This is a genomic window from Flavobacterium sp. GNP011, from assembly GCF_056428925.1.
Map to the genome: position 1 here is coordinate 115344 of NZ_JBWJVJ010000005.1, position 115343 is coordinate 230686.

The window sequence follows — 115343 nt, forward strand, 5'->3', positions numbered from 1 at the left end:
ACAAAAAACCCATCCTTGTGCATAAGGATGGGTTTTTTAAGAATGTTTACATTCAAAATCAATATTTTTGAATTAAGAGAACATGTCTTTTACTTTTTCAAAAAATGACTTATCTGATTTCTCAGGATTGGGAATAAAATTATCGTCGGTTAGATTTTTCTCAAAAAACTGTTTTTGTTCTTTGTTCAATGTTTTAGGAGTCCATACGTTCACATGAACTAATAAATCACCATTTCCATATCCATTGATACTTGGTATCCCTTTTCCTTTTAGTCTTAATATTTTACCAGATTGAATACCTTCTTCTAATTTGATTCTTACTTTTCCGTTTACGGCTTCAATATCTTTTGAAATCCCAAGAACGGCCTCAGCAAAACTGATGTATAAATCATAGTGCAAGTTTTCACCTTCACGTTTCAAGAAATCATGCTCTAGCTCCTCAATAGCTACAATCAAGTCACCCGGAATACTGTTTCCTGGCGCATCGTTTCCTTTATTAGAAACTTTTAACTGCATGCCATCAACTACACCGGCTGGTATTTTTATTGAAACAGTTTCGTCTTCAAGGATCATTCCTTGTGAATCTGCTTCAGATGGTTTTTTATCTAATATTTGACCAGAACCATTACAAGAAGAACACGTTGTAGCAGATTGCATTCTACCCAAAATAGTATTCGTAACTCTCATGACCTGACCTTGACCATTACAAGTAGAGCAAGTTTTATAGGAAACTCCTGGGGCTTGAACTTTTCTTTTTACTTTAACTTTCTTTTCAACACCGTTTGCAATTTCTTCAAGAGTAAGTTTTACTTTTATGCGCAGGTTGCTTCCTTTAGCACGACGAACTCCGCCGCCACCGCCGCCGCCAAAACCACCAAAACCACCTCCAAAAATATCTCCAAACTGACTGAAAATATCATCCATGTTCATACCGCCATGACCACCTCCGCCAAAACCGCCTGAACCATCAAATGCTTGATGACCATACTGATCGTATTTTGCCTTTTTTTGTGGATCACTCAATACCTCATAAGCTTCTGCCGCTAACTTAAATTTTTCTTCAGCAGCTTTATCGCCAGGATTTTTATCAGGGTGATGTTGCAAGGCACTTTGTCTGTATGCTTTTTTTATTTCTGCAGCAGTTGCACTTTTAGTAATGCCTAATATTTCGTAAAAATCTTTTTTCATCTGTATTTTTTATTTAGTGCGAATGTATTTTAGTAATATCTATTAAAAGCTACTACTCCACATTTATACTTAAAATGACACTTTCAACCAGCATCGCAGTTATATTATTGACCGATTACCACTTTTGGAAAACGGATAATCTTGTCTCCAAGTTTGTATCCTTTTTCTAAGACATCCACAATTTTACCTTTCATACTGTCTGATGGAGCTGGAATTTGAGTGATAGCTTCGGCAAAATCAGCATCAAATGCGTCACCAGCTTTAACCTCAACTTGCTCTAAGCCTTTACCAACTAAAGCGTTTTTTAGTTTCTCATGAATGAGTTCAACACCTTTAGTAAGCAATTCATCCTCTGATTTGTTGATTTCAATTATCGCTCTATCAAAATCATCTAAAACAGGTAACATAGCAAGCAAAACTTCTTGATTTGCTGTTTTAAACAACTCAATTCGCTCCTTAGTTGTTCTTCTTTTGTAATTTTCGAACTCTGCAAATAACCTTAGATATTTATCTTTTTCTTTTGCTAAATCTTGTGTTAATTGTTCCTCGACACTTAATTCCTCAACAATAACCTGCTCTTCATTTACATTATTTTCTAATGTTGCATCCTGTAATTCTTGATCGATTTCTGTATTTTCAGTGGTCATAGTACTCTTATTTTTAAAAATATTCTTAAAATTCATTTTAATCTTTTTTTTGAATTGCAAAAGTACTGCCAATTCTCTTAAAATGTCAAATTGTCACACTTATATTCTAGAACTACATAAAAAAGTTATTTTTTTACCAAAATTAGCATACAAACCACGCATCTGAAATTATTAAATCAAGAACAATCACTCTATTAAAAAATGTATTTTTTAAATTACACACTCTTTTTAAAAGTCATATTCTTTAAATTTTAGGTTTTTTTTAAGACTATCACAATACTTTTTAACTATTTTTGTAAATGGTTATATTCTTCTTCAAAAGAAATAGAATGACAAATTATTAATTCACATTTACGTTATATAAAAAAAGCTTCGTTTTTCAACGAAGCTTTTTTTTAGTTTTGTAACAAAAGGCTTTTTAATCCTTCTAAATCGAGAACCTGTTGTTCTCCTGAAAGTAAATTTTTAAGAGCAAATGTTTTAGATTCTAATTCTTGTTCTCCTGCAATAATTGCAAATGGTATTCCGCGCTTGTCAGCATGCTGAAACTGCTTTGCCACTTTTACAGCATCTGGGTACAACTCTACTTTTATACCCGCTTCTCTAAGCTCCTTTATGGCTTGCATGGCATAAAAGGCTTCGTTATTTCCGTAATTGATAAATAAAGCTTTAGATGTTGCTGCTACTGTTTCTGGAAACAACTTTAGCTCTTCTACCACCAAATAAATGCGGTCAAGACCGAAAGATATTCCCACTCCACTCATGTTTTTCAAACCAAAAATACCCGTTAAATCATCATAACGTCCTCCGCCACCGATGGATCCCATGGAAACAGTTTTGGGTGGTGCCACTTCAAATATAGCTCCTGTATAATAATTTAAACCTCTTGCTAATGTTACATCTAGATCTAAAACAGCTGTTGAAAGCCCTAGTTGTAAAACTGTTTCACAAATAAAACGCAATTCCTCCACACCTTTCATACCTTCTTCTGAGTCTTGTAATAAAACCGAAAGTTTCTCGATTTTCTCAGTGATAGTACCCGTGAAATTAAACAGAGGCTGAACTTTTGACAGGGCTTCCTCAGGAATTCCTTTTTCTATCATTTCTTTCTTGACTCCATCTTCGCCTATTTTGTCTAATTTGTCAAGAGCTACTGTAAAATCTATCAGCTTGTCAGAGGCTCCTATTACGGCTGCAATTCCAGATAAAATTTTTCTATTATTAATTTTAATGGTAACGCCTTGTAAACCTAATGCTGTAAAAACGGTGTCATACAATTGAACTAATTCTACTTCTTGCCACAAAGATTTTGACCCAACTACATCGGCGTCACATTGATAAAACTCTCTAAAACGTCCTTTTTGAGGTCGATCAGCTCTCCAAACGGGTTGGATTTGATAGCGCTTAAACGGAAATTCAATATCGTTTTGATGTTGCACCACGTAGCGTGCAAAAGGTACCGTCAAATCATAACGCAAGGCTTTCTCTGATATACTTGACGTTAATTTGGTACTATCTTTACTTTCTAGATGACTTCCGTTGGCTTTAGAAAGATAGTCTCCAGAATTTAATATTTTAAAAATCAATCGATCACCTTCTTCTCCGTATTTACCCATTAAGGTTTCAGAGTTTTCAAACGATGGTGTTTCTATGGGTTGAAAGCCAAATTTTTCAAAATTACTTTTAATGATTTGAATGATATAATTCCTTTTGGCCACATCTACTGGCGAAAAATCTCGGGTTCCTTTTGGTATGCTAGGTTTTGATGCCATGAATCTGTTTTTGCTGTCCTTATTATTATGCCTTACTAGGCAATCCTTTTCTGGTTGCAAATATCTTATTTTTAAAATTATTCTGTTGACAAAAAACCACATTTTATTACTACTTGCTTAGCCTGGATTGTCGTGAAAATAAAGCGCTTTAAATTCTTATGTTTTCCTTGCTTAAAGAGCGACCAGCGGAAGCTCCTTTAAGTAAGATAGAAAACAAAGAAGTTAAAGCGCGGTATTGCAACAAAAGTCGGAAATAGCTCCTAAAAAAAGAAAATTGTTATGAAATATTTTTTTGGTTGTAAAATTTTGTAACAAAAAATGTAAATTCGTGTCAAATGGGTATGATGTTAAAATTATTTAAAGAAAATGTTCGAATTGCGTCTGGTTCTATCAGAACGCAATTGCTACGAACGGTTCTTACGGTGATGATTATCGCCATAGGAATCACGGCTTTAGTGAGTATTCTTACGGTTGTATCTGCACTGGAGAATACTATTTCCTCTGATTTTGCTTCAATGGGTGCCAACACCTTTAACATAAAGCAATATGAAAACACCGTAAGAAGACAGGGGCGAGATGAACGTGAAATAATCAATCCTATTATTTCTTATCCCGAAGCGGTGGCTTTCAAAAACAAATACAACTACCCCTTAACCGAAACTTCACTTTCCTTTATCGCAACGGCAGGAGCCGAAGTAAAATATGAGTCGACTAAAACAGATCCTGAAAACTCTGTTGTAGGAGTTGATGAGTATTTCATGACCAATTCAGGTCTTGAAACCAGTTCTGGTAGAAATTTTACTCGTTTTGATATTGATAATAATGCTTATGTATGTATTGTAGGTTCTGATTTTGAAAAAGGACTATTCAAAGACATCAATCCTATAGATAAAGTGGTCTCCATACGTGGCGCAAAATTTAAAGTTATTGGGGTATTAAAAGAAAAAGGTTCCACTTTTGGGAACAGTCAAGATTTAAGAATTTTAATTCCTATACAAGTTGCGCGTTCCCTTTTTACAGCACCTAACATTAATTATACCGTGAGCGTTATGGTTAATAAAAAGGAGTTGCTGGAGCAAGCGCTAGACAACGCAACAAGCGTAATGCGTAGGGTTAGAAAACTTAGTCCTATAAAAGATAATAATTTTGGGATTGTACGAAGTGATGATTTAATTAATAGAATTCTAGGAATTACACAATATCTAGGATGGGCATCATGGCTTATTGGGATTATCACCGTTTTAGGTTCATCTATTGCATTGATGAACATTATGATCGTATCGGTAACAGAGAGAACTCGAGAAATTGGGGTTCGAAAAGCCCTTGGAGCCAAGAAAACAACAATCGCCATTCAATTCTTTATCGAAACCTTACTCATAGGTCAAATGGGTGGTTTAGTAGGAATTATTTTTGGTATCTTAATTGGTTTTGGTATCGCAACTGCCATGGATTTTGCTTTTGTAATTCCGTGGGGAGCAATAATGGCAGCTTTTATCACCAGTTTTATAGTAGCGATTGCGTCAGGTTTATATCCAGCCATTAAAGCTGCTGTTTTAGATCCTATTGAGGCATTGCGTTACGAATAATAGACATTTCATTACAAAATTAGGGCGTGACCCTATAAAGAAAAGGGGCAACAAATCGTACTGGATTGTTGCCCCTTTTCTTTATAGCGTCGGGTCATACGCGTTACATGGTAACGTGCTGCTACCCCTCACGCGAAGTGCCCAGTAGTTTGTTTTTGGTAACAATAAACTGTTTTTTTTCCTAGTCTAGTTTACTGTAATTACACCGTATCATTCTGTCATTCCCGTAGATATCTTTTCTTAATTCGATATTTTTAAAATTCAAGTTTTCAAGTAAATCCACCGTTTCCTTACATAAATACTGATTAATTTCAAAAAAAAGAAAGCCATTTGGTTTCAGATTTTTCTGCGCCAATTCGGCAATTTTCTTGTAAAAAATCAACGCATTGTCATTTTCTACAAAAAGAGCCAAATGTGGTTCATGATGCAATACGTTATTCTTTATTTCTTGTTTTTCTAAATTGCGAACGTATGGCGGATTAGAAACAATTACATCAAACTGCTCTTGTAAATCATACGTTTCTAAAATGTTTTGGTTTTTAAAAGCAACAGTGACTTGGTTAATATGTGCATTTTTTTGGGCTGTTGCCAACGCATCAACAGATACGTCAAGAGCCGTAACATGAGCGTGCAGAATATTTTTTGCTAAAGAAATTGCAATACAGCCACTACCCGTTCCTATGTCAATAATTTTTACTTTTTGATTAGTAACAGTAGATTGCAAACTATTCAGAATCCATTCAACCAATTCTTCCGTCTCGGGTCTTGGGATTAAAACAGCATTGTTGACCTCAAAATCCAATCCAAAAAAACTAGTACTCCCCAAAACATATTGCACCGGGATTTCTTTTTTTAATTGCTGTAAAAATTGATCCCAAACTTGAAGTGCATCACTTGAAAAAACTAAATCGGGTTGCAGTGCAAGATCTATCCGTTTGAGCTGGTGTTGATTTTCTAAAATCAAATAAAAGAAACTTTCGGCTTCATCTTTACCATAAAGAGCCGTTAAATCTTGTATAAATTGCGTTCTGTATTCTTTTATTTTCATGTGTGAGGGACATTTTTAAGGCAAAGCACTGCTTGAATTAATTTTATAAATCCTTCAACATCCATACCGGACAACTGCTGTGACCAGTAGAACCCATAGGTCCATCAATGTTTTCAAAACCTGTTTTTTTATATAATTTTTGAGCACCATGCATAAAAGGCATCGTTTCAAGATAGCATTTTTCGTATCCAAAATTTCGAGCACTTTGCAAACATACTTCCATCATCTCAGTTCCAATTCCCATTCCACGAGTTTCAGGTAAAAAATACATTTTTTGTAATTCACATATAGAAACCGCTTCATTAGCCAGTGGCGCAATTCCAGCCGCGCCTACAATCCTATCATTATGCTCTACAACATAATACACAGATCTTGGCTTGCTATACTCTTCAAACATCAAATCTAGATATGGATCCTCATAAGCTGTACCTACTTTTGGGATATTCATTTCGTCAAAAACAGAACGAATTAGCTCTGCTACTGCTACATTGTCGTCTTTATTTATTTTTCTAATGCTGTAATTTTCCATATTTAAAATATCAGGTTACTGATGCAAAAATAGAAATACTTTGTTATTAAGACGTAAAACATTTTAATAAAATGAAAAGCTCAAAAAGTATTACTTTTGCACCGTGAATATACATGGAAAATACATCAACCGCTGCATACAGCTGGCCCAAAACGGTCTTGGCACAACCTATCCTAACCCGCTTGTGGGAAGTGTGATTGTACATAACAATTTCATTATAGGTGAAGGTTGGCATAAAAAAGCAGGAGAACCGCATGCCGAAGTCAATGCAATACAATCTGTACGCGATGCGTCATTATTAAAAAATGCTACCATTTATGTAAGCTTGGAACCTTGTAGCCACTTTGGCAAAACACCGCCTTGCTGTGATTTGATTATCAAACATAAAATACCGAATGTAGTTATTGGCACTGTCGACCCTAATATAAAAGTAGCTGGAAATGGTATAAAAAGACTTCTTGAGGCTGGCATTAACGTTACTGTAGGCGTACTAGAACAAGATTGCCTGGAACTCAACAAACGATTTTTTACTTTTCACGAAAAAAAAAGACCTTATATCATCTTGAAATGGGCCGAAAGCCAAGATGGTTTTATTGCTCCAAAGGAACGTTTTGAACAAAAACCCGTTTGGATTACTAATACGTATTCTAGACAGCTGGTTCACAAATGGCGTACCGAGGAACAAGCAATCTTAGTAGGAACTCAAACCGTAATTGATGACAATCCCTCACTTACTGTACGCGACTGGTATGGAAAAAACCCTGTAAGATTGATTTTAGACCTAAACAATAGGGTCTCAAAAGAAAGTCCCGTTTTTGACAATCAAGCTCAAACAGTTGTTTTCACAAGTCTCCCATTTGCAAAAAATATAGAAAACACTGCTGAAAAAATAATTGATTTCAAAGAAAATATTGCCCCTCAAATTGTCCAAACGCTTTATGAAATGGACATTCAATCAGTTATTATTGAAGGTGGAAAACAAACTTTGGAAACTTTTATAGACGCACAACTCTGGGACGAAGCAAGAGTTTTCATTGGAGACAAACCTCTTTATAACGGAATTAAAGCCCCGCAAATAAACAAAACCGCAGTACAAAAAAAGCACCTTTTAACAGACGAACTAATTTTGATCAAAAATCATGATTGATACTATTATATTTGATTTTGGAGATATCTTCATCAATTTAGACAAGCAAGCCACTCCAAAAGCATTCGAAAAATTAGGCTTAAAACAATGGAATAGCACCCTGGACGCATTAAACGTGGCATTTGAAACTGGAAAAATATCCCGTCATGAATTTTTAGATGGTTTACAAAAACAAATTCCGCAGGCTAACCAAACTGAGATTTTGAAAGCTTGGAATGCCATTCTGCTTGATTTTCCACAGTATCGATTGGATTTTTTAGTTTTATTGTCAAAAAAATACCGGTTGTTTTTATTGTCTAATACAGATGCTATTCACATAGAGCAATTTGAAAAGCAAAGCGGCGAGTCATTTTACATCACTTTTTATAAATGTTTTGAAAAAGTATATTTCTCCTTTGATCTAGGCATGCGCAAACCCGATCTAGAAATTTACAAGCACCTCATAGAATCACACCATTTAATTCCAACCAATACCCTTTTTGTTGATGACAAAAAAGAAAACACAGATGCAGCATTAAAAACTGGCTTACAGGTTTGGAATTTACAAGTTGGTACGGAAGACGTTGTTGATTTATTCGAAAAAATAAATTTGTAACGCTTTAGCAAGTTCTAAAATACCATAAGATTTTAAATTTATTGTGAAAGACACCTATAAAACCATTGACACGCCTTCTGGTGAAATTCTATTCAAAGAAAAAAACAGCAAGTTTTTTGGCTATGCATTCCCCGCAAGCAGTGAAGAAAATGTGAAAACCATACTAGAAAGTTTACGCAAACTTCACCCAAACGCAGGACATTTTTGCTATGCGTATCAAATGGGGACTTCAACTTACACCTATAGAGCAAACGATGATGGAGAACCGAGCAACAGTGCTGGAATGCCTATTTACGGGCAAATACTATCCTTTGATGTCACAAACATCCTTGTTGTAGTCGTGCGCATCTTTGGCGGTGTAAAACTAGGCGTTGGCGGATTAATATCTGCTTATAAAACGGCAGCACAAATGGCCTTATCAGAATGCGAGATAATCGAAAAAACAATTGACATTCATTTTAAAATTGTATTTGATTACCAATTCATGAATAAAATCATGCGCGTGGTGAAAGAAAAAAAGTTAGATATCGTGACACAAACCATGGAAATTAATAGTTTGACACAACAACCCGAAGGCATAATAGAAATAAAAACACGAAAAAAAAATGCCGAAATGATATTCGACATTTTTAATTCCATTTTTGAAATCAAAATAATTCGTGTTTAAATTCACAAAAAACTGCATCTTTTCTATTTTATTCCATCGCTTTTAACAATTCTAAAATATAATCTGGAGGAGCCACCGGGCGACCTGTTTTTAAGGACACAAAAACCAAAATAAATTGGGCAGTTGTTAATAACTCATCCTGTTCATTGTATATAGCGCAATCAAATTCTATCTTAACAGACGACTGGCTTTTAAAAACCGTATGAACTGTTAAAAGTTCATCATAGCGAGCTGATTTTTTATAATTTATATTCATAGAAACTATAGGAAGTGCAATACCGCTTTCTTCCATTACTTTATACGAAACCCCTTTATTTCTAAGCCATTCCACTCTTCCAATTTCAAAATAAGGTATGTAATTTCCGTGATAAACCACTCCCATTTGGTCTGTTTCAGAGTATCGAACTCTAACTTGTACTTGATGATCTTTCATTAATAATGAATTAAAAAATTTAATTAAAAATAGTGCCTTACAACAATATTAGATAAAATTATTACCCTATATATTTTTTTTTACAGAAATTTGTTCACATATTTGTTTCCCCAATAATAAGTAACAAAACATCTTTTTTTTAGTAATCTAAAAATTACAAATAAAAACAATTTATTTAGAATATATGAACAAAACTGCTCAATCAGTATGGGAAAACTGTTTGTCTTTCATAAAAGACAACATTCAAGACCAAGCGTATAAAACTTGGTTCGAACCTATCAAGTCAGTTGAACTTACCGATAACGCATTATATATTCAAGTACCTAGTAAATTTTTCTACGAATGGTTAGAGGAACACTATGTAAAACTTTTAAAAGTAGCCTTGACTAAAGAACTTGGAAAAAATGCTAAGTTACTTTATAAAATTAGAATGGAAAACACCTATGGCAACAAACAACCTTTTACAGAACAGTTGCCAAGTGCCAATAGAGTTCCCATGAAACCTCAGGAAGTTGATGCTCCGTTTAAAAACTTAAACCCAGAACTCAAAAATCCTTTTGTAATTCCGGGTATTCGAAACCTTAAAATTGAATCACAGCTTAACGCCAATTATAGTTTTGATAATTTTCTTGAAGGAGACTCCAACAGATTGGCTCGTTCAGCAGGGATGGCTGTGGCCAATAAACCTGGTGGAACATCATTTAATCCTTTACTAATCTTTGGAGGTGTAGGACTAGGAAAAACGCACCTTGCACATGCAATAGGTGTAGAAATAAAAGATAAATATCCAGAGAAAACTGTTTTGTATATTTCTGCCGAGATATTTACGCAGCAATATATTGACTCGGTTAAAAAAAATAACCGTAACGATTTTATCCATTTTTATCAATTGATTGATGTTTTAATCATTGATGATGTTCAATTTTTATCAGGTAAATCAGGTACTCAGGATGTATTTTTCCACATATTTAACTACTTGCATCAAAACGGAAAACAGGTAATTCTAACATCTGACAAAGCTCCTGTTGACATGCAAGACATTGAACAGCGTTTGCTTTCAAGATTCAAATGGGGATTGTCTGCAGAAATTCACCAACCCGATTATGAAACTAGAATTTCTATCTTAAAAAATATTTTGTACAGAGATGGAGTTGAAATTCCTGAGGATATTATTGAGTACGTAGCTAGAAATATCAAATCAAATGTTAGGGAGCTAGAAGGTGCCATCATTTCATTGATAGCACAATCCTCATTCAATAAAAAAGAAGTTACTCTTGACCTAGCGAAAAGTGTCGTTGAAAAATTCGTTAAAAATGTAAAACGCGAAATTTCAATTGATTACATCCAGAAAATAGTTTCAGATTACTTTCAATTAGATTTAGAGACTTTACAATCAAAAACTAGAAAAAGACATGTGGTACAAGCCCGTCAACTGGCTATGTTTTTTGCCAAAAAGTTTACCAAAGCGTCACTAGCTAATATTGGTTCACAGATTGGAGATCGTGATCATGCTACTGTTTTACATGCTTGTAAAACAGTTGATAATCTTGTTGCTACTGACAAACAATTCAAAAAATTTGTTGACGATATCAATAAAAAATTAACGTTGTAAATACCTCATGCCTACTAAAATTCTTATGGTTTGTTTAGGTAATATCTGTCGGTCACCATTGGCTGAGGGAATATTAGCCTCTAAACTAGATCTTGAAAAATTTATTGTAGACTCAGCTGGTACCGGTTCTTGGCACGTGGGTAAATCACCTGATGATCGTTCTATAGCCGTTGCTAAAAAAAACAACATTTCTATTGCACATCAAAGAGGTAAACATTTTAGTCCAAAAGATTTTGACCTTTATGACTACATTTACGTAATGGACAGTTCAAATTATGATGACGTTATGCAACTTGCACCAACTCCTGAGCATCAAAAAAAGGTAAAAATGATCTTGAATGAACTATTCCCGGGTGAAAATGTAGATGTTCCTGATCCCTATTATGGATTATCGAATGGATTTGAATTGGTTTTTAACATGCTAAACGAAGTTTGCGACATCATTGCAGACAAACTAAAAAAACAACATTCCTAATTATATTGATGCAATTTAGTTTTCTAAAAAGTAATCATTCAAGACTTAAAATTACAGTATATGAACAGTAAAACTTCTCTAGGCAAACTTTATTTAATCCCTACAACAATGGGTGAATGTGATCCTATGGATGTTTTTCCGCAAACTATAAAAAGAAGTATTGAACTCATTGATACTTATATTGTTGAAAATGACAAAACGGCAAGAAAATCAATCAAATTAGTATGTCCAGAAAAAAAGCAAGCTGATCTTACACTTTATGTTTTAAACAAACATACTGAAACCAAAGAGCATCTTGAGTTTATAAAACCCTTATTAGAAGGCCATAACATGGGACTTATGAGCGAAGCCGGCTGTCCTGGGGTGGCAGATCCTGGTGCCGTGATTGTAAAACTAGCACATGAAAAAGGCATTCAAGTAGTTCCATTAGTTGGACCATCATCAATACTATTGGCAATGATGGCATCTGGAATGAATGGTCAAAGTTTTACTTTTCATGGTTATTTACCCATAGAGAAAGATGAAAAAAAATCCAGCTTAAAAACCTTAGAGAGAATCTCATATGAAAAAAATCAGTCTCAGATTTTTATTGAAACTCCTTATCGAAATAATAAGTTACTGGAAGACTTAATTCAGATATTGCATCCAGAGACACACTTGTGTATAGCAACTGATATTACATTGCCTACTGAATATATTAAAACCAAAAAAATAGCAGCTTGGAAAAAAGAGACTGTTGATTTACATAAACGACCTACTATTTTTATCATTCATAAAATGTAAGTTGGGTTGCGTGAGGGATAGCAGCAAGTACCGAAGTACTGCGTATAGCCCGACGCTACAAAAAAAGGGGCTTTGTCACTGTTACGGTGATAAAGCCCCTTTTTTTTGTAGGGTCACGCCCAAAGGAAAACAACTCTGCCTATTAAAGAAATCTCTTTTTTGTTTGATAGCACTGATGGTATGTATTAAATCCTTATTTTTAACGTGTTTTAATTGACTATTTCATGAGTAAACTTCCGGATGTAAAAACGAGTATTTTTACAATAATGTCTAAAATGGCCTCAGAACACGGAGCCATCAATCTTTCGCAAGGTTTTCCTAACTTTCCTGTTGATGAAAAGTTGACTGCTATTATGGCGCGTTTGTCCCAAGAAAATGTGCACCAATATACACCCATGGCGGGTTACCCTCCGTTACTGCATCAAATTTCTAAGTTGGTAGAGCGTTCTTACGACAGAATTTTGAATCCTGAAACTGAAATCCTAGTGACAGCGGGCGCTACGCAAGGGATTTTTACAACCATTATGGCTCTAGTAAATAGTGGTGACGAAGTGATTATTCTGGATCCCAGTTATGATTGTTATGAGGCTCCGGTGTTACTAAGTCAAGCTACACCCGTTAGGATTCCGCTTCATGATGATTATACTCCTAATTGGGAGCGAATTGCGACTGCTTGTACCTCAAAAACCAGAATGATAATTATTACAAATCCGCACAATCCTACCGGAAAAATATTGAGTAATGAGGACATTGAATGTCTTGAAGCTATTTTGGAAAAACATCCTAACATCATATTACTTTCAGATGAAGTGTATGAATACATCACATTTGAAGACAAACATATATCAGCGCACACTAGAAAAAAAATTCGGAATCACTGTGTCATGATTTCCTCTTTTGGTAAATCCTTTCACATCACAGGCTGGAAAATAGGATATGTTGTGGCTCCCGAAACATTGATGAATGAAATTAAAAAAGTACATCAGTTCCTTGTTTTTAGTGTGAATAGCATAAGCCAAGTGGCCATTAGCGAATACATTGATATTGTTGATCTTTCTGAAATTAAAAAACGATACCAAGCAAAGCGCGATTATTTTAAAGAACTGCTTGTTTCTAGTAGATTTGAACTGCTGCCATGCGAAGGAACTTATTTTCAAGTGGCTTCGTATGCTAATATATCTCAGGAAAATGACGTGGATTTTTGCAAACGATTGATTGTTGAACATGGGGTTGCTGCAATCCCTATTTCAACCTTTTATGCTGATGGTAGAGATTTAAAACTCATCCGTTTTTGCTTTGCTAAGGAAAATCACACCCTAAAAGAAGCAGCATTACGATTGTGTACAGTTTAATTATTTCAAAGTATTTCTTTTTATTATGCATGCATACTATTTTTATTTTATTATATTTACATTAAAAAATATCAAGATATGAGTTATACAGATAAAATGTTACGCGACGATGCGCTACAAGGAAAAGTAATTGTTGTAACAGGTGGTGGCAGCGGATTAGGTAAAGCAATGACCAAATATTTCTTAGAATTAGGAGCAAAAGTTGCTATTTCTTCTAGAGATATTGAAAAGTTAAAAAATACAGCTGCTGAGTTAGAGCAGGAAACAGGTGGAACTTGTTTGCCTATTCAATGTGACGTGCGTCATTACGAAGAAGTAGAAAATATGCTTCAAGAAGTTTTAAAAACCTTTGGAAAAGTAGATGTATTGCTTAACAATGCTGCTGGAAATTTCATTTCACCTACTGAGCGACTTTCGTCAAATGCATTTGATACTGTTATTGATATTGTTCTTAAAGGAACTAAAAACTGTACGTTGGCTTTTGGAAAACATTGGATAGATACCAAACAAGCCTCATCTACTGTTTTAAATATTGTAACCACTTATGCCTGGACAGGATCAGCATATGTAGTGCCAAGTGCTACTGCAAAAGCGGGAGTGTTAGCCATGACTAGAAGTTTAGCTGTAGAGTGGGCTAAATATGGTATTCGTACTAATGCAATTGCGCCAGGACCGTTCCCAACAAAAGGAGCTTGGGACCGATTACTTCCAGGAGACTTAGCCGAAAAATTTGATATGGCAAAAAAAGTGCCTTTAAAACGTGTAGGTGATCACCAAGAATTAGCTAATCTTGCAGCTTACTTAGTATCTGATTTTTCAGCCTATATCAACGGAGATGTTATTACTATTGATGGTGGCGAATGGCTTAAAGGTGCTGGACAATTTAATTTACTAGAGGCTATTCCAGAGGAACTTTGGGATCAACTAGAAATGATGATTAAGGCTAAGAAAAACAAATAAACATAACAATAAAGCATAAAAAAAGAGGATATTAAAACGATTGTTTTACTATCCTCTTTTATTTTTAGTCTTCTAAAGCGAGTAGTATTTCACTTTTGAGCAAGCCACTTCCTCCGCCGTAATGTTGTACTATCTTAATATTTGGATTTTCTCTTCTAAAAAAGGAACACATATCAGTTTCCCATTTTTCATCTATACCCGAACCTAATAATACTACTGAAAATGACGTTTCACAAAAAACATGCATTGCTTGTTCTAAAGAACATACGCCTACTCCATTCCATTCTGGGTTAGCATTAAGCAATCGTACTACAGTTGCGGTAATTTCTTCATGACAACCCACATATAAAATATTTATTTTTGGCAAACTAATCATTATAAAAAAGTTTTGATGAATTGGAAAATTTAATAAATAGCAAGTACTTATTAATTAGGATTGTCAAGGTTCCGTTTCTTTTTGCAAAACAGAATTTACTACTTACAATTGCATAGGAACTTCCATCAATAAAATTTGAGCTTCTTCACTATTTGCAACAATATCAAAGGTATTCGTATCCCAAATACCTAAACCATCACGTTCATTTAAAGAAATACCCCCTATTGTAAAATCACCTTTCAAAATAAAAGCATAAACGCCATTTCCAGATTTCTTCAATTGGTAATTAGCTGTATGCATGTTATCAAACTTACCAATGTGAAACCAAGCATCTTGATGAATCCATACGCCAGCATCTTCTGGATTAGGAGACAAAATTTGTTGTAATTTATTGTGTCGGTCGTTTAAATCCAAAGTAACTTGATCATAACGCGGGGTAACATTCTTTTTATTTGGATAAATCCAAATTTGTAAAAACTTAACCAGTTGATCTTTATTTTTATTATACTCACTATGAAAAATTCCAGTACCGGCACTCATCACTTGAATATCTCCTTCTTTGATCACCGTTGTATTTCCCATGCTGTCTTGATGTTCTAGATCTCCTTCTAATGGAATGGATATTATTTCCATGTTATCATGTGGATGTTTTCCAAAACCCATACCTTGATTCACTCTATCATCATTTAATACACGTAAAACTCCAAAATTCATTCGATCTTTGTTGTGGTAATTAGCAAAACTAAAAGTGTGATAGGACTCTAACCAGCCATGATTAGCATGCCCACGTGTATTTGCTTTGTGTAGTTCATAATGAGTTAAAGCATTTTCTTGAGATATCGTTGTGTTTTCCATGATGTAGTAATTTAAAATTAGAGTACAAAATTGCATTAAATAAAAAACGAGTACATTGAACTAGAACAAGAAAAACAATTTTCTACATTATTTCTTAGCCATTTTTGTTCTTATTTTGCTTAAAAATTCAGCCGAAATGCCTAAATAAGAAGCAATATAATGTTGTGCAACCCGTTGCGAAAGTGTGGGATATTGCGCTGTGAATTCTTGGTATTTTTCGGTAGCGGTTTTAGCCATAGTAAGAAACAAACGCTCTTGAGTTACCGCCAAACTTCGTTGCATTAAAATCCTAAAAGCCCTTTCGAATCGCGGTGCTGTGGCAAATAATTCCTCTTTAGTATCGGGACTAAAAACAAAAAACTCACAATCCTCAAGAGTTTCTATAAAAACCCGACTGGGACTGCTTTCATAAATACTAAATGAACTATCACTTACCCAAGCATTTTCTATGGCAAATTGTAAAATGACTTCAAATCCATTGGCATCAATATAATACTTTCGGACACAGCCTTTGATTACAAAAATTTCGAAGTTACATTTCTCCCCTTCCTGCAACAACATGGATTTTTTAGGCACAAATTTATGCGTTAAAAGAGAATTAAAAATTGCTAACTCGCTTGAACTAAAAGAGACATACCTACTAATATTAGCATTAATTTGTGTGTACACGATGGCTTAGATTTTAAATAATAAAGATACTAAATCCGCATTCATAAAGGACAAAAAAACAAATATTTGCACTAATTTTTATTCTAAAAATGAAAAACTACCCCATTAAAATTCCTATTTTTGCCACATTAAAAACATAATAATACACATATGCTAATTATAGGAATTGCAGGAGGAACAGGTAGCGGTAAAACAACTGTTGTACATCAAATAATGAATGAGTTGCCGCAAACTGAGGTAGGAATTATTTCCCAAGATTCATACTACAAAGAGAACCACGGACTCTCATTTGATGAAAGAGCCTTAATCAACTTTGACCATCCTAGAGCCATTGATTTTCCTTTATTAGTTTCGCATTTAAAAGAACTAAAAGCAGGAAATAACATTCACCAACCTGTGTATTCTTTTGTAACTCATAATAGAACAGACGATACTGTTTTTACACATCCTAGAAAAGTAATGATTGTAGAGGGAATTCTTATTCTTGCAAATCCAGAGTTAAGAGAATTATTTGATGTTAAAATATATGTTCATGCTGATAGTGATGAGCGCCTAATTCGACGGATGAAACGCGACATTGCAGAACGTGGTCGCGATATGAACGAGGTAATCAACCGATATCAAAATACATTGAAACCAATGCATGAGCAGTTTATAGAACCTACAAAAGCTTTTGCTGACATCATTATTCCTAATGACAAGTACAACACCGTGGCAATTGATGTGGTTAGAGCAGTAATTAACCAAAGGATTTCATAAATTACCGTATCTTTATAAAAAATACTGATCCAGTATCTAATAGCATTATAGTAGAACATGAAAAACAAATTTAAAAACAATCCTTGGCTAAGATTCTTGAGTAATAAGTATGTTTGGGTGTCCTTGTTTTTTTGTATCTGGATGATTTTTTTAGATAATTACTCTTATTTTAATCATCGGATTTTAGATGAACAAATCCACGATTTAGAGGAAAATGCAACTTATTATAAAGAGGAAATTAAGAAAGATAAAGAAAATATCAAGCAATTAAAAAATTCCGAACAAATAGAAAAATATGCTCGGGAAAAATATTACATGAAAAAAGATAGCGAAGACATTTACATTATAGAATTTGAAAACGATACTCTAGTAAATAAGTAAAATTAAAGATTTAGTAAAGCTACCAGAATTCATTTTTTAAAGGCAAAAACAACAATATAAGTCTCCTTCCTCAAGGTAAGGTTGAGATAATGAAAACTAAAAATACAATGAACACAAACCTTTTTGAAGATTTTGATCTTGTTTCATCCAAACAATGGAAACAAAAAATCCAGTACGAACTTAAAGGTGCGGATTATAACGAAACCTTAGTTTGGTATTCCCCTGAGGATATCATGGTAAAACCTTTTTACCACAAAGATGAAACTAGTCCCGCTTTAAACAGTGGAACAAAAGCTACTGAGTTCAAAATTTGTCAAAATATTTTTGTTTTTGATGTCTCTAAATCAATTGAAAGAGCTCAAGATGCATTAAATAGAGGCGCTGATAGCTTGAGGTTTACTATTGAAGACGAAACTATAAACATCACCCTTTTATTAGAAAAAATAGCTCTTCAAGGGATTACCATCTATTTTAACCTAAGATTTTTTTCAATCGATTTCGTGAAAAAAATAGAGGATTTTGCTAAAAAAAGTAACGTTACTATTTTTTGTAATTTAGATCCAATAGGCCAACTTGCCAAAGATGGAAATTGGTTTTCCACGCAAGAAAAAAGTAATTTTGACAGCTTGAATACTATAGCGTCATCCACGAACTCGGTTTCTTTTATTAGCGTAAACGGCGCATTGTATCAAAATGCTGGCGCTACAATTGTACAGCAAATTGCATATAGTTTAGGTCATGTAAATGAGTATTTTAATCGTGTGGAATCAATTTCAACACCTATTGTTTTTGAAATAGCTGTAGGGACTAACTATTTCTTTGAAATTGCAAAATTACGTGCACTGCGTATCCTATTTAACTTAATTGCTAAAGAATATAACCATACGCTACCGTGTAACATTATTGCTTTCCCTACCAAAAGAAATAAAACTTTATACGATTACAACGTAAATATGTTGCGTACCACTACCGAATGTATGAGTGCTATCCTAGGCGGCGCAGATGCAATAGCCAATCTACCTTATGACGCTTTATATCACAAAGACAATGAATTTGGAGATAGAATTGCTCGCAATCAGTTGTTAATTCTTAAAAAAGAAAGTTATTTTGACAAAGTAAATAATCCCGCCGATGGTAGTTATTACATTGAAAATCTAACGCAACAACTTGCAGAAAAAGCCTTAGCATTATTTAAAGATATTGAGGCAAATGGAGGTTTCCTAAAGCAATTAAATGAAGGAACCATAAAAAGAAAAATTCAAGAAAGCGCAGATACAGCTCAAGAACTATTTGATTCTGGTAAAGAAATTTTGTTAGGAACTAACAAACATCCTAATAAACAGGATAAAATGAAACATGATTTAGAGTTGTTTCCTTTTGTAAAAGTCAAGCCAAGAAAAACCTTGATTACACCCATCATTGAAAAACGTTTGGCAGAAAAAATAGAACAAGAACGATTAGAGCTTGAATAAAAGGATAATGAACTTTATAAATCAACAGCATTCCTATAATTTGGCACACTACAAATGAAAAGAAAAGATTTACAACATATAAAATTAGAAAGCAACCCAATAACAGTGGTGAATGTAAATTCTTCTGCTGATGCATTTCTAACTGCAGAGGGAATAGAGCTAAAACCTACGTACTCACAACAAGATATTGAAAAGCTCACGCATCTTGATTTTGGGGCTGGTTTTGCACCAAATTTACGTGGACCATATGCTACCATGTATGTTCGCCGTCCTTGGACTGTAAGACAATATGCTGGATTTTCTACAGCCGAAGAAAGTAATGCATTTTATCGCAGAAACTTAGCTGCAGGACAAAAAGGACTTTCAGTGGCTTTTGACTTACCTACCCATCGAGGCTATGATTCAGATCACGAACGTGTTGTTGGCGATGTTGGAAAAGCAGGTGTAGCTATAGATTCAGTTGAGGATATGAAGGTCCTATTTGACCAAATTCCTCTTGATGAAATGTCAGTATCCATGACTATGAATGGTGCTGTTTTACCTATAATGGCTTTTTATATTGTAGCTGCAGAAGAGCAAGGAGTTAAAGCTGAATTACTTTCAGGAACCATTCAAAATGATATTCTGAAGGAATTCATGGTGCGTAATACCTATATTTATCCCCCTACACCTTCGATGAAAATAATTGCTGATATCTTTGAGTATACCAGCAAAAACATGCCTAAGTTCAATTCCATTTCAATTTCTGGATACCACATGCAAGAAGCTGGAGCTACAGCCGATATTGAATTAGCATATACACTAGCTGATGGATTGGAATACATCAGAACTGGATTAGCCACAGGAATGAAAATAGATGAATTTGCTCCGCGTTTATCCTTTTTCTGGGCAATTGGAATGAATCATTTTATGGAAATTGCAAAAATGCGTGCCGGTAGAATGATCTGGGCAAAATTAGTTAAACAATTTGAACCGAAAGATGATAAGTCTCTAGCATTACGAACGCATTGTCAAACATCGGGATGGAGTTTAACTGAGCAAGATCCGTTTAATAATGTAGCAAGAACCTGTATAGAAGCTGCCGCTGCAGCTTTTGGTGGTACACAGTCTTTGCATACCAATGCACTTGATGAAGCTATAGCCTTACCTACAGATTTTTCGGCTAGAATTGCTAGAAATACACAGCTTTATTTACAAGAAGAAACTAAAATCACAAAAACAGTCGATCCATGGGCTGGGAGCTATTATGTAGAAAGTTTGACACATGAAATCGCCGAAAACGCTTGGAAATTAATCGAAGAAGTTGAAGAACTTGGCGGGATGACCAAGGCTATCGAATCCGGCATACCAAAATTACGAATAGAGGAAGCTGCCGCAAGAAAGCAAGCCCGAATAGACAGTGGACAAGATATTATTGTAGGTGTAAATCAATATCGATTAGAAAAGGAAGATCCATTGCAGATTCTTGATGTAGATAATCAAATGGTTCGCAAGCAGCAACTAGAACAATTAGAGCGAATTAAAGCGTCTAGAGACAACCAAAAAGTACAAGATTCACTAAAAAAACTGACTCTTTCTGCTCAAACTGGCGCGGGAAATTTACTTGAAATTGCAGTTGAAGCAGCCAGAAACAGGACTACACTTGGAGAAATTAGTGACGCCTTAGAAGCCGTTTTTGGTAGGTATAAAGCACAAATAAAATCATTTAGTGGTGTGTATAGTAAAGAAATAAAAGATGACAAAAGTTTTGAAAAAGCAAAACAATTAGCCGACGAATTTGCAGTAAAAGAAGGCCGTCGCCCTCGAATCATGATTGCAAAAATGGGGCAAGACGGACACGACAGAGGTGCTAAAGTAGTAGCAACTGGCTATGCCGATGTGGGATTTGATGTGGATATAGGTCCTCTTTTTCAAACACCCGAAGAAGCTGCCAAACAAGCTGTTGAAAATGACGTGCATATTCTAGGGGTTTCATCCCTAGCTGCTGGACACAAAACGCTAGTGCCACAAGTAATTGATGAACTAAAAAAATACGGTCGTGAAGATATTATGGTAGTTGTGGGCGGCGTAATACCTGCACAAGATTATCAATTTTTATTTGATGCTGGAGCGGTTGCTGTTTTTGGGCCTGGAACAAAAATAAGTGACGCAGCAATCAAAATACTTGAAATATTACTCGAAAGTTTTGAATAAACCTTTTACAAAACAAAAAAATCACCTAAATGGTGATTTTTTTGTTTTGTAAAATATTGGACTGACTACATACTACAAGAAATTGAAAACTATTACTTTATTAAAGAATATAACTTTTTAATTTCAATTAAACCCAGTAAATATTAACTAGATATTATGTACCGTTGCGTTATTATCTGCAACAATAAAGGAAGTGTCATACCCGCCAAACATTTTCATATAACTCCTGATAGAAGTACCGTAAGCATCTCTAAAATTGCGTTTGCCTTCGTGTCTAAAATATTTTTTTACCGATCCTGCGCCGCCTAAGTGAGCAGCAGCTAATATTCCTGACTCGGTGATACGTATTCCATTGAGAATTGTACCGTCGTACTTATCAATTTCTCTTTTTAATTCCCACTTGTTTTTTGCCAATAATGCAATAAAAGCGCGTTCTTGTAATTCAGGATTATTCAAAAAGGTAGTACTGCTCTTTACACCAACAGACTTAAGCGTTTCAGTACCAAATTGATATTTACCTAAATATCCTAGCGAATTGATTTTTTTGTATTTGCTTTCGGATTCTCGATGCCCGATCGCTTCTTTGAAGCCTATGAAAAAATTTCCTGTAAATGGAATACTTAAATTACTGTATTCACTTGCTTCTTCGGATGGAAATAAGTAGTGCGTTCCATCTTCTTCATTTATTAGAAACCAAGGGCTGGTTTCTAGGTTAAAAGGTTTAAAACCTGAGCTTAAAAAAACTGTAATCACAGTTAGACTAGCATAAAAATACCACTTCTTTATCATAAATTGTTTTTCTTCAAAACGCTGTCCCGTTAAGAAATTTCTATGCGCAAAGATACAAAAAAAATAGCAAGCTTGATAATCAACACGTTAAACTTATCTAAAAATAGATGAAGTGGTATTTAAAGCCGTTTAAGTGCGAAAACTCAATTGTAGGTGCAGGAATTTTGACTGTATTAAAAACAGAGAAAACCGTCTTCAAAAAATGAGATTTTGTTGTAATTTTTGTCAAGTCAACATCTAAACTGAAGTAAAACTGTCTGTATCGTTGTGGATTGAAAGTCGCATTCGAAGCAAGTGTAGCGCTATTTCCTGTTACCATTCCTTCGGCACCATAACCCAAAGCAACGTTCAACCATTTTGGTATTTTAGAATTTTTAGCAAAGGAATGTAAATTAATAGAGAGCCAATAGGTTTGTCCGTTATAATCTTTTAAGATTTGTTCTGATACGGATTTCCCTAACACTGCTGGACGGTATTGTGCATAAGGTGAAGTATGAAAAGAAAATTTAGGCAGTATGCGTTGTTCATCCCACAGTAATTTTTGCGATACATACAAGCCTGTTCCTGTAGCATTAGCAATAACATCACCTATAGAAGCTCCCCACTCTGCGGAGTATCCGTCCATTACCTCAACAGCGGTCAAGAATGCAAAACCCAATCCTGCGCCGTAAAGTAGCTGATTTTTTTTAGAAGCACCACTCCAATGGAGCATTTGAGCACTAAAACTCCCCAATTGATACGATGAAAAAACATGCCCTACTTTGTCCATTTGCAACCACTCTGCATTATCATTTACAAAATGAAAATCAGATTTGGGATAATTGGCATACCATAACTGATTCAAAGCAAGTAATGTTCCTGTTGCAACCACAGCTTCGGAAATCAACACTGTTTTTTGCCTTTGCACTTGTATTGTATCCGAAGGATTTAAAAACGTGTTTAATTTGCTTTGGCAAAAGCCAATTTGAAAAAACACCACAGCAACAAACGTGTATCTTAAAATAGTGTTCACAACTATCTTACTACGCCTTGATTGTTAATCCAATCTGAATATTTTTTGGCATTTACATTATGTTCTGGCAATGTAGCTGCAAATTCATGATACCCAAAACGGTCAACACTAGCGCAAAAATAAATGAAATCATTTTTTTCAGGATTTAAAACAGCCTCTAATGCAGTAATATCAGGCATAGCAATTGGCCCAGGAGGCAAACCAATATTCATGTATGTATTGTAAGGATGAGACATTGTCAGGTCATTGTAAAAAACTCTTTTGATTACTTGATTAAAATCATTGGCTTTCTTTTTCATGGCAAAAATCACCGTAGGATCTGCTTGTAAAGGCATTTCTAATTTCAATCGGTTAAGATATACTCCTGCAATTCTTGGTCTTTCATCTTTTTTTACCGACTCTTTGTGAACAATTGAGGCTAAAATTGTAGCTTCAACTGGAGTAAGACCTTGAGCTTTTGCTTTTGCAGTACGCTCTTCGTTCCAGAAGTTGCGGTACTCTTTAATCATTTTGTCTCGAAACTTTTCGGCTGTGGTATTCCAATAAATTTCATAAGTATTGGGAATAAACATGGCTAAAATATTTTCCTCGTTGAATCCGTTTTCTTGTAAAAAAACTGAATCTTTAAATGTATTTAGCAAAACTAAACTATCCGCTTCTATTTGAGATCCTACACGACCTGCAAGATTTTCTATTCGTTCTTGATTGTTGAATGCTAATTTTACTGGCGAATTCAAACGTAGGGTTTTTACAAGATCATAGCTGCTCATTCCCTTTGTAAGTAAAAATCGACCTGGAATTACATTTTCAATATAGCCTCGCTTAGAAGCTACAAGCTCAAAACGCTCTAGATTTTCTACGTAAGGGCTTAAAATTTTCTTGACATCTTCATATTTAGAATCTGTAGGTACATAAACGTACACTTCTTGCTCAGGAAACTTAGTATTGGCAGAGAAAATTTGTTTTAATAAAATCATGCCGTAGATCATCAGTCCAGATATCAAAACAACTGAAACAATGCTAATAATTTTCTTAGTATTCATAGGGTGGTATTATTTTTTTAAGCTTTTAGTTTGTTGAAAAGGTAATTAATTGATTTAAAAACATTTATATCTTAACCTGAAAAATTAAAATTTAGTATTGATAAGCTGGTACATGGCTTCATCTTTGTAAAATCCCTGATGCAAAGTCCAATCTTTTTTTATACCAATCATTTTGAAACCAAATTTAGTAAAAAGTGCGGTACTTGCTACATTTTCGGTACCAATATTTGCATATAATTGATGTAAATTAAGATTACAGAATGCATATTCGATTAATAAATCCAAAGCTTCGGAGCCAATATTCTGATTTCGGTTGTTGTCCTTTTGAATTACAATACCCACACCTGCTCTATTATTCCTTGGATCGAAATCAAATAAATCAATTAAACCTATGGCGGGAAAATCTTGATCTTGGCAAATAGCAAGACGCAACTGCTTAGCTTCGTAAATATCTTGATGTGCGTTTTCAAGGTATTGCTTGACTAGAAACCTACTGTATGGAGTGTTTGTATTGCTTACTTCCCAAATGCTTTGGTCGTTTTCAATTGCATAAATAAATTCTAAATCATTGGGTTCTAATGCCCGAATGTAAATATTATCGCCTTTTAATGTTTTCATTTATTTATTTCAGAAAGTTACATAGAGACACACCAAACTTGATTTTAATACTAGTTTCTAAAAATTAAATCTCAATCGTACCTTGAAATACAAATTGAGCTGGGCCTTTTAAAAACACATTGGTAAACACACCCTCATTGACATCAAATGAAATTGCTAATTTGCCGCCTTCAACATTCAAATCTATTGCTGTTTCAGGTGTTTTCCCTAAAACATTCATGGCAATAGCAACAGCAGTAGCGCCTGTTCCGCAAGAAAGTGTTTCATCTTCAACGCCTCTTTCATACGTTCGAAGAGAAAAGGTATTTTCATTAATTTGCTCTACAAAATTAACATTACTACCTGCTTGACCGTATAAATCTCCGTATCTAATTGATGCGCCAATATTTTTTACATCGTAGTTTTCTAGATCACTTACCAATTGTACGTGATGTGGTGAACCTGTATTTAAAAACACATAATCCTCCTCAACTTGCACCGCAGGTACATCAATCATTTGCAATGCTACAATTTCGTTCTCGTCAATGGTAGCATGATGCAATCCATCTGTGGCTATAAATGTAGTTTTGTTTTCAATAACCTGAAGCTTTTTGGCGAAAGCCACTAAACAGCGTCCACCATTGCCGCACATGGAACTTTGGTTTCCATCTGAGTTGTAATACACCATTTTAAAATCGGTATCCAAGTCATTTTCTAACAAAATTAAGCCATCGCCTCCTATTCCAAATCGGCGGTCACACAGTTGAGCAATCAATTTTGTGTTCTCCTTTGGAAAAAATTCGGTACGGTTGTCAATCATTACAAAATCATTGCCTGTGCCTTGGTATTTATAAAATTCTAATTGCATTTTTTTAATTTTGTGAAATACAAAAGTACAAACTATTAATGAAATGTTAATCATTGTTAAAGAGCGTTAAACGGTATTTTAAAAATCCAAAAAAGTTTTAATTTTACCTGTATATTTTTTTAAAAACGAAATTGACTATGAAAAATTTATCAACATTATTTGGAGTTTCTTTATTAAGTGGTGTAGTTACCTTGGGTTCTTACAAGCTATTATTTGATACTGATGGTTATTTTTCAAAAGATGCTGGCTCAGTAGTTACCATGGCTTCCAACTCGTACGGTAAGCGTGTTGGTTTATCATCGGAAATACTTGATTTTACTGAGGCCGCTGATAAAACCATTCATACCGTAGTGCACGTGAAAAACGTTTCCAGAACCACTGTTTCTAACCCTATTTTGGAATATTTTTACGGTTATAGAGGTGGACAATCACAAGAACAAGTAGGAACGGGATCCGGAGTAATAATCTCTGAAGACGGCTATATTGTAACGAACAATCACGTAGTGAAAGACGCTTCTGAAATTGAAATTACACTCAACAATAAGAAATCATACAAAGCAAAATTAATTGGTACCGACTCCAAAATGGACATTGCTTTGCTAAAAATCGATGCGGGCGAAAAGCTTCAATATACGGTTTTCGCCAATTCTGATTCGGTGAAAGTGGGTGAATGGGTATTGGCAGTAGGAAATCCGTACAACCTGAATTCGACTGTTACGGCGGGTATCGTTTCGGCGAAAGCCAGAAATCTTGACACGAACGGCATTCAATCCTTTATACAAACGGATGCGGCGGTAAACCCTGGTAATAGTGGTGGTGCCTTGGTAAACACCCGTGGTGAATTGATTGGCATCAATACCATGATCTCCTCGCCAACCGGAAGTTATACCGGATACTCCTTTGCGGTTCCCTCCAACATTACCCGAAAAATCATTGAAGATTTAATGGAATTCGGGAATGTACAACGTGGAATATTAGGCGTTGAAGGTGGCGAATTGAACAGTATGAATTCTAAAGAATACGGTATTAGTTTAACCCAAGGATTTTATATAAAAAGGGTAACTAAAAATTCTGGTGCTGACAAAGCTGGCTTAACCAACGGAGATGTGATTGTCAAATTAGACGAACAAAATATTACATCATTTGCAGATCTTTCTGGATACATCAATACGAAAAGACCAAATGACAAAGTTCAAGTTACCTATATTAGAGACGGAAAAACTAAAACCGTTCCTGTGACTTTGAGCAAAAACGAGTTTTTTAATGCGGAGTTCAAAGGTATAACACTCGAAAATATTGAAGCTGCTGATAAAAAGAAATATAAAATTGATCACGGTGTGCGCATTAAAGGAATTAGCGATGAACAGTGGCAACAATATGAAGAGGAACTAGTGGGAAGTATCATTTTAAGTATTGATAACGTAAAAGCAACAGATGTAGAAACGGTATCGAAAAGATTTGGAAAAATAGAAGCTGATCAAAAGGTACGCATAGAATTGATTAGTAAAAATGGTGAACTGCTACGTTTTTACATGTAAGTTTATTTTTAAAATTGAATACTAAGCCATCTTGCTAAACAAGGTGGCTTTTTTATTTTATAAAAAAATCTAAAAACACACTACGAAATCGATTGAAATGGGTACTTTTGCAAAAAATTTTAAAAAATACAACACCTTATTTTCCTTAAATTTTCAACATGGCAACTACTACTTTATACGAAAAAGAAGTCTCTTTGCAAGCCGACAGGCGACGTGCAGGAGTAGAATTGATTAAAATCATCAGTGATTTATGGTATGACAAATCAATTGAGATGGTCTTATTCCGCAATCAATTATTAGACAGAAATGTAAGTGAGATTATCAATTTACATGAATATGCTGCTGAGTTTGTAGGCAAACCTATTTCAGTATTTGATTCGGTTAAAATTGCAAAAGCTATTTTAGAGTTGAACTTACTTCCTGCAAAATTAGACATTGGTAAACTTACTTATGAATATGGATTAGAAGAAGATAAATATCCAGATGCTAAGTATTTTGTAATCGACAAATTAAAAAACGCTAAAGATTCTGAAGAAATTCATCCAAAAGATGTTGTCTTATACGGTTTTGGACGTATTGGTCGTTTACTAGCACGAGAATTAATGTCAAAAACGGGTAAAGGAAGTCAATTGCGCTTGCGTGCTATTGTAACCCGTGATAAAAACGATGCCGTTTCTCTTGAAAAAAGAGCTTCATTGTTGCGCTATGATTCAATTCATGGAGATTTTGAAGGTTCAGTAACTGCAGATCCTGCAAACAATGCTTTAATCATCAATGGAACAACCGTTCATATTATTACTGCAAACGGTCCAGAAGAAATTGATTATACGCAATTTGACATCAACAATGCTCTTGTAATTGACAATACAGGTGCATTTACAACTCAAGAAGCTTTGAGCCGCCATTTAACTTCAAAAGGAGCCGATAAAGTATTGCTTACCGCTCCTGGAAAAGGAGTTCCTAATATTGTACACGGTGTAAACCACAACGAGTACAACCCAGATGAAATCAATATTTTCTCTGCTGCTTCTTGCACTACCAATGCCATTACTCCGATTTTGAAAGCAGTTGAAGATACCCTTGGCGTTGTTAAGGGACATTTAGAAACTATCCATGCTTATACTAACGATCAGAACTTGGTAGACAACATGCACAAGAAATACCGCCGTGGTAGAGCAGCTGCTTTAAACATGGTAATTACTGAAACTGGTGCAGGAAGTGCTGTTGCAAAAGCATTGCCTAGCTTAGCTGGAAAATTAACTTCAAATGCTATTAGAGTTCCTGTTCCTAATGGTTCGCTGGTTGTATTAAACCTTGAGGTTTCAAAAACCACTTCTGTAGAGGCCATCAATGGAATTATGAAAAAATACGCTCTTGAAGGGGAGCTTGTAGAGCAAATAAAATATTCATTGAATAACGAATTAGTTTCTTCTGATATTGTAGGTACTTCGGCGCCTGCTATCTATGACAGTAATGCTACTATTGTGTCTGCAGATGGGAAAAATATTGTGCTTTACATTTGGTATGATAATGAATACGGGTACAGCCACCAAGTAATTCGCTTGGCTAAATATATTGCTAAAGTAAGACGTTTTACGTACTACTAGCCTACTGTTTACAAGTTGTGGTGGGTGGTTGAAATTTTTTTAGTTTTAGTTTTAGTCAATAGTTTTAAATTTAAGACAACCACTTCCCGACTTGAATAAAATTCAAAATCCGTCTTGTTTTAGAACGAGACGGATTTTTTTATTTAATTTTCGTGGTACTGAATTGGCACGCAGATTTAGCAGATTTAGCAGATTTAGCAGATTTTCAACTTTATAAATATTCAACCTAAACTCCGAGATTAAAAACTGAGACTGAATACTGAGACTGAACCACAGATTTCACAAAGACTTTTAGCTTTAGTCAATATTTTTAAATATAGAACAGCCACTTTTTTGTTGTGGTACTGAATTGGAACGCAGATCTCGCAGATTTAGCAGATTTTTTATTGATTTTTTAAAAACCCATAAAAACACTTAACTACAAGTATTTTTAAACATATAAGGAATATAAGTTCATATAAGTTGAACTATTTTAAATTCATGAATGATATAAGACATCTCACAGCTTACTACTTAATAACTCATAATTCATAACTCATAATTAAAAAAACCTACTCCTTCGCCTTAGTCAAATAATAAATCGGGATACCAATAAGCATAATCAAGACACCCCAACCACAGGTAGTTGGTTTTGTGTACAATAACGCTAAGCATATCGCCGAAGAAATTAAGATGTACAAAGCAGGCAATACTGGATAACCAAAAGCCTTGTACGGACGCTCCACATTGGGCATTTTTTTACGTAAAATAAAAATTCCTAGTATGGTCAAGATGTAAAATACCAGTACAATAATCACCACAAAATCAAGCAAATCCCCATATTTACCCGTTAAACACAAGGCCGAAGCCCAAATGCATTGCGCCCAAATAGACCATTCTGGTACACTCGCTTTGTTTAACGAAGCCGCTTTTTTAAAGAAAACACCATCCTGCGCCATCGTATAATACACGCGAGCACCCGCCATAATCAAACCATTGTTACACGCAAAAGTCGAAATCATAATCATCACGGCAATAATCAAAGTTCCTACCGACCCAAAAATAGTTTGCGATGCCACCACAGCCACACGATCCGATTCAGCCGTAGCAATATCAAACAAAGGCACCACAGCCAAGTACATCACATTGGCCACAATATAAATCACACTCACCAATAATGTTCCTAGAAACAAACTCAAACCCACATTGCGTTTTGGGTTTTTAATTTCGCCTGCAATAAAAGTTACGCCTTCCCAAGCCACGCTAGAGAATTGTGATCCCACAAAAGCCGCCGAAATACCCGATATCAATGCAATACCACCAATAGGCAACCACTCGCCTGTTTCCACATTCAAACTTTGAGCTTGCCAAGCGTTGGCCCAATTCGCATCCCACACCGCACTATCTGCAGCAATAAAACCAAAAATAATCAAACCCGCTAACGAAAGTACTTTGATCACCGTAAGCACCGTTTGCAAAATCTTCGAGTTTTTCACTCCGCGACTGTTCACATAACTCAACAATACAATCGTAACAATAGATACAATTTGGGCAGCGTTTAGTTTAAAATCGCCTATTTCATACAAAATATTTTTATCACTCAAAGGCGCATACAAGTAAGCCGCAAATTTGGCAAAAGCCACACCCACCGCCGCAATAGTACCGGTTTGAATCACCGCAAAAAAGCTCCATCCGTACAAAAACCCAATGAGTTTACCATAAGCTTCCTTAATATACACATACTGCCCGCCCGCTGTAGGGAACATCGCGCTCAACTCGCCGTAACTCACCGCAGCAATCACCGTAATCACGCCCGTAAGCACCCACATAGCAATCAGCCAGCCGGCAGAGCCAAGTTGTCGCACCATATCCGAGCTTACAATAAATATCCCCGATCCTATCATAGAGCCCACCACAAGCATGGTCCCGTCAAGTAGTCCTAATTCTCTCTTAAAATTGTCTGGTTTTTGGTCTTCCATAAAATGGTTTTTTGGTTAGTTGTGGGCTAAAGATATACTTTTTTTAGAAATCTAAATTAAGATGCACTTATTTCGGGCATGTCCCAGCTTCCGCACGGCTACAGCTGCGTCAGGCTATGCGCTATATCTTTATTTTCTTTAAGAAAGAAAATAAAGGATGCCGCTACTATCCTTCATGCAAAATCCTCCTTTTCAAGTTTAATCTCAGAAAAAGAGAAGAACTGTGTCAGGGTTTTAAGTACGAAAAGCTTGCAATTAATAAAAAGCGTTTACCATTTTGTAATACTATTATACTTATATTTGAAAATCGATCTAGCTAACTGCAAGCAATGCTTCCCAATTTCCGGGTGATGTGTTTAAACTAGTGACACATATATAAAATTTGACAGAAATTTCAAGAAAATCGTAAAAATGAACAAGACCTATTTATTTATTATATTTTTCCAATTTGGATTATTATTTTCTCAAAATACTAAAATCGATAAAAGACAAATAATTCCAAATGAGATAGATTTTAATGGTAATGTTAAAAAAATGACTTTAAAAATTTATGAAATAAATAGAAACAAGGAAAAAATTGACACAACTAAAACTATCTCTGAAATACATTTTTCGAAGTTAAAAAAAATACTCAAAATAAATAAATTCGACAAATCTTTAGACAATTTGTGGAATGTAACTGAGTTTGATGATTTAGAAAGAATTAAAAAAATTTCAAGAAAAAATGAAGGCAAAATGTTTAATGCTGTGATACAATATTTTTCTACTGAAAATGAATTTCCTGATTCAACTACCATAGACTTTAATGAAAATTATAAAGAAAAATATATAAATTATTTTAAAGATAATTTAGTCATAAAACAGGAACATTTTGTTAAGGATCTATTACAAGATTACCGATTATACAAATACAATGAGAAAAATCAATTAATTGAAGACTTATATCTTAATCCTGAAAATGATTCTGATAAAACTGTTGTTTTTAAAGCAGAGAATCAGCTATCATTTTATCCTGAAAGACTAACAAAATATGAATATAAAGAAATAAAAGATACTTTAATTTCGACAAAAATTCGACCAAAATTTAATGTAAAAGAAGTAACAAAAAAATTGAAGGCAAAAAAATATTCGCTTGAAATAAAAGAAGATTATGACAATCATTATTTAGAAAGCAGAACATTAATTTATACATACAAAGATTCAATCATTGCATTTACATACTACTACAAAAATAATAACGAAATTAAAAGCTACTATATTACAACGACTACAAAAAACAATATAACCTCAAAGTGGAAAACCGAAGGTTACGGAAATAATGAAGAACGTAACGATATATTCAAAATAAATATCGTCAATGACAAACATAAAAATTGGGTTAAAAAAACTTATTCTAATAAAAATCAGACTACAAGAATAATTGAAAGACAGATCGAATATTATTGAAAATAAGAAAAACATCTACTAACCACCGCACGGCTACAGCTGCGTCAGGCTATGCGCTTTATCTTTATTTTCTTAAAGAAAGAAAATAAAGGATGCCGCTCCTATCCTTCATGCGAAATCCTCCTTTTCATTTTCAATCTCGAAAAAGAGAAGTATTTCATTAGCGTTTTAAGTACAAAAAGCTTGCAATTAATAAAAAGCGTTTGCCGTTTTGTAATACTATTATTCTTATATTTGAAGACAGATAAATTTGGCTGAAATCAAAGCAGGCGACCTAATTTGAGAGAACTGTGTTTGATTTTGTCAGACGTATTTTTAAATTGTAATTAATTCTCATGAAAAGTAAATATATAATATCTATTATTCTTTCAATATCTTTTATTACAGTAGTCATTTTACCTATTTTTTTTGCTAACCAAAGCGAAAGTCCAAACACAATTATTACGGTTATTGGAACAGTTGTGAGTTCACTTACTAACATTCTTACTTTATTTATAGCACTGTTGCTTTTCAATAAGTTTGGTATTGAAACACCTTTGCTAGAAAAAAATACTGAAACTGTCTTTAAGTTCATTGAACAATTCAAAAAAACGACTTTCTATATAAATAACGATAGTCAAAAATATTTTATTAATATTAGACTCGATGATCCATTTAATATTGCCTTTGAAAGATTCTATGGTGATAAACTAGCCTTCTCAACAGAATATATGACTGACTTGGAAGAGCTTTTTACAATATCCGATAGCCCTTTTATGCCGAAAAAAATTAGTTCTACGATCGAGAAAATAAGGTGTTCATATATCCTTCATTTAAATCCAGAAGAACTGAAAAATTTTTCAGTGGTAATTGTGCCTGGAAAGAAAAATAATAATGAAGAAGCTTTTGGCAAATTTAATGATAAAGATATGACACTAATGCAGTTTCTAAGTTTATTGGATGAAATCAAAATTGAGGTGACAAACTGGATTAGTAAGAATTCAAGTTATAGTCCTGATCTCAACTTTTAATTACTCCACTCGTGATGTATATTAACGGATTACTATGATTTTAATTGGTGCCAGTCATTAGATTTTTAAAATATTGAAAATATTAATTGCGTGCACGAGCGGGACGCTCGCGCCAGCTAGAGGGAATGACGTGGTGAGACAAAATATAAAAAAACTGAAAAATGACAAATGTAAAATATCCAAAATTTGCTGAATCTGCTTTTAACTGTCCATTATGCGGTGCTTATGCTAAACAATATTGGTATGATACAGCAAAATCTAAAACACATTTTAGTTCGACAACATTACATGGTATCATAATAGGAAATAATATTTCTGAATGCGAGCATTGTGGACAACACTCATTTTGGAAAGAATACAAAATGATTTATCCATACAGTGGAACTGCCCCTCTACCTAATGCCGATTTACCAGATAACATAAAAGATGATTATCTAGAAGCTAGAAGTATTATAGAATTATCACCAAGAGGTGCAGTTGCTTTATTACGATTGGCAATTCAAAAATTATGTATTCACTTAGGAGAATCAGGTAAAAATATAAATACAGACATTGGTAATCTAGTTACAAAAGGACTTCCTGTAAAAATGCAAAAAGCATTAGATTCAGTCAGGGTTGTCGGCAACAATGCTGTTCATCCAGGTTTTATTGATTTAAAAGATGATATTGAAACTGCTAGGAAGTTATTTGCATTTGTTAATATAATATCTGACGTAATGATTTCCCAACCAAATGAAATCGACAAGTTTTATGACGAGAATATTCCTGAAAATCTTAAACAAGCTATTAATAAAAGAGATGGAAAATAAAGTTAGCTCCCCCCCGCTAGAGCGAGAGTCACGCTCGTGATTGATTACAACAGATTATTAGGATTTTAGTTTATGCCGGTTCATTAGATTTTTTTTTAAATATTGAAATAGTATTTATGCTCACGAGCGTGACGCTCGTGCTAGCTTGCAGACAAATAGAACAAATCACATGAAATATGAGTCAAAGAATAACACAACGCACCAACTCTAACATAGCATTTACCTTAGGAATCATATCAATAATTTTATTTGTATCCTTAATTTGGGGAGTATTTGGACTTGATATTTCTAACTATTTTACTGCTATAATTGGCTTACTAATCGGTCTTACTTCGATAATTGGAATTGTATATTCATTAAAAAGCCTGCAGGAGCCAATTGGAATTAGAAGTGTATTTGGATTTATTCTGAATGGAGTAATGGCGATTCTATTTGTTATTACTTTTGTTGGCTTTTTTTTAAGTAGAACTTAAAATCTAAAGGCTAGCGCGAGCGTCTCGCTCGTGATGAATGGATAAATAGGATTTTGGTTTGTGTCAGTCATTAGATTTATTTTTAAATATATTGACCTGGTATCTATGTTCATGCGTGAGACCCTCGCTTTAGCTGGAGTATTAAATTAAATCGAAATTAAAATAGTTTGTTTTAAAACAGTTTAATAAATTATTAAAACTTTAAAAAGTAGAAGTATAAAAATTTAAAAAATACACAGATGAGTAGGAAGAATATTTTTGGAATAATTGTTAGTGTAATCGGATTAGCAATGATGGGTTTTGAAATGGGAAAAAACTCAAAAAATGGTGAGAGTAATGCACTTTTATATTTTGGAGGTTTATTTATTGTTTTCGTAGGAGTTTTTATTGTTAGTTTTAATAAAAAAAAAAAATCGATGAACAATAATTCCCCTACGAGCAGGACGTTCTCGCCTGCCTTGGGAATTTATTGCCGTAAAAATAAAATAGTAGTTTAAATAACGGTGCCAAAAAACGTTTGCAATCTGGCGGTTTTGGGCTAAATTTAAAAATAATTATGTAACACCCTGCAAATAATAACTCGAATGAAATCTCTAATCTACCCTTTACTACTGCTGATCATTGTGACACAATTTGCATTTGCACAAGAAAAATTACCTATACTTAAAACTGACAAAAACACCATTAGTATAAAAGAGGGAAATTCTGATTATAAAGATGAATGGACGATAGCGCCAGATGTGAAGCCAGATGTTTTTGTAACACAGAAATTTACAGGAAATAAAATAATTACATTTTATTCAGAAATCGATAGCATATCTTTTACAGTAAAACCAAACAAAAAATATGACTTTATTATTTTGCTAAACGGAAAACACAAAGCTTATACTCAAATAAATACTGATAGCAAAAAAAATCCTTCATTAGAACCTAAACTATTTTACACAAGACTAACAAAAACAGCACAGGCTACAGACACCATACCTTTCACACTTGGAATTGACAATCGAATTCATATGAAAGGTAAAGTAAACAATTCAGAAACTTTAGATTTTATGTTTGATACAGGCGCAAGTTCTTGCGTTATTACTACCTCATTAATTAATAAAAAAGTAAAAATTAATTTAGACGGAAATCAAGAAAATACTGGAACAGATGGAAAAGCAATCGTTAGGACAAGTTCTAAAAATACAATTGAAATCAACGATTTGAAATGGGAAAATGTTTCACTTTTGTCAATTGATTATCAAAAACCATCTTTTGATTTAGTTTTAGGTTGGATTGCATTTGAAGGCAAAATTATTGAAATCGATTATGAAAAAAGCATTATAATAGTTCACCAATCATTACCAAAATTGTCTACTGAATATTCCAAGTTGGAGTTTAAATTAATAGAAGGAATACCCTATATAAAATTAAAACTTATAATAAATGGGAAAGTAAGCGAAAGTTGGTTTGATTTTGATACAGGTTCAAACGGTGCGTTAGTTGTAGGGCAAAAGTTTGCAAAAGAGCACTTTCTTAACAATGAAATGAAACAAATAGGAACAATTACATCCGTAGGTTCTGCAGGAAAGGAAATAATTAGCAATTTAGTTATTTTGCCCAAGCTGAAAATTGGAGATTTTGAGATGTATCAAATTCCTCTATCAATTCAACAAAAAGAAATAGAAAACGTAGAACATAATGAAAACATTGGTAATAAAATTTTAAAAAGGTTTAATGCGGTTATTGACTTTAAGCATCATCACATTTACCTAAATCCAAATAATCTATTTTATGATCAGATGCTAAAAAATTAAATGTTATACAATTAAAAAAGGGCTCTAATACAAAATGGCTCTTGTATAAATCGAATACTTATCTTTGAAAAGAAAACTTGCGTTTGTAACGTAAATACCTAAAAAAGCAACATTATATAACACCTACTAAATCCCAAAAAAATGAAAAAAACAGTTATCCTTTTACTACTTATTGTTTCATTAAAGGGCTTTTCCCAAAACCTAGAGTTATTTGGGAAAGTCGAATCTTACGGCTTACCAGAAACAGGTAAAATTTATTGGACCGAAGAAGGAAAGCAATTTGATCCTAAAAAATTTATACCTTTTGGAAAGGATAGAGCGTTCCGTTTTAAAATAGCCATTGCCGAAATCAAGAAATTAAACAGTCCCGTTTTGGTCTTTGCAATAGACTTAACGCAAGAAACAACTAATCCAAACAGTTGCGTACAGCGCATTAAGGTATTAGAAATTGTAAATGCTTCTGAGTTTGAAAATTTAAAAAACATAGCCCTTAACACTGATTTAGTGTTAAATCTAAATTGTGAAGCCGGTGTTTACTACGATGCTAAAATGGAACAGTTAGAGCAGTTTGTAGGGTCTTACACGCTAACTACTGCTGATAATTTTCGCACCATTAGATTGGGTAATGATTTAAAACGGTACAATGGCTATCTCTCGAAACAGACAAAAGATTATATGACCACAGAAGTTGGAAGTTGGAACTATGATAAAGAACAAAAAATACTTTCTTTTTACGTATTCAGACAAATGAACGAACAATACGGCTTAGTCCTGAGTATGAATAATGAATATAATTTTACGGTTAAACAAAGCGAAGGTCCCATGTTGTTTGAGTCAGAAATAGGAGTCTTGAAAAAAAGATAACACTAATAAAAATGTAAGCTTCTGTAAAAGTTTTTATTTAAAAAAGCGACGATTTTATCAATAAGAACCTCAATGTAGCAATGATAAATCGTGCTTTAAAAATAGATCATGTTGACCAAAATTCAATGCTAATCTTAACCTATAATGAAAATTCGAAAGAATATTTAATCCACAATACCGAAAAAAATAATTAGGAAAATTAAACGAAGTTAGCACGAGCGAAATCCCGCAACTAGCTCTACACTCGAATAAATAAAAAGATTGGTTTTAAGGCAAACGGAGGTTTTGCGGGCATCCAAAAAATACAGAATAATTTGAAAAACTACCATTTTTTGGTAACTTAGTTAAAAAAAATTATGGAACGAAATACTTCTATATCGCTTGGTAATCATTTCGAACAATTTATCAAACACAGTGTTAATGATGGAAGATTCAATAATGCAAGTGAAGTGATAAGAGCTGGCCTCCGTCTTTTAGAAGAAGAGGAAAACAAAATTGTCGCTTTAAGAAAAGCGATCAATGATGGAATTGAAAGTGGACGTGTAGTAGATTTTGATGCTAAAAAACATCTTAATGTTTTAAAAGCAAGAAAAACATCAAATGGCTAAATATTAATTAACAAATAAAGCTGTTGATGACTTAACTGAAATTTGGGATTATACGATCAAAACTTGGTCTGAAATGCAAGCTGAAAAGTTCTATGAATTACTTATAGCATCATGTCATGATCTACAAACAATCCAAAACTTGGCAAAACTATGATATAATTTCGAAAGGAATATTAGGTTTTAAATCAGGTGAACATATTATCTTCTACTCCATTATATCAAAGAACGAAATACAAGTTACAAGAATTCTTCATGGAATGATGGATTTAAAAAGTAAACTTTAAGTAACCAAGTAATACTGCTGGAGTTTGGTTGAGTTCACTAATCTGGCGCGCGCGTCTCGTTCTCGATCCAAAAACAAAAATGCACTAAATCCCTCTCGAAAATTAAAAAGATAGATATTTACAATCAAAAATATTTATGACAAATTGGACTCAAAAAATGCAAGAGATTTTAAATGATAAAACTGAAAACTATACTTCCCAAGAGAAGGCTAATGTTAACCTTGAGTATTTAAAAAACTTACTTGCAAAAATTGAAGGTAATCATATTCCTGATAGTGAAGCACTTCGAACTAAAACGGAACAGGTTATTAATGGCATACAACATAAGACATCGGAACAAAAAGTACGGTACCAAACAAAAAATTTAAATGATATAACTAATTTACAAACCTTTGTAGAAGAAAATTTTAATTATATTCAAAAAGGTAAATTTAAAAGAAGTTATTTAAGTAAGGGTATGATTTTCGGAATGTCTATCGGAATAGCTATTGGTGCTGGATTTGGAAAAATAGCACTAGGTTTACCAGTAGGTATGCTCTTTGGTATAGCAGTTGGGCAGTTAAAAGGTAGTAATTTAGATCGGAAAGCTGAAATCGAAAATAGAGTGTTGTAAAATAAATAATTTATCCCGATTACTATGATTTTAGTTTATATCAGTCTTTAGATTTTAGGATTTTAACGGTAGTCAAGAAGGGAAGCTCTTACCATTTTTAGGAATTAATTGCAGCAAAAAGTAAAATACTAAATTGATTATTAGTGCTAACCGCAATTTAGCAACATGTGTGGTTTAGTCCTAATTTAAAGTTTGTTTTGTAACTTTGTGGCATTATAAAATTGAATATTTCGGCTTTTTTAAGCCAAAAGTCTTTTAAGGGCTTGACCTGTAGGAGCTATTCAAAAACATATAAGATAACAAAATCAAGAGAAAAAATAAAATGGAAGACTGTAATATTTTTGATATATGGGAAGATTATAAGTCTTCATTGCTTGGTTATATTCAAAAGAGGGTAGAAAATAGAGATGATTCAAAAGATATTCTACAAGATGTTTTGTTAAAAAGTTATCAATTTTGCTCAAAAGGAAAAACGGTTTTACACCTAAAATCATGGCTTTATAAGATAACTCAAAATACAATTATTGATTATTATAAAAAGAATAATAAAAGTATTCCTTTAGAATTTGATATCACGGAAGAAGATGACGAAAGTTCTTTTATTGGAGAAGCTTCGGAATACATCAAGGCATTATTAAAGCTCTTGCCAGACGAGTATGCAAAACCATTATATATGTATGATATTGAGAATATTGACCAAAAAACAATTGCAGAGAGGCTTAATCTAACTTTACCAAATACTAAGTCCCGTATTCAAAGAGGTCGTGTTAAACTAAAAGAACGTTTTTTAGAATGCTGTGTTGTGGCTTTTGATACTAATGGTGAAATGACAAGTTTTGATATTAAACCAGAATGCAAATTGCTTCAAGATGAAAAAGAACGTCTAAAAAAAGGTTAAGTTTTTTTGCATCTTTTTTGATTTTTGGAGTCGTAGGCCATAAAATGAAAAAAGTAATCATCATTGGAGGAGGTTTAAGCGGCTTAACAATTGCATACAATCTTAAAAAACAAAACATCCCTTATATAATCCTAGAAGCACAAGATAATTTAGGAGGTAGGATAAATACAGTTAGTGGGATATTAAATTCTCCTATGGAAATGGGAGCAACTTGGTTTAATGCTATTCACACAGATTTAATTCAACTTTTAAAAGACTTAGAAATCAACTATTTTCCTCAGCATATTGAAGGGAAAACTATTTTTGAAACCCATTCTTTTCAACCTCCCCAAATATTTTATGTTCCAAATGCTGAACAGCCTTCATATCGGGTAAAAGACGGCACTTTTGCCATTATTGAAAAACTTGTTTCAATAATTGGCAAGGAAAATATTCATACACATACAGCTGTTCATAAAATAATTGATAAAGAAGACCATGTTGTACTAATAGATTCTTTGGAAAATTCTTATGAGGCAGAAATTGTAGTTTCGACTATTCCGCCCCAAATACTCATTGAAACCATCCAGTTTGAACCTTCATTGCCTTTGCAGTTAACGAATCTAATACCTAAAGTCCAAACTTGGATGAGTGGTTCAATTAAATTTGCTGTAGAATATGATACCCCTTTTTGGCTAAAGAATGGATATTCAGGAACAATATATAGCCAATCTAGCATTGCCGTCGAAGTGTATGACCATTGTAACTATGAAGCCAATAAATTTTCATTAGTTGGATTTTTAAGCGGATCGGCTATTAATTATTCTGTTGAACAAAGAGAACAACTAGTTATCAAACAAATTGAAAATCTTTTTGGAACCATTGTGCCTAGCTATCTTTCATACCATGAGAAAGTTTGGAATAATCAATATGTTTTATCTACAAAACCAAATTCTTTGTATGCCCATCAAAATAATGGGCATGACTTATTACAACTTCCCTACATGAATGACAAACTATTTCTTGCAGGAACAGAAACCTCTTCCATACATCCTGGGTATTTAGAAGGCGCTGTAAGGTCTGCAAATAGGGTGTCTAAAATTATTTTTAAAAAATAACATCTCTTTTTTTGCATCTTTTTTTAAGATGGTCGTCTTAGAGGCATAATTTTTAATTAATAAAATAATTTAATCATGAACACAGGAAACATTCAAAAAAGAGTATTGCTTATTATGTCATCTTATGACGATATGGGAATAAGCGGAAAACAAACAGGAACTTGGTTTACAGAACTAGCTGCACCATATTACATTCTTACAGATGCAGGTTATGAAGTCGTTTTTGCATCGCCAGATGGAGGTGAAGCACCTATCGATTTGCTAAGTATGAAAGTACCTTTTACAACAGAATACACAGATAAATTTCTAAATGACCCAGTAGCTTTATTTGCTGCAAAACACACTAGAAAATTACGCAACATTGATTACAACACTTTTGACGCTGTGTTTTTTCCAGGAGGATACGGTTTATTAACAGATTTAGCTTCAGACCAATTTGTAGTAAAATTAATTCGTGACTTTTACGAAACCAATAGACCAATCGCTATGGTTTGTCATGCGCCAGCAATCTTGAGAGATGTAAAACTTTCTAATGGTAAATTCTTAGTTGAAGGTAAAAACCTTACTGGATTTAAAGATGCAGAAGATGCAGAAATAGAATTAGACAAACATTTATTATTCTCTTTAGAGCAAGAATTAAAAGGAAGAGGAGCTAATTACAAAAGTGTAGCCAACTGGGAACCTAATGTAGTTGTAGATGGAGCTCTTATGACTGGTCAAAGTCCAGCATCAGCAGCACCATTGGCGGAAGCTTTAAGAGATGTTTTGAAAAAATAAATAATTAAAAAAAGTGTAAAGTTGTTTGTTGCTATTAATATCAAGAAACACTTTACACTTTACATTCAAAAATAGTTGTCTTTCTAGAATTCAGTACTAAAGCAGTGGTAGCCAAAATCATTGTAGATAAAAATCCAGAACTGCCTCAAAGTTTTAATATTAGAAGCATTCCTACTCTATTTTATTTTAAAAAAGGAAAATTAGTAGAAAAACAAAATGGAGCTCAAACAAAAACTCTATTAACAGAAAAATTAAACAATCTTATTAATAATTAAGCATAGAATGAAAAATTTATTAAAAACAATAGCTTTTACGTTAATAGTAACGATTGGCTTTTCAGCCAATGCACAAAACACTTCTAACAAAATTAACATACAAAAGAAAGTAGAAGAAGAAGTCTTGCAAGCCAGTAAAAATTGGATTAGAAGTTTTAATTCTGGAAATACAATAAAGATTGCAAATGGCTATACAGAAAATGCTATTATGGTAGCAAAACCATTTGGTACTTTTAATGGCCGAGTGGCTATCGGTGAGTTTTGGACCAAATTTATTCAATCAGGAGCAACAAATTTAATATATACTGACACCAAAGTAAAGGTTATTAATAACAAAAAGGCAATTGTGTCTTCCAATTGGAGTATGAATGTTGGGAAAGGAATCATTACTAATGAGACTTGGGTAAAAATTAATGGAATTTGGGAATTAGAAAAGGACAATTTTGAAGTAAAAGGACAATTTTGAAGTAAAAGAACAATTCAAAAGCAAAAACTAAATGTTACCAATATTCTAAATGAATAACTACAATCACTTATTTAAGGTGTCAAGCATAAATGAAGACAGCCTACAAAATGAGACTTTAAAAGTTATCGAATTACAGATTCGGTTTAATAGATGAAAAATCCATAACTGTCTGAACGTTTTAACATTAACAGCATTCCTTCTTTATTTTACTTCCAAGAAAAACAATTAGTTGAAAAAAAATGGAGCTCAAAAAGAGACTTCATTAACAGAAAAACTAAACAATCTTATCAATAATTAAATATAAAAAAAATGAAAAATTTATTAAAAACAGTAGCATTCGCATTATTAATAGCAGTTGGCTTTTCGGTCAATGCACAAAACACTTCTTTCAAAGTGAATAAACAAAAAAGAGTCCTATTAGTTATGTCTTCTTATGATGATATGGGTATAAGCGGCAAACAAACAGGAACTTGGTTTACTGAATTAGCAGCACCTTATTACATTTTAACAGAGGCAGGTTATGAAGTGGTTTTAGCCTCTCCAGATGGTGGCGAAGCTCCTATTGATTTACTGAGTATGAAAGTGCCTTTTACCACAGATTACACAGGAAAATTTTTAAAAGACCCAGTGGCTTTGTTTGCAGCAAAACATACGAGAAAACTTAGAAATATTGATTATAATATGTTTGACGCTGTATTTGTTCCTGGAGGTTATGGTTTGTTAACAGATTTAGCTTCAGATCAACACCTTATCAAGTTGATTAAAGACTTTTACGAAACGAATCGTCCAATAGCTATGGTTTGTCATGCACCAGCTATCTTAAGAGATGTTAAATTAACCAATGGAGAATATTTGGTAAAAGGCAAAAATCTTACTGGATTTAAAGATGCAGAAGATGCTGAAATCGAATTAGACAGATTGTTATTGTTTTCTCTAGAGCAAGAACTAAAAGGAAGAGGAGCCAATTACAAAAGTGTAGCCAACTGGGCACCTAATGTAGTGGTAGATGGAGCTCTTATGACTGGTCAAAGTCCAGCATCTGCTGCACCATTGGCGGAAGCTTTGAGAGATAGATTGAAAAAATAATATATCGCAAATTATAACATAAGGGTAAGAGCAAGAAGTCTTACCCTTTTTTAAAATTTTAATATTAACATGAAAAATTTAATTAAATCAATAGTATTATTAGTGTTTCTATTAGTTGGGCTTTCAACATACGCACAAGGTTATGACTTGAATGATCCTAATTTAATATTTAAAGACGATAAAGGAAATATACAAACAAGAGAATGGGTAAGTGAATTATTTAAAAAAGGAAGTGTTTCCGTAAGACAAAAAAAGAATACAGATGGCAAAACTGAAATGACATTTAATCTAATAAGTGAAAAAGAAGTAGAAGAAAACAAAAAAAGAGTAAGCGATGGAATTGAAAAGCTAAAAAACACAAAATTTCCAGATTTCAATCTCTCAACTGTTGATGGAAAAAAAGTTTCCAATAAAGACTTGGAGGGAAAAATTGTCGTTTTTAACTTTTGGTTTACAACTTGTGGACCATGTGTTACCGAAATGCCAGAATTAAATAAAATAGCAGAAAAGTACAAGGATAATGAATCAGTTATGTTCATAGCTCCGAGTTTTGAGGAAAATGAAATGATAAAAAAATTCTTAAAAAGAAAATCATTTGATTTTAAAATAGTAGCTCGCTCTACAGAACTAAATAAAAAACTAGGAATATTAAGTTATCCAGTAACCATAATAACTGATAAAATGGGTATTATCAAAGAAGTTATTTACAGTGGAGAAAATATTTTTGATAAGCTAGATAAATTCTTATATAACAATATTTAAGTTTTTGAATGAAATTGCTATTGATAAACTAACTAAAAACATCTTTAGTCTTTAAAGTTATGTATCATTAAAAAAGTTGAACTAGTCATGAAAATAGTAAATTAAATATCACCTATGATAGAATGACATACCAGTTAACAAAATAACTTCAACAGTACACAAAATATTTCTCGAAATAAACAATATAAAAATAAATCATGATAAATGAATTAGACAGAAGATCATTCCTTACAAAAACAGGAATACTTACAGGAGCTTCATTAGTAATGCCAAAAACATTATTTGCGGCACCTAATGAAAAAGAAAAACTAGTCTCTTTAACAAGTGCACAAGGTGATGGTTTTTATACAAAAAAAGTTGGAAATAAAGAAATTACGGTAATTAGTGATGGTTCTTTATATTTTCCTGATGGATTTTTTGCACAAGAGGCAAAAGAAACTCAATTGAAAAAAATTGCAGCGGGTAATGGTTTTTTGAACGATACTACATCTGTACAGGTAAATGCCCTTGTAATTAAAGACTCTAATGGTGTTACATTAATTGATGCCGGAACTAGTAAAGGAATTTATGATACGGTAGGTAATTTTTTAACCAATTTCCAAAAAGCAGGATTCAAGCCAACCGAAGTAAATAGAATTGTTCTAACCCATTTGCATTTTGACCATTTTGGTTATTTATTTGATAAAGAAGGTACCGCAATTTTTCCAAATGCAGAAATAATATTATCTGAAGCAGAATATAATTTTTGGAATAATGGAACTCCTAATCTATCCAATGTAACTGCAGATCATGGAACAAAAGATTTTTTTATTTCCTCTGCAAAAGAAGTTATAAAAAACATGAAAAAACAATTCACGGTAAAAAATCATGGTCAAGAAGTAGCTCCTGGACTAAATATGATAGCAGCGCCAGGACACACACCAGGACATTTTGCTGTTGAAATGGATGGTTTTGTTTATTTGGCAGATACTTTTGTGCATCCTTGGTTGCACCTTCCGCATCCAGAATGGTCTTCAAAAGCAGATGTGGATCCAATCTCTGTTAAAGCCTCAAGAAAAAGAATTTTAGATAAAGTTTCCAATGAAAATTTATTAGTAGCTGGAGCTCATACCAATTTTCCAGGTTTTGGTAGAATCGTTAAAAATGGCAAAGGTTATGACTGGAAAGATATTCCATTTGAATGGAAATAATAATTAAAAACTATTTTATGATGTATAGTAAAGAAAAATTTGATTTCCAAGCCTCTAGATTTGGAATTATTTTAGGTCTCTTTGGCCTAGGCAATATTTGGAAACTAATTAACTTGCCTTATGTTGATACTAAGTTAATTAGTGAGACAATTATGTTAATTGTATTTTTATTATGGGGTCTGTTTGTCATGCTATACATCATAAAATGGGTTTTTAATTTTAAAGACGCACTTGAGGAATTTAAACATCCCATTAAAAATAATTACATTGGTCTATTGGGTGTAACAATGATTTTAAATGCAACTACAATATTCATCTACTATCCATTTTTAGGAAAATCTTTATTTGTATTAGGATTGATTCTTCAATTAGTCTATGGAGTTGTATTTATAGAACAAACTTGGAAAAATCATCATGAATTAAATTTCATAACACCTTCTTTATATATTCCAACAGTTGCGGGTAATTTTGTGTCTGCAATGGTAGCGGGGATGTTTCATTATTATACCTTAGGGTATTTTTTTCTTGGAGTTGGTTTTTTTTCATGGCTTTCTTTAGAGTCTATCATAATGAATCGTTTAAAAAAAGAAAAATTTCCATTAGAATATAAACCAACGTTAGGAATTATGATGGCTCCTCCTGCAATAGCATGTGCAGCTTGTTTGGCTTTAAATCTTGGTGAAATTAATATTATAACAAAATGTCTTTTAGGATATGCTTTATTTCAGCTACTTGTTTTTTTCAAAATATTTATAAGCATTTTAAAAGAACCATTTACACTATCCTTCTGGGCTTTCAGTTTTGGATTAACAACCCTAACTAATGTTACCATACAATATTCCAATAAAACAGATTTTATTTATATAAATAATTTAGCATCTGTTTTATTTGTAATTACTAATCTAGTGATAGGTTTTTTAATCATTAAATCAATCTTTTTTTTAAGAAAGACAAAACCCCTAAGTTTTTTTAATATAGAAATAAAACAAAACTAATCATTGGAGACTGTAGTAATGTATTTTTATTAGATTCAAAAGCAAACTATAAGATTAGAATACATTACGTTTTGTAATTTAGAACAACTATATTTACGGTATACATGCAGCGTTTTTTAAAACATATTGGATATGATAATAATAAGCCTTGAAAAGTGCTTTTGAAATTAATTCTTTAGATAAAAGAAGAAAATTAAATGGTATCAAAAAATATAAAAACCTAAATGAAAACAAGCCACATCAGTAAAAAAGAAATTCAAAAGGGTGAAGAGGTAAAATGTTGGGATATCAGAGAAGGAATTTTCAATTTAATCAAATCAAACTTTCCCGACTTAAAACAAGACGATTATATTTCTATTGACGAATTAAATCAATACAGACGCCTTTATTTGACCTCCTTAATCATTCTGGAAAAAGGAGAAATTGCGGCCATTGATCAAGATGTAATGGAAGCCATAAAAAACAACTCCATTCTTTCTGAAAATATTCAAGATGAAATAGAGGCCGAACTCACTTTCGGTCAAAAACTTGCTGATAATGTTGCTTCATTTGGTGGTAGTTGGATGTTCATCATCACTTTTTTTTCTTTCATCTTAATTTGGATGATCATTAATATTTGGTTTTTAACCACAAAACCATTTGACCCATTCCCCTTTATATTGCTTAACTTGATTCTTTCTTGCTTAGCAGCTATCCAAGCTCCTATTATTATGATGAGCCAAAACCGACAGGAACAAAAAGACAGACAGAGAAGCGAACATGATTATAAAATCAATTTAAAAGCCGAACTTGAAATAAAACTTTTGAGTGAAAAAATTGACCATTTGTTAGCCCATCAAAACAAAAAACTACTTGAAATTCAAGAAATTCAAACAGACTATCTAGAAGATTTAATGAAAGAACTCAAAAAGAAATAAAATTAAAAAACCATACAAAAGTAACTCCACATCTCACTTTGCAAGTTGGTTAGATATTAAACATTATTTCTTTAGACTTCTTTTGTTATTGTTTAGTATATCATCAAACTCTCTTTTAAAACGAGCGTCTATTTTCTCCATTCGCATCGTCTGTAAAGTAGCTCACTAGAGCAGTTGTTTAAAAAAACAATAAATTTAATTCTTCATCATAAATGAAATCCATATTTTAAAAAGTAATTCATTAATAATAATTTTCTTATTTTGTAGTTAAAATCAATTATATTTACAGTAAAACTATTAAACTAAGGTGAAAAGACAAATTTGTATTACGTTACTTTCCATAGATATATCAGTAGCAGTTATATTATGGAAGAGTTAAAAATAGATTAACCAAGCCAACCATCATGATTCTATTTTTAAAAAAATTATTTCAACCAAAAAAGAAATCGCCACAGATGAGTACCAGCATTTTACAGTCGATATTACAAAAATCTAAGGACAACAAAGAAATAATTTCCATTTGGCAATACAACTCAGACAAAGGCTCTCTTGTAGGATACATCACTGAAATTAATGAAGAGTATATTGGTTTTAGGCATTACACCCGTTTTGGCAAACCAGATGGAATTATTTTCATCAGATTGCAAAACATAAAAAATGTAGACTTCAATGATGATTACATTAAGGTTATGGAGTGCCTTATTGAGTATTCGGATATTATTGACAAGCCATCCAACTTTGCTATTCACTTGAATCAATCCGAAAACTGGCAGTTTAGTGCTGTTTTACAATTGCATAATGCTCAGGATCAAATGGCGAGTTTTGAAATCAACGGAAATGAATTTTTCTCAGGTTTTGTAAAAGACCTTTCTGATGAAGATTTTATTCTGAATTGTGTAGCAAAAAACGGAGAAGATCTAGGAACTTCACTTTTTAAAATAGAGGATATTACTGAGGTAAGAGTAAATGATATTGATGATAGAAGAAGATTGTTATTGTACAATTGGCGTAAAGCTACTTTGTAATTCATTCGTAAAAACTAAAATCATAACGCCAAATTGCATAACAATTCTCATTTATTATACGATGAAACACGCTGAATTTACTATTGAAAACAACACAATAGAATTTTGGAACACTATTCTTGGAGTTGAAAAAGTACTACTCAACGGAAAGAATATTTCGAGTAAATTTTCTTTTTCAGGCGCCGACCACGCTATAAAATTACAGGACAGAGATCTGGTTTTAAAAGTCAGATACGTAATAGGAAATATCAAAATGCAATTGATGGAAAATCATCTATTGCTTGAAGAACAATCTGCTAAAATTAGTTTCAAACAGAGGATTTTTGCGGCTTTAATTGGAGTTGGCATAGGAATCTTACTTACTAGACTGACGAGTTATTTATAAATTTAAAATCAAAACTCCTCAGTCCCAAATGTGCTATCGGTAAGATGGTTTATTTACCAAAATTAAACCGTACTTTAGTGTTGTTTTCCTTTTGCAAGTATGCATTTAAAACCAAAAAGAAAACAAATCATTTTTTGAAATAGAACATTATGAAAAATATACAATTAGGATGGGTTGGTCTCGGCAACATGGGTAACCCAATGGTGCTTAACTTACTTAAAGCAGGTTATGAAGTATCCGTTTTTAATAGAACCAAAGATAAAGAAGCACCTTTACTAGCTGCAGGGGCAAAATCAGCAAACAGCTTACAAGATTTAATGGAAACTTGCGATGTAGTTTTGACCATGTTATCTAATGACGCAGCAGTAAAAGAAGTTTTGGAAGGCCTAACAGGTTTATTATCGCAAGTTGATTCAGGAAAAACCATCATTAATATGAGCACTGTATCTCCTGAAACTTCTCGCTATTTAAATACCATTTGCAACCAACATCAAGTAGCATTTATAGATGCGCCCGTTTCGGGAAGTGTAAAACCAGCACAAGATGGCACACTTGTAATTTTGGTGGGTGCTACTCCAGATAATTTCGAGAAAGTAAAACCAATATTTGATGTTTTGGGTAAAATTGCCATTCATGTAGGCGAACCCGGCGTGGCAAGTTCAGCTAAATTAGCTATCAATTACCTATTAGGATTAAATCTTCAAGGAATAGCCGAAACGGTGTTATTTGCCGAGAAAAACGGCGTGAGCAAAGAAGACATGTTAAACATTATCAATCAAGGCGCTTGTGGTAACGGCATCACAAATATCAAAACTCCTTCTATTTTAAGCGATTCCTATCCATCAGCATTTGCCTTAAAACACTTGGTTAAAGATTTAGGCTTGGCCAAAGCTGCAGGATTAGATTCGCCACTCATTCATCCTTTGTATGATAGTTACGCTACAGCTGAAAAAGAAGGATTGGGCGATCAAGATGTAATGGCGATTATTAGTAGTTTGAAAAGTAAATAGGGTTTTATAATTCTATTAAATACCCACAAAAACAAGAAAAGCTTCACTCATTACGATGTAGCTTTTCCTGTTTACTGGAATCAGAAAACGATATTACTTTGTTTTCATTGGTGGCAAGTCAAATGCAGCAGGCTCATGCTCAAAACTATTGCGGTGTGCACCATCACAAAAAGGTTTGTTGGCAGATAAACCACAACGGCAAAGCCCTAATGCGGTTCTTCCTTCTAATCCGTATGTTTTTCCTTCACAGTCTGTAATTTCAAAATCACCTTCTATTTTTATAGAACCATTCTTATTGATTGTTAATTTAGTCTTGCTCATATTGCTGTATCTTTTTTTAGAATTCAAAGATTGTAAAATAATTTAAAACCTGTTCAACATAGTGTAGTATTTTATTGTTGAATAGGGTTATTTACATTAATTCTATTTTGTTGTACTTCATGAAAAGTGTTTTTATTCAGCAAGAACAATCAATTTCAATCAGAGAAAAACAACAAAAAACTCACAGTCTGTTAAGCATTTTAAAGTTTTGAACCAATTCCAAATAATACTTTTTTTACTCAAAAAAACAATGTAAACAAGTAAATTGTACATTTGTCCAAAATAGAACAGTATAACATTTCATATATAACATGAGCCTTCTAACAAAAATCAATGTGCTGCGCCGAGCTATAACTCGTGGACTTACAAAAAATATTGGTAACTCAGCTAGCAACTTCGCAATAGATCCTTCTCAAAAAATAACAATTAAAAAAATTTTAATTTCTAGACCCAATCACAGGCTTGGGAACTTACTACTAATTACTCCGCTTGTTCAGGATGTCACCAACACTTTTCCAGATTGTAAAATAGATTTGTTTGTAAAGGGTAGCTTGGCACCAATTGTTTTTCAAAACTATGACAACATTAATAACATTATAGAATTACCCAAAAAACCTTTTAAAGATCTTGTTGCTTATTTTAAAGTATGGGTGAAAATCAAAAGTGAAAAATATGATATTGTAATAAATGTGGATAAAAACTCCTCTTCTGGTAGGTTATCAGCACAATTTGCAAATGCGAAATACAAATTTTTTGGAGAAGAAGACGAAATACTCCGAATGAAATACCCTGATTACGATCATATTGCAAAGTTTCCTATCTATGAATTCCGAAGTTTTCTAACTAAATTAGGTTTCCCCGAGAATCATGCAGCTTTGCCTCCATTAGACATCAAACTGACAGCAGCGGAATTACTAGAAGGTAAGAGCGCTGTTGATGCTTTAGTACCAAATGACAAAGAAACCATTTGTATTTTCACCTATGCTACAGCTGACAAATGCTACTCTACAACGTGGTGGGAAGAATTTTATGCGGGTCTAAAAGTAGAATTTTCTGATTACAATATCTTAGAAATTTTACCTGTTGAAAATGTTTCACAAATCAATTTTAAGGCAACTTCATTTTACAGCAAAGATGTAAGAGAAATAGCTGCTGTAGTTGCAAATACAAAACTTTTTATAGGAGCTGATAGTGGCATTATGCATTTAGCAAGTGCCGGTTTAACTCCTACTGTTGGGTTGTTTTCAAGGCCAAACATTGATATCTACAAGCCTTATCACAACAACAGCATAGGAATCAACACAAACATAGGTACTACAAAAGACTGGATTGAAACAATAAATAACGTATTGCTTAAACAATAATTAATCACATCCTACTTAAAAATATATCATTAGAGGTAGAAATATTGAAACCGTACATCGATTAAAATACTTAACGTAGTTGTACCGACTTAAGAACAAAATTTCTGCTTCCGCTCCTATTTGCATTGCTTTGTATGGGAGCAATTTGATCGTAAAATCCAGAAACTTTAACTCTGATGTTAGATCATATGACAGTTTCAGTTAAAGATCTGGATGGCATAGTTGATTTTTACAAAATGTATTGAAGCTATCAGAAATCACAATCCTGACCAAACGTATTAAGGAGTTTACTTGGTATTTAAACCCGTAATTCTGAAGCTTTAATCACTAATAATCAGTTTACTAAACAGCTTCTAATAAGACCGTCCAAGACTACTGAAAAAGAGTACAGTTTCCTTAGATGGACTTAAAAAAATTCCATATTTAGAATACGTGAAAAATGAAACTTTTACTCTGAATTCTATAATCCTTTTTACTTTTTTATATACCAACTTTGTAAAAGAATTTACAGAGTCTAACAGTCTAAATAAAACTTAGGATTATGAGTGATCAAGCAAATGAACATACAATAGAAGGAATAGATAAACTTAAAAGCCTAGTTACAGAAATTAACACCTGTCTTTTTTGCACCAATCTCAAAACGAATGATGGAGCAACCACAAGACCAATGGGAGCTGTACACGTATGTGAGCAAGGAAATATTTGGTTCTTCAGCGAAAAAAATAGTGATAAAAACAAAGAAATCGAGCAAGATTCCAGTGTTCAACTATTTTTTGCACATCCTGGAAAAGGAAGTTACATGGTTGTTAATGGTGAAGCATCAATAATTACCAATCAAGAAAAAATCGAAGAACTTTGGTCTCCTGTTGTAAATATTTGGTTTAAAGATGGTAAAAACGACCCGAATGTTTCGCTAATTAAAGTAAAACCAAGCAGTGCCTATTTCTGGGACACTGACGGAAATAAAATGATTAATTTTCTGAAAATGGCGGCATCTGTTGTAACAGGAACTAATTATGTAACTGGTAATGAAGGAAAAATTAAACTTTAAAACAAAAAAACGCCCCAATTGTGGGACGTTTTGAATATAAATATTTTTAATTTTTAAAGGGAATTATTGTAAAACCCTATTAATTTGAGAAAAGTTTTTTTCATAATACCGCTCCTTGGTTGAAGATATGATTACTCCATTACTGGTTGATGAATGGATAAATTTAATTTCTCCCTCACAAACCTCAACAACCATCCCAACGTGATTGATTTGCCCTCTACCATTGGTTTTAAAAAATATTAAATCTCCTTTTTGAGCTTCATCCGTACTAATCTTAGTACCTATCTCAGATTGCTCTCTAGAAGTTCGAGGTAATTTTATATCAAAAGAACCAAAAGTGGAACACATTAACCCAGAACAATCAAAGCCCTCTTTACTAGTACCTCCACTTCGGTATCGAGTTCCTATGTTTTCTGATGCTCTAGAAATCAACTGGTCTAAAAAATCGTGATTAAATGATGGTTTAACGGCAGTATTAAAGTCAATTTTTTTGCTTTCTATAACTGCATCGCTAATTTTTATCTCCTGCGTTTGATTCAACTCGTAATTTAATTGGTTAGGCGAAAGTATAGAAAGCTTATACCCTACTGGAAGACCATTTTTAATTTCAGGATTTTGCTTCTCTAAATCTTGTACAGTAATACCATATTGTTTTGCTATGGCATACTTAGTTTCCTTAGGTAAGACCTCTCTTATTATAGATTGGGAACTAGAATTTAATGTTCCTGTAGTAGTATTAGTCTGAATAATTCTAGCTGAATTATCTGTCACTTTTTCTACTACGCTACTTGTAGCTGGTATTGTTTCCAAATTTTCATTTTTGGGACTTGCTGCAACAATTGTTTTACTAGTTTCTTTAAGAGGGATAGTTTGACTTTGTGATACAACCTCTGTGCCCGGGATTGTTATCATTTGACCCGCCCGCAATGCTTTTACGCCTATTTCAGGATTTGCTTTGTCAAATTCTTTGATTGTAATTCTGTATTTTCGTGTGATAGAATACTTTGTCTCTTTTGGTAAAACTGCTCTTGTAAAAGTGCTTTTAACTTCATTTTGATCTTCGCTATTACCTCTTTCGGTGCGATTTGCAACATCCAATTCCGTTTTACTAGATAAAAATGCGTTTTCAGGAATATTAATTTTTTGACCTATTCGCAGTTCACTTTCTCCTAGCGTTGGATTTAATTCTTTCAGAACTTTAAATGCAATTCCGTATTGTTTAGCTATTCCGTATAACGTTTCTTTGGCTTGTACTTCATGATCTTTTGTTTTTTGACTTAAGATCGAATTACTTTTGGAAACACTTTTGTTTTTAGCCTCTTGTGGAATTATCAAAATGGCATTCAGTTTTAATAATTTTTTGGCACTTGGGTTTAATTTTATAATCTCACTTTGCTTCACTTCATATTTATCAGCAATACTGGATACGGTTTCTCCTTTTACGATAGTATGTTTTATGACTCGCTCTTGCGAGAAAATAGCAATACTATTTAGAAAAAATAAAGCTGTTAGTAATCGTAAATTCATATTTATTTGTTTGCTGCTCTTTAAAAACATAGAGAGCGTGATTTGGTTCTCAGTTAATTGATTAAAAAAATGATATATAACTTTTCATTTCTAAACAATATAAAAATGCAACTACCTTAATCTCTTTGTCTGAAAGAGTTTTTCCAATCTAAATATTAGCGATTGGGATTAGGATTGCATTAAATTCAAAAATTCCTGAAAATGAATTAAATTTTTATTTAATTATTTCAAAAAAGCTAATTTAATTGATTTAGTCAAAAAACACACCCTTTTTTAGAACTTTAACGTTGAAAAAATCCATTTTAACGAATTCTTTAGAAAAATTAAACGAACTAGCTTACTTGATATTTATTACTATTCTTACTTTAGAAGTAAACTCAAGTAATTTATATCACAAAAAAAACTCTCAAAATAGCTTTGAGAGTTTTTAAAAGGAATAAAAAAATTTAAGAATTACTTGCTGCAGCAATCAAATTTAAAGCTGATCCTGCCTCAAACCAACCTATTTGACTTTCATTATAAGTATGATTTGCAAGAATTCGATCAGTGCTACCATCTGAGTGAACAAACTCTAGTGTGAGTGGTTTTGCAGGTGCAAATGATATTAAGTCAAGAAAATTAATAGTATCGTCTTCTTGAATTTTATCATAATCATTTTCATTTGTAAAAGTCAAAGCCAGCATACCTTGTTTTTTTAAATTCGTTTCATGTATGCGTGCAAACGATTTAACAAGTACTGCTTTCACCCCTAAAAATCGAGGCTCCATAGCGGCATGTTCACGTGAAGAACCTTCTCCATAATTGTGATCTCCCACAACTATTGAAGGAATTCCAAGGGCTTTGTACGCACGTGCAACCGAAGGAACAGCATCATATTCTTCTGTTAATTGATTTTTTACAGCGTTCGTTTTTTGATTAAATGCATTAACCGCACCTATTAGCATATTATTTGAAATATTATCTAAATGCCCTCTAAAACGCAACCAAGGACCAGCCATAGATATGTGATCTGTGGTACACTTGCCAAATGCTTTTATCAATAACTTTGCTCCTGTAATATTTTTTTGATCCCAAGCTTCAAATGGAGCTAAAAGTTGCAGCCTATCAGACGTTTCGCTGACCAAGATTTGAACTCCAGAACCATCTTCAGCTGGCACTTGAAATCCATTATCCTCTACTGCAAAACCTTTTTGAGGCAGTTCATCTCCATAAGGTGCCGTTAATTTCACCTCTTCACCATTATCATTTATCAAAATATCTGTAATCGGATTAAAATCCAAACGTCCCGAAATAGCCAGAGCCGCAACCATTTCTGGAGAGGTTACAAATGCATGGGTGTTAGGATTTCCATCGGCTCTTTTCGAAAAGTTTCGATTGAACGAATGCACAATGGTATTTTTTTCTTCTTTATCCGCTCCTGCTCTATCCCATTGCCCGATGCACGGTCCGCAAGCATTGGTAAATACTTTGGTTCCCATTTTTTCAAAAGTGGCAATAATCCCATCTCTTTCAATAGTATATCTAATTTGTTCCGATCCTGGATTGATACCGAATTCTGCTTTTGGAGTAATCCCTAATTCCACTGCTTGGTTTACAATTGATGCAGCTCGTGCCATATCTTCATAAGAGGAGTTGGTACAAGATCCTATCAAACCCCATTCTACTTTAATTGGCCAACCGTTTGCAGCAGCTTCTGCTTTCATTTGAGATACTGGTGTTCCTCTATCAGGCGTGAAAGGTCCATTAATATGTGGCTCTAATTCAGAAAGATTGATTTCAATTACTTGGTCGAAATAAGTTTCAGGATCTGCATAAACCTCAGGATCTGCGGTTAAATATGCTGCTACATGGTCTGCTGCATCTACCACATCTTGTCTGCCCGTTGCTGCTAAATACCTGCGCATGGATTCATCATAACCAAATGTAGATGTTGTTGCTCCAATCTCAGCACCCATGTTGCAAATAGTCCCTTTACCAGTGCATGACATGGCTAATGCTCCTTCTCCAAAATATTCAACAATAGCTCCTGTGCCTCCTTTTACAGTGAGAATATCAGCTACTTTTAAAATAACGTCTTTTGGAGCAGTCCATCCAGATAACTTACCCGTCAATTTAACTCCAATTAATTTAGGAAATTTCAATTCCCAAGACATTCCAGACATCACATCAACAGCATCAGCTCCACCTACACCAATAGCAAGCATTCCCAAACCACCCGCATTAACGGTATGTGAATCAGTACCAATCATCAAACCTCCAGGGAAAGCATAATTTTCTAAAACGATTTGATGAATAATTCCTGAACCTGGTTTCCAGAACCCGATTCCGTATTTATTGGAAACTGAGGAAAGGAAATCAAAAACTTCTTTGGATTGTGTATTGGCTATAGCCAAATCGGATTTAGCTCCATTTTTTGCCAAAATTAAGTGATCACAATGAACTGTTGTGGGTACAGCTACCGTCTTTTTACCCGCATGCATAAACTGCAATAAGGCCATTTGTGCTGTGGCATCTTGGCATGCAACTCTATCTGGTGCAAAATCAACATAATCAACACCACGAGTAAAAGCTTGGTTAAGCTTGCCTTCCCAAAGGTGATTGTACAAAATTTTCTCGCTTAATGTAAGCGGTCTACCTACAACTTTTCGTGCTGCATCAACACGATCTGCCATGTTGCTGTACACTCTTTTTATCATTTCTATATCAAAGGCCATAATTTCATTTTAAATGTTACTAAACTTATTTACAATTTACGAAAAATTAGGACAGCTATTACACAAAAAAAAGCTCGAGTATCTAAACTCGAGCTTTTTACAAAAAATTTAACGTATCTCTTTATAAAACGGATTGCTTATTTGAAGGAGCAAACTTGGTTAAATTGATACCTTTAACTGCTATTTTATATTCTTCAATAGTTGGCGTTCTTCCTAAGATGGTTGACAAGACAACTACTGGCGTAGAAGAAAGTAATGATTCTCCTTTTTTCTCAGCTGTATCTTCTACTACTCTACCTTGGAACAAACGAGTAGATGTTGCCATAACCGTATCTCCTTTTGAAGCTTTTTCTTGGTTCCCCATACATAAGTTACAACCTGGACGCTCTAAATACAACATGTTTTCATATTCAGTACGTGCAGCACCTTTGGGAGCGTTATCATCAAACTCAAAACCAGAATATTTTTGTAAAACTTCCCAATCACCTTCTGCTTTTAACTCATCTACGATGTTATAGGTTGGTGGCGCTACTACTAATGGTGCTTTAAATTCTACTTTACCATTTTGTGCTTCCACGTTTTTAAGCATTTGTGCTAATATTTTCATATCCCCTTTGTGCACCATACAAGAACCGATGAACCCTAAATCTACTTTTTTATCCCCTCCGTAAAATGAAAGTGGACGAATGGTATCGTGAGTATATCTTTTAGAAACGTCTTTGTTGTTTACATCTGGATCAGCAATCATTGGTTCGTTAATCACATCCAAATCTACCTCCACTTCTGCATAATATTTAGCATTGGCATCTGGAGTTAAAGCTGGTTTATCACCTGATTTAATCTCAGCAATTCTCTTATTTGCTTTGTTGATTAATCCTTGAAGAACCTGCGTTTTGTTATCCATTCCTTTATCAATCATGATCTGGATTCTTCCTTTTGCAATTTCCAAAGATTCCACTAAAGTATCATCTTCTGAAATACAAATCGAAGCTTTGGCTTTCATTTCAGCAGTCCAATCTGTAAAGGTAAAGGCTTGATCGGCTGTAAGAGTTCCTAAATGCACTTCAATAATTCTTCCTTGGAAAACATTTTCTCCTCCAAATTTTTGTAACATTTGCGCTTGAGTAGCATGAACTACATCACGGAAATCCATATAACTGGCCATTTGACCTTTGAAAGTTACTTTTACAGATTCAGGTATAGGCATAGAAGCTTCTCCTGTTGCAAGAGCTAAAGCAACTGTACCCGAATCGGCACCGAATGCTACTCCTTTTGACATACGAGTATGTGAATCACCACCAATAATAATTGCCCAATCGTCAATTACAATATCGTTAAGAACCTTATGAATTACGTCAGTCATTGCATGGTACTGACCTTTTGGGTCACGAGCAGTAATCAAACCAAAATCGTTCATGAATTTCATCAATTTTGGAATATTAGCTTGCGCTTTTTTATCCCAAACTGACGCAGTATGACAACCTGATTGGTAAGCACCGTCAACTATTGGTGAAATCACTGTTGCTGCCATAGACTCTAATTCTTGAGCCGTCATTAATCCCGTTGTATCTTGAGAACCAACGATATTTACTTCAACACGAACATCAGAACCCGCGTGTAATGCTTTTTTAGAAATGGTTCCTACAGCATTTCTGTTGAAGATTTTTTCAACAGCAGTAAGACCTTGTCCTTCAATTGAAACCTCTTTTGAAGGCGCATAAACTAGAGGTGCTTCAATTCCTAAAGTCTTAGCTGCAAAAGTTTGAATTTTTTTACCAAAAACAATCGCATAAGAACCACCAGCTTTGATGAATTCCATTTTCTGAGGCGTGAAAGCTTTAGAAATGTCAATTAATTCTTGGTCTCCGTTATATAACCTTTTTGATTTTGTATTAATGGTAAGAACCGTTCCTGTTGCTACAGAATACGTTTCTTCTAAAACTGGATCACCACTTTCATTACGAACTACTTCTCCGTTAGCGTCTGTCTTTTTTACCCAGTTTTTTAAATCTAAACCGATACCACCCGTTACATCAACTGTAGTTAGGAAAATTGGAGAAATTCCGTTTGTTCCTGCAACAATTGGCATAAAGTTTACGAACGGCACATATGGACTTGCTTGTTTACCTGTCCAAAGCGCTACGTTGTTTACACCTGACATACGAGATGAACCTACACCCATTGTACCTCTTTCAGCAATTAACATTACAGATTTGTCTGGATGTTGTGCTTGCAACGCTTTGATTTCATCTTGAGCTTGAGGTGTAATCATACATTTACCGTGCAATTCACGATCGGAACGTGAGTGAGCTTGGTTACCTGGTGACAATAAATCTGTAGAAATATCTCCTTCACCTGCTATAAACGTTACTACTTTTATTTCTTCAGCTACTTCTGGAAGTTTTGTGAAAAATTCTGCTTGAGCATAACTTTCTAAAATTTCTCTAGCTACTTCATTATTACTTTCAAATGCAGCTTTTAAACGATCCATATCGGCATCGTAAAGATATACTTGAGTTTTAAGAACTTTAGCAGCTTCTTTGGCAATTGCTATATTATTTCCCAAAGCTAAATCTAGTAACACTTCAATTGAAGGACCACCTTTCATGTGCGATAATAATTCAAAAGCAAAAGCAGGAGTAATTTCATTTACCACTTCTTCACCAAGAATAATTTCCTTTAAAAATTTTGCTTTTTCAGTAGCAGCACTTGTAGTTCCTGGTAAGGTATTGTAGATAAAAAACTTAAGAGAATCTGCTCTATTTGCGTTATTTGTATCTTTAATTTGTGCTACGATTTCGATTAGCAATTCTGCTGAATCAATTGGTTTTGGGTGAAGACCTTGAACTTTACGCTCTTCAATTTCATTAATGTAATCGTTATAAATACTCATAAGTGTGATATATTACTGTTCCATTTTGCTAAAAATTCATTGCAAATAGAGACATAAGAATTAAATGTTATTTTGTTTAGCAAATTTAAGAATTAAAGCTGAGATTTAAAAAAATTTAATAGAAGTCCCGTTTTTAAAAATTATTATTGCTAAAACTATATGAAAAACCACTTTTATCATAGATTATTCAAAATTTTAATAAAATTCTATTTATTTGGTATTTAAAAAAGCCATTTTTAGCAATCCTTGAATTTAGACCATAATAAAAAAAGGTTCTTTGCTGCTTTTACAACAAAGAACCTTTCTAAATAAGCTAACTACAACGTTATAATAGCTTTTCAATAATCATTTCTTCACTTATTCCCTCGGCATCAGCTTTGTAATTTTTAATAATTCGGTGTCTCAAAATTCCAGTTGCCACGGCTTGAACATCTTCTATGTCTGGAGAAAATTTTCCATTAAAAGCGGCATTGGCTTTGGCAGCCAAAATCAAATTTTGAGAGGCTCTAGGTCCTGCTCCCCAATCTAAATAATTTTTTACAAATTCATTTGACAAGGAATTATCTGGACGCGTTTTACTTACCAAGCGCACCGCATATTCTATAACATTATCCGCAACAGGAATTCTTCGAATCAATTCTTGAAAATCAATAATCTCTTGTGCAGTAAAAAGTGAATTTACAACTACTTTCTCATTAGATGTAGTTTGCTTTACCACTTGTACTTCCTCTTCAAAACTTGGATATTCAAGTTTTATAGCAAACATAAAACGATCCAGTTGCGCTTCAGGTAAAGGATAGGTACCTTCTTGCTCAATTGGGTTTTGAGTTGCCAAAACAAAATAGGGCAAATTCAATTTGTAATTATTCCCAGCAATAGTAACTGATCTTTCTTGCATAGCCTCAAGTAAAGCTGCTTGCGTTTTGGGAGGTGTTCTATTGATCTCATCAGCCAAAACTATATTCGAAAAAATAGGTCCTTTTATGAATTTGAATTGTCTGCTTTCATCCAAAATTTCACTTCCTAAAATATCTGATGGCATTAAATCTGGAGTAAACTGGATTCTTTTAAACTCTAGACCTAAGGCCTGCGCCAAAGTGTTTACCATAAGTGTTTTTGCTAATCCAGGAACGCCCACTAATAATGCATGCCCTCCGGAAAAAATACAAAGTAATATTTGATCGACAACAGCATCTTGTCCTACAATAATTTTTGCGATTTCGTTTTTTAGTTCATTTCGTTTTTGAACCAAATTATGTATTGCTGCAACATCTGACATGTATATATTTTTTTAAATTAAAAAAGAGCTAGTTTATGCAAGCATAAAACTAACTCTTTTTATTTATTTACAGAAATTTTTTAAGTTTTAAACCCTAAAAATAAGTCTATTTTTTTAACCAATTGTTCGTGAATTTACAATCTCTATATTCCCCCTGAATCTTGATGTAGGTCTCTTTGATTTTTTCATCAAACCATTTTCCTATTTCAGTAATTCGTTTTTGCTTTAACGCTAAATCTTTAATTTTGATGTAATCCTTAGCATAATCTGCCGTGTGTTCATCAATTCTATTGGTTACCGTAATAATTTTATAACTTTTTTTACCTTCTTCACTTTGATCTAAGATAGGTGCAGAAACCTCATTTTCTTTTAAATTAGAAACTTGGCTGTAAAAAGTAGGATCCATTTTTGTCAACTCAAAACGAGTATCTTGTGTTTGTGGATTGATTAAAACACCTCCATTTGCTCGAGTTTCTTTTTCATCCGATAAAGTTCTTGCAGCTTCTGCAAATGTAATGTCCTTATCCTCTATTCTTTTTTTAATTAAAGTTATCAATTCTTTAGCTTCCTTCAAAGACTGCTCTGTTACAGTAGGAGACAATAATATATGACGAATCTCTCTCTCCTGTCCTTTAATTTTTTCTACTAGAATAATGTGGTACCCAAAAATTGTTTCGAAAGGAGCTGACACTTCTCCTTCTTCTAAACTGAATGCCACTTCTTTAAACTCTTTTACAAATGGAGTTGACCGATTCATTTTATAATACCCTCCAGTTGACTTAGAAGCTGGATCTTGCGTATATAAAACTGCTTTTGTTGAAAAACTAGCACCTTCTTCTACTTCTTTTTTAAACCCATTGAGTTTGTCAATGACTTTTTGCTTGTCTTCTGCAGAAACTTTTGGCATAACCACAATTTGTGCAACTTCAAGTTCTACACCAAAAAATGGCAAATCAGCCGCTGGTATTTGTTTAAAATAATTTCTTACCTCTTCTGGAGTTATTTCAACAGCATCTACAATCTTCTTTTGCATTTCTGATGTTAGCTTTCCTTCCTTTAAGATATCAGCAAAATAAGTTCTAAATTCTTCTTCAGAATCTTTTTTATAATATTGAACCACTTTTTCCATAGACCCAATTTTGTCTATCATGTAATTCAATCGTTCTTCCATCATTCCTTTTACCTCAGCATCAGTTACAATAATACTATCCTGAACTGCTTGGTGCGCATATAACTTATCCTCTAACAGTTTCCCTAGCATTTGACAACGATCGTAATCTGACGTATTACCTCCACCTGCTTGTATCTCTAAATACGTTTTATCTATATCTGAGTCTAAGATAATATAATCCCCAACAGTTGCCACAACACCATCAACTTTCTGCTTACCAGTTGATTTTACTTTTTTTACAGGTGCAATTACGGAATCCTTAATAATTTCTTGTGCGTTCACAACTACACTCATAAACATTAAAAACAAAACAGTAAGTGTAATTCTATTATTATTGGACTTCATTGGTATTGAATTTATTGGCATTAATTTAATTTATATTTGTAATGTTTTTTTTTAAATAATTACATCCAATAAAACCCATTTTACTGTGTTTCTAATCAGATTGTAACTTTCTAAAATTAAAATATTTACTATGACAAAAACAAAAGATGTTCTCTTAAAATTTTAAAAACGAACAAAAATAACAATTCAATTACATTATACAAGTATACCTACTACTATTAACAAAAAATTATAGCGCAAGTAATCTCTAATATTTTAAAGAAATTTATTAAAGTTCAAACCTTGTGACATAAATTCCCTCTCACGATATCTTTTATATTCTTTAAAAATCCTCTAAATAAAATCATTGAAAATGTTTTTTCTGCTTTATTTTCGAAATTCTTGCTTACAATTAAATCTTAAAATTCTCATTTTTTAACTTTTAAACTGCAAAGTTGTAAACACTACATCGTTTTCGGAGTGAATATAAATTTAACGAATTATCATCGCTCTAAATAATAATTAAATTAGCTATTATTATCAATTTAAGAGAATAAAACATAATAAAATTAAAAAACCTCTTATTTATTACCATAAAATTTAGATATAAATAATAAATACAGTTTTCTTAATCTATAAGTTTCTTTCTCAAAGAATGATAACAGTAACCCAATTCTAACTAAAAAAATTAACCAAAATTATTATGAAAAAACACGTATTAAAAACCTGTGCCATCGCGTCGCTTTTTTTAAGTTTAAACGCTTGTTCCACATCAGACGAATTGCAAAAAGATGCCATAGAACAAGCATCTCAGTTTAAAATCATTCAAGTTACTAAACATGACGGAAAACCTTTTAGCACTGGGAAACAAACTAACATCCCTTCTGGAAGATATGTTGCAAATCCGGGTGGAGGTGTCATGATGCAAGCCTTTTACTGGGATGTACCAGCGGGCGGAACGTGGTGGAATGTTGTAAATTCAAAAATTACGGCTTGGTCAAACGCTGGTATTGGCTCAATCTGGCTACCTCCTGTATCAAAAGCCCAAAATGGACCATTCTCTATGGGATATGACCCTACTGACTATTTTGATTTTGGTAATTTTAATCAAAACGGAACTGTTGAAACGCGTTTTGGTTCTAAAACCGAACTAGAAAGTTTAATAACAAAGGTTCATGCCGAAAACATGCAAGTGTATGCAGATATGGTTCTCAATCACAATAGTGGCGGGCAACTAGAGAGCAATCCATTTACAGGAACACAAACATACACTAATTTTACAGGTGTTGCCTCTGGTAAGTTTAAACGAACAAGTGCTGATTTTTATAAAAATGCCTACGGCAATAATGATGAAGGTTTTTTTGGAGGATTTCCTGACCTAGCTCACGTTACTCCAAATGTTCAAGATTGGCTTTGGAAAAGAGCTGATGGTGTAGGTAAATTTTATAAAAACACGATGAAATTTGACGGCTGGAGATTTGATTACGTAAAAGGTTTTGGTGCTTGGGTTGTTAAAGATTGGAATGCTAATGTAGGCGGATTCTCTGTAGGTGAACTTTGGGATTCTAATGTAAATTTACTTAATGACTGGGCAAATAACGCCAATAGTTCTGTGTTCGACTTTGCTTGCTATTATAAAATGAATGATGCTTTTGATGGAAATAATCTAAATGTTTTGAATGATGATATGATGTGGAAAAGAAATCCGTACAAAGCGGTTACATTTGTCACCAATCATGATACTGATGAAATTTGGAAAAAGGAATTGGCTTATGCTTATATTTTAACGCATGAAGGATATCCAACAATTTTTTACCGTGATTATGAAGAATGGCTAAACAAAGCCAAATTAAATAATCTAATATGGATTCATAACAATAAAGCAACCGGGAACACTTCTATTTTATACACAGATAATGATGAATACATAGCAAGAAGAAACGGCTATAATGGCAATCCAGGATTAGTCGTTTACATCAACAACTCCTCAACCTGGCAAGAGCGTTGGATACAAACTAATTGGTCTAATGCACAAATAAAAGATTTTACAGGTAACTCTGGCTGGTTCCCAACAACACAAGCTGACAAATGGGTAAAAATACAATGTCCACCTAATGGATATTCTGTTTGGTCCATCAACATGTAATAATTTTTCTTTGAGGCTGCCTTTTTTAGGCAGCCTCTTTTATTTAGAATCGTTTACATAATACGAAAACACCTTTTAAAGAGATCAAATTTTCAAATAGCGTATATAAATAGTACTTTTGCAAACTATTGATATACATATGGGCTTTTTAGAAGAAATACAACGCAGAAGAACTTTCGGGATTATCTCACATCCTGATGCTGGAAAAACGACATTGACTGAAAAATTACTTCTTTTTGGAGGAGCAATTCAAGAAGCAGGTGCCGTAAAAAATAATAAAATAAAGAAAGGTGCTACGAGTGACTTTATGGAAATTGAACGCCAGAGAGGAATTTCTGTATCAACATCTGTACTTGCATTCAATTACCAAGACAAGAAAATAAACATACTTGATACTCCCGGACACAAGGATTTTGCCGAAGACACTTTTAGAACTTTAACAGCAGTTGATAGTGTAATTGTAGTGATTGACGTAGCTAAAGGTGTAGAGGAACAAACTGAAAAATTAGTAGCAGTTTGTAGAATGCGTAAGATTCCAATTATTGTATTTATCAATAAATTAGATAGAGAAGGAAAAGATGCATTCGACTTAATGGACGAAGTTGAACAAAAACTTGGACTTACTGTAACACCTTTGAGTTTCCCTATTGGGATGGGATATGACTTTCAAGGAATTTATAATCTTTGGGAACAAAATATCAATTTGTTTAGCGGAGATAGCAGAAAAAACATCGAAGAAACTATTGCTTTCTCAGATGTACAAAGTCCTGAGCTTGAAAAAATAATTGGTCAAAAACCAGCCGATAAACTTAGAGAAGAATTAGAGTTAATTGACGAAGTGTATCCAAAATTTGACAGACAAGATTATTTAGACGGAAAACTACAACCCGTTTTCTTTGGTTCAGCATTAAACAATTTTGGTGTTAGAGAACTACTAGATTGCTTTGTAGAAATTGCACCTTCACCTCGACCAAAAGACTCCGAAACAAGGCTAGTGGATCCAGAAGAACAAAAAATGTCTGGTTTTGTATTTAAAATCCATGCCAATATGGATCCTAAACACCGAGACAGACTCGCTTTTATTAAAATCGTGTCGGGTACTTTTGAAAGAAACAAACCCTATTATCACGTTCGCCAAAAGAAAAATTTAAAATTTTCAAGTCCAAACGCATTTTTTGCAGAGAAAAAAGAAATTGTAGACATCTCTTATCCTGGAGATATTGTAGGCCTTCATGATACAGGAAATTTTAAAATTGGTGATACACTTACCGAAGGGGAATTAATGAGTTTTAAAGGAATCCCAAGTTTTTCACCAGAACACTTTAGATACATCAATAACGCTGATCCTATGAAAGCCAAACAGCTAGACAAAGGAATTGATCAGTTAATGGATGAAGGAGTAGCGCAATTGTTTACACTAGAAATGAATAACAGAAAAATCATTGGAACAGTGGGCGCGTTGCAGTACGAGGTAATTCAATACCGTTTGGAGCATGAATATGGAGCCAAATGTACTTATGAAAATTTCCCTGTTCACAAAGCTTGCTGGGTAAAGCCAAATGATCTAAAAAGTGACGAGTTTAAAGAGTTTAGAAGAATCAAACAAAAATTCTTGGCGCATGATAAATACGGTCAATTAGTGTTTCTAGCAGACTCTGATTTTACAATTCAAATGACACAAAGTAAATATCCAAATGTGAAATTATTTTTTACTTCTGAATTTGAATAATTATCATCTAAATGAAAACCCAAAAAAAAAACGCTAATTTTTCAATTAGCGTTTTTTTTTGTATTTATGTTCTTAAGCAACCATAACATCCGAATTAATTGCTTTTTTCAAGAAAGCCTTAATTAAAATTCTATTAGGAGCAGTTCCTGAGGTAATTACTTGTTTTTTTGTATTTGTTTCTTCTATAGTCGTATTTGATTTAGTGTCTTGTTTAGAACCCATAAACCAAAGCACAAAATTTACATTATTTGTAACATTACTTTTAGTTACATTTTCATTTTTAACTGAAACTACTTCAATAGGATTATTATCAACTATAGTTTGTGAGGCTTGCGAAAAAGCCACATTAGAACACAATGAAAAAACTAGAAAAAAGAAACCTTTTAACACTAATTTTTCGCAAACTAAAGATGTAAAATATTTCATAACAGATGCATTTATTTCTAATAGAAGTATATATACTAATTCGAAACAAATGTATACCATTAATCAAGTAGCAAAAAAAAATTTCGATGAAGCACCATTATAGTCGATTAAAGCACAAATTTAATGTTCAAAACAAAAAAGTAACGGTTTAAATACATCTCTTTCAGTTTAGTAACACTAAGCTAACAGAAAAAGCACTATCCCATTTATCGAAAGCAATCAAAAAAAAAAGCTCCAGTTAAATACTGGAGCTTTAGAAATTTATGCTTGACCGGCTGGGCCAAAGTTGAGCGGAATCGGCAACTGTTCCGTATCTTTGATTTCGCCATGGGCAATTTCAAATCGATGAATGTTTTCTCCAATTGCCTTTAATAATCTTTTAGCATGCTGTGGTGTCAAGACAATTCTTGATTTCACTTTAGCCTTAGGAATTCCAGGCATAATACTAACAAAATCTAAAACAAATTCTGAAGAAGAATGATTGATAATTGCTAAATTAGAATAAATTCCTTCTGCAGTTACCTCATCAAGTTCTATATTGATTTGATCTTGTTGTTGGTTTGAATTGCTCATATCCTTGTATTAATAAATGTACTCCTCTTTGTTAGCCATCATATCATTGTAATCATCTTTTGAACCTACAATTGTGTGATCGTATTCTCTCATACCTGTACCAGCTGGGATTCTATGACCTACAATTACATTTTCTTTCAATCCTTCTAAGTAATCAATTTTACCTGCAACTGCAGCTTCATTCAATACTTTAGTAGTTTCTTGGAACGATGCCGCAGAGATGAATGATTTAGTCTGTAACGATGCTCTTGTAATACCTTGTAATACTGGTGTTGCAGTAGCAGTTACCACATCACGAGCTACAACTAGATTTTTATCTGTACGTTTCAATAAAGAGTTTTCGTCACGCAACTCACGAGGCGTAATGATTTGTCCTTCTTTTAATACAGCTGAATCTCCAGCATCTTCTACAACTTTCATACCATATAACTTATCGTTTTGAACGATGAAATCTTTAGTATGAATCAATTGATCTTCTAAGAATAAAGTATCACCTGGATCTTGTACTCTTACTTTACGCATCATTTGACGAATTACAACCTCGAAGTGTTTGTCGTTAATTTTTACACCTTGTAAACGGTATACTTCTTGAATTTCATTAACCAAGTACTGTTGTACAGCTGCTGGACCTTGAATTCTTAAAATATCATCCGGAGTAATTGCTCCATCAGACAATGGCACACCTGCTCTTACGAAGTCATTTTCTTGAACAAGAATTTGACTTGATAATTTAACTAAGTATTTACGAACATCTCCAAATTTAGATTCGATAACAATTTCACGGTTACCTCTTTTGATTTTTCCAAAAGAAACAACACCATCAATTTCAGAAACTACAGCTGGGTTAGATGGATTACGAGCTTCTAACAACTCTGTAATTCTTGGTAAACCTCCAGTAATATCTCCTGATTTAGAAGAACGACGTGGAATTTTAACCAATACTTTACCTGCTTTAATTTTCTCACCGTTTTCAACCATCAAGTGGGCTCCAACTGGTAAGTTATAAGAACGAATTAATTCTCCATCTTTACCGTAAACCAATAATGTTGGAATTAATTTTTTAGCTCTTGACTCAGAAATTACTTTTTCTTGGAAACCAGTTTGCTCATCGATCTCAACCATGAACGATTGTCCTTGCTCTAAATCTTCGTAAGCAATTTTACCAGTAAACTCAGAAACAATAACTCCGTTATATGGATCCCATTTACAAATCACATCCCCTTTTGCAACAGATTGACCATCTGCAACAAAAATACTAGAACCGTAAGGAATGTTATTGGTACTTAATAAAATACCTGTTCTTTCGTCAATTAATTTCAATTCAGTAGAACGAGAAACAACAATATCAACTGAGTTTCCTTCGCTATCTTCACCTTTAACAGTTTTTAAATCTTCGATTTCAAGTTTACCGGCAAATTTAGTGATGATGCTTGATTCTTCAGAAATTCCACCCGCAACCCCTCCAACGTGGAAAGTACGTAATGTTAACTGTGTACCTGGTTCTCCAATAGATTGTGCTGCAATTACACCAACTGCTTCACCTCTTTGTGTCATCTTACCAGTTGCTAGGTTACGACCGTAGCACTTAGCACAAATTCCTTTTAAAGCTTCACAAGTTAATGGAGAACGTACTTCTACTTTTTCAATAGGAGATGCATCTATAACTTTCATAATCGCTTCGGTAATTTGCTCACCTGAACGAATTATTACTTCACTAGTTAAAGGATTTATTAAGTCTTGTAAAACTACACGACCTAAAATTCTTTCTCCTAATGACTCTACAATTTCTTCATTCTTTTTCAAAGCTGCAACTTCAACACCTCTCAAAGTACCACAATCTTCGATGTTAACAATAACATCTTGAGAAACATCATGTAATCTACGGGTCAAGTATCCAGCATCGGCCGTTTTCAAAGCCGTATCCGCAAGACCTTTACGAGCACCGTGAGTAGAGATAAAGTATTCTAAGATTGAAAGACCTTCTTTAAAGTTAGAAAGAATCGGGTTTTCAATAATTTCACCACCACCGGCAGTAGATTTTTTAGGCTTAGCCATCAAACCACGCATACCAGTTAACTGACGAATTTGCTCTTTCGAACCCCTCGCTCCAGAGTCAAGCATCATATACACCGAGTTAAATCCTTGTTGATCTTCTCTAATGTTTTTCATTGCTAGCTCTGTTAATTGAGCATTTGCTGATGTCCATACATCAATAACTTGGTTGTAACGTTCGTTATTGGTAATAAGACCCATGTTATAATTTGCAGAAATACCTTGAACTTGCTCTCTTGCATCAGCAATTAACTGAGGCTTTTGATCTGGAATTCTAATATCTCCTAATGAGAATGATAAACCACCTTTGAAGGCAAATTTATATCCCATATCTTTCATATTGTCCAAGAAAGCAGCAGTTGTAGGAACATCTGTACAGCTTAAAACGTGTCCAATAATATCTCTTAAGTTTTTCTTTGTCAATACGTCATTGATATAACCAGCTGCTTCAGGAACAACTTCGTTAAACAATACACGTCCAGCAGTAGTTTGAATCACTTTGTATACTAATTCACCTGCTTCGTTAAAATCTTTTGCTCTAATTTTAACACGAGCATTCAACTCTACTCTACCTTCATTCAAAGCGATATTTACCTCTTCTGCAGAATAAAAAGTAATACCTTCACCTAAAATTTTCATTTCAGGAGTTGACAAACGTTCTTTGGTCATATAATAAAGACCCAAGACCATATCCTGAGATGGTACAGTGATTGGAGCACCATTTGCAGGGTTCAAGATGTTGTGCGAACCTAACATTAACAACTGAGCTTCTAAGATAGCCTCTGGTCCTAATGGTAAGTGTACCGCCATTTGATCCCCATCAAAATCCGCATTAAATGCCGTACAAACTAAAGGGTGCAATTGGATTGCTTTTCCTTCAATTAATTTTGGTTGGAATGCTTGAATACCTAGTCTGTGCAAAGTAGGAGCACGGTTTAGCAAGATTGGGTGACCTTTAATTACATTTTCAAGGATATCCCAAACTACAGGCTCTTTCTTATCTATTATTTTCTTAGCTGATTTAACCGTTTTTACAATACCTCTTTCAATCAATTTACGGATTACGAAAGGCTTGTACAATTCTGCTGCCATATCTTTTGGGATACCACACTCAGATAGTTTTAATTCAGGACCAACAACAATTACCGAACGAGCAGAATAATCAACACGTTTACCCAATAAGTTTTGACGGAAACGACCTTGCTTTCCTTTAAGGGAATCAGATAATGATTTTAAAGGTCTGTTTGATTCTGTTTTAACGGCAGATGCTTTACGCGTGTTGTCAAATAATGAATCTACAGATTCTTGCAACATACGTTTCTCGTTTCTCAAGATAACTTCTGGAGCTTTAATCTCCATTAATCTTTTTAAACGGTTGTTACGTATAATTACACGACGGTATAAATCATTTAAATCTGAAGTTGCAAAACGACCTCCATCAAGTGGCACAAGCGGACGTAATTCTGGTGGAATAACTGGTACCACTTTCATAATCATCCACTCAGGACGATTTTCGCGGTTTAAGTTAGACTCACGGAAAGACTCCACAACTTGTAATCTTTTTAAAGCTTCTGTTTTACGTTGTTTAGATGTTTCATTGTTAGCGCTGTGTCTCAATTGGTAAGACAACGCATCAAGGTCTATTCTTGCTAACAAATCCATAATACACTCTGCTCCCATTTTGGCAACAAATTTATTTGGATCAAAATCATCTAAATATTGGTTGTCTGCAGGAAGAGTGTCTAAAATATTCAAATACTCTTCTTCGGTTAAGAAATCTAATCTTTGTAATGATTCTCCATCAGGATTTTTAGCAATACCCGCTTGGATTACTACGTATCTTTCGTAGTAAATAATCATATCTAATTTCTTAGATGGAAGACCAAGGATATAACCGATTTTGTTTGGTAAAGAACGGAAATACCAGATGTGAGCAATTGGCACCACAAGATTGATGTGACCTACTCTATCTCTACGTACTTTTTTCTCAGTTACTTCTACACCACAACGGTCACAGATAATCCCTTTGTAACGTATTCTTTTGTATTTACCACAAGCACATTCGAAATCCTTAACAGGACCGAAAATTCTTTCGCAAAATAATCCATCACGCTCTGGTTTGTGCGTTCTGTAGTTGATTGTTTCCGGCTTTAAAACCTCTCCTCTTGATTCTTTCAAGATAGATTCAGGTGATGCAAGACCGATTGAGATTTTATTAAACCTTTTTACAGGGTTTTTATCTTTATTGTTATTATTTCTATTATTCATCATAGTTTTTACTATTGATTTATTTGCAATTAAAAAATTGATTCTAATTTAAGTCGAAAGTTGAAAAGTCAAATGTCAAAAGTCTCAGTAGACTATATAACTTTAAGACTTTATTACTTTGGACTAAAATGCACCTCGGGTTACTTCTCTAAACTTCAAACCTTTTTATTTTGAAGTGCTAATTATAAAACTCTTACAGTTTTTATAAAAAATCGGAACGGGTTACGGGTCTAAATCCTAAAAACTTATATAAATGCCAAAGTAGAGATGTGATTAATCACATCTCTACAGATGACAAAATTTATTTATTCTTCTAAACGAATATCAAGTCCAAGACCTTTCAATTCATGCATTAATACATTGAATGATTCTGGTAATCCTGGTTCTGGCATAGACTCACCCTTAACGATTGCTTCGTAAGTTTTAGCTCTACCAATAACATCATCAGATTTCACAGTCAAGATTTCTCGTAGTGTACTAGAAGCTCCATAAGCCTCAAGTGCCCAAACCTCCATCTCTCCAAAACGTTGACCTCCAAATTGTGCTTTACCTCCAAGTGGTTGTTGAGTGATTAAAGAGTACGGTCCGATAGAACGTGCGTGCATCTTGTCATCAACCATGTGACCCAATTTTAACATATAGATTACTCCAACAGTTGCTGCTTGGTGGAAACGCTCTCCAGTTCCTCCATCATACAAATGCGTATGTCCAAAACGTGGTACACCCGCCTCATCAGTCAAAGCATTTATTTGATCTAGTGAAGCACCGTCAAAAATTGGAGTAGCAAATTTTCTACCCAAGTTCATTCCAGCCCAACCAAGAACAGTTTCATAAATTTGACCAATGTTCATACGAGAAGGTACCCCAAGTGGATTCAATACAATATCTACTGGTGTTCCATCTTCAAGGAAAGGCATATCTTCATGACGAACGATACGTGCAACAATACCTTTGTTACCGTGACGACCCGCCATTTTATCACCCACTTTTAACTTACGTTTTTTAGCGATGTAGACTTTAGCTAATTTCAAAATTCCTGCTGGCAATTCATCACCTACAGTAATTGTGAATTTCTCTCTACGTAACGCACCTTGTAAATCATTCAATTTAATTTTATAGTTATGAATTAAATCATTAACCATAGTATTTGTAGCATCATCAGCTACCCATTGACCTTTACTTAAGTGAGCAAAATCTTCTACTGCATAAAGCATTTTTTGAGTATATTTTTTACCTTTTGGTAAAACTTCTTCACCCAAATCATTCATTACACCTTGAGATGTTTTTCCGTTAACGATCAAGAAAAGTTTTTCAACTAATTTGTCTTTCAATTCAACAAATTTCACTTCAAACTCCATTTCAAGTGCTCCTAAAGCATCCTTGTCTTGTGTACGTTTACGTTTATCTTTCACTGCTCTTGCGAACAATTTCTTGTCTAAAACAACACCATGTAAAGAAGGAGACGCTTTTAAAGAAGCATCTTTTACATCACCTGCTTTGTCCCCGAAGATTGCACGAAGCAATTTTTCTTCTGGTGTAGGATCTGATTCTCCTTTTGGAGTAATTTTTCCGATAAGAATGTCACCAGGTTTTACCTCGGCTCCAATTCTAATCATACCATTTTCATCTAAATCTTTAGTAGCTTCTTCAGAAACGTTTGGTATATCATTCGTTAATTCTTCGTTACCTAATTTAGTATCTCTAACTTCTAATGAATAATCATCAACGTGTATAGAGGTAAAAATATCATCACGAACTACTTTTTCAGAAATTACAATCGCATCCTCAAAGTTGTACCCTTTCCATGGCATAAAAGCCACTTTCAAGTTACGTCCAAGAGCTAACTCTCCATTTTGAGTTGCGTAACCTTCCGATAGTACTTGACCAGCAACAACTCTATCCCCTTTTCTTACGATTGGTTTAAGGTTGATACTTGTACCTTGGTTGGTTTTTCTAAATTTAATTAGATTATATGTTTTTTCATCTGGTTCAAAACTAACCATTCTTTCTTCCTCAGAACGATCGTATTTGATAGTGATTATATTAGCATCAACGTACTCAATAACTCCATCACCTTCAGCATTTATCAATACTCTAGAATCAGAAGCAACTTGACGCTCTAAACCTGTACCTACAATTGGAGCTTCAGGACGAATCAAAGGAACCGCCTGACGCATCATGTTAGATCCCATCAAGGCTCTGTTCGCATCATCATGTTCCAAGAAAGGAATCAAAGATGCAGAAATAGATGCAATCTGGTTAGGTGCAACGTCAGTATAATCAACTTTTGAAGGCTCAATTACTGGGAAATCACCTTCTTGACGAGCAATAACATCCTCAGCAGTAATTTTACCAGCAGCATCCATTTGAATGTTTGCTTGTGCAATTAACATACCTTCTTCTTCTTCGGCACTTAAGTAAACTGGAGTAGACTCTAAATCTACAACTCCGTTAGTTACTTTACGGTAAGGTGTTTCAATGAAACCCATTCCGTTTACTTTAGCATAAACACCAAGAGATGAAATCAAACCAATGTTTGGTCCCTCTGGTGTTTCAATTGGACATAAACGTCCGTAATGCGTATAGTGAACGTCACGTACCTCAAAACCAGCTCTCTCTCTTGAAAGTCCACCTGGTCCTAGTGCAGATAATCTTCTCTTGTGCGTAATCTCGGCAAGTGGATTTGTTTGATCCATAAACTGAGACAACTGGTTTGTTCCAAAGAAAGAGTTAATAACAGATGATAATGTTTTAGCATTAATCAAATCTATTGGTGTAAACACCTCGTTATCTCTAACGTTCATTCTCTCACGAATGGTTCTAGCCATACGAGCCAAACCAACACCAAATTGTTGAGACAATTGCTCTCCAACAGTTCTTACACGACGATTAGATAAGTGATCAATATCATCAATCTCAGCTTTTGAGTTGATTAATTCAATCAAATATTTAACAATAGTAATGATATCCTCTTTGGTCAAGACTTGCTTTTCCATTGGGGTATCTAAACCTAATTTTTTATTAATTCTATAACGACCTACTTCACCTAGGTTATAACGTTGATCAGAGAAAAATAATTTATCAATGATACCACGAGCTGTTTCCTCATCAGGCGGTTCAGCGTTACGTAATTGTCTGTAGATATGCTCAACAGCCTCTTTTTCAGAGTTCGTTGGATCTTTTTGTAACGTATTATGAATGATAGCATAATCACCTTGATTCGCATCTTCTTTGTGCAACAAAATAGATTTAACGTTAGAATCGATGATTTCTTCTACATTATCTTTATCGATAATTGTATCTCTATCAAGGATTATTTCGTTACGTTCGATAGAAACTACCTCACCAGTATCTTCATCAACAAAATCCTCATGCCATGTATTCAATACACGTGCCGCTAATTTTCTACCGATATATTTTTTAAGACCTGTTTTCGAAACCTTAATTTCTTCAGCAAGATCAAAAATTTCAAGAATATCCTTATCTCTTTCAAAACCAATAGCTCTGAATAAAGTTGTTACAGGAAGTTTTTTCTTTCTATCAATATACGCATACATTACACTATTGATATCTGTAGAAAATTCAATCCAAGAACCTTTAAACGGAATTACTCTCGCAGAATACAATTTTGTACCATTTGCATGGAATGATTGACCAAAGAATACTCCCGGTGAACGATGTAATTGAGATACAACTACACGCTCAGCACCATTGATAACAAACGTACCACTTGGTGTCATGTAAGGAATTGTTCCTAAATAAACATCTTGAACAATCGTTTCAAAATCTTCGTGTTCTGGGTCAGTACAATATAGTTTTAACCTAGCTTTTAAAGGTACACTATAGGTAAGACCTCTTTCTATACATTCTTGAATTGTATAACGTGGTGGGTCTACAAAGTAATCAAGGAATTCTAATACGAAATTATTTCTCGTATCAGTAATTGGAAAATTCTCCATGAAGGTATTGTAAAGCCCTTCGTCACCTCTTTCGTCTGATTTAGTTTCTAATTGAAAAAAATCTTTAAACGATTTAACCTGAACATCTAGAAAATCTGGATAGTCAGGAATGTTTTTAGTTGAGGCAAAATTCAATCTTTCAGTCTGATTTGTTAGCATCAATGAACAAAATTTTGATTAAAAAGTAATTTTATTATACAAATAACAAGCTATTTGTATGCTTATTTTACAGTCATTACATCTTTAAAAACTAATTAAGGATAACTACTTTCTTATTATCTATTAATTTTTTTTCATCGTAATGGGTAAAATATATTTCGATAAATAAAATAAGTCTCTAAAAAACACTAGATTTTAATTATACGAAAAAATGGTTTAGGTCAAAAGGTGATTAAACCCATGACCTAAACCGTATTCATTAAACGGAGTTTAATTATTTAAGCTCAACAACAGCTCCAGCTTCTTCTAAAGATTTTTTAAGACCTTCAGCCTCTTCTTTAGTTACACCTTCTTTAACGTTACTTGGAGCGCTATCAACTACATCTTTAGCTTCTTTCAAACCTAAACCTGTAAGTTCTTTAACTAATTTTACAACTGCTAATTTAGAAGCACCAGCCTCTTTCAATACAACTGTAAATTCTGTTTGAACTTCTTCAGCAGCAGCTTCACCACCACCTGAAACTACTACAGCTGCAGCAGCTGGTTCGATTCCGTACTCATCTTTTAATATTGTTGCTAATTCGTTAACTTCTTTAACAGTAAGGTTAACTAATTGTTCTGCGAATTGTTTCAAATCTGCCATTTTTTTTATCGTTTTAAAATGATTTGTAAAATATAATTATTTATTGTGCGCGTAATTCAAATAAAATTAGATTTAATCTAAAATTATTATGCTTCAACTTCCTCAGAAACTTCTTCGCTACCAGCAAATTGGTTTTGTAAAGCCGAAATAACTCTTTGTGCAGGTGATTGCAATAATCCAATGATTTCACCAATAAGTTCCTCTTTAGATTTGATAGTTGCTAATGCATCTAATTGATCATCACCAATATAAATTTCAGAGTTAATGTAAGCACCTTTTAAAATAGGCTTAGCTGATTTTTTTCTAAAATCTTTAATGATTTTTCCAGGAGCATTAGCCACGTCTGAAATAAAGATAGCACTATTACCGCTCAATACTGAAGGTAAATCACCATAATCATTATCAGAAGCTTCCATTGCTTTTGCAAGCAACGTGTTTTTTACAACCTCTAATTTTATACCTGCTTTAAAACAAGCTCTTCTTAAACTTGAAGTAGTTTCTGCGTTAAGTCCTGAAATATCAGATACATATATAATATTTGTACCAGCTAACTGTGCAGTTAAATTTTCAATCGCGATTGATTTTTCTTCTCTAGTCATACTAAAAGTTATTAACTACCAATTATACTGCTTTAGGATCCAATGCAATAGCAGGACTCATTGTGCTTGTAAGGTGTATACCTTTAATGTATGTACCTTTAGCAGCAGTTGGCTTAAGTTTAATTAATGTTTGAATAATTTCGTGTGCATTGTCATAGATTTGCTCAGCCCCAAAAGAAACTTTACCAATTCCAGCATGAACAATTCCAGTTTTATCAACTTTAAAGTCAATTTTACCAGCTTTAACCTCTTGAACAGCTTTAGCAACATCCATTGTTACTGTACCTGTTTTAGGGTTTGGCATTAAACCTCTTGGTCCTAAAATACGACCTAAAGGACCTAATTTACCCATAACAGCTGGCATAGTGATAATTACATCAACATCTGTCCAACCATCTTTGATTTTTTGTAAATAGTCATCAAGACCTACATAATCAGCACCAGCTGCCAAAGCCTCAGCTTCTTTATCCGGAGTAACTAATGCTAAAACTTTTACATCTTTACCAGTACCGTGAGGTAATGTAACAACACCTCTTACCATTTGATTCGCTTTTCTTGGATCAACACCCAAACGAACTGCGATATCAACAGACTCATCAAATTTTGCAGAAGCTATAACTTTGATTAATGCAGCAGCATCTTTCAAAGAGTATAGTTTGTTCTTCTCAATTTTAGAAGCAGCCTCTTTTTGCTTTTTTGTTAATTTTGCCATTTCTTTCTCTTAATTAAAAAGGAGCATCTCCTGATACAGTTATACCCATAGATCTAGCAGTTCCAGCAATCATGCTCATTGCAGATTCGATTGTGAATGCATTTAAATCTACCATTTTATCTTCAGCTATCGCTTTGATAACATCCCAAGTAACACTAGCTACTTTTTTACGATTTGGTTCACCTGATCCAGACTTTAGCTTTGCAGCCTCCAATAATTGAACGGCAGCTGGAGGAGTTTTTACAACAAAATCAAATGATTTGTCTTTATACACAGTAATTTGTACTGGGCATATTTTGCCAGGTTTATCTTGTGTTCTAGCATTGAATTGCTTACAGAACTCCATGATATTAACCCCAGCAGCTCCTAAAGCAGGTCCAACCGGTGGCGACGGATTCGCAGCACCTCCCTTAACTTGTAGTTTAACTACCTTACTAATTTCTTTAGCCATTTTTTAAAAAATTTAACACCATAATCATTGGAAGCGATTACAGTGGATATTATAGATGTAACAAAAATTATACTTTTTCAACCTGCATAAAACTAAGCTCTAATGGTGTTTTTCTACCGAAAATTTTAACCATTACTTCTAGTTTACGCTTTTCTTCATTTATTTTTTCAACTGAACCATTAAATCCATTAAATGGACCATCAATAACTTTAATTGTCTCTCCAACATTGAAAGGAATAGATCTAGTATCAGTATTTACAGCAAGTTCATCGACCTTACCTAACATTCTGTTAACCTCAGACATTCTTAAAGGAACAGGTTCACCACCTTTAATCTCACCTAAAAAACCAATAACGCTAGTAATTGATTTTATGATATGAGGTATTTCTCCAACAAGATTCGCTTCTATCATGACATAGCCAGGAAAATAAACTTTATCTTTAACTAATTTTTTTCCCTCTTTTACAGTTACTACTTTTTCAGTAGGAACTAGAACTTGAGAAACATAATCAGTCATTTCTAATCTTGCAATTTCAGTCTCAATATAAGCTTTAACTTTATTTTCTTGGCCACTTACCGCTCTAACGACATACCATTTTTTTACATTCACATCTGCCATAACAAATAAATTAAGCTTTTATCCAGTTAAAAAATCCAGCTAAAGCTTTTGCGAAAATTTCATCAACTCCCCATGTTCCCAAGGCAAATAATACAGAAAATACAGCCACAACAATCGTGAGACGCTGTACCTCAGACCATTCTGGCCAAGTTACATTTGATTTCAACTCTTCAAATGCTTCTGATATGTAATTTACAACTTTTGTCATTGTGATATATTTTTTTGCACGGGCGGAGGGATTCGAACCCCCATCAACGGTTTTGGAGACCGCTATTCTACCCTTGAACTACGCCCGTAGAATAAAAAACAATGTCGTCGTTAAACGACATTGTTTTTGAATTTATTTTTATTGTAGATTAACCTACGATTTCAGTAACTTGTCCAGCTCCTACTGTTCTACCACCTTCACGGATAGCGAAACGTAAACCAACGCTCATTGCGATTGGGCTTAACAAAGATACATTGATAGTTAAGTTATCTCCTGGCATTACCATCTCTACACCTTCTGGTAAAGTAATAACTCCTGTTACGTCAGTTGTACGTACGTAGAACTGTGGACGATAGTTGTTATGGAATGGAGTGTGACGTCCACCTTCTTCTTTTTTCAAGATATAAACCTCAGCTTTGAAAGTTGCGTGTGGCTTAACAGATCCTGGCTTAATGATAACCATTCCTCTTTTGATAGATTCTTTATCAACACCTCTTAATAATAAACCTACGTTATCTCCAGCTTCACCTCTATCAAGGATTTTACGGAACATTTCAACTCCAGTGATAGTAGAAGTCAATTTTTCAGCTCCCATACCAATGATTTCAACCGGATCTCCTGTATTAGCAATACCTGTTTCGATACGACCTGTAGCAACAGTTCCACGACCAGTAATTGTAAATACATCCTCAACTGGCATCAAGAAAGGTTTTTCTGTATCTCTGATTGGCTCTTCGATCCAAGAATCAACAGCTTCCATCAATTCAAGAATTTTAGGAACCCAAGCAGCATCATTATTCAATCCACCTAAAGCAGAACCTTGAATAACTGGACAGTTATCACCATCATATTCGTAGAAAGACAACAAGTCTCTAATTTCCATTTCAACAAGCTCTAACAACTCAGCATCATCAACCATATCCACTTTATTCATAAAAACAACCATTCTAGGAATACCTACTTGGCGACCTAAAAGGATGTGCTCACGTGTTTGTGGCATTGGTCCATCAGTTGCAGCTACAACAAGAATAGCTCCATCCATTTGAGCAGCTCCTGTAACCATGTTCTTCACGTAATCCGCGTGACCTGGACAGTCAACGTGTGCATAGTGACGATTAGCAGTTTCATACTCAACGTGAGATGTATTAATTGTAATACCTCTTTCTTTTTCTTCAGGAGCATTATCAATTTGATCAAATGATTTTGCTTGACAGTAACCAGCATCAGATAATACTTTTGTGATTGCTGCTGTTAAAGTAGTTTTACCGTGATCTACGTGTCCGATCGTACCAATATTTAAGTGTGGTTTCGAACGGTTAAAGGTTTCTTTTGCCATTTTACTTAATTTTAATCTTGTTATATATTAATTTTTATTTCCTACTTACTTGAGCCAACTACGGGAATTGAACCCGTGACCTCTTCCTTACCAAGGAAGCACTCTACCTCTGAGCTAAGTCGGCAGAACCTCTTATCAAAGAGCTTAAACTACAATTTTTAAATTTTTCAATTCAAAAAACACAATTCAAGTTTTCTTGTGGGGAGAGCAGGATTCGAACCTGCGAAGTTCACACAGCAGATTTACAGTCTGCCCTCGTTGGCCGCTTGAGTATCTCCCCAACTTTTTTTATTTTATACCTCAATAATTTGAGCCGGCGGAGGGACTCGAACCCACGACCTGCTGATTACAAATCAGCTGCTCTAGCCAACTGAGCTACGCTGGCAAATCAATAAAAAAAGTCCGCTATTTCTAACGGACTGCAAATGTATAGATTTTATCTCTCAATCAAAACATTTTTTGAAAAAAATTTATATTAAATATGAGAACTAATCTTTTCTTTTCTCTTGAGCAACATTCGTTCTAAAGATTCCGAAGATAATTCTATCGCTTCTTCAAAGGTTTTACACTGCTTTTTGACCAGAAATTCATCACCAGGAACAATTATTTTTACCTCGGCAATTTTATTTTCTTTTTCACTAGTTTTTTCTACTTTTAAAAAAACATCCGACGATACAACCTTGTCATAGTACTTTTCTAATTTATCCAATCTCTCTTGAACAAAATCAACTAGCTTCTTGTCAACTGTAAAGTTAACTGCATGTACACTTACCTTCATAATCTTCTTTTTTTAATGGTTCAAATAGTATTATTCTTTTCTCGCGGGTGCGCTTTTGCATATACATTTTTTAGCTCAGCTAAACTGTTATGGGTATAGACCTGAGTAGAAGCTAAACTTGAATGACCAAGCAACTCTTTAACGGAGTTTAAATCAGCCCCATTGTTTAACAAATGAGTAGCAAACGTGTGCCTTAAAATGTGAGGACTTTTTTTTAACTTTTCAGATATATTACTAAAGTACGAATTTATTAATCGATACACAAAAGAATCACTTAATTTATCTCCTTTTTTGGTTAAAAAAAAACACTCTTCATCATTAATCATAACTAGCGTTCTTCTTACTTCTTGATAACGAGATATTTGATCTTTAAGTATAGGCAACAACGGAACTATTCTTTCTTTATTTCGCTTTCCCAATACTTTTATAGTGCTGTTTGACAAATTTACATCTGAATTTTTTAAATGTATTAACTCGGTCCGGCGAATTCCGGTAGCATAAAACAACTCTACAACTAGAGCGTTTCTTATTTGCTCAAAGCCTTCAGAATATTGAGTTTCAAACAAAAGATTTTGCATTTCATTTTCCGAAAAAGGTATTTGTACTTTTTTAGCTGTTTTGAGAGCTTTATGTTTTAGTAAAGGACTTGTCTCAATTTGCTTTATTTTCATTAAAAATTTAAAGTAGGCTTTAAGGGAAGCCACTTTACGATTGACAGAACTATTCGAAACCGACTTATCCACTAGTGAGACAATCCAGTTTCTTATTTGAGCATAATGAACATGATCTATAGTTTCTTGATCAAATTCTTTTTTAATGTATTCCGAAAATGCATCTACATCCACACAATAAGCCAAAATGGTGTGTGCTGAATATTTTTTCTCCAAGGTGAGATAATCTCGAAATGCATTTTTATTTGTAGTCATAAAAAAAACCGTTAGCATCAAAGTTATTAAATTTTGATTACTAACGGTTTTATTTTTCCGTAAAATAGATTAACTCTCTAAGTTATCTCTCATATTTTGGATATAAGCCGCTTTTTGAATTTTGATTCTATTCGTTACTGAAGGCTTAATAAAAGCAGTACGTGCTCTTAATTGACGAACAGTTCCTGTTTTATCAAATTTTCTTTTGTAACGTTTTAACGCTCTATCGATATTTTCTCCGTCTTTAATTGGTATAATTAACATAATATAGACACCCCCTTTCTTTAGACTGCAAAAGTAGACATTATTTTTACTTTATCGCTATTTATTGTTATTTATTTTGGGTGTGCCGGCAAGGAAGTATTTTTTACCTGTTGAAATACTATCTTTTTGCCGTCAGGCTATGCGCTACAATCTTTATTTGCTGCTACGCATCCATAAAGGATTTCCACTTCTAACCTTCACACAAAAAAAGAGCCTTGAAAAACAAGACTCTTACTAATATTTATAACTCGTACCTTATACATAAGGGAACCAAACTATTTTACAGCTGGCTCATAATTTTGATTATCAATAATCATTTTTCCTAAAATTTCTTTTAAGATTTCTGATGTTCCTCCACCGATAGGCCCTAAACGACTATCTCTAAACAAGCGTGCCAATGGATACTCTTCCATGTAACCGTAGCCTCCTAGCATTTGCAAACAACTGTAAATGGTCTCATCGGCTACTTTTGTAGATTTCAATTTTGCCATTGTCGCTTCTTTAACTACATACTCCCCTTTATCAAGACGGGCTACTGCAGCATAATTGAAAATTTTACAATGCTCAACCTCCGTTGCATGTTCTACAAGTGTATGTCTTAGTGCTTGGAACTTAATGATTTTTTTACCAAAAGCCTCACGTTGCGACATATAATCAATAGTATAATCAATAGCATATTCACCTCTAGCGTGCGCATTGATAGCCATAATCAAACGCTCTAAAGCAAAATGCTGCATGATATAAGGAAATCCTTTACCCTCTTCACCCATTAAATTTTCTGCAGGGATTTCTACATTATCAAAAGCAATCTCTGCTGTATCCGATGCCCTCCAGCCTAGTTTATCAAGTTTTGAAGCTGATATTCCTTTCAAACCCGTATCCATCAAAAAAATACTAATTCCCTTGTTACCAAGTTCTGGGTTTGTTTTGGCAGCCACAATGTAATAATCGGCATATATACCATTAGTAATAAATGTTTTTGAACCATTGATTACATATTTATCCCCTTTTTTAACGGCATTAGTACGCATTCCCGCAACATCACTACCTCCAAAAGGCTCAGAGATACATAAAGCACCTATTTTCTTTCCAGCGATACTCGGGACCAAGTAATCTTGTTTTATCCTTTCGTCACCTTCGGCATTTAAGTGTGTCATAGCCAAATAAGCATTAGCCCACATGGCTGCAGCAAAACCAGATGATTTTATTTTTTGTAATTCCTCAAGGAAAATAACTGTGTAAAATAAGTCTAAACCAAGACCTCCGTATGCCTCTGGGTAAGCTATACCAAAATAACCCATTTCCCCGAATTTCTCCCAAATAAAGCGCTCTATTGTTCCTGTTTTTTCCCATTTCTCAATGTGCGGAACCACTTCTTTTTGTAAAAAACCTTTTAAACTTTCTCTAAATGCTTGGTGCTCCTCTGTGAAGTAAATTGAATTCATATGTTTTTTTTCTTTTTAACAAATTTTAAATTGATAGAAACTAGATACAAAGTCAGTTTCCTGATAAGTGTCAAAAAATCAAAATAGGAAAGAACAATAAAATTACGTTTGTACAAATTATGACAAAAAAACGTACTTTTTATTCTAGTTTTTTGATAGTTCTATTTAAAGTCCAAATATAAGGCAATTATTTTTGCTTTATCAACAGGAAATCCCTTAATTTTTGTTAAATCCTCAATATTTTTTATGTTTCCATTCATACTTCTATATGTTACAATTTCTTTAGCAAGCGCATATCTAAAGTAATGAAACGTGCTAAGTTCTTTCAAAGACGCATTATTGATGTCAACTTTCTTGATATTAGGAAGCGTTCCAACTTTAAAATGAATGTTTAATTTTTCAATAACTTCTGGAGATAGACCCCATATTTCGCCCATTTGATCCATTGAAACAAAGCCGCCAAGTGTCTCTTTCTGTTTTAAAATTCGGGTAAAAATAGCGTCTCCTATTCCGTAGACATCCATAAAAGCTTCTTTATCGGCTTGGTTAATATCTAATACTGATACCTTTTCGTTTTTGGCGAAAGCCTGATACTGCTGATTTTTATATTCTTTATAAGGAGTCGTGCCTTTTTTATGCCCAACCCAATTAGGGAACTTAAACAAGGGAGACATGGTTTCAAGTACTGAATCTGAAATTTGTGTTACCCTTTGAAATTCCTCTGGAGAGTTTACAAATTTATTCTGCTTTCTAAAAGCAAGTAACCTGTCAATCTCTTGTGTAGACATCCCTAACTTATAGCCTTTGTAATCTGAAATAAAATTGGGATTGAATGCATACTGTTGTTTTGGTAGATTTTTATTAACATTCTTCTCGTAATCTAAAGTTGACTGCAACGCAATCCACTGTAACTCCTGCGGTGACTGTTCAATAGTAGGACTAAAATCATAACAATAGTAGCATATTTGTAAAAAAATAATGATGGTAAATAATACTATAATTCCAAGACGTTGTTCTTTATTGAACTTTAAAAAGGATTCAAAAGCTTTGAAGCTCATAATTTGATTGAAATTATTAAAAGTTAGATGCGTATAAAAATAAAAAAAATAAAGAATCAATCCTTAAAAAAAACATGAGTATTTAAAACAAAAATATAAGAGTAATTATAATAAATTGACAAAAAAGACATGAAAAAGGATTTTAAAACATTTTTTATGAGTTAAAAATCAATTATTGTTTTTATTTTTTATAAAAAACAATACATTTGGAGCTTAATAACTTAAAACATTAAACAACCATGTCAATTTGGAGAGTTAAACCAGTATCAGCTTTTGAAGCTGATATGAAAAAAAGTCAATTAAAAAGAGTTTTAGGAAAGTGGAGCCTTACTGCAATTGGTATTGGAGCTATTATCGGAGGAGGAATATTCGTTCTTACAGGTACAGGAGCATATAACCATGCTGGACCAGCACTAGCACTTTCATTTGTTATTGCGGGAATTGCCTGTGTATTTGCAGCGTTGTGCTATTCTGAATTTGCTTCTATTTTACCTGTAGAAGGATCTGCTTATGCGTATGCTTATGGGACTATTGGAGAAATATTTGCTTGGATAATTGGCTGGGGATTAATACTTGAATATGCTATGGGATCTATGACCGTCGCCGTTTCGTGGTCAGGCTATTTCAATAAAATGCTGAAAATGTTTGGTATAAAACTCCCTGAGTGGCTTACCACTGACCCAGCGAGTTATACTGGCGAAGGATTTTCAATGAACTTACCCGCTTTTTTAATTGTAATTTTGGTCATATCTTTATTAATAAAAGGTACTGAAAAGGCAGCTAGCGCTAACAACTTTATTGTAATCTTAAAAGTATCTGCTGTAATTTTTGTAATTATTGCCGGAGCTTTCTTCATAGATGTAGACAACTGGTCTCCATTTATTCCTGATGTACAAACTATTATCGTTGATGAAAAACCACATCAAGCTTACGGAATCAATGGCGTTATATCTGGTGCTGCAGCTATTTTCTTTGCTTATGTAGGTTTTGATGCTGTTTCTACTCAAGCTGGTGAAGCAATCAATCCTAAAAAAGACGTTCCTTTTGCTATTATTGTATCATTATTAGTATGTACAATTCTTTACATATTAGTATCATTAGTTTTAACAGGTATGATTAGCTACCAAGACTTTAACCCACTAGGAAAATATCCTGAAGCTATTAAAGCTCCCGTAGCTTATGCATTTGACATTGCTGGACAAGCATGGGCTGGTTATATTATTACAATAGCTGCTACTGTAGGTTTAATATCAGTATTAATGGTAATGATCATGGGACAATCTCGTATCTTTTTAGGAATGTCAAAGGATGGTTTGATTCCTCCTGTTTTCTCAAAAGTTAATCCTTTATCTGGTACACCAAAAACAAACTTGATGATCTTAGGTGGATTTATTGCTACTGTTGCTGCATTTACACCGATTAGTAAACTTGCCGAAATGACAAGTTTCGGTACCTTATTTGCTTTTACAATGGTATGTATCGCTGTATGGATGCTAAGAGTTAAACAACCTGAACTAGTTCGTACTTTTAAAGTTCCTGCTTTACCAGTAATTGCTGTTTGTGGAATTGCAATCAACACTTGGTTAATGATAAACTTGAGTATTCAAGCACAATTATTTTCACTAGGTTGGTTAGCAATTGGAATTCTGATTTATTTCCTTTACGGAAAACGAAATTCTAAATTGAACAACCCACAAGAATAAAGTAAAAAAGGCTCCTAATAATTAGGAGCCTTTTTTATTTATTTTACAAATCAAATACTGAAGTTCGTTTTGCCCTTATGAGATCTTTTAACTTCATCCAAAATGCGAGTGTAAGGTACACTGCAAACCATAATCCAGCAGTGACAAAAGAAAGGTATATAAAAAAAAGACGCACACTACTTGCCCGCATTCCAAGCGTATCTGCTAATCTGGAAGAAACATGAAATCCGTGTTTTTCGAAAAAAAATTTTATTTTTAAAATTGCTGACATCTAGGAATGAATTTAATAAATACAAAAATACAACTCTATATTCACATCTTCTTATTCTTGTCTATTTGTTTTTGAGCAAATCCATACCGATATTACATTGTAAACACAAACTTTGATTACAATACTCATTTTTCAATTGCAAAAGTGTTTGTGAATCAAAAGCATTTTTTGAAACTATTCCGAAAGAGGCAAACTTATCCACAATCGAATTTTTCTCTGGTGCAATTTCCATAAGCAAATTGATAAAATCCTCTGCTATTTCTTTACCCTGACTCTTTAGATAGGCAAATTGTATTGGAATTATGGTATTGATTACAATCAAATCAATGAATGATTTAGAGAGCGTTTTATTCTTTTTAGGACTTACTTTATCAAACTGATAATGAATATTCCAATACAATGATGAAGGAATTTGAAACAAATTATAACAACTTTGTAAAGACTTTAAAACACTAATTTTTGAAAATAAATTTTGATGTAAATGGTACAAATTTGACAATTGAGAAAGTCTAATTGTGGGAAAATTATCTGGGCGATGTTTAAAAAATTGGACTGGTTCTATTGTGCTTTTTTCAAGCTGGTATTTATGAAGTAAATAAAAATACCTGAATTTCAAATCCTTGAAATAGTTATCCTCTTTATCAGCATCTAATAAACCTGCGGTGCCAAAAATTAAAGCTTCTAAATTTTCAACTTCAAAACTTTCTTTTCTAATGGTAGCAAATGGAATAGATTGTGCAATCTTTAAAAAAGTGTCTCCGTTGGTGTTTAATCCGAAATTTTTAGCTAAAAGACAAAATAAAACCGCTTCCCAATCTTGATTAGTTTGATTTAATAAATCAAAAATAGATTTTGATTTACGTTCTAAACGTTCAAAAAACAATCGTTCTTGCCAATTTTTCAATACAAACTGATCAACTTGATTAATTTGTTTCTCGCAGAAAATCCAAGATTTAGGAGCTACAAGAGATTGATACTTGTTAAGAATTGAGGGATCAACATAATTTTTTAGTTCTAAAACTGGAATTTCGGTATTGTTTTTTCGATAAATTTCAGTGTCATGTTCCCAAACTACATGCAAAATAACACTATCGTAGGCATCGTCTTTTTCGTGATGATGTACATACCAATCAGAAGATTTTATATGTATTTCAACATTTCCAGCCCATTTTTGACCCTCAATAAGGATTTGAGCATTAAAAAAATCAGGGCCCGAAAGTTCTAAATACTGCCCAACATTTATGATAGTCAAGGATTCACCTTGATGTGTTTTCAAATCTAGAATATTGAATTTTTTAAATCTCCAAATGTAATGAAGAAAATCTTCTTTCATATTGTTTATATTTCACTACTTACTAAATTAGTGAAAATAATCTATTCTGAGCAAAACATAATACGAATTTAAGGTAAACAAGCTAAGTACTATCTATTTCAATAAGTACAATTGTGCACAGGCTCGCGCATCAGACAGCGCTTCATGGTGGTTGAGTTCTATGTTCATTTCCCGACAACAATCGCTTAGTTTTGTAGGCTTCAATCCTTTGCTTCGGTATATTTTAACCGTACATTCCCATCGATCTGAGATATTTAAATCTGAATAATCCAAGTAATTATTCGCCATGGACTTAGACAAAACATTCCTATCAAAACTCTCGTTATGAGCAACAATTACACGATTATAAAGGCGTTTGTAAATTTCAGGATATATTTCAGCAAAAGTCTTTGCGTACTCTGTATCGTATGGATGAATTCCATGCACTTGTATTGTGTATGGGGAATAGTAATTATTAGGTGGCTGTATTAAGGTAACAAATTCATCAACAATAATACCGTTTTCAACGGTTACAATACCTACAGAGCAAGGGTGATACCCAATTGCAGTTTCAAAATCTATTGCAGTAAAAGTCACTTTATTTCTATATTAAGGTTACATTTACAAAAATACATTAAAATAACTTCCTGATACTCAAAATTACTTTTAACCTGTTCATAAATCGACTTCATCAAAACAAAAAAAGCCTACATTGTAAAAACAAAGTAGGCCTCAAATTCTATTATAAGCTATTTATTTAATAGAACCAATAATATCATATTTAGTAATAATATGGTGATTACCATTTGCTAATTCAACTAAAACAGCTTCGTTTTCTTTTGTGAATAATTTAGAAACCTCTTCAATAGGTGTTCCCTGCTTCACTATTGGAAAAGGTTTACCCATAACCTCTTTTATCGGTTTATCAGCTACATTTTTATCAACTACATAACTTTGGAACAAATCACTTTCGTCAACAGAACCTACAAATCCAGTAATATCTATTACGGGAATTTGAGAAATCTTGTATTTACGCATGCGCTCAATAGCATGTGAAACTAGCTCTTCGGTGCGAACAACAATAAGTGGCTTATCAATATGATCCTTGATAACATCCTCTGCTTTAGTTACTTCTTCTTCTAAAAATCCACGTTCACGCATCCATTCATCATTATACATTTTCCCTACGTAACGGCTTCCTGAATCATGAAAAAGTACCACTACCACATCATCTGGCTTAAAATGTTCTTTCAATTGCAACAATCCTTTGATAGCAGCACCTGCCGAGTTCCCAACAAAAATTCCTTCTTCAAGTGCAATTTTTCGAGTGTAAACTGCAGCATCTTTATCCGTTACTTTTGTAAATCCATCAATAAGAGAGAAATCAACGTTTTTAGGAAGAATATCCTCCCCTATACCTTCAGTGATATAGGAATAAATTTCGTTTTCATCAAAAATTCCCGTTTCATGATATTTTTTAAATACAGAGCCGTAAGTATCAATTCCCCAAATTTTAATATTTGGATTTTGTTCTTTTAGATACTTAGCAGTTCCAGATATCGTTCCGCCGGTACCTACACCAACTACAAAATGAGTAATTTTACCGTTAGTTTGTTCCCAAATTTCAGGACCAGTTTGCTCATAATGTGCAATTGCATTAGATGGATTATCGTATTGATTGACATACCATGAATTAGGTGTTTCCTCAGCTAGCCGTTTTGAAACTGAATAATAGGATCTTGGATCAGTAGGCTCTACATCAGTAGGACAAACAACAACTTTTGCTCCTACGGCACGTAGAATATCCATTTTTTCTTTTGATTGTTTATCAGAGATAACACAGATCAATTTGTAACCTTTAATTATAGCTACTAGTGCAAGTCCCATTCCTGTATTCCCTGAAGTACCTTCAATGATGGTTCCTCCGGGTTGCAATCTTCCATCAGCCTCAGCATCTTCAACCATTTTAACCGCCATTCTATCTTTTACAGAATTTCCTGGATTAAAAGTTTCTACTTTTGCAAGTACAAGAGCATCCACTTCGGTGGTTACTCTATTTAGTTTTACTAAAGGTGTGTTGCCTATTGTTCCTAATATATTTTCGGCGTAGCGCATTTGGTTATAAATTTTAAATGATAAATTGTAGTCTATAATGGTGCAAAGATAACATTTTCGCAAGTAATATTCTTGTGTAATACAGATTGCGTTCGTGATAGAAGCGGCATCCTTTTCTTGCTTTCTTTAAGCAAGAAAAGATATAGCGCATAGCACGGAAAAACGCCCTAAAGAAAATTGAAATTAATTGAAAAAGTTCCAGATTAAACCAAAACGAATTGTGAAATCACGAGATGGATTATTAGGTGAAGCATAAAAATTATTGCCCGTAAGGCTTGAATTAAAATGTTCTGCTTTTAAGTATATTCTAGTTCTTTGAATTTTTGCATTTATAAAAAAATCTAAATTTGGATGATTCCCAATTTGTTTCTCGTTTTGAACAAAAAACTCGCCAATTAACGGGTTGTATTCATTCGCAAAATATTTTGAAAAATAATTTAAAGAAACTCCCGTTTGTAAAAACAATGCATTTTTGAAGAAATAATTAGAATAATAAATGGTGTTTCGGATTACCACTTCGGGCACATTTAAAACAAGTTCGTCTTGTCTTGTTTTTTGAAATAAAACAGTATTATCTAAAGCAAAATTACCAAAACTAATTTCTTTACTTAACTTTAATGAAGCGTGATTTATAGTTCCATTGTACTGAGCAGGCGCCACAATTTGAGTTCTAACACTCTTTTGCTGATCTGTTGCAATGTTCGTAAAGTATAAATAATCATTGAGTATGGTATATTGAAAATCAATATCAACCCAAGGAGAAACTAGATTAGCATTTAATATATTAATTTTTTCATTTTTAAAATCATTAGACCAGTTGTACTGTATAAAGCTACTTTGGTATAAGTTATAATTATTATTTGGCAATTTATTCAAATTTTGATATTGCAAAGACAGTTGAAAATCTTCATTAAAATTAAATTTAAAATTTGCATCCAGATTTGATAAAGATTGAGGTGTTATAGAGCGTTGATATGAAAAATAACCAGAGAATTTTTTTCGATAAAAAGCGTATTTACCTGATATGGTATTAATATCTTGACTTAAGGCACTAGGAATGTTAGTTTGATTGTTAAAAATTAAAATCCTATTGTAATACGAATTTGATCTAAAATCATCAATAAAAAAATAAAACTTACCTAATAGACTGTTTTCAAACGTCAAGCCTACTTTATTGTACAATTTATTATAACGCGTTTGGTCGTTTATATTGGAATTAAGAAATGATTCCCCAAAACGATCAACAGTTGAAAAACCTACCGTTGAGGAAACTGTACGCTGATTGAACTCGAAAAATTTATTTTCGTAGTTTACTTGATGCGATACATATAAATTTGTATTCCCTTTTTCCGGATTTATTCTGAAATTATGATCCAGAAAAATTCTTTTCCCTTTTAGGAAAGATTTGGCATCTGTAAAATAAACTTCAAACCGCTGTCTATTATTAAAGCTTGTGTTTTCACTTTCAAAATCTTCAATAGTAGTAATGCCACCATTCTCTTCATTTAAAATGTCTTGAAAAGTATAATGCGCCTTTGCAAAATAACGCTTATTCTTTGTATTATAGCTAGTAGTAAACCTAAAATTACCCGTACTAGATAATTGGTTCAGATATTCGCCTTCTGATCGAAGGCCTTTATATGCAATAGAAAAATTAAGATTTTCTGATGTATTTAAACTAATAAAAGCGTCTACAGATTGACCTCTATTTATGGTAGTTTTAAAATACAATTCAGTAACAGGCGTAGCAACAGAATAATACCTTAACTGCTGTGCTTCTAGAAAATTAAAATGTTTTGCTTTAAAGCCAAACTCAGGTAAAGGATTGTACTCCCTGAGGCTATACCGCAAGGTATTATACGTTTGGCCATCATTTGCAAAAGGAAGTAAACCAAAAATATCTTTTCGTAAATAATTGTGACTGTACTCTTTTTGAATAGTCAATGAAGTATCTATATATGTGGTATCGTTATCAAGTGTGATTACTTTATATAGATCAATAGATGCTACTTTTTTGTTTTTAAGTGAATCCGGAATTCTTATTGATTTCGGTTTTTGTACAATCGATTCATTTTTTGATTGTGCAAAAAAAGTAAATTGAAAAAAAATAAAAAAAAAATAAAAAAAATTTTTCATTTGATAAATAGTATTGCCTAGAATGCAAAGATAAATTTTATCAAACAATACCTAAGTTTTATTTCAAATAAATTAAACAATTGAAATTTAAAAAACAAAGTTCAAATAGTTTGAGATAAAAAAAAACTGCGAGATAAAAATCTCGCAGCTTGATAAATAAAATACATTTATTATTGATATATCCAAAATTTAGTAACCTGGATTTTGTGTTAAAGCATTAACATTAATTTCTCTTTGAGGAATTGGTAATGTGAATCTATAATCAATTACATTAATATTAACAGGATTAGTTGCAGAAGAATTAACCGCATCTTGAGCAAATCTGTCAGTACTAGTTACACCTGCATCAGCTCCTAATCTTTTTAAATCAATGTATCTATGACCTTCAAATGAAAGTTCTTTTCTTCTTTCTAACAATACATCAGCTAAAGCAGCAGTTGCATTTGCATATACAGGAAGTGGAACAACACCGCCAGTGTAACTTCTCGCTTGTCTAACTTGACGTATCAAATCAGCTGCACCAGTCAAATTACCACTTCTAATAAGACACTCTGCTTTGATAAAATAAATCTCAGATAATCTAAATACTTTTAAATCATTAGCAGTATGACCACCATTTTTACCAGGATACTTGTCAATAACAATAACCTCACTAGTTCTAGAAGCGGTAGCAGGAGTAGCAGATATTGTAGATGAACGATCTACAAAACACCATCTTCTATAATCTTGTGCACCACCGCCTAGGTCTGCACTGTACAAGTTGAATAAATTTCTACCCATATCATATAATGGCCCACCAGTTATATATGATCCGTTAGTATTGTATTGGCTACTAAAATTAATTTTATTTATAGGCTTATCTACAGCGAATAAAATTTCACCTTGTGCAGCATCAACCCACATTTTTCTATACATTGGACTAGATGTAGAAGCCCATTGATCAATTTGAAACAATGCTCTTTGTACAGGAAAACCTGTACCAGGATCTACATTTATGGTGTTAGCGCCATTAGCAGCACCGTTTGGAACCACAGTTGCAGCTGTAGAAGGAAAATTAGCTACCGAAACAGTCGATGTAGACAAAACCAATCCAGAGTTAGTTAAGGCATCATCAGCATTTATCAAAGCTTGAGCATAATTTTTTCTATATAAATACATTCTTGCTTTAAATGCTCTAATAAAGTTACTGTTAATAAATTTATAAGCAGTTGGTCCAGTTGGATTAACTAAATTAGCTTGCGCGTAAGCTAAATCACTTTCAATTAACTTAAAAACTTCACCATTTGTTGACCTTGGAATATCTTGATCAGCAGTAGGCACAAAATCTACAAGCATAACACCAGGAGCCGCATCATTACTTAAATCTGTAGAGAAATAAGTCAACAATTGAAAATGAGAAAAAGCTCTTAATGCTCTAGCTTGAGCTAAAATAGAATTATACTGAGCCGTTTCTGATGCTTTAGGAGTATATAATGCAGCTCCTCTCAAAAGTCTGTTACAATAATTAATAGTATTGTAATGGCCGTTCCAAATATTTGCAGCAAAACCATTTGTAGTTAATAAGAAAAATCTTTGAGTTTCATTCGAAACTAGACCGCTACCTATGGCAACTTCGTCAGTCAGTAATGACGATACCAAAATTTCATTCTCAGTACCAAGCCTATCATAAGTTTCATTCAAAAATAACTGTATATTATTTACAGATGTAAATAACCTAGCGTCATTCAATTCTCCCGCTTGTACAATATCAGTTGCATCTGAACAAGAGAAAAAGACTGCCAATACACTTAAAATTAATATTCTTTTTTTCATTTTTTTATTTTTTTAAAAATTAATGTCTACACTAAAAGTATACAATTTTGGAGTTGGAAAATAACCAGTTGTAGAAGCTCTAAACGTCTCAGGGTCAAATCCTCTCCATTTTGTAAAAGTCAAGATGTTTTCTCCTTGCAATCTAAAACGAAGACTTTTCATAAAAGTTCTTTCTAAAAATTTAGATGGAACACTATATCCAACACCTAGATTTCTTAAACGTATGAAAGATGCATCTTGCAAGAATCTATCAGAAATATCAGCTGCATCAATATTAGCAGCATTCCATGAAGGAACATCAGTATTAGTGTTAGTCGGCGTCCATGCATTCAATATATCGGCTGATACAGCAAATAATTCTGCATTTCTAATATCCATCAAACCTTGGTAATCAATATCAAATCTATAAAAATCTGCTGAATAGGCAAAGGCAGCATCAAGGAAAAATCCTTTATAAGAAGCGTTAAAACCGAATCCACCTTGATAAACTGGTAAATTATTTTTACCTGATAACCTTCTGTCAGCATCCGTAGGATTTTCTGTATCAGCACCATTTATGTCTGTAAACAAAAGATTACCATTTACAGGGTTAACACCTTTGTAAGGTACTACATAATACTGATTTGCTGGACCTCCAATAGCATTTGCAAAATCAGTACCAATTCTTTGCTTACCAGTTCCGTCATTTAATACACCTAAATCTGTTATCTTATTTTTGTTATAAGCACCATTTGCATAGATGGCAAGTTTAAAATCTGAATTTTTAAGTACATCATATCTCAAAGACAACTCTATACCTTCGTTAGATAGCGCTCCATTATTACCTGCTAAATTGGTTATACCATTAGATGAAGAAATAGGAATACTAGTATACAAGTCAGTAGTTACTCTTTTGTAAACATCAAAAGAACCAGATAATCTGTTTTTTATATTAAAATCTAAACCAACGTTAGCTTGAGAAGTGGTTTCCCACTTTGCATTTACGTTTGCGATAGAAGAAACACCAAATGAAGGTGCATTACCATATCCAGTTTGGGTACTATTTAAATCACGAACTATTTGGGTTCCGTTAAAAATAGTAGCTGCATCACTATCCTGATCCCTAGCTACAATATTCTGATTACCAGCAGTACCATAAGATGCTCTTAATTTTAAATCAGTAAAAAATTTATTATTTAACATAAAGTCTTCTTTACTAATATTCCATCTTGCTCCAACTGAATAAAAAGTAGCCCATTTATTTTCGTTGATAAACTTTGAACTTGCATCTCTCCTCACAGTAGCAGCTATACCGTATTTAGAATCAAAATCATAATCCATGGTAGCAAAATAAGAGAATAAACCAGCATCTACTCTTGATGCCCCTACAGCTGGAGCATAAGTAAATGGTAACGCTAAGCTATAAGTAATATAACCAGTACCAGCACCCGGAGACCAAGTTAATGGATTCAGACCTGTTTGTTGATAGAAAAACGATCTTCTATGAGCTTTTAAATACTCCATAAAAACAGAAGCGTCTAAAGTATGCTTTCCTGATTCAATTTTATAGTTTAACTGATTAGTTGAATTGAAAGAAAATTCTCTGTTTGAACGAATTGTTTCAAGACCATGAAAAGCTTGTCCTGCACCTACTGCTCTTACAACAGAAAGATAAGCATCTGGTCCAATTGCAAAAGTTCTTTTATCTTCTGCATAATCACCACCAATAGTACTTTTGAAAGTTAAATTTTTTGTCAATTTAAAACCTAAATTAGCCGAAACAATTGTTTTTAATTCTTCAAAAAAACTTGGAGCATTATTAGTTTTTAATAAATCTTGCAACATAAAAGGAGTAAGTTCAAGTGCTGGAGATCCAAACTGAGCAAATAACTGCGCACCACTTTGATAAGTATCAGGCCTTAAATACGTTGGGGAAAGCAAATATCCATTTAGTGGATTTTGCAAAATATTATTATTAATACCCGCTCTTGTTTCCTGTTCTAGTTGTTTTCTTTTTGAAAACGCAGTTGTAACATTAGTTCCATATGTTAATCTTCCATTTGAAGATTTACCAGAAAAATTAGATCTGAAAGTAAATCTTTTGAAATCAGTTGTCGGAACGATACCATCTTGTTGAAAGTAGCTTAAAGAGGTAAAACTTTTAGTGTTTTCTCCACCTAAAGAAAAGCTAACATCTTGACTTGAAGTTTTACCAGATCTAAAAAATACCTTTTTCCAATCTGTATTTACAGCGTAAGAATCGATGTTATTTACATTTACTGTAATACCTGGACCAACACCTGTAAAACCTGGACCAGCTCCAAAAGCTTTTTGAATTCCTAAATGTTGTTTTGCATTAACCAAATTGTAATCATCTCCTCTAAATTCTGAAACACCATAAGAAGAAGTATAATTTACAGATAATGCAGAGTTATAATCTCCTTTTTTGGTAGTAATTACAATAACTCCATTAGTACCTCTGTTACCATAAACCGATGTTGCAGAAGCATCTTTAAGTACAGAAACACTTTCTATATCATTTTGATTTAGGTTTCTGAAAAAAGCTTGAGTTAAAGGCACACCATCAATAACATACAAAGGATCAAGACTAGCATTTAATGAAGAGGCTCCCCTGATGATAATATCAATTTTGTTACTCCCAGGTTGACCAGATGCTAATGCAATATTAGTACCTGCTAATTGGCCTTGCAATGATTGCAATACGTTAACATTAGGTCTTCCTTCTATTACTTTCGCTGTAACAGTCTGAGTGGATCCTATTGTCTTTGCTTTTGTAGAAGTTTTACCATAAGCACCTACAACTACTTCCTGCAAGTTAACACTTGCGTCCTTAAGCTTAACATTTAATGAACTAGAAGCCCCTACAACAGCTTGGGTATTTTGCATACCAACAAATGAGAATATTAGAACATCTCCAATTTTAGCCTTAATCGAATAAGTTCCATCCAAAGTAGTTTGCACACCTGTCTTTGAACCTTTAATTAAAACATTTACGCCAGGAATAGGTCCTGTCGCATCTGTAACAGTACCTGTTATAGTTCTTTCCTGTGCAAAAGCGAATTGCATTGACAGTGCCAATAGCAACGAAAAAATCCATTTAAATTTTGATCTCATAAATTTATTTTTTTTGAGTTTGTTAAAAGACAAAACTATTAATTAATTATTAATTAACAAACTTTTAATAGTTAATATTAAATATATATTAAATATAGTCAAAGTCCGTAATAGATTGTTAAAAAAGTTTGAATTTCCAATAAAATATTAACATTCTTACAAAAAATACAGATTTAATACTCATATATATTAACAACTTTAAAACTTGTTTGATTTCAAAAAAAAAAAATCCATTTTGTAGTGATTGAATAATAAATAAAAGTATGCTTCAAATAAATTGTATTAAATATTATATTTAAATAATCAGAGAATTATTTAAATATAATTCAAAAAAAAAGGTAACTTTTAACAAAAAAGCATCTAATATAAATTCATTTATTGTTATTCAAGAATTTTTTTAGATTTTTATTGTTTCTATTCCTTTTATCATTTCTGAATTTATTTAGTTTTTTTTTAGAACAATAAAACTTTTTGAATTTAACTTGAGTTATATTTAAAAAATATATTTTAATTTTTATAGATTATCATTAAATTGTAAAATCTGGATTAAGCTTATCTAAACCTTATAAAAAATATATAGATAATTTATCAGTAATTTATAATAATAATTTTATGATACCCTTTTAACGAGAGTAAAAAGAAAACTTATTTAAATTCAGTCAACAATTTAATAACTTTAATTAAACTGCATGAAAATAACTAGACATACTTTCGATCCTTTCTATCCTCATTTTATCTATGGCGATTTTGCGTTTTGATACTTAAAAATAATAGCAAAAAGCAAAAGAGAATTTTTTTTATAAGTATTTCAAAACACTAATCTTTAAAATTAAAACTTACTATCTAAAAAAAAAAAAACGTGTAAGCTTATTGAAAATATAAATGCGTAAATTCTTATAAAAATTAATAACAAATCCATATTATTTAATAAATTGAATAAATTGAATAAAAATGAAAAATTTATATAAAAGAAGATTGAAAAAATATTGCTCTAAAGAAAACCCAAATTAAGTTAAATCACCTTCTCACATACTCTTAATATTCAATTAAATATTAAATACTTTGGAATATATTATCAAATAACAAATACTCGTTGATAAAAATTTTATAGAAACAACAGTATAAAAATATTCACAAAAGAATATTGAAATTTAAATAAATATTTAAAAAAAAAAATATTTGAAGTAATAAAACCATAAAAGGGAAATATAGAAATTAGCTCAGATTTAAAAGTAAATATTTTAATCAATAGTTCACGTCAAGTAATAATTCCATATAATTTTTTTTCAATGAAACATAAATCTAGAATTGGATAGTAAACAATGAAATTTTTTATAAATTCACGCTTAAACATGACTATAACAAGAGAATATTGCATTGTTATTAAACTAAACATCATCTGAAGCATAAGCTTTAAGAAAAAAACTTTAAAAAATTTATCTATTTAAAAACAAAACAACTTACCAAATATTATTTATTTAGTCATTTTCAAAAATATTATAAAAATTCTCTCAAAATTATAGAATGAAAAATAAGGTGTATTTTTAAATATACTTCAACAGACTTAAAGAGTTTATTAAGTCTTTGAATTAAAACAAATACATTATAAAAATGAAAATACCTACCTAACAAAACATATCAACGAATATTATGGAGAAGTGAACCTTTTTTAAAAGTCTATAGTTCATATATAAAAGATATGCAGAAAATGACTTATCCAAAATCATAAAGATAAATCAGGTTATGAATTCAAAGAAATATTAGTAAAACTGCTTACCTGTTCGAGTAAAATTATCGATTCATAATATGATTTAAACAAATCATTTAATAGAAGGAAGAACATCAAGAATATAATAACAAAAAATAATATAAAGTTGAAAAAAGAAGATATCAGAACACTCTTAAAATAGTTAGAAAATCATTTAATGTATTTAAAAAAATATTACCAAATAATTTTATTATCAAAAGGATGGCAAAAACACTAAATTTGATAATCTTTTAGATTAATTTTTTTGCAAACTAAAGAAAAAAAAGTTTTTGAAAAAATATTTATATATTAAAAGTATCAATATTCTTTAAACATTGATAACAATAAAAAATTCTTTAAAATGACAAGTCAAACCGACATGTTTTCTTTTGTCTGCATAAATCTATCGCTTTTTAGCTACTACTACACTAAGTCAACACCTCTTGAATTTTACAGAGTAAATTAATACCTTAAATTAAACTAATATTGAAAACTCTACGATAAATATAATTATACCTATAAAAGGTATCATATCAATATAATTTTCAAAAATAAAACACTAGAATAGAGCTCTTCTTTTTTTTATAATATAAGTTCAAGTTTTAAATGCAACTGATAAAAAAAATAACAAAACAAACCATTTTTACAACATTACCCTATTTATTAAAAATGAATATATTAACAATTGTCAACATTATTAATTTTATTAAAATTAGTGTTTTAGAAAACTTTTAAAAGTTTTAGAATAATTATTTATAATTCTGAACTGGTTGAATAGTTGTAAAATAATACTTCATTACTGATAGTTTATAGTATATCAAAAAGATATAATCTTCGGTTAATAAAGTATACGAATATCAATTTCATATTCTTTTATTCAAGTTAAATCATCATTCGAAAAATTATGTTGATCTAAAAAAAGTTTTCGGCTATTTCAGAACAATAACTTTAACTTCTATTCCCATTATTTTGAATTAGATATTTTGACTTACACCAATTATTGAAAGAACTTAAAATCCATAATTAATTCAAGATTGACAAGGAAATATGTTCTACTTCAAAAACAATTTGAGATATAGTTTTAATCTTTTAACACAAGTTTTACTTAACGGATTTAACATTTTTTTTACTAGTAATTATTTTTGGAATTATAAAATTTAGGTAAAACAATTCATAAAAAAAAACCTTCTCATTAAGAGAAGGTTCATTTTAAAATTTAGTGACCAGGATTTTGCACACATAATTTATTGTACAATAATTCATTTAATGGTATTGGCCATAAATATTGTGTATCACTACTTAATGCTGCAGGAGCAGCACCTTTTATTGGGAAATTTTGACCTAACCTCATAATATCAGGTGAACTAAAACCTTCGCCTAACAATTCTATACGTCTTTCTACAGCTATTTGATCTAATAAAGATTGAACGGTTGTAAAAGAAGCCGCAGTAAATACAGTTGTAGCATCAGATCTACCACGAACAGCATTTAATAATTGAATTGCTCTTGCATCAATTGAATTGCTATTTCTTACAATAGCTTCAGATAAATTTAAAAGGATTTCAGAATAACGGATAACAGGAACATAATCTGGGTCTGCCTGAGGACTTGTCCATTTATGAAGCCATTGTTTGCCACCTGTAACAACATTAAAGTTTCTTCTAGAATCTGATGTCTTCCAACCTGTATTAGAAATAATACCTTGTGGTGATAAAGAATATTCACTACCCCCATTAGAAGTTGAATTATAATAGAAAACTAAACTATTTTGTGTCCCTGGAGTATCGTTAGAACTAAATGCAAAAGAAAATAAATTTTCAGCAGTCGTAGCTCTACCATAAACAGTACTTATAGATGCAGCTAATGCATTAGAAACTCCAGTTGGCGCACTAAAAGGTGCTGCATTAGAGACAATTTTATTACCCTCAGTAACTACATCAGCATATCTTCCCATACTTAAAAGAACTCTTGTTTTTAAAGCTATTGCTGTATTTCTATGAGCTCTTGTAGTATTATTAATAGCAGATGAATTTGTTAAAGGTAAATTAGTCTCAGCATAATTTAAATCCTCTAAAATTTGTTTATAAATATCTGCTACAGAAGATCTAGCTAAATCACCTCTTCCGGTTCCAGTTTGAGGAGTAATTCTTAGCGGTAAACCAGGAGAAGCTCCATTATCTGCAGTAAAAGGTTTAGCATACAAAGTTACAAGAGAATAGTAAGACAATGCTCTTAAAAAACGAGCTTCTGCTGTGTATCTCGCTTTTAAAGCACCTGAAAGAGATCCTGATTCAACACCACTTATAACAATATTAGAACTATTGATTGCATTATATGCAGCTGTCCATAAATTTTGCACTTCATTGGTTGAAGATTGTATACCAAAGTTCCAAACAAATAAGTTTGTAACTCCATTATTTCTTTCATTTAAAAATTCAGGACCTCTAACGTCTTGATAATTAAAAAAACGTCCTCCATAGAAATTACCAACTTTTACACGACCGTAAACACCTAATACTAATTGCTCAACCCTTTCTGGAGTTGCAAATGCATTAGCGTCACTAATTCTTGTTTGATTCACTGGATTAAGTGCATCATCGTCAGTACACGATACGATGAACAAAACAGCCATCAGTGATAAAAATAAATTTTTCATAATTGTTATTTTTTTAAAAATTATAAACCTAAGTTAAAACCAAAAGAGAACGTTCTTGCCATTGGCGCAGAATTTCTATCAACACTTGGAGAACCATTAGCATTACCATTACTTGAAATTTCAGGATCAAAACCAGAATAATCAGTGAAAGTGAAAGCATTTTGAGCACTAATGTAAAATCTGAAACTTGACAATTTAAGAGGATCTAAAATACTTTTTGGCAAATTATAACCTAATGCTATGTTACGAACTTTAACAAAATCCCCTTTTTCTAAATTGTCAGAAATAGGTAATGAAGAACCATTTGAAACGTTATCACCAAAAACAATTCTTGGGATTTCAGTAATATCTCCTGGGTTTTGCCAACGTGTTAACACTTCAGCTGAATTGTTCCAAACACGTTGATCACGCAGACCTGCTTGGGTTCCATTGTAAACATAATTTCCTCCAGAGAAATATAATGCAACATTCAAATCAAATCCTTTATATGAAAATGTATTGTTTAAACCTCCAAAAAATGTTGGTAAAGCTGGACCATAAACTTTAGCATCTAGCGCTTGGTTAGGCGCACGTGTTATAGCTCCGTCACTTACTCTTGTCCAACGACTAGCTAAAGGTGCTGAATGATCGTATTGAACTGCTGTACCATCTCCATGATAAAATATTCTTCTACCATTAGCAGGATTAACACCATCAGTTCTAACTAAATAAAAATTACCAATTGATTGTCCAACTCTGATTATGTTAGCATTCTCTAATTGAGTTGCAACTATAATATCAGAATTATTAGCATCAAGTGCTGTAACTAGATTTTTTTGAGTTGTAATATTGAAACTTGCATTCCACTTAAAACTACCTTTATCGAAAATTTTAGCATTTAAAGTTAATTCATAACCCGTATTTTTCATACTACCCACGTTAGCTAAAATAGCATTTCCAGGAATACCTAAGGATGCAGCTTGTGGAACACTTAAAATTAAACCATCAATTAAGTTTTTATAATAACCCAATTCACCAGAGATACGGTCGTTAAATAATCCAAAATTTAAACCAAAATCAGTTTTACTACTGGTCTCCCATTTTAAATTTTGATTACCAGCACGGTTATAAAATAATGTTGTGTTTGCTCCATTTACACCTGCATCAAAAAAGCTACTTGAAGCAAAATCATTTAAACCTTGGTTGTTACCAACAACACCATAACTAGCTCTGAACTTAAATTGATTAACAATTTCAGGACTAATAATATTTTTGAAGAAGTTCTCATCTGCTAATGACCAACCTACAGATCCACCCCAGAAATTACCCCATTTGTTTGATGGAGAAAATGCAGAGAAACCGTCACGTCTAGCATTTGCTGAAATGAAGTATTTTTTACTAAAATCATAACTTACACGACCAAAATAAGACTCTAAATAATTCTCAGTAAGCAAATTACCTGAAACAACTATTGTATTAAAACCACCTTGATATTCATTAAAAAATGGATCTGATACTCCCCTTCTTGAAGCACCCCAAGAATCAACTTTTGAATATTGACGTTCAGAACCAACTAAAACACTAAGATCTTGATTATCTGAAAATCTAACATTATAATCTAATACGTTTTGAATAGATTTTCTAGCATATCGATTCATAGTATTAGTAGCAGCTCCTGCAAATTGCTGACCGTTTCCGTTTAAAGGACCTAGAAATTCTTTATTTTCAACTAACAGATTATCAATACCGTATAAAGATTTAAAATTCAAGCCCTTAGCTAGTTTTAACCCAAGGTAAAAATTAGATATAATATGATCGTTTTGATTAGAAATACTGTTATTATCTAAAATGTACTTAATATTTGGCCATTGTAACGCAGTAAGGTTATTCCCCTGACCTATTTGAGTTGGTGCTAAATTATAAGTACCATTATTATTAAAAGGTCCAACGTTAGGAGCTTGAGCGAAAGCTAACCTAGCTGCACCAGACGAATCAAAATTAGACCCAGCAACAGATCCAGTACTAATACCATTGTTTCTTGAGTTGGTATAATTGAATGTACCCCCTAAAGTCAACCAATCCGTAACTTTTTGATCCAAAGTAAAACGACCTGTTTGTCTTCTGAAATCATTATTAATAAAAATTCCTTCTTGTTCTAATTGACCTGCTGATAAGAAATACTTTGTATTTTCGTTTCCACCAGAAATACTAACACTGTGATTTATAGCTGTACCTGTTCTATAGGTTAAATCATACCAATTTGTATTTACTAACTTACCATTAGCATCGGTCATAGTATAAAAACCTCTTGTAGTACCATTTGCGGGTGTTCCAGCATTTCTCAAACCTTCGTTTTTAATATCTGTAAACTGTTGAGCATCCAATACGTCGATTAAATTAAAAGGACTTGTAAAACTCACAGATGAGTCTAAATTAACAGAAAATTTACCAGCTTTACCTTTCTTAGTAGTAATTAAAATTACACCAGCAGCCGCACGAGAACCATAGATTGCAGCAGAAGAGGCATCTTTCAATACTTCAACACTTTCAATATCAGCTTGATTAATATTTGCTAAAGGATTGTTAGCTGCCTGGTTTTGATTAAGATTATCTCCATTCCAAGATGGAACACCATCAACAACAATTAAAGGATAAGAACTTAAAGTGATAGAATTCACTCCTCTAATTCTAATAACTGCTTGATTTCCTAATACCCCATTTGGCTGAGAAACGTTTACACCTGATGCAGCACCAGAAAGTGCCTGATCAAAACTTTGAACAGGGATATTTTTGATTTTATCACCACCAATCTTTGCTATTGCGCCAGTTACATTTCTTTTCTTTTGAGTACCATAACCTACAACTATAACTTCTTCTAATGCATTATTTGCATCTTGCAATTTCACATTAACCGTTGAAGCTCCCGTTACGTTAACAACAGATTCTTTCATTCCAATAAATGAAAAAACTAATGTTTGTCCTATTGTTGCTTTAATAGTGTATTTTCCTGACAAATCAGTTTGAACACCAACCTTAGTACCTCTTACCACAACATTTGCACCAGGAATAGGACCAGATGCATCTGATACAATACCTGAGATAGTTCTTTCTTGTGCAAAAGAAAACTGCATAGAGAACGCTAATAAAAGCGTAAAAATCCATTTAAATTTTGATCTCATATTAAATATGTTTTGATTTAGTTATGGAACAAAAATCATAATAAAATATTAAAGAAACAAATTTTTAGAAAATTTAACACTAATCACGTTACAATTAAATTGTAATCCGTAACAATCGTGCATCTAATAGACTTAAAAAAAATCAAAACAGTCAATTTTAATTTTAATTTTGCAAAAAAAACCACATGCTACTATCTCATCATTACAGTTCAACTCAAGAAGCAGGAGCTGATGAGGCCGGAAGAGGCTGTCTAGCTGGACCAGTTACAGCTGCTGCAGTAATACTTCCTGAAAACTGTTTTATCCCATTGTTAAACGATAGTAAAAAATTATCCGTTAAAAACAGAAACGAATTAAAACCTATTATTCAAGAAGCTGCGGTCACTTATGCCGTTACACATCTAGAGCCTATAATTATTGATGAAATAAATATTTTAAATGCATCAATCAAAGCTATGCAGGAATGCATACTGAAATTAAATCCAAAACCTATATCGATAATTATTGACGGTAATTCTCCTTTTTTACCTAAAACCGGTATTAAAAATCGTGGCGGCTTTATTTTTAGCGAAGCTGATATTGAAATTTTAACTACAACACCAAGTGTTTGTATCATAAAAGGAGACGCAAAATACCAAAGTATAGCCGCTGCTTCAATATTAGCAAAAACATATCGGGATGAATACATGAACACTATTCATGAAGAATTCCCTATGTATAACTGGAATAAAAACAAAGGTTACCCTACCAAAGATCATAGAGAAGCCATAAAAAAATATGGCATCACAAAATACCATCGTTTGAGTTTTAGATTACTGCCTGAACAATTAAAGCTCATCTTATAAATAAAGAATCACTTTACCAAAATTGTACAGTGTTATTTTAAGTTTTCTTTTTAATTTTGAGAATAATTAAGTTAATAAATCACAATAATTTTCTTTTAAAACTTTTAAAAAAGGACATTGAAGCCATTTATTTCTTGAGAAATTATATTTATTTATAATAGGTAAACAAAAATAAACGTTTTTTAAGTCAAAAAAATTGACAATTGAAAATCGACTTGAGTTAATCTCTACCTTATTTAAAATAGAAAATAACTCAATGAGTTTATGAAAATTTATTTTACTTCAAGGTACATTCAAAAAGATTTTTAAAATGATATAGGATTTTTTCTTTAATTTCAATTTCATTTACCCGATCTACGCCTAGTTCCACGTTTAAGGAAGTTACAGCTTTTCCTTTTATACCACACGGAATAATATTATCAAAATACCCTAAGTCAACATTCACATTTAATGCAAACCCATGCATGGTAACCCACCGCGATGCTCGAACACCCATGGCACATATTTTTCTAGCAAATGGTGTCCCTACTCCAAGCCAAACACCTGTCTCCCCTTCGCTACGCCCACAGGCAAGACCGTATTCTTGTAGTGTAAGAATAATCGACTCTTCTAATAAACGAAGGTACTTATGAATGTCTGTAAAAAAATTTTCTAAATCGATAATTGGGTAGCCTACTATTTGTCCTGGGCCGTGGTAGGTAATGTCACCGCCTCTATTAATTTTATAAAAAGTAGCACCTTTGGCTTCCAATTGCTTTTCAGATAAAAGCAAGTTAGTCAAGTCACCGCTTTTACCAAGTGTATACACATGCGGATGCTCTACAAAAAGAAAATAATTAGGTGTAGCCAATTCAAGTTCTTCTCGACGATTCCGAATTTTTAAATCTACAATACCCTTGAATAATTCTTCTTGGTATTCCCAAGTTGCTTTGTAATCTTTATTTCCTAGGTCTTGAAGTTGGATTTTTTTATTCATTTTATTTAATTTTCAAACAGCACTTTAAATCCTAGTTGATCACTATTCGCTTTTAAGTTTTCTATAGGAATCTCAACCACAAAGCTTTTTTTATCCTCTGAAATCTTAGCGTCCTTTAATGAGATGCTTTTTATTTTTTTGGGGAAATGATATTCTAAAGAATATTTACATTCCTTAAACATATCCTCCATTTTTTTTGACAATTCATCATCAGATTCTTTTGCAGCACTCTTTTTTTTGTTTTTAGAAGTAGAAATTGCTTTCTTGATTTCTTTATTATTTTTATCTAATACTTTCTTTTCAAAACTAGCACCATCATAAGCAAACGAAGTTCTAAAATCATTCTCGTCCTCTGATTTTTTAGAAATCTTACCTCCTAACCTTTTATCTGATAATGATAATACCTCAGCACTTTTTAGAGGAGACACCATATTTTTCAAGCTATCTAAAGACGCAAAATCAAATGCCATATTGTATTCAAACAGCTGTTTTTCTTCATTGACTTTTAAATTGATTTTAAAATCCTCAAGCAATTTTAACTGCTCTTTTTCTACCAAAGAGAGTTTACCAATGCTGTCACTCATTTTTGCAAACATTTCCTTGAATGTAAAAACGGTATCTACATTTTTAGAAACTTTTGCAGAGTCACTTTTTGGTCCTCCCATTTTTAATAAAGCAGCCATATCAAAACCATACGAAAATGTTCCTGAACCGTTTTCATTTATTACCATTTTCTCTTTTATGGTACAACTCACTATTAAAAAAAGAACCAAAAGAAATACTGCTGTTTTTTTCATATTTTTTTTTTCAAAGATACAAACTAAAGATACAAACTCTTGGCAAAAGAAATTGAGTACATTACTATTCAAAAACCACCTCAAGATTAGTGCTTTCTGGATTTTGCAAACAATCTGTAATTTTAAAATCTATTTGTAAAGATTTTTGATCAAGACTAATTTGTGCTTTTGGATTTGAAACCGATTTTATTTTCACTGGAAACTGGTATTTTAGCACAAAATTTTGAACTATTTTAAATTTAGAATAATGATTTTTATAAGCCTCTATTCTTTCTTGTTCTGATTTAAGTCTTTCAACATCCGTTATTTTAACAATCCGTTTGAAAATTTTACCATCATAATTGTATTGCACACTAAAATAATGTTCCTCGGCAGCTAGTGCATAATTGTGAATAATATCGCTTACATAATTTTCGGTTTTTAAAAGGTCCGCAACTTCATCAACTGCTTTGAATTCTTGCGTAAAGGTGGTTCGAAAATGTTTTTCGATTGAACTTTTTTTAATATGAACAATTACTGGACTAAATTTTTCAAAAACCTCTTTTTCAAATTTTGTTAGTCTAGAAAAAGTTTCTTGGTTTTTAGCAATGACATCCTTAAAAACATAGGTAGTATCCTTGAATTCCTCTTCTTCTTTAGAATATTCTTCACCCACTAACATCTGGTAACTCTGCTCTTCTCTTAGCACCTCTTGCACTATTTTCCCTGACCCATCAGTGTTTATTATAATTGTTTCGGTAATTTGACAGCTTGTTAATACGATTAGGCATACTAAACCTACATATTTCTTCATAAGAACTACATTCATAATTAATAAATTCAAATATACATGAATTGTGCTATTTTTCGGGTGTTATGAAAAATATATATTCTGGAATTGCCCTGATAGCAGCGGCATCCTTTTTTTTCTTGTTTTTACAAGAAAAAAAGATAGAGCGAATAGCAGGAATAGACGCCAACTGAAGGGTGATTGCGTGCATCAAAAAAGAAAAAAAGGAGTCTTGATAAACTTTAAATTTTGAATCTTAAGTAGTATCTTTGCAAACTTAAAAAAGCATAAAATGGCATTATCCGAACAAGAAATATTACGCAGAGAAGCACTTACTGAATTACGAAACCTAGGTATTGAGCCTTATCCAGCAGCTGAATTTGTTACGACGGTTTACTCTAGCGAAATCCTAGCCGATTTTGAAAAGTACGAAGGTAAAGAAGTTGTTTTGGCAGGTCGTTTGATGGGAAAACGTATAATGGGAAAGGCCTCATTTGCTGAATTGAAAGACGCCGAAGGCCGTATTCAAGTATATATTTCAAGAGATGATGTATCAAATGACGAGGAAAAAACAATGTACAATGTAGTATTTAAAAAGCTATTGGATATTGGTGATTTTATAGGGGTACGCGGAACGGTTTTTAAGACACAAGTTGGTGAAATATCTGTTCATGTTTATGGATTAACAGTGCTTGCTAAAGCGTTGAAACCACTACCAGTTGTAAAAACAGATGCCGATGGTAAAACGCACGATGCTTTTGCCGATCCTGAGCAAAGATACCGCCGTCGTTATGTTGATTTAACTGTAAACGATCATGTAAAAGAAACATTCATCAAGCGTACCAAGTTGTTTAACGCCATGCGTTCTTTTTTTAACAACGCGGGCTACCTTGAAGTTGAAACTCCAGTTTTGCAACCCATTCCAGGAGGAGCCGCTGCAAGACCGTTTATTACACACCACAATTCACTTGATATTCCGCTTTACATGCGTATTGCAAATGAATTGTATTTAAAAAGATTGATTGTAGGTGGATTTGACGGGGTTTATGAATTCTCTAAAAACTTTAGAAATGAAGGAATGGACAGAACGCATAATCCAGAATTTACTGCCATGGAAATATATGTAGCCTACAAAGACTACAACTGGATGATGAAATTTACCGAAAATTTACTAGAGCACTGTGCACTAGCGGTTAATGGTACAAGTGATGCAACATTTGGGGAGTATAAAGTCAATTTTAAAGCGCCTTATGCACGCGTAACAATGACGGATTCTATAAAGCATTTTACAGGTTTTGATATTTCTGGTAAAAATGAAGCTGAATTATTTGAGGCAGCCAGAGGAATGGGCATTGACGTTGATAAAACGATGGGAAAAGGAAAGCTTATTGATGAAATTTTTGGCGCTAAATGCGAAGGAAACTACATTCAACCTACTTTTATTACTGATTACCCTAAAGAAATGTCGCCACTTTGTAAACAACATCGCGATAATCCTGAATTGACAGAGCGTTTTGAATTAATGGTATGCGGAAAAGAAGTTGCGAATGCGTATTCTGAATTGAATGATCCTATTGATCAAAGAGAGCGTTTTGAGGACCAAATGCGCTTAGCAGAAAAAGGTGATGACGAAGCTATCGGAACGATAGATGAAGATTTCTTGAGAGCTCTTGAGTATGGTATGCCACCTACGTCAGGTTTAGGTATAGGTATGGACAGATTGATGATGTTTTTGACTAATAATTCTTCTATTCAAGAAGTATTGTTGTTTCCACAAATGCGTCCTGAGAAAAAACAAGTTAAAATTGAGCTTGAGGAAGACGAAAAATTAATTGTAACACTTTTACAAGTAAATAACAATCAAATGGAATTTGGTTTATTGAAAATACAATCGCAATTGAGTGGTAAAAAATGGGACAAAGCTATGAAAAACCTTTCATCATTAGGCATGACCGAAGTTGTAGTTGAGGGCGATGTGAAAGCTTGCCGATTGAAAGAATAATTTTTTTTAATAAAAGAAAAAAGGAACTTCATTTTGGAGTTCCTTTTTTTTTGAATCCATTGTAATTAAAAATAATTTAATCTTAACTTTAAAATACATTAATTTGTTCAAAGATTCAAACCTTATCTAACGAATAAAAAAGGTCTTTTATGGAGTTGTTAGATGTATCATAAAATCACTGGTACGTTAAATCTGTCATAAAAATAATACGGTTTTTAATTTAAACTCTATTTTTACTCCAAAAAAATAGATATGAAAAAAATCACAACATCATTATTTGCATGCTGTTTTTTTGCATTTGCAAATGGACAAGCTAAAGAGGGCCAACTCTTAAAAGGCAAGTGGTTAATTGAAGCCAATACTGGTTTTGGTAACAATGTAGGTTCTACAGCTTTATATTTTAGTAATTCTAATGGGGTAAACTCCTTTAATATTGGAGCAGAAGGTGGCTATTTTATTAAAGATAATCTATCTATTAAACTTGGTTTGGGCTATGGAGAAATTGACGGAAAGGGCGAACCTCTTGCTTACAAAATTGGAGCTAAATACTATATTAAAGGCATGATTCCTGTTGAACTTTCGTACAATGGTATCGGTTTTGGCCAAGCTGATTTAAATCCTACGTATGTAGGAACTCAAATTGGTTATGCTGTATTTTTGGGAAAAAATGTGAGTATTGAACCTGGAATAATATATAATTTTGCAACACACAAGCAGTTTTATGACAACCAGTTCCTGTTAAACATTGGTTTTGCATTGCATTTTTAAAATAAAAAGTAATCAAAAAAACAAGCCGGCTCCCTGCAAGGAGTCGGCTTACTAATTCAAAACAAAACTAACTAAATATTAAAAACCTAAACCTACAGCCATTGCAGTAGCTTGAACATTTACATCTGTGATTTTTGTTGCCGCACCTGTAGCTAGATTGATGCTATATACAGAGGTAACGTTATTTACTTTAAGCAATGCAAAAGCTGTAGTACTATTTCCTCCAATATCAAATCCACTATCAGCATCTACATTTATACCTAAACTTCCTATTGATACAAGAGTTCCATTATTAGGCGGATCTTGACGGAAAAGAGTATCTGTTTGTGAGTCTATTACAAATAAAACCGTTGTTGTTGCACCCGCTATATTATTTGTGTATGCACCTGCAGTAACAGCTGGAGTTCCAGGATTTAAATTTCCGTCAACTGCTACAACAGTACCTAAATCCGGGTGTAAACGTAAATTTTGACCTGTATTACTCACTAAACGTATTCTATCAACAGTAGGATTAAAATCAAAACCAAAAGCAGTACCTACTAACGCAGTTCCAAATGCAGAACCTACAACAGTTAAAGCTCCACTTGCCGTATTCACTGTAAAAAGTCTACTTTGATTTGACACAGCATACAAACCACCATTTGCCGGTCTAAAATCCAGTCCTACGATAGATTCATTTGTTGCTAATCCTGTTAAAGCAGCCGAATTGTTAGTTCCGTTTGTTGGGTTAAAACGAAATAACATATTAGTACTTGTAGTAGCATAAGCAATAGGATTTGTTTTAAAAGCAATACTAATCACCGAATTTGCAAATTTACCAACATCAACTGCTTTACCTGTAGCTAAATCAATTGTGAATAATGTAGTAACATTAGCATTGTTAGTAACTGCTAATGCGGTAGAGTTATCAGGTAAAATGTCCATATCTCCTACCCCTTGAAAGTTAACGCCTAGATCCCCCACAACTTGCAGTGTCCCATCATTTGGAGGTGTTTGCATGTACAATTTATCTTGCTCAAAATCTATATCGTACAACATGGTTGTTGTAGCTCCAGCAATACTATTGGTATATGCTACGGCACCAATTTTTGCATTTGCACCACCATTTATAGCGCCATCAGTTGCAACTACTGTACCTAACTCAGGGTGCAATCTCAAATTTTGACCAGAATCTGTAACCAATCTAATTCTGTCAACTGTTGGATTAAAATCAAGCGAAGCATTTGTACTAGCTAAAATAGGCGCAAAAGTAGTTGAACCCAATACAGTTGCCACGCCACTTTTTTCATTAATAACATACAAACGGCTTGACGAGCCTAAACCGTACAATTGTCCCGTTGCTGGTCTATAATCAATACTCACAATATTTTCTGAAGAGGGCAATCCGACAATTGCAACACTAGAAGACGAAGTCGATAGATTACGCGCATTATAAGTAAGAATCGTGTTATTACTAGCCAGTGCGGTAAAATTTACATCTGGAGCAACAGCTGCCATCATCATATCGTTTGAATCATCGTCATTACATGAAATTGCTGTAAGGGACAAAAATGCTACCCCTAGCAAGGAAGCAAAACCTAAATTAAGTTGTTTCTTTTTCATCGTTTTTTTTATTTGGTTATACAAACATTTACGAAACGATATTTAATTTGGTTTTACCAAATCTATTTTTTTTTGGTTATCCAATGAAAATCAAACTGTAATTTGCTAACTACACTTTAAAATTCTCATGCATTACAGTTAAAAAAAAGAATAAAAAAAACGGGTAAATTAAATCCAATTCTGTTGAAAAAAAGAATGTAAACTTAAAAAAACGTTTCTATATTGCTAAAATTGAAAGAAATAATCCTCCATAACAACCATTTTCTAGATAATTTTTTGTTAAGTATTAAACTTTTTTGTTTCGCATTTGTCCTATAGCAATAAACTTTAAAACAAAAAAAAATGAAAAAATTATTGATTGTAATGGTTTTAGCTTTTGGAATAACAAGTCAAGCGCAAGAAAGAAAAACAAGAACTGAGGGTGCTAAAATGGAACGCATGAGTACCGATCAAAAAAGAGCCTTACAGGTCAAGAAAATGACGCTGGAACTAGATCTTAATGCATCTCAGCAAAAAGAAATTAGTTCACTTCTTGCAGAACAAAGCACTAAACGTGAAGCGATGCTTGCTAATAGAAAAGCCAATAAAACCGCAGAAAAAAAACAACTAACATCTAATGAGCGTTTTGAGCTTAAAAACCAAATGCTAGACAATCAAATTGTGATGAAAGATCGAATGAAAAAAATTCTTTCGACTGAGCAGTTTAAAAAATGGGATGCTTCAAGAACAGAAAGACAGCAGCGAGCTGCTAAAAGACTAGCTTATCAGCATGGTAAAAAAGCGAATAGAATAGAGTCTCACAGAAAATAAAAGCTTAATTTAAAAAACACCCCAAATAGTATCTACTATTTTGGGGCATTTTTTAATAAGTAATTTTTATGTCAATCCTTTTTTAGAAAGTTTTAGACACTTTATCAATGGCTTGAATAGTAAAATCTAGATCTTCATACGTTAGCGCATCGGTAATAAACCAAGTCTCATACGCTGAAGGCGCTATGTAAATTCCTTCTTGGAGTAAGCCATGAAAGAATTTCTTGAATGTTTCATTATCTCCTTTTGCAGCTGTTTGAAAATCTACAACTGCTTTTTCATCAAAATGCACCGATATCATGGATCCTATGGTATTGATAGTAAAAGAAACCTCATTATTAGTTAACACTTTGTTGATTCCTGCTGCTAAATAAGCTGTTTTTTCTTTTAATCGATTAAACACGTCTCTATCTGCGTCTAAGGCTTGTAACATGGCTAATCCTGCGGCCATAGCCAATGGATTTCCAGACAAAGTTCCGGCTTGGTAAACAGGACCTAATGGCGCAAGATAATTCATAATTTCAGCGCGTGCTGCAAATGCTCCTACGGGTAAACCTCCGCCAATAACTTTTCCAAAACAAACAATATCTGAACTAACTCCAACAAGCTCTTGAACTCCGCCTGCAGCAAGTCTAAAACCGGTCATTACTTCATCAAAAATAAGTAGGATTCCATTATCTGAACACAATTGGCGCAAGCCCTCTAAAAAACCTTCTTTAGGTGGAATACAACCCATATTACCTGCCACAGGTTCTACAATAATGGCTGCAATTTCATTAGGATTTGCTGTAATTAATTCCACAACATTATCTAAATCATTGTATCGCGCAAGCAAGGTATCCTTAGCCGTTCCAGCGGTAACACCAGGGCTATTAGGAGAACCAAATGTAATAGCGCCACTTCCTGCTTGGATCAAAAAAGAATCCGAATGTCCGTGGTAACAACCCGCAAATTTGATGATTTTATCTCTTTTAGTATACCCACGTGCTAGTCTGATAGCACTCATACAAGCTTCTGTTCCTGAATTTACAAAACGAATTTTATCAATATTAGGTACCATTTTTATGGCCAAAGCAGCTATTTGGGTTTCAAGCTCAGTTGGCATTCCAAAAGAGGTTCCTAATTTTGCTCTTTCAATTACAGCTTCAACGACAGGCTCATACGCATGGCCTAAAACCATTGGTCCCCATGAATTGATGTAATCTATTAGTTTATTTCCATCTTCATCATACAGGTAAGCACCTTTGGCACTTTTTACAAAAATAGGTGTACCACCTACTGCTTTAAAGGCACGAACAGGAGAATTGACACCTCCAGGAATTACTTTTTCTGCTTCAGCAAAAAGCTGACTACTTCTTTTATATAACATCTAATGGGTACTAATTATGTGTTTATACTTATTTTAAAATTAACCATTGGCCAATAGCGAGTGCGTTATCAGTGAGATTATTTTTTTGTTTTAAATCCTCTACTTGTAAGGCAAATTTCTTTGCAATAGAATATAAAGTGTCTCCTTTTTGAACTTCATAACTATCAGAATTCCAGTCTACTGAATTTTTATTAGAAATATTTAATTCATCGGTGATTTCCTTAATTTTAATATTTGAATTGATCCCTAAAACCAAATCATCATATTGATGCAATTGATACCTTTCTATATATGAAATTAATTTATCAGGATATTTAGGATCTGTGGCGTATCCTGCTTCCCGTAAACCTCTGGCCCATGCTTTGTAATCGCCTTTTTGGTTTTCAAATAATTTAGAATACCTGCTTCGACTAGTTAAAAAGAGCGCATGATCTCTAAAAGATTCTGAAGGATTATCGTATTTTCTAAAACATTCCTGAGAGGCATCATCATCATGATTGACTGTTTCACCAGTCCATCCCACATGGCATTTAATCCCAAAGTGATTATTTGCACTCAATGCTAAATCACCGTTTCCTGCGCCAGACTCAAGAATTCCTTGTGCTAATATAATACTTGCTGGGATACCATAATTTTTCATGTTTCCCATAGCAATGTCCTTAAATTTTGAAACGTATAACACA

Annotated in this window: 100 protein-coding genes and 4 tRNA genes (1 of these 104 only partly in view); 48 read left to right on the forward strand and 56 right to left on the reverse strand. The window is 33.2% G+C overall.

What is annotated here, in order from left to right:
* Nucleotides 1–72: 72 nt before the first annotated feature.
* The 3 genes from dnaJ to hisS all read right to left on the reverse strand — a co-directional run bounded on the left by dnaJ (nucleotide 73) and on the right by hisS (nucleotide 3607).
* Nucleotides 73–1188, reverse strand: a complete 1116-nt coding sequence (gene dnaJ, locus AC061E_RS06560) for a molecular chaperone DnaJ (RefSeq protein WP_478285526.1) — start codon at nucleotides 1186–1188, stop codon at nucleotides 73–75.
* 104 nt (nucleotides 1189–1292) lie between these two features.
* Nucleotides 1293–1871: a nucleotide exchange factor GrpE gene (locus AC061E_RS06565; protein WP_478285527.1), complete on the reverse strand. Its 579-nt coding sequence runs from the start codon at nucleotides 1869–1871 to the stop codon at nucleotides 1293–1295.
* 359 nt (nucleotides 1872–2230) lie between these two features.
* A complete protein-coding gene (gene hisS / locus AC061E_RS06570; RefSeq protein ID WP_478285528.1) occupies nucleotides 2231–3607 on the reverse strand; it encodes a histidine--tRNA ligase in 1377 nt (458 codons plus the stop codon).
* 341 nt (nucleotides 3608–3948) lie between these two features.
* Between hisS and AC061E_RS06575 the strand changes: the two genes are divergently transcribed.
* Nucleotides 3949–5193: an ABC transporter permease gene (locus tag AC061E_RS06575; protein ID WP_478285529.1), complete on the forward strand. Its 1245-nt coding sequence runs from the start codon at nucleotides 3949–3951 to the stop codon at nucleotides 5191–5193.
* 181 nt (nucleotides 5194–5374) lie between these two features.
* On the opposite strand, the gene prmC is transcribed toward AC061E_RS06575, so the two are convergent.
* Nucleotides 5375–6241, reverse strand: coding sequence for a peptide chain release factor N(5)-glutamine methyltransferase (gene prmC / locus AC061E_RS06580; protein ID WP_478285530.1), 867 nt, complete (start codon nucleotides 6239–6241; stop codon nucleotides 5375–5377).
* 43 nt (nucleotides 6242–6284) lie between these two features.
* The gene (locus tag AC061E_RS06585; RefSeq protein ID WP_478285531.1) at nucleotides 6285–6770 is read right to left on the reverse strand and encodes a GNAT family N-acetyltransferase; all 486 of its coding nucleotides are present in this window, start codon (nucleotides 6768–6770) and stop codon (nucleotides 6285–6287) included.
* Nucleotides 6771–6873: 103 nt separating this feature from the next.
* Here AC061E_RS06585 and ribD point away from each other — a divergent pair, with 103 nt between their 5' ends.
* From ribD to AC061E_RS06600, 3 genes are read left to right on the forward strand one after another with little or no spacing between them, the layout of a single operon-like run.
* Nucleotides 6874–7917: a bifunctional diaminohydroxyphosphoribosylaminopyrimidine deaminase/5-amino-6-(5-phosphoribosylamino)uracil reductase RibD gene (gene ribD / locus AC061E_RS06590; RefSeq protein WP_478285532.1), complete on the forward strand. Its 1044-nt coding sequence runs from the start codon at nucleotides 6874–6876 to the stop codon at nucleotides 7915–7917.
* Complete coding sequence (locus AC061E_RS06595; protein ID WP_478285533.1) at nucleotides 7910–8512, forward strand: HAD family hydrolase; 603 nt, start codon at nucleotides 7910–7912, stop codon at nucleotides 8510–8512. Before ribD ends, AC061E_RS06595 begins: the two co-directional genes overlap by 8 nt.
* A gap of 40 nt (nucleotides 8513–8552) precedes the next feature.
* Nucleotides 8553–9179 (forward strand): IMPACT family protein, encoded by a 627-nt coding sequence (locus AC061E_RS06600; protein ID WP_478285615.1) that lies wholly within the window; start codon nucleotides 8553–8555, stop codon nucleotides 9177–9179.
* 28 nt (nucleotides 9180–9207) lie between these two features.
* Here the strand turns inward: AC061E_RS06600 and AC061E_RS06605 are convergent, their stop codons facing one another.
* Nucleotides 9208–9612, reverse strand: a complete 405-nt coding sequence (locus tag AC061E_RS06605; protein ID WP_182648674.1) for an acyl-CoA thioesterase — start codon at nucleotides 9610–9612, stop codon at nucleotides 9208–9210.
* Between the two features lie 184 nt (nucleotides 9613–9796).
* Here AC061E_RS06605 and dnaA point away from each other — a divergent pair, with 184 nt between their 5' ends.
* The 5 genes from dnaA (at nucleotide 9797) to AC061E_RS06630 (ending at nucleotide 14794) form a co-directional block, all read left to right on the forward strand.
* Nucleotides 9797–11224 (forward strand): chromosomal replication initiator protein DnaA, encoded by a 1428-nt coding sequence (dnaA, locus tag AC061E_RS06610; protein ID WP_144889062.1) that lies wholly within the window; start codon nucleotides 9797–9799, stop codon nucleotides 11222–11224.
* Between the two features lie 7 nt (nucleotides 11225–11231).
* The gene (locus AC061E_RS06615) at nucleotides 11232–11699 is read left to right on the forward strand and encodes a low molecular weight protein-tyrosine-phosphatase (protein ID WP_478285534.1); all 468 of its coding nucleotides are present in this window, start codon (nucleotides 11232–11234) and stop codon (nucleotides 11697–11699) included.
* A 60-nt stretch (nucleotides 11700–11759) separates the two neighbouring features.
* Complete coding sequence (locus tag AC061E_RS06620) at nucleotides 11760–12482, forward strand: SAM-dependent methyltransferase (RefSeq protein ID WP_478285535.1); 723 nt, start codon at nucleotides 11760–11762, stop codon at nucleotides 12480–12482.
* Between the two features lie 224 nt (nucleotides 12483–12706).
* Nucleotides 12707–13834 carry a methionine aminotransferase gene (locus AC061E_RS06625; RefSeq protein WP_478285536.1) on the forward strand — a complete coding sequence of 376 codons (1128 nt, stop codon included), beginning with the start codon at nucleotides 12707–12709 and terminating at the stop codon, nucleotides 13832–13834.
* A gap of 78 nt (nucleotides 13835–13912) precedes the next feature.
* Nucleotides 13913–14794, forward strand: coding sequence for an SDR family oxidoreductase (locus AC061E_RS06630; RefSeq protein ID WP_176330725.1), 882 nt, complete (start codon nucleotides 13913–13915; stop codon nucleotides 14792–14794).
* 64 nt (nucleotides 14795–14858) lie between these two features.
* Here AC061E_RS06630 and AC061E_RS06635 read toward each other — a convergent pair whose 3' ends face one another.
* The 3 genes from AC061E_RS06635 to AC061E_RS06645 all read right to left on the reverse strand — a co-directional run bounded on the left by AC061E_RS06635 (nucleotide 14859) and on the right by AC061E_RS06645 (nucleotide 16694).
* Nucleotides 14859–15170 carry a hypothetical protein gene (locus AC061E_RS06635; protein ID WP_478285537.1) on the reverse strand — a complete coding sequence of 104 codons (312 nt, stop codon included), beginning with the start codon at nucleotides 15168–15170 and terminating at the stop codon, nucleotides 14859–14861.
* A gap of 102 nt (nucleotides 15171–15272) precedes the next feature.
* Nucleotides 15273–16025: a pirin family protein gene (locus AC061E_RS06640; protein WP_478285538.1), complete on the reverse strand. Its 753-nt coding sequence runs from the start codon at nucleotides 16023–16025 to the stop codon at nucleotides 15273–15275.
* Between the two features lie 87 nt (nucleotides 16026–16112).
* Nucleotides 16113–16694 carry a Crp/Fnr family transcriptional regulator gene (locus AC061E_RS06645; RefSeq protein WP_478285539.1) on the reverse strand — a complete coding sequence of 194 codons (582 nt, stop codon included), beginning with the start codon at nucleotides 16692–16694 and terminating at the stop codon, nucleotides 16113–16115.
* A gap of 150 nt (nucleotides 16695–16844) precedes the next feature.
* Between AC061E_RS06645 and udk the strand changes: the two genes are divergently transcribed.
* From udk to scpA, 4 genes are all read left to right on the forward strand, one after another.
* Nucleotides 16845–17453 (forward strand): uridine kinase, encoded by a 609-nt coding sequence (gene udk, locus AC061E_RS06650; protein ID WP_086454257.1) that lies wholly within the window; start codon nucleotides 16845–16847, stop codon nucleotides 17451–17453.
* 57 nt (nucleotides 17454–17510) lie between these two features.
* The gene (locus AC061E_RS06655) at nucleotides 17511–17834 is read left to right on the forward strand and encodes an FtsB family cell division protein (RefSeq protein WP_314839919.1); all 324 of its coding nucleotides are present in this window, start codon (nucleotides 17511–17513) and stop codon (nucleotides 17832–17834) included.
* Between the two features lie 107 nt (nucleotides 17835–17941).
* The gene (locus AC061E_RS06660) at nucleotides 17942–19306 is read left to right on the forward strand and encodes a methylmalonyl-CoA mutase subunit beta (protein WP_478285540.1); all 1365 of its coding nucleotides are present in this window, start codon (nucleotides 17942–17944) and stop codon (nucleotides 19304–19306) included.
* A 54-nt stretch (nucleotides 19307–19360) separates the two neighbouring features.
* The gene (gene scpA / locus AC061E_RS06665; RefSeq protein ID WP_478285541.1) at nucleotides 19361–21499 is read left to right on the forward strand and encodes a methylmalonyl-CoA mutase; all 2139 of its coding nucleotides are present in this window, start codon (nucleotides 19361–19363) and stop codon (nucleotides 21497–21499) included.
* 147 nt (nucleotides 21500–21646) lie between these two features.
* Here the strand turns inward: scpA and AC061E_RS06670 are convergent, their stop codons facing one another.
* The 5 genes from AC061E_RS06670 to dapF form a co-directional block, all read right to left on the reverse strand.
* Nucleotides 21647–22288 carry a peptidoglycan-binding protein LysM gene (locus AC061E_RS06670; protein WP_478285542.1) on the reverse strand — a complete coding sequence of 214 codons (642 nt, stop codon included), beginning with the start codon at nucleotides 22286–22288 and terminating at the stop codon, nucleotides 21647–21649.
* A 97-nt stretch (nucleotides 22289–22385) separates the two neighbouring features.
* Nucleotides 22386–23300, reverse strand: a complete 915-nt coding sequence (locus tag AC061E_RS06675; protein ID WP_478285543.1) for a DUF2279 domain-containing protein — start codon at nucleotides 23298–23300, stop codon at nucleotides 22386–22388.
* 2 nt (nucleotides 23301–23302) lie between these two features.
* Nucleotides 23303–24343 carry an endolytic transglycosylase MltG gene (gene mltG, locus AC061E_RS06680; protein WP_478285544.1) on the reverse strand — a complete coding sequence of 347 codons (1041 nt, stop codon included), beginning with the start codon at nucleotides 24341–24343 and terminating at the stop codon, nucleotides 23303–23305.
* Nucleotides 24344–24427: 84 nt separating this feature from the next.
* The gene (locus AC061E_RS06685; RefSeq protein WP_478285545.1) at nucleotides 24428–24961 is read right to left on the reverse strand and encodes a GNAT family N-acetyltransferase; all 534 of its coding nucleotides are present in this window, start codon (nucleotides 24959–24961) and stop codon (nucleotides 24428–24430) included.
* A gap of 64 nt (nucleotides 24962–25025) precedes the next feature.
* Nucleotides 25026–25808, reverse strand: coding sequence for a diaminopimelate epimerase (gene dapF, locus AC061E_RS06690; protein ID WP_478285546.1), 783 nt, complete (start codon nucleotides 25806–25808; stop codon nucleotides 25026–25028).
* Between the two features lie 137 nt (nucleotides 25809–25945).
* Here dapF and AC061E_RS06695 point away from each other — a divergent pair, with 137 nt between their 5' ends.
* On the forward strand, nucleotides 25946–27346 hold the full coding sequence (locus tag AC061E_RS06695; protein ID WP_478285547.1) for a trypsin-like peptidase domain-containing protein: 1401 nt from the start codon (nucleotides 25946–25948) through the stop codon (nucleotides 27344–27346).
* 158 nt (nucleotides 27347–27504) lie between these two features.
* Complete coding sequence (locus AC061E_RS06700) at nucleotides 27505–28953, forward strand: glyceraldehyde-3-phosphate dehydrogenase (RefSeq protein ID WP_478285548.1); 1449 nt, start codon at nucleotides 27505–27507, stop codon at nucleotides 28951–28953.
* Nucleotides 28954–29504: 551 nt separating this feature from the next.
* Here AC061E_RS06700 and AC061E_RS06705 read toward each other — a convergent pair.
* Nucleotides 29505–30911: an APC family permease gene (locus AC061E_RS06705; protein WP_221917608.1), complete on the reverse strand. Its 1407-nt coding sequence runs from the start codon at nucleotides 30909–30911 to the stop codon at nucleotides 29505–29507.
* Nucleotides 30912–31322: 411 nt separating this feature from the next.
* Between AC061E_RS06705 and AC061E_RS06710 the strand changes: the two genes are divergently transcribed.
* The 24 genes from AC061E_RS06710 (at nucleotide 31323) to AC061E_RS06825 (ending at nucleotide 49703) form a co-directional block, all read left to right on the forward strand.
* Nucleotides 31323–32357, forward strand: a complete 1035-nt coding sequence (locus AC061E_RS06710) for a hypothetical protein (protein ID WP_478285549.1) — start codon at nucleotides 31323–31325, stop codon at nucleotides 32355–32357.
* A gap of 335 nt (nucleotides 32358–32692) precedes the next feature.
* The gene (locus AC061E_RS06715) at nucleotides 32693–33367 is read left to right on the forward strand and encodes a hypothetical protein (RefSeq protein WP_478285550.1); all 675 of its coding nucleotides are present in this window, start codon (nucleotides 32693–32695) and stop codon (nucleotides 33365–33367) included.
* Nucleotides 33368–33528: 161 nt separating this feature from the next.
* Entirely contained in the window at nucleotides 33529–34176 is a 648-nt protein-coding gene (locus AC061E_RS06720; RefSeq protein ID WP_478285551.1) for a DUF4145 domain-containing protein, read from the forward strand.
* 176 nt (nucleotides 34177–34352) lie between these two features.
* Nucleotides 34353–34649, forward strand: a complete 297-nt coding sequence (locus AC061E_RS06725; RefSeq protein WP_478285552.1) for a hypothetical protein — start codon at nucleotides 34353–34355, stop codon at nucleotides 34647–34649.
* A gap of 239 nt (nucleotides 34650–34888) precedes the next feature.
* The gene (locus tag AC061E_RS06730) at nucleotides 34889–35146 is read left to right on the forward strand and encodes a hypothetical protein (protein WP_478285553.1); all 258 of its coding nucleotides are present in this window, start codon (nucleotides 34889–34891) and stop codon (nucleotides 35144–35146) included.
* Nucleotides 35147–35233: 87 nt separating this feature from the next.
* Nucleotides 35234–36451, forward strand: coding sequence for a retropepsin-like aspartic protease (locus AC061E_RS06735; protein WP_478285554.1), 1218 nt, complete (start codon nucleotides 35234–35236; stop codon nucleotides 36449–36451).
* A gap of 141 nt (nucleotides 36452–36592) precedes the next feature.
* Nucleotides 36593–37315: a hypothetical protein gene (locus AC061E_RS06740; protein ID WP_478285555.1), complete on the forward strand. Its 723-nt coding sequence runs from the start codon at nucleotides 36593–36595 to the stop codon at nucleotides 37313–37315.
* Between the two features lie 356 nt (nucleotides 37316–37671).
* Nucleotides 37672–37923 (forward strand): type II toxin-antitoxin system ParD family antitoxin, encoded by a 252-nt coding sequence (locus AC061E_RS06745; protein ID WP_478285556.1) that lies wholly within the window; start codon nucleotides 37672–37674, stop codon nucleotides 37921–37923.
* 55 nt (nucleotides 37924–37978) lie between these two features.
* Complete coding sequence (locus AC061E_RS06750; protein ID WP_478285616.1) at nucleotides 37979–38077, forward strand: hypothetical protein; 99 nt, start codon at nucleotides 37979–37981, stop codon at nucleotides 38075–38077.
* Nucleotides 38040–38207 (forward strand): hypothetical protein, encoded by a 168-nt coding sequence (locus tag AC061E_RS06755; RefSeq protein ID WP_478285557.1) that lies wholly within the window; start codon nucleotides 38040–38042, stop codon nucleotides 38205–38207. The genes AC061E_RS06750 and AC061E_RS06755 overlap by 38 nt, the downstream gene beginning before the upstream one ends.
* A gap of 136 nt (nucleotides 38208–38343) precedes the next feature.
* Nucleotides 38344–38820, forward strand: coding sequence for a hypothetical protein (locus AC061E_RS06760; RefSeq protein WP_478285558.1), 477 nt, complete (start codon nucleotides 38344–38346; stop codon nucleotides 38818–38820).
* A 322-nt stretch (nucleotides 38821–39142) separates the two neighbouring features.
* Complete coding sequence (locus AC061E_RS06765; RefSeq protein ID WP_478285559.1) at nucleotides 39143–39718, forward strand: sigma-70 family RNA polymerase sigma factor; 576 nt, start codon at nucleotides 39143–39145, stop codon at nucleotides 39716–39718.
* Between the two features lie 44 nt (nucleotides 39719–39762).
* Nucleotides 39763–40815, forward strand: a complete 1053-nt coding sequence (locus AC061E_RS06770; protein WP_478285560.1) for a flavin monoamine oxidase family protein — start codon at nucleotides 39763–39765, stop codon at nucleotides 40813–40815.
* A 75-nt stretch (nucleotides 40816–40890) separates the two neighbouring features.
* Nucleotides 40891–41592 (forward strand): type 1 glutamine amidotransferase domain-containing protein, encoded by a 702-nt coding sequence (locus AC061E_RS06775; RefSeq protein WP_478285561.1) that lies wholly within the window; start codon nucleotides 40891–40893, stop codon nucleotides 41590–41592.
* A gap of 71 nt (nucleotides 41593–41663) precedes the next feature.
* A complete protein-coding gene (locus AC061E_RS06780) occupies nucleotides 41664–41867 on the forward strand; it encodes a thioredoxin family protein (RefSeq protein WP_478285617.1) in 204 nt (67 codons plus the stop codon).
* 7 nt (nucleotides 41868–41874) lie between these two features.
* Nucleotides 41875–42333, forward strand: coding sequence for a Cif family virulence factor (locus tag AC061E_RS06785; protein WP_478285562.1), 459 nt, complete (start codon nucleotides 41875–41877; stop codon nucleotides 42331–42333).
* 309 nt (nucleotides 42334–42642) lie between these two features.
* Nucleotides 42643–43419 carry a type 1 glutamine amidotransferase domain-containing protein gene (locus AC061E_RS06790; RefSeq protein WP_478285563.1) on the forward strand — a complete coding sequence of 259 codons (777 nt, stop codon included), beginning with the start codon at nucleotides 42643–42645 and terminating at the stop codon, nucleotides 43417–43419.
* 69 nt (nucleotides 43420–43488) lie between these two features.
* On the forward strand, nucleotides 43489–44181 hold the full coding sequence (locus AC061E_RS06795; protein WP_478285564.1) for a TlpA family protein disulfide reductase: 693 nt from the start codon (nucleotides 43489–43491) through the stop codon (nucleotides 44179–44181).
* Nucleotides 44182–44378: 197 nt separating this feature from the next.
* A complete protein-coding gene (locus tag AC061E_RS06800; protein WP_478285565.1) occupies nucleotides 44379–45371 on the forward strand; it encodes an MBL fold metallo-hydrolase in 993 nt (330 codons plus the stop codon).
* Nucleotides 45362–46366, forward strand: coding sequence for an SLAC1 family transporter (locus AC061E_RS06805; protein ID WP_478285566.1), 1005 nt, complete (start codon nucleotides 45362–45364; stop codon nucleotides 46364–46366). The genes AC061E_RS06800 and AC061E_RS06805 overlap by 10 nt, the downstream gene beginning before the upstream one ends.
* Nucleotides 46367–46590: 224 nt before the next feature.
* Nucleotides 46591–47283, forward strand: coding sequence for a DUF1003 domain-containing protein (locus tag AC061E_RS06810; RefSeq protein WP_478285567.1), 693 nt, complete (start codon nucleotides 46591–46593; stop codon nucleotides 47281–47283).
* A gap of 455 nt (nucleotides 47284–47738) precedes the next feature.
* Nucleotides 47739–48308, forward strand: a complete 570-nt coding sequence (locus AC061E_RS06815) for a hypothetical protein (protein WP_478285568.1) — start codon at nucleotides 47739–47741, stop codon at nucleotides 48306–48308.
* A gap of 61 nt (nucleotides 48309–48369) precedes the next feature.
* On the forward strand, nucleotides 48370–48693 hold the full coding sequence (locus AC061E_RS06820; protein WP_478285569.1) for a hypothetical protein: 324 nt from the start codon (nucleotides 48370–48372) through the stop codon (nucleotides 48691–48693).
* A 149-nt stretch (nucleotides 48694–48842) separates the two neighbouring features.
* A complete protein-coding gene (locus AC061E_RS06825) occupies nucleotides 48843–49703 on the forward strand; it encodes an NAD(P)-dependent oxidoreductase (RefSeq protein ID WP_478285570.1) in 861 nt (286 codons plus the stop codon).
* A gap of 93 nt (nucleotides 49704–49796) precedes the next feature.
* Here the strand turns inward: AC061E_RS06825 and AC061E_RS06830 are convergent, their stop codons facing one another.
* Nucleotides 49797–50024 carry a CDGSH iron-sulfur domain-containing protein gene (locus tag AC061E_RS06830; protein WP_144889096.1) on the reverse strand — a complete coding sequence of 76 codons (228 nt, stop codon included), beginning with the start codon at nucleotides 50022–50024 and terminating at the stop codon, nucleotides 49797–49799.
* Between the two features lie 311 nt (nucleotides 50025–50335).
* On the opposite strand from AC061E_RS06830, the gene AC061E_RS06835 reads away from it, so the two are divergent.
* A complete protein-coding gene (locus AC061E_RS06835) occupies nucleotides 50336–51388 on the forward strand; it encodes a glycosyltransferase family 9 protein (protein ID WP_478285571.1) in 1053 nt (350 codons plus the stop codon).
* 541 nt (nucleotides 51389–51929) lie between these two features.
* The gene (locus AC061E_RS06840) at nucleotides 51930–52439 is read left to right on the forward strand and encodes a pyridoxamine 5'-phosphate oxidase family protein (RefSeq protein WP_478285572.1); all 510 of its coding nucleotides are present in this window, start codon (nucleotides 51930–51932) and stop codon (nucleotides 52437–52439) included.
* A gap of 63 nt (nucleotides 52440–52502) precedes the next feature.
* On the opposite strand, the gene AC061E_RS06845 is transcribed toward AC061E_RS06840, so the two are convergent.
* From AC061E_RS06845 to AC061E_RS06865, 5 genes are all read right to left on the reverse strand, one after another.
* A complete protein-coding gene (locus AC061E_RS06845) occupies nucleotides 52503–53966 on the reverse strand; it encodes a LysM peptidoglycan-binding domain-containing protein (protein WP_478285573.1) in 1464 nt (487 codons plus the stop codon).
* Between the two features lie 446 nt (nucleotides 53967–54412).
* Nucleotides 54413–56680 (reverse strand): aconitate hydratase, encoded by a 2268-nt coding sequence (locus AC061E_RS06850; RefSeq protein ID WP_478285574.1) that lies wholly within the window; start codon nucleotides 56678–56680, stop codon nucleotides 54413–54415.
* Nucleotides 56681–56801: 121 nt separating this feature from the next.
* Nucleotides 56802–59573 carry a bifunctional aconitate hydratase 2/2-methylisocitrate dehydratase gene (locus tag AC061E_RS06855; RefSeq protein ID WP_478285575.1) on the reverse strand — a complete coding sequence of 924 codons (2772 nt, stop codon included), beginning with the start codon at nucleotides 59571–59573 and terminating at the stop codon, nucleotides 56802–56804.
* Between the two features lie 325 nt (nucleotides 59574–59898).
* Nucleotides 59899–60852: an AAA family ATPase gene (locus AC061E_RS06860; RefSeq protein WP_478285576.1), complete on the reverse strand. Its 954-nt coding sequence runs from the start codon at nucleotides 60850–60852 to the stop codon at nucleotides 59899–59901.
* Between the two features lie 106 nt (nucleotides 60853–60958).
* Nucleotides 60959–62368, reverse strand: coding sequence for a peptidylprolyl isomerase (locus tag AC061E_RS06865; protein ID WP_478285577.1), 1410 nt, complete (start codon nucleotides 62366–62368; stop codon nucleotides 60959–60961).
* Between the two features lie 682 nt (nucleotides 62369–63050).
* Here AC061E_RS06865 and AC061E_RS06870 point away from each other — a divergent pair.
* A complete protein-coding gene (locus AC061E_RS06870) occupies nucleotides 63051–64493 on the forward strand; it encodes an alpha-amylase (protein ID WP_478285578.1) in 1443 nt (480 codons plus the stop codon).
* A 139-nt stretch (nucleotides 64494–64632) separates the two neighbouring features.
* Complete coding sequence (locus AC061E_RS06875; protein ID WP_478285618.1) at nucleotides 64633–66222, forward strand: peptide chain release factor 3; 1590 nt, start codon at nucleotides 64633–64635, stop codon at nucleotides 66220–66222.
* Between the two features lie 72 nt (nucleotides 66223–66294).
* Here AC061E_RS06875 and AC061E_RS06880 read toward each other — a convergent pair whose 3' ends face one another.
* From AC061E_RS06880 to AC061E_RS06975, 20 genes are all read right to left on the reverse strand, one after another.
* Nucleotides 66295–66648 carry a hypothetical protein gene (locus AC061E_RS06880; RefSeq protein ID WP_478285579.1) on the reverse strand — a complete coding sequence of 118 codons (354 nt, stop codon included), beginning with the start codon at nucleotides 66646–66648 and terminating at the stop codon, nucleotides 66295–66297.
* Between the two features lie 261 nt (nucleotides 66649–66909).
* Nucleotides 66910–67221, reverse strand: coding sequence for a DUF3467 domain-containing protein (locus AC061E_RS06885; protein ID WP_144889107.1), 312 nt, complete (start codon nucleotides 67219–67221; stop codon nucleotides 66910–66912).
* 9 nt (nucleotides 67222–67230) lie between these two features.
* Nucleotides 67231–71544: a DNA-directed RNA polymerase subunit beta' gene (gene rpoC / locus AC061E_RS06890; RefSeq protein WP_478285580.1), complete on the reverse strand. Its 4314-nt coding sequence runs from the start codon at nucleotides 71542–71544 to the stop codon at nucleotides 67231–67233.
* 302 nt (nucleotides 71545–71846) lie between these two features.
* On the reverse strand, nucleotides 71847–75659 hold the full coding sequence (gene rpoB, locus AC061E_RS06895) for a DNA-directed RNA polymerase subunit beta (protein WP_144889109.1): 3813 nt from the start codon (nucleotides 75657–75659) through the stop codon (nucleotides 71847–71849).
* A 274-nt stretch (nucleotides 75660–75933) separates the two neighbouring features.
* Entirely contained in the window at nucleotides 75934–76302 is a 369-nt protein-coding gene (gene rplL / locus AC061E_RS06900; protein WP_114754963.1) for a 50S ribosomal protein L7/L12, read from the reverse strand.
* An 86-nt stretch (nucleotides 76303–76388) separates the two neighbouring features.
* On the reverse strand, nucleotides 76389–76901 hold the full coding sequence (rplJ, locus tag AC061E_RS06905; protein WP_158728526.1) for a 50S ribosomal protein L10: 513 nt from the start codon (nucleotides 76899–76901) through the stop codon (nucleotides 76389–76391).
* 22 nt (nucleotides 76902–76923) lie between these two features.
* Complete coding sequence (gene rplA / locus AC061E_RS06910) at nucleotides 76924–77613, reverse strand: 50S ribosomal protein L1 (RefSeq protein ID WP_039111376.1); 690 nt, start codon at nucleotides 77611–77613, stop codon at nucleotides 76924–76926.
* Nucleotides 77614–77626: 13 nt separating this feature from the next.
* Entirely contained in the window at nucleotides 77627–78064 is a 438-nt protein-coding gene (gene rplK / locus AC061E_RS06915; RefSeq protein ID WP_007807442.1) for a 50S ribosomal protein L11, read from the reverse strand.
* 67 nt (nucleotides 78065–78131) lie between these two features.
* A complete protein-coding gene (gene nusG, locus AC061E_RS06920) occupies nucleotides 78132–78683 on the reverse strand; it encodes a transcription termination/antitermination protein NusG (RefSeq protein WP_086455317.1) in 552 nt (183 codons plus the stop codon).
* A 10-nt stretch (nucleotides 78684–78693) separates the two neighbouring features.
* Entirely contained in the window at nucleotides 78694–78891 is a 198-nt protein-coding gene (gene secE / locus AC061E_RS06925; RefSeq protein ID WP_086455318.1) for a preprotein translocase subunit SecE, read from the reverse strand.
* A gap of 17 nt (nucleotides 78892–78908) precedes the next feature.
* Nucleotides 78909–78979: transfer RNA gene (locus AC061E_RS06930), tRNA-Trp, on the reverse strand.
* A 60-nt stretch (nucleotides 78980–79039) separates the two neighbouring features.
* Nucleotides 79040–80227, reverse strand: coding sequence for an elongation factor Tu (gene tuf / locus AC061E_RS06935; RefSeq protein ID WP_144889110.1), 1188 nt, complete (start codon nucleotides 80225–80227; stop codon nucleotides 79040–79042).
* Nucleotides 80228–80279: 52 nt separating this feature from the next.
* Nucleotides 80280–80351, reverse strand: a tRNA-Thr gene (locus tag AC061E_RS06940).
* Between the two features lie 75 nt (nucleotides 80352–80426).
* Nucleotides 80427–80507: transfer RNA gene (locus tag AC061E_RS06945), tRNA-Tyr, on the reverse strand.
* Nucleotides 80508–80538: 31 nt separating this feature from the next.
* A tRNA-Thr gene (locus AC061E_RS06950) sits at nucleotides 80539–80612 on the reverse strand.
* Between the two features lie 90 nt (nucleotides 80613–80702).
* Complete coding sequence (gene hpf / locus AC061E_RS06955) at nucleotides 80703–81005, reverse strand: ribosome hibernation-promoting factor, HPF/YfiA family (protein ID WP_144889111.1); 303 nt, start codon at nucleotides 81003–81005, stop codon at nucleotides 80703–80705.
* A gap of 20 nt (nucleotides 81006–81025) precedes the next feature.
* Nucleotides 81026–81931, reverse strand: a complete 906-nt coding sequence (locus AC061E_RS06960) for a tyrosine-type recombinase/integrase (protein ID WP_478285581.1) — start codon at nucleotides 81929–81931, stop codon at nucleotides 81026–81028.
* Nucleotides 81932–82000: 69 nt separating this feature from the next.
* A complete protein-coding gene (gene rpsU, locus AC061E_RS06965; protein ID WP_035670421.1) occupies nucleotides 82001–82195 on the reverse strand; it encodes a 30S ribosomal protein S21 in 195 nt (64 codons plus the stop codon).
* A gap of 275 nt (nucleotides 82196–82470) precedes the next feature.
* Nucleotides 82471–83640 carry an acyl-CoA dehydrogenase family protein gene (locus tag AC061E_RS06970; RefSeq protein WP_478285582.1) on the reverse strand — a complete coding sequence of 390 codons (1170 nt, stop codon included), beginning with the start codon at nucleotides 83638–83640 and terminating at the stop codon, nucleotides 82471–82473.
* Nucleotides 83641–83801: 161 nt separating this feature from the next.
* Nucleotides 83802–84698: a ComEA family DNA-binding protein gene (locus AC061E_RS06975; protein ID WP_478285583.1), complete on the reverse strand. Its 897-nt coding sequence runs from the start codon at nucleotides 84696–84698 to the stop codon at nucleotides 83802–83804.
* Between the two features lie 239 nt (nucleotides 84699–84937).
* Between AC061E_RS06975 and AC061E_RS06980 the strand changes: the two genes are divergently transcribed.
* Complete coding sequence (locus AC061E_RS06980) at nucleotides 84938–86401, forward strand: APC family permease (RefSeq protein ID WP_478285584.1); 1464 nt, start codon at nucleotides 84938–84940, stop codon at nucleotides 86399–86401.
* 43 nt (nucleotides 86402–86444) lie between these two features.
* Here AC061E_RS06980 and AC061E_RS06985 read toward each other — a convergent pair whose 3' ends face one another.
* The 9 genes from AC061E_RS06985 to AC061E_RS07025 all read right to left on the reverse strand — a co-directional run bounded on the left by AC061E_RS06985 (nucleotide 86445) and on the right by AC061E_RS07025 (nucleotide 104722).
* On the reverse strand, nucleotides 86445–86672 hold the full coding sequence (locus tag AC061E_RS06985) for a PspC domain-containing protein (RefSeq protein ID WP_144889117.1): 228 nt from the start codon (nucleotides 86670–86672) through the stop codon (nucleotides 86445–86447).
* A gap of 61 nt (nucleotides 86673–86733) precedes the next feature.
* Nucleotides 86734–88005 (reverse strand): DUF2851 family protein, encoded by a 1272-nt coding sequence (locus tag AC061E_RS06990; RefSeq protein WP_478285585.1) that lies wholly within the window; start codon nucleotides 88003–88005, stop codon nucleotides 86734–86736.
* Nucleotides 88006–88098: 93 nt separating this feature from the next.
* Nucleotides 88099–88581 carry a 3'-5' exonuclease gene (locus AC061E_RS06995; protein WP_478285586.1) on the reverse strand — a complete coding sequence of 161 codons (483 nt, stop codon included), beginning with the start codon at nucleotides 88579–88581 and terminating at the stop codon, nucleotides 88099–88101.
* 156 nt (nucleotides 88582–88737) lie between these two features.
* Nucleotides 88738–90099 carry a pyridoxal-phosphate dependent enzyme gene (locus tag AC061E_RS07000; protein WP_478285587.1) on the reverse strand — a complete coding sequence of 454 codons (1362 nt, stop codon included), beginning with the start codon at nucleotides 90097–90099 and terminating at the stop codon, nucleotides 88738–88740.
* 183 nt (nucleotides 90100–90282) lie between these two features.
* Complete coding sequence (locus tag AC061E_RS07005) at nucleotides 90283–92235, reverse strand: putative porin (RefSeq protein ID WP_478285588.1); 1953 nt, start codon at nucleotides 92233–92235, stop codon at nucleotides 90283–90285.
* A gap of 189 nt (nucleotides 92236–92424) precedes the next feature.
* Nucleotides 92425–94047 (reverse strand): RagB/SusD family nutrient uptake outer membrane protein, encoded by a 1623-nt coding sequence (locus tag AC061E_RS07010; RefSeq protein WP_478285589.1) that lies wholly within the window; start codon nucleotides 94045–94047, stop codon nucleotides 92425–92427.
* 12 nt (nucleotides 94048–94059) lie between these two features.
* Entirely contained in the window at nucleotides 94060–97161 is a 3102-nt protein-coding gene (locus AC061E_RS07015; RefSeq protein WP_478285590.1) for a SusC/RagA family TonB-linked outer membrane protein, read from the reverse strand.
* 2963 nt (nucleotides 97162–100124) lie between these two features.
* Nucleotides 100125–101564 (reverse strand): RagB/SusD family nutrient uptake outer membrane protein, encoded by a 1440-nt coding sequence (locus AC061E_RS07020; RefSeq protein WP_478285591.1) that lies wholly within the window; start codon nucleotides 101562–101564, stop codon nucleotides 100125–100127.
* 20 nt (nucleotides 101565–101584) lie between these two features.
* A complete protein-coding gene (locus tag AC061E_RS07025; RefSeq protein WP_478285592.1) occupies nucleotides 101585–104722 on the reverse strand; it encodes a SusC/RagA family TonB-linked outer membrane protein in 3138 nt (1045 codons plus the stop codon).
* A gap of 185 nt (nucleotides 104723–104907) precedes the next feature.
* On the opposite strand from AC061E_RS07025, the gene rnhB reads away from it, so the two are divergent.
* Nucleotides 104908–105567, forward strand: a complete 660-nt coding sequence (gene rnhB / locus AC061E_RS07030; RefSeq protein WP_478285593.1) for a ribonuclease HII — start codon at nucleotides 104908–104910, stop codon at nucleotides 105565–105567.
* Nucleotides 105568–105844: 277 nt separating this feature from the next.
* On the opposite strand, the gene lipB is transcribed toward rnhB, so the two are convergent.
* From lipB to AC061E_RS07045, 3 genes are all read right to left on the reverse strand, one after another.
* The gene (lipB, locus tag AC061E_RS07035) at nucleotides 105845–106543 is read right to left on the reverse strand and encodes a lipoyl(octanoyl) transferase LipB (protein ID WP_478285594.1); all 699 of its coding nucleotides are present in this window, start codon (nucleotides 106541–106543) and stop codon (nucleotides 105845–105847) included.
* 5 nt (nucleotides 106544–106548) lie between these two features.
* Nucleotides 106549–107340 carry a hypothetical protein gene (locus AC061E_RS07040; RefSeq protein WP_478285595.1) on the reverse strand — a complete coding sequence of 264 codons (792 nt, stop codon included), beginning with the start codon at nucleotides 107338–107340 and terminating at the stop codon, nucleotides 106549–106551.
* Nucleotides 107341–107404: 64 nt separating this feature from the next.
* A complete protein-coding gene (locus AC061E_RS07045) occupies nucleotides 107405–108148 on the reverse strand; it encodes a hypothetical protein (protein ID WP_478285596.1) in 744 nt (247 codons plus the stop codon).
* 253 nt (nucleotides 108149–108401) lie between these two features.
* Here AC061E_RS07045 and lysS point away from each other — a divergent pair, with 253 nt between their 5' ends.
* Both lysS and AC061E_RS07055 read left to right on the forward strand, forming a co-directional pair.
* Nucleotides 108402–110111, forward strand: coding sequence for a lysine--tRNA ligase (gene lysS, locus AC061E_RS07050; protein ID WP_478285597.1), 1710 nt, complete (start codon nucleotides 108402–108404; stop codon nucleotides 110109–110111).
* A 252-nt stretch (nucleotides 110112–110363) separates the two neighbouring features.
* The gene (locus AC061E_RS07055) at nucleotides 110364–110879 is read left to right on the forward strand and encodes a hypothetical protein (protein WP_478285598.1); all 516 of its coding nucleotides are present in this window, start codon (nucleotides 110364–110366) and stop codon (nucleotides 110877–110879) included.
* A gap of 78 nt (nucleotides 110880–110957) precedes the next feature.
* On the opposite strand, the gene AC061E_RS07060 is transcribed toward AC061E_RS07055, so the two are convergent.
* Complete coding sequence (locus tag AC061E_RS07060) at nucleotides 110958–112481, reverse strand: DUF4394 domain-containing protein (protein ID WP_478285599.1); 1524 nt, start codon at nucleotides 112479–112481, stop codon at nucleotides 110958–110960.
* A gap of 342 nt (nucleotides 112482–112823) precedes the next feature.
* On the opposite strand from AC061E_RS07060, the gene AC061E_RS07065 reads away from it, so the two are divergent.
* Nucleotides 112824–113291: a hypothetical protein gene (locus AC061E_RS07065; RefSeq protein ID WP_478285600.1), complete on the forward strand. Its 468-nt coding sequence runs from the start codon at nucleotides 112824–112826 to the stop codon at nucleotides 113289–113291.
* An 82-nt stretch (nucleotides 113292–113373) separates the two neighbouring features.
* Here the strand turns inward: AC061E_RS07065 and hemL are convergent, their stop codons facing one another.
* Both hemL and AC061E_RS07075 read right to left on the reverse strand, forming a co-directional pair.
* Nucleotides 113374–114660, reverse strand: coding sequence for a glutamate-1-semialdehyde 2,1-aminomutase (gene hemL / locus AC061E_RS07070; RefSeq protein ID WP_478285601.1), 1287 nt, complete (start codon nucleotides 114658–114660; stop codon nucleotides 113374–113376).
* 28 nt (nucleotides 114661–114688) lie between these two features.
* Nucleotides 114689–115343 carry the 3' portion of a glucosaminidase domain-containing protein gene (locus AC061E_RS07075; RefSeq protein WP_478285602.1) on the reverse strand. It continues 278 nt past the right edge of the window, so only the last 655 of its 933 coding nucleotides appear in the window; its start codon lies beyond the right edge, outside the window; its stop codon occupies nucleotides 114689–114691.

What these genes read in the sequence shown, in the direction of transcription:
- dnaJ (WP_478285526.1), bottom strand. Translation starts at nt 1,188, where the DNA reads ATGAAAAAAGATTTTTACGAAATATTAGGCATTACTAAAAGTGCAACT.
- AC061E_RS06565 (WP_478285527.1), bottom strand. Translation starts at nt 1,871, where the DNA reads ATGAATTTTAAGAATATTTTTAAAAATAAGAGTACTATGACCACTGAA.
- hisS (WP_478285528.1), bottom strand. Translation starts at nt 3,607, where the DNA reads ATGGCATCAAAACCTAGCATACCAAAAGGAACCCGAGATTTTTCGCCA.
- AC061E_RS06575 (WP_478285529.1), top strand. Translation starts at nt 3,949, where the DNA reads ATGATGTTAAAATTATTTAAAGAAAATGTTCGAATTGCGTCTGGTTCT.
- prmC (WP_478285530.1), bottom strand. Translation starts at nt 6,241, where the DNA reads ATGAAAATAAAAGAATACAGAACGCAATTTATACAAGATTTAACGGCT.
- AC061E_RS06585 (WP_478285531.1), bottom strand. Translation starts at nt 6,770, where the DNA reads ATGGAAAATTACAGCATTAGAAAAATAAATAAAGACGACAATGTAGCA.
- AC061E_RS06595 (WP_478285533.1), top strand. Translation starts at nt 7,910, where the DNA reads ATGATTGATACTATTATATTTGATTTTGGAGATATCTTCATCAATTTA.
- AC061E_RS06605 (WP_182648674.1), bottom strand. Translation starts at nt 9,612, where the DNA reads ATGAAAGATCATCAAGTACAAGTTAGAGTTCGATACTCTGAAACAGAC.
- dnaA (WP_144889062.1), top strand. Translation starts at nt 9,797, where the DNA reads ATGAACAAAACTGCTCAATCAGTATGGGAAAACTGTTTGTCTTTCATA.
- AC061E_RS06615 (WP_478285534.1), top strand. Translation starts at nt 11,232, where the DNA reads ATGCCTACTAAAATTCTTATGGTTTGTTTAGGTAATATCTGTCGGTCA.
- AC061E_RS06620 (WP_478285535.1), top strand. Translation starts at nt 11,760, where the DNA reads ATGAACAGTAAAACTTCTCTAGGCAAACTTTATTTAATCCCTACAACA.
- AC061E_RS06625 (WP_478285536.1), top strand. Translation starts at nt 12,707, where the DNA reads ATGAGTAAACTTCCGGATGTAAAAACGAGTATTTTTACAATAATGTCT.
- AC061E_RS06630 (WP_176330725.1), top strand. Translation starts at nt 13,913, where the DNA reads ATGAGTTATACAGATAAAATGTTACGCGACGATGCGCTACAAGGAAAA.
- AC061E_RS06635 (WP_478285537.1), bottom strand. Translation starts at nt 15,170, where the DNA reads ATGATTAGTTTGCCAAAAATAAATATTTTATATGTGGGTTGTCATGAA.
- AC061E_RS06640 (WP_478285538.1), bottom strand. Translation starts at nt 16,025, where the DNA reads ATGGAAAACACAACGATATCTCAAGAAAATGCTTTAACTCATTATGAA.
- udk (WP_086454257.1), top strand. Translation starts at nt 16,845, where the DNA reads ATGCTAATTATAGGAATTGCAGGAGGAACAGGTAGCGGTAAAACAACT.
- AC061E_RS06655 (WP_314839919.1), top strand. Translation starts at nt 17,511, where the DNA reads ATGAAAAACAAATTTAAAAACAATCCTTGGCTAAGATTCTTGAGTAAT.
- AC061E_RS06660 (WP_478285540.1), top strand. Translation starts at nt 17,942, where the DNA reads ATGAACACAAACCTTTTTGAAGATTTTGATCTTGTTTCATCCAAACAA.
- scpA (WP_478285541.1), top strand. Translation starts at nt 19,361, where the DNA reads ATGAAAAGAAAAGATTTACAACATATAAAATTAGAAAGCAACCCAATA.
- AC061E_RS06670 (WP_478285542.1), bottom strand. Translation starts at nt 22,288, where the DNA reads ATGATAAAGAAGTGGTATTTTTATGCTAGTCTAACTGTGATTACAGTT.
- mltG (WP_478285544.1), bottom strand. Translation starts at nt 24,343, where the DNA reads ATGAATACTAAGAAAATTATTAGCATTGTTTCAGTTGTTTTGATATCT.
- AC061E_RS06685 (WP_478285545.1), bottom strand. Translation starts at nt 24,961, where the DNA reads ATGAAAACATTAAAAGGCGATAATATTTACATTCGGGCATTAGAACCC.
- dapF (WP_478285546.1), bottom strand. Translation starts at nt 25,808, where the DNA reads ATGCAATTAGAATTTTATAAATACCAAGGCACAGGCAATGATTTTGTA.
- AC061E_RS06695 (WP_478285547.1), top strand. Translation starts at nt 25,946, where the DNA reads ATGAAAAATTTATCAACATTATTTGGAGTTTCTTTATTAAGTGGTGTA.
- AC061E_RS06700 (WP_478285548.1), top strand. Translation starts at nt 27,505, where the DNA reads ATGGCAACTACTACTTTATACGAAAAAGAAGTCTCTTTGCAAGCCGAC.
- AC061E_RS06705 (WP_221917608.1), bottom strand. Translation starts at nt 30,911, where the DNA reads ATGGAAGACCAAAAACCAGACAATTTTAAGAGAGAATTAGGACTACTT.
- AC061E_RS06710 (WP_478285549.1), top strand. Translation starts at nt 31,323, where the DNA reads ATGAACAAGACCTATTTATTTATTATATTTTTCCAATTTGGATTATTA.
- AC061E_RS06715 (WP_478285550.1), top strand. Translation starts at nt 32,693, where the DNA reads ATGAAAAGTAAATATATAATATCTATTATTCTTTCAATATCTTTTATT.
- AC061E_RS06720 (WP_478285551.1), top strand. Translation starts at nt 33,529, where the DNA reads ATGACAAATGTAAAATATCCAAAATTTGCTGAATCTGCTTTTAACTGT.
- AC061E_RS06725 (WP_478285552.1), top strand. Translation starts at nt 34,353, where the DNA reads ATGAGTCAAAGAATAACACAACGCACCAACTCTAACATAGCATTTACC.
- AC061E_RS06730 (WP_478285553.1), top strand. Translation starts at nt 34,889, where the DNA reads ATGAGTAGGAAGAATATTTTTGGAATAATTGTTAGTGTAATCGGATTA.
- AC061E_RS06735 (WP_478285554.1), top strand. Translation starts at nt 35,234, where the DNA reads ATGAAATCTCTAATCTACCCTTTACTACTGCTGATCATTGTGACACAA.
- AC061E_RS06740 (WP_478285555.1), top strand. Translation starts at nt 36,593, where the DNA reads ATGAAAAAAACAGTTATCCTTTTACTACTTATTGTTTCATTAAAGGGC.
- AC061E_RS06745 (WP_478285556.1), top strand. Translation starts at nt 37,672, where the DNA reads ATGGAACGAAATACTTCTATATCGCTTGGTAATCATTTCGAACAATTT.
- AC061E_RS06755 (WP_478285557.1), top strand. Translation starts at nt 38,040, where the DNA reads ATGATCTACAAACAATCCAAAACTTGGCAAAACTATGATATAATTTCG.
- AC061E_RS06760 (WP_478285558.1), top strand. Translation starts at nt 38,344, where the DNA reads ATGACAAATTGGACTCAAAAAATGCAAGAGATTTTAAATGATAAAACT.
- AC061E_RS06765 (WP_478285559.1), top strand. Translation starts at nt 39,143, where the DNA reads ATGGAAGACTGTAATATTTTTGATATATGGGAAGATTATAAGTCTTCA.
- AC061E_RS06770 (WP_478285560.1), top strand. Translation starts at nt 39,763, where the DNA reads ATGAAAAAAGTAATCATCATTGGAGGAGGTTTAAGCGGCTTAACAATT.
- AC061E_RS06775 (WP_478285561.1), top strand. Translation starts at nt 40,891, where the DNA reads ATGAACACAGGAAACATTCAAAAAAGAGTATTGCTTATTATGTCATCT.
- AC061E_RS06785 (WP_478285562.1), top strand. Translation starts at nt 41,875, where the DNA reads ATGAAAAATTTATTAAAAACAATAGCTTTTACGTTAATAGTAACGATT.
- AC061E_RS06790 (WP_478285563.1), top strand. Translation starts at nt 42,643, where the DNA reads ATGAAAAATTTATTAAAAACAGTAGCATTCGCATTATTAATAGCAGTT.
- AC061E_RS06795 (WP_478285564.1), top strand. Translation starts at nt 43,489, where the DNA reads ATGAAAAATTTAATTAAATCAATAGTATTATTAGTGTTTCTATTAGTT.
- AC061E_RS06800 (WP_478285565.1), top strand. Translation starts at nt 44,379, where the DNA reads ATGATAAATGAATTAGACAGAAGATCATTCCTTACAAAAACAGGAATA.
- AC061E_RS06805 (WP_478285566.1), top strand. Translation starts at nt 45,362, where the DNA reads ATGGAAATAATAATTAAAAACTATTTTATGATGTATAGTAAAGAAAAA.
- AC061E_RS06810 (WP_478285567.1), top strand. Translation starts at nt 46,591, where the DNA reads ATGAAAACAAGCCACATCAGTAAAAAAGAAATTCAAAAGGGTGAAGAG.
- AC061E_RS06815 (WP_478285568.1), top strand. Translation starts at nt 47,739, where the DNA reads ATGAGTACCAGCATTTTACAGTCGATATTACAAAAATCTAAGGACAAC.
- AC061E_RS06820 (WP_478285569.1), top strand. Translation starts at nt 48,370, where the DNA reads ATGAAACACGCTGAATTTACTATTGAAAACAACACAATAGAATTTTGG.
- AC061E_RS06825 (WP_478285570.1), top strand. Translation starts at nt 48,843, where the DNA reads ATGAAAAATATACAATTAGGATGGGTTGGTCTCGGCAACATGGGTAAC.
- AC061E_RS06830 (WP_144889096.1), bottom strand. Translation starts at nt 50,024, where the DNA reads ATGAGCAAGACTAAATTAACAATCAATAAGAATGGTTCTATAAAAATA.
- AC061E_RS06835 (WP_478285571.1), top strand. Translation starts at nt 50,336, where the DNA reads ATGAGCCTTCTAACAAAAATCAATGTGCTGCGCCGAGCTATAACTCGT.
- AC061E_RS06840 (WP_478285572.1), top strand. Translation starts at nt 51,930, where the DNA reads ATGAGTGATCAAGCAAATGAACATACAATAGAAGGAATAGATAAACTT.
- AC061E_RS06845 (WP_478285573.1), bottom strand. Translation starts at nt 53,966, where the DNA reads ATGAATTTACGATTACTAACAGCTTTATTTTTTCTAAATAGTATTGCT.
- AC061E_RS06850 (WP_478285574.1), bottom strand. Translation starts at nt 56,680, where the DNA reads ATGGCCTTTGATATAGAAATGATAAAAAGAGTGTACAGCAACATGGCA.
- AC061E_RS06855 (WP_478285575.1), bottom strand. Translation starts at nt 59,573, where the DNA reads ATGAGTATTTATAACGATTACATTAATGAAATTGAAGAGCGTAAAGTT.
- AC061E_RS06860 (WP_478285576.1), bottom strand. Translation starts at nt 60,852, where the DNA reads ATGTCAGATGTTGCAGCAATACATAATTTGGTTCAAAAACGAAATGAA.
- AC061E_RS06865 (WP_478285577.1), bottom strand. Translation starts at nt 62,368, where the DNA reads ATGAAGTCCAATAATAATAGAATTACACTTACTGTTTTGTTTTTAATG.
- AC061E_RS06870 (WP_478285578.1), top strand. Translation starts at nt 63,051, where the DNA reads ATGAAAAAACACGTATTAAAAACCTGTGCCATCGCGTCGCTTTTTTTA.
- AC061E_RS06875 (WP_478285618.1), top strand. Translation starts at nt 64,633, where the DNA reads ATGGGCTTTTTAGAAGAAATACAACGCAGAAGAACTTTCGGGATTATC.
- AC061E_RS06880 (WP_478285579.1), bottom strand. Translation starts at nt 66,648, where the DNA reads ATGAAATATTTTACATCTTTAGTTTGCGAAAAATTAGTGTTAAAAGGT.
- AC061E_RS06885 (WP_144889107.1), bottom strand. Translation starts at nt 67,221, where the DNA reads ATGAGCAATTCAAACCAACAACAAGATCAAATCAATATAGAACTTGAT.
- rpoC (WP_478285580.1), bottom strand. Translation starts at nt 71,544, where the DNA reads ATGATGAATAATAGAAATAATAACAATAAAGATAAAAACCCTGTAAAA.
- rpoB (WP_144889109.1), bottom strand. Translation starts at nt 75,659, where the DNA reads ATGCTAACAAATCAGACTGAAAGATTGAATTTTGCCTCAACTAAAAAC.
- rplL (WP_114754963.1), bottom strand. Translation starts at nt 76,302, where the DNA reads ATGGCAGATTTGAAACAATTCGCAGAACAATTAGTTAACCTTACTGTT.
- rplJ (WP_158728526.1), bottom strand. Translation starts at nt 76,901, where the DNA reads ATGACTAGAGAAGAAAAATCAATCGCGATTGAAAATTTAACTGCACAG.
- rplA (WP_039111376.1), bottom strand. Translation starts at nt 77,613, where the DNA reads ATGGCAAAATTAACAAAAAAGCAAAAAGAGGCTGCTTCTAAAATTGAG.
- rplK (WP_007807442.1), bottom strand. Translation starts at nt 78,064, where the DNA reads ATGGCTAAAGAAATTAGTAAGGTAGTTAAACTACAAGTTAAGGGAGGT.
- nusG (WP_086455317.1), bottom strand. Translation starts at nt 78,683, where the DNA reads ATGGCAGATGTGAATGTAAAAAAATGGTATGTCGTTAGAGCGGTAAGT.
- secE (WP_086455318.1), bottom strand. Translation starts at nt 78,891, where the DNA reads ATGACAAAAGTTGTAAATTACATATCAGAAGCATTTGAAGAGTTGAAA.
- tuf (WP_144889110.1), bottom strand. Translation starts at nt 80,227, where the DNA reads ATGGCAAAAGAAACCTTTAACCGTTCGAAACCACACTTAAATATTGGT.
- hpf (WP_144889111.1), bottom strand. Translation starts at nt 81,005, where the DNA reads ATGAAGGTAAGTGTACATGCAGTTAACTTTACAGTTGACAAGAAGCTA.
- AC061E_RS06960 (WP_478285581.1), bottom strand. Translation starts at nt 81,931, where the DNA reads ATGACTACAAATAAAAATGCATTTCGAGATTATCTCACCTTGGAGAAA.
- rpsU (WP_035670421.1), bottom strand. Translation starts at nt 82,195, where the DNA reads ATGTTAATTATACCAATTAAAGACGGAGAAAATATCGATAGAGCGTTA.
- AC061E_RS06970 (WP_478285582.1), bottom strand. Translation starts at nt 83,640, where the DNA reads ATGAATTCAATTTACTTCACAGAGGAGCACCAAGCATTTAGAGAAAGT.
- AC061E_RS06975 (WP_478285583.1), bottom strand. Translation starts at nt 84,698, where the DNA reads ATGAGCTTCAAAGCTTTTGAATCCTTTTTAAAGTTCAATAAAGAACAA.
- AC061E_RS06980 (WP_478285584.1), top strand. Translation starts at nt 84,938, where the DNA reads ATGTCAATTTGGAGAGTTAAACCAGTATCAGCTTTTGAAGCTGATATG.
- AC061E_RS06985 (WP_144889117.1), bottom strand. Translation starts at nt 86,672, where the DNA reads ATGTCAGCAATTTTAAAAATAAAATTTTTTTTCGAAAAACACGGATTT.
- AC061E_RS06990 (WP_478285585.1), bottom strand. Translation starts at nt 88,005, where the DNA reads ATGAAAGAAGATTTTCTTCATTACATTTGGAGATTTAAAAAATTCAAT.
- AC061E_RS07000 (WP_478285587.1), bottom strand. Translation starts at nt 90,099, where the DNA reads ATGCGCTACGCCGAAAATATATTAGGAACAATAGGCAACACACCTTTA.
- AC061E_RS07005 (WP_478285588.1), bottom strand. Translation starts at nt 92,235, where the DNA reads ATGAAAAATTTTTTTTATTTTTTTTTTATTTTTTTTCAATTTACTTTT.
- AC061E_RS07010 (WP_478285589.1), bottom strand. Translation starts at nt 94,047, where the DNA reads ATGAAAAAAAGAATATTAATTTTAAGTGTATTGGCAGTCTTTTTCTCT.
- AC061E_RS07015 (WP_478285590.1), bottom strand. Translation starts at nt 97,161, where the DNA reads ATGAGATCAAAATTTAAATGGATTTTTTCGTTGCTATTGGCACTGTCA.
- AC061E_RS07020 (WP_478285591.1), bottom strand. Translation starts at nt 101,564, where the DNA reads ATGAAAAATTTATTTTTATCACTGATGGCTGTTTTGTTCATCGTATCG.
- AC061E_RS07025 (WP_478285592.1), bottom strand. Translation starts at nt 104,722, where the DNA reads ATGAGATCAAAATTTAAATGGATTTTTACGCTTTTATTAGCGTTCTCT.
- rnhB (WP_478285593.1), top strand. Translation starts at nt 104,908, where the DNA reads ATGCTACTATCTCATCATTACAGTTCAACTCAAGAAGCAGGAGCTGAT.
- lipB (WP_478285594.1), bottom strand. Translation starts at nt 106,543, where the DNA reads ATGAATAAAAAAATCCAACTTCAAGACCTAGGAAATAAAGATTACAAA.
- AC061E_RS07040 (WP_478285595.1), bottom strand. Translation starts at nt 107,340, where the DNA reads ATGAAAAAAACAGCAGTATTTCTTTTGGTTCTTTTTTTAATAGTGAGT.
- AC061E_RS07045 (WP_478285596.1), bottom strand. Translation starts at nt 108,148, where the DNA reads ATGAATGTAGTTCTTATGAAGAAATATGTAGGTTTAGTATGCCTAATC.
- lysS (WP_478285597.1), top strand. Translation starts at nt 108,402, where the DNA reads ATGGCATTATCCGAACAAGAAATATTACGCAGAGAAGCACTTACTGAA.
- AC061E_RS07055 (WP_478285598.1), top strand. Translation starts at nt 110,364, where the DNA reads ATGAAAAAAATCACAACATCATTATTTGCATGCTGTTTTTTTGCATTT.
- AC061E_RS07060 (WP_478285599.1), bottom strand. Translation starts at nt 112,481, where the DNA reads ATGAAAAAGAAACAACTTAATTTAGGTTTTGCTTCCTTGCTAGGGGTA.
- AC061E_RS07065 (WP_478285600.1), top strand. Translation starts at nt 112,824, where the DNA reads ATGAAAAAATTATTGATTGTAATGGTTTTAGCTTTTGGAATAACAAGT.
- hemL (WP_478285601.1), bottom strand. Translation starts at nt 114,660, where the DNA reads ATGTTATATAAAAGAAGTAGTCAGCTTTTTGCTGAAGCAGAAAAAGTA.